The organism is Chryseobacterium sp. FR048 (assembly GCF_056844665.1).
This window is the reverse complement of the sequence record NZ_JBXDSE010000005.1, coordinates 115,344-230,686: the sequence shown is the minus strand read 5'-3', so window position 1 is coordinate 230,686 and position 115,343 is coordinate 115,344. Positions and strand designations below refer to the sequence as shown.

Annotated in this window: 94 protein-coding genes, 4 tRNA genes and 2 riboswitches (2 of these 100 cut by a window edge); of the genes, 47 read left to right on the top strand and 51 right to left on the bottom strand. The window is 36.7% G+C overall.

Annotated elements, in window-relative coordinates; all coding sequences use genetic code 11:
- The 3 genes in view from AC106K_RS15810 to AC106K_RS15800 are tightly spaced (at most 27 nt apart) and all read left to right on the top strand, a layout consistent with a single transcriptional unit that may run on beyond the window.
- Positions 1–23: the 3' end of a 3-oxoacyl-ACP synthase III family protein gene (locus AC106K_RS15810; protein WP_482446443.1), read on the top strand. Its footprint begins 952 nt before the window's first position; only the last 23 of its 975 coding nucleotides appear in the window; the start codon falls outside the window, past its left edge; its stop codon occupies positions 21–23.
- Between the two features lie 27 nt (positions 24–50).
- Entirely contained in the window at positions 51–284 is a 234-nt protein-coding gene (locus AC106K_RS15805) for a phosphopantetheine-binding protein (protein WP_482446442.1), read from the top strand.
- Complete coding sequence (locus AC106K_RS15800; protein WP_482446441.1) at positions 284–1,042, top strand: SDR family NAD(P)-dependent oxidoreductase; 759 nt, start codon at positions 284–286, stop codon at positions 1,040–1,042. The genes AC106K_RS15805 and AC106K_RS15800 overlap by 1 nt, the downstream gene beginning before the upstream one ends.
- 1 nt (position 1,043) lies before the next feature.
- Here the strand turns inward: AC106K_RS15800 and AC106K_RS15795 are convergent, their stop codons facing one another.
- From AC106K_RS15795 to AC106K_RS15785, 3 genes are read right to left on the bottom strand one after another with little or no spacing between them, the layout of a single operon-like run.
- Positions 1,044–2,198: a glycosyltransferase gene (locus tag AC106K_RS15795; RefSeq protein WP_482446440.1), complete on the bottom strand. Its 1,155-nt coding sequence runs from the start codon at positions 2,196–2,198 to the stop codon at positions 1,044–1,046.
- Positions 2,198–3,037 (bottom strand): glycosyltransferase family 2 protein, encoded by an 840-nt coding sequence (locus AC106K_RS15790; RefSeq protein ID WP_482446439.1) that lies wholly within the window; start codon positions 3,035–3,037, stop codon positions 2,198–2,200. The genes AC106K_RS15795 and AC106K_RS15790 overlap by 1 nt, the downstream gene beginning before the upstream one ends.
- Positions 3,034–3,612, bottom strand: coding sequence for an acyltransferase (locus tag AC106K_RS15785; protein WP_482446438.1), 579 nt, complete (start codon positions 3,610–3,612; stop codon positions 3,034–3,036). Before AC106K_RS15785 ends, AC106K_RS15790 begins: the two co-directional genes overlap by 4 nt.
- Positions 3,613–3,746: 134 nt before the next feature.
- Here AC106K_RS15785 and AC106K_RS15780 point away from each other — a divergent pair, with 134 nt between their 5' ends.
- Positions 3,747–4,781, top strand: coding sequence for an acyltransferase family protein (locus AC106K_RS15780; protein WP_482446437.1), 1,035 nt, complete (start codon positions 3,747–3,749; stop codon positions 4,779–4,781).
- Positions 4,782–4,829: 48 nt separating this feature from the next.
- Here AC106K_RS15780 and AC106K_RS15775 read toward each other — a convergent pair whose 3' ends face one another.
- From AC106K_RS15775 to AC106K_RS15670, 22 genes are all read right to left on the bottom strand, one after another.
- Positions 4,830–5,768: a glycosyltransferase family 2 protein gene (locus AC106K_RS15775; protein ID WP_482446436.1), complete on the bottom strand. Its 939-nt coding sequence runs from the start codon at positions 5,766–5,768 to the stop codon at positions 4,830–4,832.
- Positions 5,769–5,997: 229 nt separating this feature from the next.
- Positions 5,998–6,822: a glycosyltransferase family 2 protein gene (locus AC106K_RS15770; protein ID WP_482446435.1), complete on the bottom strand. Its 825-nt coding sequence runs from the start codon at positions 6,820–6,822 to the stop codon at positions 5,998–6,000.
- A gap of 69 nt (positions 6,823–6,891) precedes the next feature.
- On the bottom strand, positions 6,892–7,965 hold the full coding sequence (gene gmd, locus AC106K_RS15765; protein WP_482446595.1) for a GDP-mannose 4,6-dehydratase: 1,074 nt from the start codon (positions 7,963–7,965) through the stop codon (positions 6,892–6,894).
- Positions 7,965–8,891 (bottom strand): GDP-L-fucose synthase family protein, encoded by a 927-nt coding sequence (locus tag AC106K_RS15760; protein WP_482446434.1) that lies wholly within the window; start codon positions 8,889–8,891, stop codon positions 7,965–7,967. The genes gmd and AC106K_RS15760 overlap by 1 nt, the downstream gene beginning before the upstream one ends.
- Entirely contained in the window at positions 8,875–9,906 is a 1,032-nt protein-coding gene (locus AC106K_RS15755; RefSeq protein WP_482446433.1) for a hypothetical protein, read from the bottom strand. The genes AC106K_RS15760 and AC106K_RS15755 overlap by 17 nt, the downstream gene beginning before the upstream one ends.
- Before the next feature lie 126 nt (positions 9,907–10,032).
- Positions 10,033–10,947 carry a glycosyltransferase family 2 protein gene (locus AC106K_RS15750; protein ID WP_482446432.1) on the bottom strand — a complete coding sequence of 305 codons (915 nt, stop codon included), beginning with the start codon at positions 10,945–10,947 and terminating at the stop codon, positions 10,033–10,035.
- A 136-nt stretch (positions 10,948–11,083) separates the two neighbouring features.
- Complete coding sequence (locus tag AC106K_RS15745; protein WP_482446431.1) at positions 11,084–11,752, bottom strand: NAD-dependent epimerase/dehydratase family protein; 669 nt, start codon at positions 11,750–11,752, stop codon at positions 11,084–11,086.
- Between the two features lie 60 nt (positions 11,753–11,812).
- Positions 11,813–12,658 (bottom strand): glycosyltransferase family 2 protein, encoded by an 846-nt coding sequence (locus AC106K_RS15740; protein WP_482446430.1) that lies wholly within the window; start codon positions 12,656–12,658, stop codon positions 11,813–11,815.
- Entirely contained in the window at positions 12,651–13,775 is a 1,125-nt protein-coding gene (locus AC106K_RS15735) for a glycosyltransferase WbsX family protein (RefSeq protein ID WP_482446429.1), read from the bottom strand. Before AC106K_RS15735 ends, AC106K_RS15740 begins: the two co-directional genes overlap by 8 nt.
- Positions 13,772–14,884, bottom strand: coding sequence for a glycosyltransferase WbsX family protein (locus AC106K_RS15730; RefSeq protein ID WP_482446428.1), 1,113 nt, complete (start codon positions 14,882–14,884; stop codon positions 13,772–13,774). The genes AC106K_RS15735 and AC106K_RS15730 overlap by 4 nt, the downstream gene beginning before the upstream one ends.
- Positions 14,885–14,899: 15 nt before the next feature.
- Positions 14,900–16,399, bottom strand: coding sequence for a hypothetical protein (locus AC106K_RS15725; protein ID WP_482446427.1), 1,500 nt, complete (start codon positions 16,397–16,399; stop codon positions 14,900–14,902).
- A gap of 3 nt (positions 16,400–16,402) precedes the next feature.
- Positions 16,403–17,503, bottom strand: a complete 1,101-nt coding sequence (locus AC106K_RS15720) for a DegT/DnrJ/EryC1/StrS family aminotransferase (RefSeq protein ID WP_482446426.1) — start codon at positions 17,501–17,503, stop codon at positions 16,403–16,405.
- 3 nt (positions 17,504–17,506) lie between these two features.
- Positions 17,507–18,439 (bottom strand): GNAT family N-acetyltransferase, encoded by a 933-nt coding sequence (locus AC106K_RS15715; protein ID WP_482446425.1) that lies wholly within the window; start codon positions 18,437–18,439, stop codon positions 17,507–17,509.
- Positions 18,429–18,917: an acyltransferase gene (locus AC106K_RS15710; protein WP_482446424.1), complete on the bottom strand. Its 489-nt coding sequence runs from the start codon at positions 18,915–18,917 to the stop codon at positions 18,429–18,431. The genes AC106K_RS15715 and AC106K_RS15710 overlap by 11 nt, the downstream gene beginning before the upstream one ends.
- Positions 18,904–19,836, bottom strand: a complete 933-nt coding sequence (locus tag AC106K_RS15705) for a DegT/DnrJ/EryC1/StrS family aminotransferase (RefSeq protein ID WP_482446423.1) — start codon at positions 19,834–19,836, stop codon at positions 18,904–18,906. Before AC106K_RS15705 ends, AC106K_RS15710 begins: the two co-directional genes overlap by 14 nt.
- The gene (locus AC106K_RS15700; RefSeq protein ID WP_212650278.1) at positions 19,823–20,248 is read right to left on the bottom strand and encodes a sugar 3,4-ketoisomerase; all 426 of its coding nucleotides are present in this window, start codon (positions 20,246–20,248) and stop codon (positions 19,823–19,825) included. The genes AC106K_RS15705 and AC106K_RS15700 overlap by 14 nt, the downstream gene beginning before the upstream one ends.
- A complete protein-coding gene (locus tag AC106K_RS15695; RefSeq protein ID WP_482446422.1) occupies positions 20,238–20,639 on the bottom strand; it encodes a sugar 3,4-ketoisomerase in 402 nt (133 codons plus the stop codon). The genes AC106K_RS15700 and AC106K_RS15695 overlap by 11 nt, the downstream gene beginning before the upstream one ends.
- Positions 20,636–21,895 carry an ABC transporter ATP-binding protein gene (locus AC106K_RS15690; RefSeq protein ID WP_482446421.1) on the bottom strand — a complete coding sequence of 420 codons (1,260 nt, stop codon included), beginning with the start codon at positions 21,893–21,895 and terminating at the stop codon, positions 20,636–20,638. The genes AC106K_RS15695 and AC106K_RS15690 overlap by 4 nt, the downstream gene beginning before the upstream one ends.
- Before the next feature lie 44 nt (positions 21,896–21,939).
- Positions 21,940–22,788 carry an ABC transporter permease gene (locus AC106K_RS15685; RefSeq protein WP_482446420.1) on the bottom strand — a complete coding sequence of 283 codons (849 nt, stop codon included), beginning with the start codon at positions 22,786–22,788 and terminating at the stop codon, positions 21,940–21,942.
- Positions 22,789–22,961: 173 nt separating this feature from the next.
- A complete protein-coding gene (rfbA, locus tag AC106K_RS15680; protein ID WP_482446419.1) occupies positions 22,962–23,825 on the bottom strand; it encodes a glucose-1-phosphate thymidylyltransferase RfbA in 864 nt (287 codons plus the stop codon).
- A gap of 119 nt (positions 23,826–23,944) precedes the next feature.
- Positions 23,945–25,024: a dTDP-glucose 4,6-dehydratase gene (rfbB, locus tag AC106K_RS15675; RefSeq protein WP_482446418.1), complete on the bottom strand. Its 1,080-nt coding sequence runs from the start codon at positions 25,022–25,024 to the stop codon at positions 23,945–23,947.
- 4 nt (positions 25,025–25,028) lie between these two features.
- Positions 25,029–26,342 carry a UDP-glucose dehydrogenase family protein gene (locus AC106K_RS15670; RefSeq protein WP_482446417.1) on the bottom strand — a complete coding sequence of 438 codons (1,314 nt, stop codon included), beginning with the start codon at positions 26,340–26,342 and terminating at the stop codon, positions 25,029–25,031.
- A gap of 214 nt (positions 26,343–26,556) precedes the next feature.
- Between AC106K_RS15670 and rimP the strand changes: the two genes are divergently transcribed.
- The 3 genes from rimP to infB all read left to right on the top strand — a co-directional run bounded on the left by rimP (position 26,557) and on the right by infB (position 31,320).
- Complete coding sequence (rimP, locus tag AC106K_RS15665; RefSeq protein WP_482446416.1) at positions 26,557–27,024, top strand: ribosome assembly cofactor RimP; 468 nt, start codon at positions 26,557–26,559, stop codon at positions 27,022–27,024.
- Between the two features lie 17 nt (positions 27,025–27,041).
- The gene (gene nusA, locus AC106K_RS15660) at positions 27,042–28,277 is read left to right on the top strand and encodes a transcription termination factor NusA (RefSeq protein WP_047097519.1); all 1,236 of its coding nucleotides are present in this window, start codon (positions 27,042–27,044) and stop codon (positions 28,275–28,277) included.
- 76 nt (positions 28,278–28,353) lie between these two features.
- Positions 28,354–31,320 (top strand): translation initiation factor IF-2, encoded by a 2,967-nt coding sequence (gene infB, locus AC106K_RS15655; protein WP_482446415.1) that lies wholly within the window; start codon positions 28,354–28,356, stop codon positions 31,318–31,320.
- An 83-nt stretch (positions 31,321–31,403) separates the two neighbouring features.
- On the opposite strand, the gene AC106K_RS15650 is transcribed toward infB, so the two are convergent.
- The gene (locus AC106K_RS15650; RefSeq protein ID WP_482446414.1) at positions 31,404–32,084 is read right to left on the bottom strand and encodes a hypothetical protein; all 681 of its coding nucleotides are present in this window, start codon (positions 32,082–32,084) and stop codon (positions 31,404–31,406) included.
- Positions 32,085–32,511: 427 nt separating this feature from the next.
- On the opposite strand from AC106K_RS15650, the gene AC106K_RS15645 reads away from it, so the two are divergent.
- From AC106K_RS15645 to pckA, 8 genes are all read left to right on the top strand, one after another.
- On the top strand, positions 32,512–35,370 hold the full coding sequence (locus AC106K_RS15645) for a SusC/RagA family TonB-linked outer membrane protein (protein ID WP_482446413.1): 2,859 nt from the start codon (positions 32,512–32,514) through the stop codon (positions 35,368–35,370).
- 12 nt (positions 35,371–35,382) lie between these two features.
- Complete coding sequence (locus AC106K_RS15640) at positions 35,383–37,008, top strand: RagB/SusD family nutrient uptake outer membrane protein (RefSeq protein WP_482446412.1); 1,626 nt, start codon at positions 35,383–35,385, stop codon at positions 37,006–37,008.
- A 90-nt stretch (positions 37,009–37,098) separates the two neighbouring features.
- Positions 37,099–39,039 (top strand): putative porin, encoded by a 1,941-nt coding sequence (locus tag AC106K_RS15635; protein WP_482446411.1) that lies wholly within the window; start codon positions 37,099–37,101, stop codon positions 39,037–39,039.
- A gap of 13 nt (positions 39,040–39,052) precedes the next feature.
- Positions 39,053–40,639 carry a bacillithiol biosynthesis cysteine-adding enzyme BshC gene (bshC, locus tag AC106K_RS15630; RefSeq protein WP_482446410.1) on the top strand — a complete coding sequence of 529 codons (1,587 nt, stop codon included), beginning with the start codon at positions 39,053–39,055 and terminating at the stop codon, positions 40,637–40,639.
- A gap of 38 nt (positions 40,640–40,677) precedes the next feature.
- Entirely contained in the window at positions 40,678–42,624 is a 1,947-nt protein-coding gene (locus AC106K_RS15625) for a LysM peptidoglycan-binding domain-containing protein (RefSeq protein WP_482446409.1), read from the top strand.
- A 70-nt stretch (positions 42,625–42,694) separates the two neighbouring features.
- Complete coding sequence (gene fabD, locus AC106K_RS15620) at positions 42,695–43,570, top strand: ACP S-malonyltransferase (RefSeq protein WP_482446408.1); 876 nt, start codon at positions 42,695–42,697, stop codon at positions 43,568–43,570.
- Between the two features lie 12 nt (positions 43,571–43,582).
- Positions 43,583–44,488: a GYDIA family GHMP kinase gene (locus AC106K_RS15615; protein WP_482446407.1), complete on the top strand. Its 906-nt coding sequence runs from the start codon at positions 43,583–43,585 to the stop codon at positions 44,486–44,488.
- Between the two features lie 127 nt (positions 44,489–44,615).
- Positions 44,616–46,232, top strand: a complete 1,617-nt coding sequence (pckA, locus tag AC106K_RS15610) for a phosphoenolpyruvate carboxykinase (ATP) (RefSeq protein WP_482446406.1) — start codon at positions 44,616–44,618, stop codon at positions 46,230–46,232.
- A gap of 54 nt (positions 46,233–46,286) precedes the next feature.
- Here the strand turns inward: pckA and AC106K_RS15605 are convergent, their stop codons facing one another.
- Both AC106K_RS15605 and AC106K_RS15600 read right to left on the bottom strand, forming a co-directional pair.
- Positions 46,287–46,730, bottom strand: coding sequence for a hypothetical protein (locus tag AC106K_RS15605; protein ID WP_482446405.1), 444 nt, complete (start codon positions 46,728–46,730; stop codon positions 46,287–46,289).
- A gap of 12 nt (positions 46,731–46,742) precedes the next feature.
- Positions 46,743–47,150 (bottom strand): type II 3-dehydroquinate dehydratase, encoded by a 408-nt coding sequence (locus AC106K_RS15600; RefSeq protein WP_482446404.1) that lies wholly within the window; start codon positions 47,148–47,150, stop codon positions 46,743–46,745.
- Between the two features lie 244 nt (positions 47,151–47,394).
- Positions 47,395–47,491: riboswitch (SAM riboswitch) on the top strand.
- Between the two features lie 83 nt (positions 47,492–47,574).
- Between AC106K_RS15600 and AC106K_RS15595 the strand changes: the two genes are divergently transcribed.
- Positions 47,575–50,508, top strand: coding sequence for a SusC/RagA family TonB-linked outer membrane protein (locus AC106K_RS15595; RefSeq protein ID WP_482446403.1), 2,934 nt, complete (start codon positions 47,575–47,577; stop codon positions 50,506–50,508).
- Positions 50,509–50,526: 18 nt separating this feature from the next.
- Positions 50,527–52,020 (top strand): RagB/SusD family nutrient uptake outer membrane protein, encoded by a 1,494-nt coding sequence (locus tag AC106K_RS15590; protein ID WP_482446402.1) that lies wholly within the window; start codon positions 50,527–50,529, stop codon positions 52,018–52,020.
- Positions 52,021–52,262: 242 nt separating this feature from the next.
- Here the strand turns inward: AC106K_RS15590 and AC106K_RS15585 are convergent, their stop codons facing one another.
- The 6 genes from AC106K_RS15585 to AC106K_RS15560 form a co-directional block, all read right to left on the bottom strand.
- On the bottom strand, positions 52,263–52,568 hold the full coding sequence (locus AC106K_RS15585; protein WP_482446401.1) for a hypothetical protein: 306 nt from the start codon (positions 52,566–52,568) through the stop codon (positions 52,263–52,265).
- 774 nt (positions 52,569–53,342) lie between these two features.
- A complete protein-coding gene (locus tag AC106K_RS15580) occupies positions 53,343–53,933 on the bottom strand; it encodes a polymorphic toxin type 44 domain-containing protein (protein WP_482446400.1) in 591 nt (196 codons plus the stop codon).
- Positions 53,934–54,051: 118 nt separating this feature from the next.
- Positions 54,052–54,312 carry a CPCC family cysteine-rich protein gene (locus tag AC106K_RS15575; protein WP_482446399.1) on the bottom strand — a complete coding sequence of 87 codons (261 nt, stop codon included), beginning with the start codon at positions 54,310–54,312 and terminating at the stop codon, positions 54,052–54,054.
- Positions 54,302–60,991 carry an RHS repeat-associated core domain-containing protein gene (locus AC106K_RS15570; protein WP_482446398.1) on the bottom strand — a complete coding sequence of 2,230 codons (6,690 nt, stop codon included), beginning with the start codon at positions 60,989–60,991 and terminating at the stop codon, positions 54,302–54,304. Before AC106K_RS15570 ends, AC106K_RS15575 begins: the two co-directional genes overlap by 11 nt.
- 50 nt (positions 60,992–61,041) lie before the next feature.
- Positions 61,042–61,506, bottom strand: coding sequence for a hypothetical protein (locus AC106K_RS15565; RefSeq protein ID WP_482446397.1), 465 nt, complete (start codon positions 61,504–61,506; stop codon positions 61,042–61,044).
- 6 nt (positions 61,507–61,512) lie between these two features.
- Positions 61,513–62,367, bottom strand: coding sequence for a cell wall anchor protein (locus tag AC106K_RS15560; protein WP_482446396.1), 855 nt, complete (start codon positions 62,365–62,367; stop codon positions 61,513–61,515).
- A gap of 277 nt (positions 62,368–62,644) precedes the next feature.
- Between AC106K_RS15560 and AC106K_RS15555 the strand changes: the two genes are divergently transcribed.
- From AC106K_RS15555 to AC106K_RS15465, 19 genes are all read left to right on the top strand, one after another.
- Entirely contained in the window at positions 62,645–62,968 is a 324-nt protein-coding gene (locus AC106K_RS15555) for a DUF6660 family protein (RefSeq protein ID WP_482446395.1), read from the top strand.
- A gap of 140 nt (positions 62,969–63,108) precedes the next feature.
- Positions 63,109–67,470 carry a CusA/CzcA family heavy metal efflux RND transporter gene (locus AC106K_RS15550; RefSeq protein WP_482446394.1) on the top strand — a complete coding sequence of 1,454 codons (4,362 nt, stop codon included), beginning with the start codon at positions 63,109–63,111 and terminating at the stop codon, positions 67,468–67,470.
- A 91-nt stretch (positions 67,471–67,561) separates the two neighbouring features.
- Entirely contained in the window at positions 67,562–68,791 is a 1,230-nt protein-coding gene (locus AC106K_RS15545) for an efflux RND transporter periplasmic adaptor subunit (protein WP_482446393.1), read from the top strand.
- Between the two features lie 160 nt (positions 68,792–68,951).
- The gene (locus AC106K_RS15540) at positions 68,952–69,833 is read left to right on the top strand and encodes a bestrophin family protein (protein ID WP_482446392.1); all 882 of its coding nucleotides are present in this window, start codon (positions 68,952–68,954) and stop codon (positions 69,831–69,833) included.
- Positions 69,834–69,851: 18 nt separating this feature from the next.
- Entirely contained in the window at positions 69,852–70,754 is a 903-nt protein-coding gene (locus AC106K_RS15535) for a cation diffusion facilitator family transporter (protein ID WP_482446391.1), read from the top strand.
- A gap of 18 nt (positions 70,755–70,772) precedes the next feature.
- The gene (locus AC106K_RS15530) at positions 70,773–71,192 is read left to right on the top strand and encodes a Fur family transcriptional regulator (protein WP_050020659.1); all 420 of its coding nucleotides are present in this window, start codon (positions 70,773–70,775) and stop codon (positions 71,190–71,192) included.
- 44 nt (positions 71,193–71,236) lie between these two features.
- Positions 71,237–73,219 carry a heavy metal translocating P-type ATPase gene (locus AC106K_RS15525; protein WP_482446390.1) on the top strand — a complete coding sequence of 661 codons (1,983 nt, stop codon included), beginning with the start codon at positions 71,237–71,239 and terminating at the stop codon, positions 73,217–73,219.
- Positions 73,220–74,366: 1,147 nt separating this feature from the next.
- Positions 74,367–74,729, top strand: a complete 363-nt coding sequence (locus tag AC106K_RS15520; RefSeq protein WP_482446389.1) for a hypothetical protein — start codon at positions 74,367–74,369, stop codon at positions 74,727–74,729.
- A 199-nt stretch (positions 74,730–74,928) separates the two neighbouring features.
- The gene (locus tag AC106K_RS15515) at positions 74,929–75,204 is read left to right on the top strand and encodes a YHS domain-containing protein (RefSeq protein WP_482446388.1); all 276 of its coding nucleotides are present in this window, start codon (positions 74,929–74,931) and stop codon (positions 75,202–75,204) included.
- Positions 75,191–75,868: an SCO family protein gene (locus AC106K_RS15510; protein WP_482446387.1), complete on the top strand. Its 678-nt coding sequence runs from the start codon at positions 75,191–75,193 to the stop codon at positions 75,866–75,868. Before AC106K_RS15515 ends, AC106K_RS15510 begins: the two co-directional genes overlap by 14 nt.
- Before the next feature lie 185 nt (positions 75,869–76,053).
- Positions 76,054–76,728, top strand: a complete 675-nt coding sequence (locus tag AC106K_RS15505; RefSeq protein WP_482446386.1) for a superoxide dismutase — start codon at positions 76,054–76,056, stop codon at positions 76,726–76,728.
- Positions 76,729–76,732: 4 nt separating this feature from the next.
- Positions 76,733–77,101 carry a hypothetical protein gene (locus AC106K_RS15500; protein WP_482446385.1) on the top strand — a complete coding sequence of 123 codons (369 nt, stop codon included), beginning with the start codon at positions 76,733–76,735 and terminating at the stop codon, positions 77,099–77,101.
- A gap of 197 nt (positions 77,102–77,298) precedes the next feature.
- On the top strand, positions 77,299–78,129 hold the full coding sequence (locus tag AC106K_RS15495) for an MbnP family protein (protein ID WP_482446384.1): 831 nt from the start codon (positions 77,299–77,301) through the stop codon (positions 78,127–78,129).
- On the top strand, positions 78,122–79,171 hold the full coding sequence (locus tag AC106K_RS15490; protein ID WP_482446383.1) for a cytochrome-c peroxidase: 1,050 nt from the start codon (positions 78,122–78,124) through the stop codon (positions 79,169–79,171). Before AC106K_RS15495 ends, AC106K_RS15490 begins: the two co-directional genes overlap by 8 nt.
- Positions 79,172–79,182: 11 nt before the next feature.
- A complete protein-coding gene (locus AC106K_RS15485) occupies positions 79,183–80,130 on the top strand; it encodes a transporter (RefSeq protein WP_482446382.1) in 948 nt (315 codons plus the stop codon).
- Positions 80,131–80,436: 306 nt separating this feature from the next.
- A riboswitch (cobalamin riboswitch) is annotated at positions 80,437–80,622 on the top strand.
- 159 nt (positions 80,623–80,781) lie between these two features.
- On the top strand, positions 80,782–82,767 hold the full coding sequence (locus AC106K_RS15480) for a TonB-dependent receptor plug domain-containing protein (RefSeq protein ID WP_482446381.1): 1,986 nt from the start codon (positions 80,782–80,784) through the stop codon (positions 82,765–82,767).
- A complete protein-coding gene (locus AC106K_RS15475; protein ID WP_482446380.1) occupies positions 82,764–83,897 on the top strand; it encodes a YncE family protein in 1,134 nt (377 codons plus the stop codon). The genes AC106K_RS15480 and AC106K_RS15475 overlap by 4 nt, the downstream gene beginning before the upstream one ends.
- 16 nt (positions 83,898–83,913) lie before the next feature.
- Positions 83,914–85,107 (top strand): cell surface protein, encoded by a 1,194-nt coding sequence (locus AC106K_RS15470; protein ID WP_482446379.1) that lies wholly within the window; start codon positions 83,914–83,916, stop codon positions 85,105–85,107.
- Between the two features lie 28 nt (positions 85,108–85,135).
- A complete protein-coding gene (locus tag AC106K_RS15465; RefSeq protein WP_482446378.1) occupies positions 85,136–87,394 on the top strand; it encodes a DUF5074 domain-containing protein in 2,259 nt (752 codons plus the stop codon).
- Between the two features lie 285 nt (positions 87,395–87,679).
- Here AC106K_RS15465 and AC106K_RS15460 read toward each other — a convergent pair whose 3' ends face one another.
- The 10 genes from AC106K_RS15460 to AC106K_RS15415 all read right to left on the bottom strand — a co-directional run bounded on the left by AC106K_RS15460 (position 87,680) and on the right by AC106K_RS15415 (position 94,428).
- Entirely contained in the window at positions 87,680–88,468 is a 789-nt protein-coding gene (locus tag AC106K_RS15460) for a T9SS type A sorting domain-containing protein (protein WP_482446377.1), read from the bottom strand.
- Positions 88,469–88,680: 212 nt separating this feature from the next.
- Positions 88,681–89,571 carry a T9SS type A sorting domain-containing protein gene (locus tag AC106K_RS15455; RefSeq protein WP_482446376.1) on the bottom strand — a complete coding sequence of 297 codons (891 nt, stop codon included), beginning with the start codon at positions 89,569–89,571 and terminating at the stop codon, positions 88,681–88,683.
- Positions 89,572–89,720: 149 nt separating this feature from the next.
- Entirely contained in the window at positions 89,721–90,494 is a 774-nt protein-coding gene (locus AC106K_RS15450) for a T9SS type A sorting domain-containing protein (RefSeq protein WP_047097552.1), read from the bottom strand.
- 929 nt (positions 90,495–91,423) lie between these two features.
- Positions 91,424–91,498: transfer RNA gene (locus AC106K_RS15445), tRNA-Glu, on the bottom strand.
- Positions 91,499–91,560: 62 nt separating this feature from the next.
- Positions 91,561–91,632, bottom strand: a tRNA-Glu gene (locus tag AC106K_RS15440).
- 85 nt (positions 91,633–91,717) lie between these two features.
- Positions 91,718–91,789 (bottom strand) — tRNA-Glu (locus AC106K_RS15435).
- A 10-nt stretch (positions 91,790–91,799) separates the two neighbouring features.
- Positions 91,800–92,054: a 30S ribosomal protein S20 gene (rpsT, locus tag AC106K_RS15430; protein ID WP_002983073.1), complete on the bottom strand. Its 255-nt coding sequence runs from the start codon at positions 92,052–92,054 to the stop codon at positions 91,800–91,802.
- 66 nt (positions 92,055–92,120) lie between these two features.
- A complete protein-coding gene (locus AC106K_RS15425; protein ID WP_482446375.1) occupies positions 92,121–92,441 on the bottom strand; it encodes a hypothetical protein in 321 nt (106 codons plus the stop codon).
- Between the two features lie 569 nt (positions 92,442–93,010).
- A tRNA-Glu gene (locus tag AC106K_RS15420) sits at positions 93,011–93,082 on the bottom strand.
- A 59-nt stretch (positions 93,083–93,141) separates the two neighbouring features.
- The gene (locus AC106K_RS15415) at positions 93,142–94,428 is read right to left on the bottom strand and encodes an N-acetylmuramoyl-L-alanine amidase family protein (protein WP_482446374.1); all 1,287 of its coding nucleotides are present in this window, start codon (positions 94,426–94,428) and stop codon (positions 93,142–93,144) included.
- Positions 94,429–94,481: 53 nt separating this feature from the next.
- Here AC106K_RS15415 and AC106K_RS15410 point away from each other — a divergent pair, with 53 nt between their 5' ends.
- From AC106K_RS15410 to AC106K_RS15400, 3 genes are all read left to right on the top strand, one after another.
- Entirely contained in the window at positions 94,482–97,067 is a 2,586-nt protein-coding gene (locus tag AC106K_RS15410; protein WP_185288793.1) for a putative LPS assembly protein LptD, read from the top strand.
- A gap of 118 nt (positions 97,068–97,185) precedes the next feature.
- Positions 97,186–97,566 (top strand): RidA family protein, encoded by a 381-nt coding sequence (locus AC106K_RS15405; protein ID WP_047096864.1) that lies wholly within the window; start codon positions 97,186–97,188, stop codon positions 97,564–97,566.
- Positions 97,566–98,021 (top strand): hypothetical protein, encoded by a 456-nt coding sequence (locus AC106K_RS15400; RefSeq protein ID WP_047096863.1) that lies wholly within the window; start codon positions 97,566–97,568, stop codon positions 98,019–98,021. The genes AC106K_RS15405 and AC106K_RS15400 overlap by 1 nt, the downstream gene beginning before the upstream one ends.
- A 74-nt stretch (positions 98,022–98,095) precedes the next feature.
- On the opposite strand, the gene AC106K_RS15395 is transcribed toward AC106K_RS15400, so the two are convergent.
- A complete protein-coding gene (locus tag AC106K_RS15395) occupies positions 98,096–99,631 on the bottom strand; it encodes a trypsin-like peptidase domain-containing protein (protein ID WP_482446373.1) in 1,536 nt (511 codons plus the stop codon).
- A 317-nt stretch (positions 99,632–99,948) separates the two neighbouring features.
- Here AC106K_RS15395 and trhO point away from each other — a divergent pair, with 317 nt between their 5' ends.
- Positions 99,949–101,325, top strand: coding sequence for an oxygen-dependent tRNA uridine(34) hydroxylase TrhO (gene trhO, locus AC106K_RS15390; RefSeq protein WP_482446372.1), 1,377 nt, complete (start codon positions 99,949–99,951; stop codon positions 101,323–101,325).
- Positions 101,326–101,360: 35 nt separating this feature from the next.
- Positions 101,361–101,906: a 5-formyltetrahydrofolate cyclo-ligase gene (locus tag AC106K_RS15385; RefSeq protein WP_482446371.1), complete on the top strand. Its 546-nt coding sequence runs from the start codon at positions 101,361–101,363 to the stop codon at positions 101,904–101,906.
- Here the strand turns inward: AC106K_RS15385 and AC106K_RS15380 are convergent.
- Together AC106K_RS15380 and AC106K_RS15375 are read right to left on the bottom strand one after the other, a co-directional pair.
- Positions 101,855–102,433, bottom strand: a complete 579-nt coding sequence (locus AC106K_RS15380) for a hypothetical protein (RefSeq protein ID WP_482446370.1) — start codon at positions 102,431–102,433, stop codon at positions 101,855–101,857. The genes AC106K_RS15385 and AC106K_RS15380 overlap by 52 nt on opposite strands.
- Positions 102,417–103,595 (bottom strand): hypothetical protein, encoded by a 1,179-nt coding sequence (locus tag AC106K_RS15375; RefSeq protein WP_482446369.1) that lies wholly within the window; start codon positions 103,593–103,595, stop codon positions 102,417–102,419. The genes AC106K_RS15380 and AC106K_RS15375 overlap by 17 nt, the downstream gene beginning before the upstream one ends.
- Before the next feature lie 183 nt (positions 103,596–103,778).
- On the opposite strand from AC106K_RS15375, the gene AC106K_RS15370 reads away from it, so the two are divergent.
- The gene (locus AC106K_RS15370) at positions 103,779–104,120 is read left to right on the top strand and encodes a hypothetical protein (protein ID WP_047096857.1); all 342 of its coding nucleotides are present in this window, start codon (positions 103,779–103,781) and stop codon (positions 104,118–104,120) included.
- Positions 104,121–104,248: 128 nt separating this feature from the next.
- Here AC106K_RS15370 and AC106K_RS15365 read toward each other — a convergent pair whose 3' ends face one another.
- The 3 genes from AC106K_RS15365 to AC106K_RS15355 all read right to left on the bottom strand — a co-directional run bounded on the left by AC106K_RS15365 (position 104,249) and on the right by AC106K_RS15355 (position 107,071).
- Complete coding sequence (locus AC106K_RS15365; RefSeq protein ID WP_482446368.1) at positions 104,249–105,016, bottom strand: TrmH family RNA methyltransferase; 768 nt, start codon at positions 105,014–105,016, stop codon at positions 104,249–104,251.
- Between the two features lie 131 nt (positions 105,017–105,147).
- Positions 105,148–105,564, bottom strand: a complete 417-nt coding sequence (locus AC106K_RS15360) for a hypothetical protein (RefSeq protein ID WP_482446367.1) — start codon at positions 105,562–105,564, stop codon at positions 105,148–105,150.
- A gap of 13 nt (positions 105,565–105,577) precedes the next feature.
- Positions 105,578–107,071 carry a DNA recombination protein RmuC gene (locus AC106K_RS15355; RefSeq protein WP_482446366.1) on the bottom strand — a complete coding sequence of 498 codons (1,494 nt, stop codon included), beginning with the start codon at positions 107,069–107,071 and terminating at the stop codon, positions 105,578–105,580.
- A gap of 225 nt (positions 107,072–107,296) precedes the next feature.
- Between AC106K_RS15355 and AC106K_RS15350 the strand changes: the two genes are divergently transcribed.
- From AC106K_RS15350 to AC106K_RS15330, 5 genes are all read left to right on the top strand, one after another.
- Positions 107,297–107,971: a response regulator transcription factor gene (locus AC106K_RS15350; protein ID WP_482446365.1), complete on the top strand. Its 675-nt coding sequence runs from the start codon at positions 107,297–107,299 to the stop codon at positions 107,969–107,971.
- Positions 107,972–107,973: 2 nt separating this feature from the next.
- The gene (locus tag AC106K_RS15345; RefSeq protein ID WP_482446364.1) at positions 107,974–109,335 is read left to right on the top strand and encodes a sensor histidine kinase; all 1,362 of its coding nucleotides are present in this window, start codon (positions 107,974–107,976) and stop codon (positions 109,333–109,335) included.
- A gap of 326 nt (positions 109,336–109,661) precedes the next feature.
- A complete protein-coding gene (locus AC106K_RS15340; RefSeq protein ID WP_482446363.1) occupies positions 109,662–110,936 on the top strand; it encodes a TolC family protein in 1,275 nt (424 codons plus the stop codon).
- Between the two features lie 3 nt (positions 110,937–110,939).
- The gene (locus AC106K_RS15335) at positions 110,940–112,055 is read left to right on the top strand and encodes an efflux RND transporter periplasmic adaptor subunit (RefSeq protein ID WP_482446362.1); all 1,116 of its coding nucleotides are present in this window, start codon (positions 110,940–110,942) and stop codon (positions 112,053–112,055) included.
- On the top strand, positions 112,055–115,153 hold the full coding sequence (locus AC106K_RS15330; RefSeq protein WP_482446361.1) for an efflux RND transporter permease subunit: 3,099 nt from the start codon (positions 112,055–112,057) through the stop codon (positions 115,151–115,153). The genes AC106K_RS15335 and AC106K_RS15330 overlap by 1 nt, the downstream gene beginning before the upstream one ends.
- A 59-nt stretch (positions 115,154–115,212) precedes the next feature.
- Here the strand turns inward: AC106K_RS15330 and AC106K_RS15325 are convergent, their stop codons facing one another.
- Positions 115,213–115,343 carry the final stretch of a DUF5995 family protein gene (locus AC106K_RS15325; RefSeq protein ID WP_482446360.1) on the bottom strand. Its footprint extends 625 nt past the window's final position, so 131 of the gene's 756 nt are visible here — the last part of the coding sequence; its start codon lies off the right edge, out of view — the gene reads right to left on this strand; it ends in the stop codon at positions 115,213–115,215.

Below are 115,343 nucleotides of genomic sequence, written 5' to 3'. Positions count from 1 at the left end.
GCGCTACCATCATGGAAATTTAACATAAACAACATTTAAAATTATAAAATATGAAAACATCCGTTTTTTTAGAAAAATTACAGGAAGAACTGGAAGAAGATGAAACGCTTACTGTTGAAACCAATCTGAAATCTTTAGAAAGCTATGATTCTATCAGTTTACTTTCCGTAATTGCATTTGTAGACGAAAACTTTAATAAAAAGATCGATACCAAAAACTTCAAGGATATAGAAACTGTTTCAGATCTGATGAATGTGATAGGGAAAGAAAACTTCGAAGATTAATGGATGCTTTCTCATTAAAAAATAAAACAATTCTTATTACAGGGGCTTCTTCCGGGATCGGGAGAAGCTGTTCTGTAGAATGCAGCAAAAGTGGAGCAAATCTGATCCTTGTCGGGAGAAACCAGGAAGAACTGATGAAAACGGTCTCCCTGCTGAACCCTGAAACAAAAGTTGAGGTGATTGCTGAAGATATTACCCATACTGAACATCTGGAAGCACTGATTGCTGAGAAGGTGAGTATTTTAGGTAAAATTTCAGGATTCATACATTGTGCCGGCATTGAAAAAACATTACCGCTGAAAAAGCATAGCCCTCAGCTGTACCATGATATATTTGAGATCAATGTCATTGCAGGATTTGAAATTGCAAAGATTTTATCTTTAAAGAAATATAAAGAAGAAGCCTCAAGTTTTGTATTCATTTCATCCGTTGCAGGAATGGTAGGAGAAGCCGGAAAGGCTGCTTATTCTGCCAGTAAGGGAGCTGTGATTGCAGGGGCCCGCTCATTGGCTATGGAACTTTCCAGAAGTAATATCCGTGTCAACAGCATTAGTCCGGCTATGGTGAATACCCCGATTCTGGAAAGAATGTTTGAAGATATTGGGGAAGAAGCTTCATCAGAGATCATCAAAAAGCATCCGCTTGGAATAGGAGAACCTAAAGACGTAGCGAATGCCTGTATTTTTCTTTTATCCGATGCCGCAAGATGGATCACTGGTACCAATCTTGTCATCGACGGCGGATATTCTGCGCAGTAATTTATTTCTTAAGGAGATCTGCTATGATCTTTTCTACACTGTCAAATATCTTTTGATTGTCAAACTGGCTTTCAATATTTTTAAGATTCTCCCTGATGTGGAGAACCAGTTCAGGATTGGTAAGAAAAGCTTTCATCCCTTCATACATCTCATCAACCTCGTAGTTGATGAGGTATCCTGTTTCTCTGTCTTTGATCATCAGGCCAACGTCCCCCACATTAGTCGCCACAATCGGTTTCTGAAGAATTAATGCTTCGGCAATAACCAAAGGCCATGCTTCGGATTCAGAAGGAAGAACGAAATAGTCTGCTTTTCTGATGTACGGATAAGGATTCATCTGATTGCCAGCCAAAATAAATGTTTTTTCTACGCCGCTATTGGCTGCCTGTGCTTTCAGATTGGCCATTTCACCACCATCACCGATGACCACAATACTATGGTGGAATCCATCGTTTATAAGTCTTTTATGAGCTTCTATAAGTTTATGATACCCTTTTCTTGAGTGAAGTCTTCCGATCGAAACAAAAACAGGTCCTTCCGGAAAATGCTCAAGCTTTTCTTCTGCTTTCTTTTTAATCTCCTCAATAGGAATAGGGTTGATGATCACTGTTTCGGCCGGATAGCTTAATTTCGGATAATACTGGTGCATCATATCCTTTATTTTGTGGGAACAGTATACCATATGATCAAACTGTGGGAAGCTTTTTAATATTTCCGGAACCAAAGGCTGAAACTGAGGAACATTGATCTCAGAATGGAACCAGCCTATTTTTTTTGAGTTTTTATGAGTAGAGTTGAGAATGGCATCGTAATCTCTGTAATCCATCCCGATCTCTATATCGAATGTATCGTTGATGATTCTGTCTGCAATAGCCGGATTGTTTTTCAGCTTTCTGAGTTTGATTCTTCTCGCAACAAGCTGAAGTTTCTGCAATAAAGAATTGCTGGAAAAATCTTCTTTGCCATCGGTAAGGTAAACCTTTCTGACATGTTGAGGGAGCTCATCACGTAATTTTCCCTGATTGAGCGTGAGGCATACCGTTATTTCAAATTTGTCCCTGTCAAGATTGTTGAGAAGCCCCAGCAGAACTTTTTCTACTCCGCCCATTTCCATGGAACGGTGTCTGAACAAAATTTTTATTTTTTTATTTAACATTATCCGAAGATTGATTGTAACGTAATTTTTATTTTTTTCTTAATACGGAATGGCAGTGAATGCTGATATTGAAGCAGATCGAATATTGCTTCTGCCCCGGGATATTGATCCGGAATGGGTTTCCCGTTAATACCCGTAAGTTTTCTTCGTTTCATGGTATTGAAGATTACCTGAGCAAAATATTCATGGGATTTCTTTTTGTTGTCATTCTGCGAAATACCTCCCTGATGCGTTCTGTAAAGATAGTTCGTGTCATCAATGAACTGTACTTTTCCTTTTTCATACATTTTAAGATACAGATCCTGGTCTTCTCCAATCTTTAAATCCGGATTCATTTTTTCCGTTTGCTCATACACTGCTTTTCTGAAAGTCACAAAATGAGCGATCTGAATAGGAAAATTAAAAAAGTAAGGATCACCGTTCGGCACCTGCATCGCAGATCTGAAGGGAGCAATAGGTTTCAGGTCTTTATCACAGGTCATAAACCTGGAATAGGTGAGGACCGTGTCTTTTTTTGCCTGAAAGATATTCATGCATTTTTCAATAGCAGTAGGATGAATGGCATCATCGGGATCCAGAAAACCACAGATGTCTCCTTCTGCCAGTTCGATCAGTTTACTTTTGGTCACTCCTACACCGGAGTTTTTTTCATTCTCAAAAAATTTAAATCTTTTATCTTTTGAAATGATTTCCTGTACCTGTTTCTTTTCTTCTTCAGATGAGGCATCATCCAAAATGACGGCTTCCCAATCTGTATAGGTTTGCTGCAAAATGCTTTCAAAACAATCTTTGAAGAAGTGGGCGTTATTATAATGGGCAATTAGAATAGAGAACTTCATGGTTGTTCTTTGAATATTAATTCCTGACGGTTGACTACTGTTGTATTGGAGGGTATGTCTTTATAAATGGTACATCCGGCTCCTATAATGCAATTGTCTCCTATGGTTACTCCTTTCAGCACGGTGACATTGCTTCCCAGCCAGCAGGTTTTCCCAATTTTGATAGGCGCTGTGGTGAATTGGGAATGATGGAGCTTAAATTCAGGATGGGTTTCATAAGCATGGTTATGATCGTATAGCTTTACATTTTCCCCGAATAGCGTATTGTCTCCTATAGAAATACTGTCCAGGCAATTGATAGAGCAGAAATTATTCATGAAAAAGTTATTTCCAAGTTCCAGACTGGCATTTTGCTGCACAAGAACGTGAACATAGTTTCTGAAGCTGACTCCTTCTCCGATACTCACCTTTTTTAAACCTTCATGAAGTATAAAATGGTTGCTGGTTCCAAGCTTTATACCCTTAACGGAAACATTAGGGTGCTTTCTAAGAAGTGAAATCTGACTTTTTCGTTGAAGTTTGGCTAGAATTTCATGAAGCATATTGGGATTTATTTTCACATTTGTACTGTACAAATATAATTTGTTTTACAGAAATATAATAATTAATCTTATTTTTGTGCCTTAAAATTAACACTTTAAATGAAATAAAAACGGTCTGCAGATTGAGGGCAGATTTATTTTGATAAAGTAAAGCATTTTATGTTTCTGTGAAGATAGGTCAGATTACATTTACCAGATTTGTTGCCGCGATGGCAATTGTCATCTCCCATTTCAATAAAGATCTGTTTTTATACAAGATAGATTATATTTCCAATCTTTTTCTGAGAGCCAATGTGGGAGTCAGCTATTTTTTTATTCTTTCAGGATTTATCATGATTATTGCTTATCATAAAAAGGATAAGATAGACTACCTGGAATTTTATAAGAACAGATTTGCAAGGATCTATCCGTTGTACGTTCTTGGGCTTCTGCTGTATTTTCTGACAAGATCCCAGATGTTCGATGTCTATAAAGTGGTATTGTATGGGCTGGGTATTCAGAGCTGGATACCGGGAGAGGCGATGATTCTGAATTTTCCGGGATGGTCTATTTCCGTAGAATTTTTCTTTTATCTGCTTTTTCCGCTTTTATATAATCATTTTTATTCCAGAAATAATAAAATGATCTGGGTTGTTTCCATTGCTTTATGGGTGATTACTCAGGTCTTTTCGAACCTATATCCGGTATATGGAGCTTATGAAGGACCACATACTCCAAGCCACGAATTTCTGTATTATTTTCCTTTCTGGCATCTGAATGAGTTTCTGATCGGAAATCTTGCAGGGATGTTTTTTGTGAAAAACTTCAGACAAAAAAACTATGATCGTCAGATTATCGCCATTTTTGTGTTGATTCTTGTGTCTTTAATGTTTGTTCCGCTTTTCTATCATAATGGTCTGATGGCATTACTTTTTGTACCTGCTATCCTTATGATTTCTGCGAATAACGGATGGATTACCCGGTTCTTTTCATTGAAGCCGATGGAGTATCTGGGCGAAATAAGTTATGGGATCTACATCACCCACATTCCTGTTCTTTATCTGGTAAGAGAATTTTTAGAATGGCAGCAATATACGTTCAGTATTGATATTGTATTTGTGATTTACATTATAGTAATGCTGCTGAGTTCCGCTATTTTTTATCAGCTTATTGAAAAACCGATGCGGAATCTTTTAAGGAAGATTCACTTTTCAAAACAGTAAGAATTAAGATGAAAATTATTTAAACTGAAAATTTAGTTTAAGTGTGTTTCAGAATAAATCCTTCCTGAAATTGATGTTATAAAGACCGGATCTTATGCTTTGGTAATCAGTCAACAGGTATTTGGTGATCATTCCCCATTTTGTAAGGAAAGGAGCATTGGCGATTTGAAAACTTCTGTATACTCTTTTGATGTGCAGTTTAATATCTGCAGGAATTGTATTTTCGTTTTCCGCCCATTTGTTGACTTCTGCCCAAAGTAAAACTCTGGTTGATGCAGGTTTTATCTCTCTGTTATCTACTTTGGTAATTCTGTTATTTTCATGAACACCTCTTACCGCTACGGCCTTGTCAAGGATGCCCGGATATAAATTCAGGTAATAGGAGAGCCTGAACAGAAATTCCGTGTCCTGATGGAGTTTTAAGTGGGTTTTGAAAAAATATTCCATGTTTTTCAAAGAACTTTTCCTGATGGTCAGCGCATCTATGCTGAAAAGTCCGAAGGTTCCTATCATATTGAGCTGTCCGGGAAATACATCTTTCGGTGGGTGCTTTTTGTATACTGTGGTGAGACGATCACCAAATACTTTATAATATTGATCTTTAGCCTTCTCAGAGTAGTAATGAACCCCGATGGCTCCATAGACACCGTCTACATCATTATTTTTAAAAAGCTCTTTTTCGGCATCAAAACGATTGGGAAGATAGTAATCATCCGCATCCAGAAAAGAGATAAAGTCCCCTTCCGATTTTTCTATGCCCAGGTTTCTGCTGGCCCCCGCACCGTGATTGCCCTGGTCCGGATGCTGATAAAGTTTTACCCTGCTGTTGTTCTCAGCAAGCTCCCTGCATACCTGCAGCGCATTGTCCGGGGATTTATCTTCTATCAGAACCACTTCATATACTTCTTCGAACTGAAGTGCAGATTCAACAGCCTGGGAAACATATTTTTCGGCATTGTACACGGGAATGATTACGGAAATTTTCATCTTATCGGCTTATGTTTTGTGGGCACAAAATTAATCTTTATCTGATAGACTAATTGGAAATGTCTGTTTAATTTTTAATTGAGCTTTTGTAAGGTTCAATCAGCTTTAAAATTTTTGTAAAATAGATTAATCCGGAAATGAAAACAACATACCAATAATGCTGAAATTCCTCTTAAAATCTGGATATTATTAAGCTTCATAACAGATAGAATCCTGTCTTTAAAAAGAATTAAAGGTATTTATAGTTTTTAAATAGGCCTATTCGATATAAAAACTTTAATAGTCTTGATTTTTTCAATTTATCTATTTTGTCTATAGAATTCTTAGCATTAAAATATAAATTAATTTTGTCAATCAGTTCTTCCGTCTGGAATTCAGAAAAATGAAAATTTTCCACCAGTGTTTTTCTTCTTTCTTCTTTTCTTAAATACTGTGATTTGGGATCGGAACTGATACCATCTTTATAAAAGCGGGATATGGTTTGTTCAATAGGCCTATAAGTACAATTATATTTGAAAATAGCAATCAAAAACCATTTCCAATCCGAACAAATTTTCAAATTTTCATCATAAAGTCCTGCTTTTTCAAAAGCACTTCTTTTAATAAATGTACTGGGATGCCAAATCGTTTCTCCAATAAGATCTAAAAATGAAATCTTGTCTTTAGTAGGTTTAAGAATATCTTTGTTGTCATCATCTATGATTAAATTACCCGAGATAATATCATCTGTGTATAGTAATGGAGTTACTTTTTCTACAACTAATTCATTGATCAGTTCGTCTCCACTGTTTAGAAAAAGAATATATTCTCCGGTAGCTTTTTCAATTCCCTTATTCATCGCATGATAAATTCCCTTATCAGGTTCACTTACCCAATAGTTTATTTTGGATTGATTATTTTCTATAAGTTCTTTGCTGCCGTCAGAGCTTCCACCGTCAATTACTATATATTGAAAATCTTTATCGGTTTGCCGAAATACACTATCCAATGTTTTTTGTAAACCATTTCGGTTATTGAAATTTATCGTGATGATGGTAATGGATTTATTGAGCATATTTTGAATGTTTTTTAGTAAATATCTGTTTGCTTTTTGTGAAATAAAATGATTATAGAATTAAAAAAATTATACTATTTTTAAATCACATTCAATCATTTCTTTACAAAGAGATTTTACCGTGTGTTGCGGTTGCCAACCAAGAATGGTTTTTGCTTTTGTGGGGTCACCAATGAGGAGATCAACTTCTGTTGGACGATAATAATTAGGATCTACTTTTACCACTGTTTTACCTACTGGTAGTTGGTAGTTTGGATTATTGCAGCGTAGTACCTTCGCGATTTCATTTTCCTGGCTCCCTTCAAAAGCCAGCTCTATTCCTACTTCTTCAAAAGCCATAATAAGAAAATCTCTTACCATCGTAGTTTCTCCTGTCGCTAAAACGAAATCGTCTGGCTTATCTTGCTGCAACATTCTCCACATTCCTTCTACATAATCTTTAGCATGTCCCCAATCTCTTTTAGCATTTAAATTCCCCAGATATAAACAATCTTGTTTGTTTTTTGCAATATTGGCTACCGCCATAGTTATTTTTCTGGTCACAAAAGTTTCCCCTCTTCTAGGAGATTCGTGATTGAATAAAATACCATTACAAGCAAACATTCCATAAGCTTCTCTGTAATTTTTTGTTATCCAGAAACCATAAATTTTTGCAGCACCATAAGGAGAACGAGGATAAAAGGGCGAGTTTTCATCATAAAAACCTTTTTCATTTTTATTGGATGGTAGTCCGCCATATAATTCTGAGGTAGAGGCCTGGTAAATTTTCGTCTTATGAGTGAGTCCTAAAATCCTAATCGCTTCTAACAAACGCAGTGTACCTAAACCATCTACATTGGCAACATATTCGGGCATATCAAAACTTACTTTCACATGGCTCATGGCACCAAGATTATAGATTTCATCCGGTTGAACCTCTTGTATAATTCTGATGATATTGGTAGAGTCTGTAAGATCTCCGTAATGTAATTTGAAATGTACATTATGTTCATGCTGATCCAGGTACAGGTGATCAATTCTTTGAGTATTGAAAGAAGAGGCTCTTCTTTTTACACCATGAACCTCATAACCTTTTTCTAAAAGAAGTTCGGCAAGATAGGACCCATCTTGTCCTGTAATTCCTGTAATAAGTGCTTTTTTCATCATTTGTTTAAAAATTTTTCTTGGTAAACTTGTTTTATTCCATCTTCTAAAGATATATCAGGAGACCAACCCATCGCATTAATCTTAGAGGAGTCCATTAGTTTTCTTGGAGTGCCGTTTGGCTTTTCTGTATCCCAAACTATATTTCCTTCATACTGGGTAATCTCTTTGATCTGTGTGGCCAGTTCTAATATAGAGATTTCCTTGGATGAACCTATATTTATATGACCATTCTCATTGTAATTGTTCATTAAAAATACACATGCTTTTGCAAGATCATCTACATGTAAAAATTCTCTAAAAGGGCTCCCGTCACCCCATAAGACTACCTCTTTTGCATTGTTTTTTTTGGCTTCAAAAAACTTTCTTAGCATAGCAGGTAAAACATGAGAGTTATTTAGATCGTAGTTATCATTAGGGCCATAAAGATTAGTGGGCATTGCGGAGATAAAATTACAATCATACTGATCCCTGTATGCATCACACATTTTTATTCCTGCAATTTTTGCTATGGCATAAGGCTCATTGGTAGGTTCTAAAAATCCACTCAATAAGTATTCTTCTTGTAAAGGTTGCGGGGCAAGCTTAGGATATATACAACTGGAGCCTAAAAAAAGTAATTTCTTCACTCCCTGCAAATAACTTTGATGAATTACATTAGCCTCAATCATAAGATTTTCGTAAAGAAAATCTGCACGATAGGTATTATTAGCATGGATTCCTCCTACTTTGGCTGCAGCAAGAAATACATATTCTGGCTTTTCGGTTTCAAAAAATGCTTGTACATTTTTTTGATCTGTAAGGTCTAATTCAGCTGAAGTTTTAGTAATAATATTATTAAAACCATTTGACGTTAAGTTTCTTAAAATGGCACTTCCTACCATACCTCGATGTCCGGCAATGTATATTTTAGAGTTTTGGTTCATAATTGTAGTTGTAACGGATTTTATAATAAATTACTTTTAATAAATTTTTGAAACTTGATTTCAAAATTTCAGGAAATGACTTATTTTTTTGCGGTAAATTATTTTTCAAAATTACATATTTGCAATCTATTTTCGAGATTCGTTCAATTTCATTTTCAATGGTCTTTTGATAATAATTTTGGTATAATTGTTTCAGGAAATTTGAGTTTTCCAAAGAATACCGATCATAGTATTTGGCCAAAGTTTCAGGATTCTTATATTTAAAATTTGAAAAATGATAAAATACCAGAGGAGAATTATCCGGCATAATGTACTTATTGTTTTCTGTAGCTACTAATCCTATTCTTTCATGCAAATTCCATGGAGCGGCGTTGTAGCCCATTTTGTTGAGAATTTTTACATTTTTGAAAAAAATAGGGGAAAAGTTCATCCAAATTTGATCTACAAACAGCCCTTTTTCCGGCTGATTATAGCACAGTGATAACAATCTTTCTTCCCACCAGTTGAGAAGGTTTTTGGCATTTTCAGAATTGCCCCTTAATCCTATAAACCCAAGATTATAAATCCCGAAATTAAGAAAAGTGTTTTCTACAGGTTTGTAGCCATCCAGAGGAATCGGACTCATAATGTGAGGGGTGAGTAAAATATCTGTCTTATCTTCAAATTCTGCATTTAGGATCGATAATTGATCAAATATTTCAATATCCGGATCGAAGTAATATATAAATTCTGTATTGGGATTTTTTGCTAATAAATACTTGAAAAATGATGCTTTCACAGAAGTGTTAAATTCTATTATGTCATATTTCATCCATAATTCATCAAAATTCTTTATTCCAATATCTTTCATTTCTACAATTTCACATTGGAAAGAATCATAATCTATTTCATTAGATTTTTCATCGCACAATCCTATTACAAATTTGAAGTTTTCACCATATTTATTAATAGAGTTTTTTAAAACTTTAGCTTGTGCTAAATAGTTGTTGGAGCAGATTGTGAAAGCTATATTCATAGGATTTTGGAAGTAAGAGTTGTTGAAATGTCTTAATATATTGTAAAAAATAATTTACTTTCTGGAGATTGATGTTTTTTCTGTTTTTTCGTCTAGTATTACTTTGTAAGACTTCCGATATGAAATTTATTTCCTAAACTTCAATATTGCACGAAATAATTTTTTAGACACATTTAATAACCCCATATTTTTAATCATTTTTTTTAGAAACAACAAGAGTTTAAAAGTACTTGACTCTTTTAGATTTCTTATTTCAATTGTTAAGTCATTAACTTTATTATAGTTAATATCTAAGTGTTTTAAAAGTAATTTATTAAAGTCTGAATTTGAAATCACTTTTTCAACTTCATTATAGAAAAGCATTTGATATAAAATCATATGTTTTCTATCCCGGGACATACTCGTTGCATGTTTTCTATATAAAGCCAGAGGAGCGTTCAGAAAAATAAAATCAATGTTTTTCTGTGCAATTTGAATCCAAAGAAGCCAGTCTTCTTTTGCTTTTAAATTTTCATTAAAACGAATCGTTTCAAAAAGAGATTTTGGAAAGAATCCGCAGTGAATAGGAATGGTAAAGGTAAGATCCCATTGATATAGGATCGATTCAAAATTCAGCAAATCCTGAGATAGCTTGCAAAAAGGAGGCAATAATTCTTGTTTATTGGAGTTGTCAAACAAACAAAAATTTGACACTACTATTGCTTCTTTATCTTGTATTAAATTTAATGAATCTGAAAACTTAGTTTGAACTAAGATGTCATCTGCATCTAAAAACTGGATATAATCTCCGGTTACAATTTCCAGAGCGGCATTTCTTGCAGAAGATAAGCCTCCGTTCTCTTTGTAAAGATATTTAAAACGACTGTCTTTTTTTATCCATTTATCTGCTGCCTCAGCAGTGTTATCTGGAGATCCGTCATTAACGATGATGCATTCCCAGTTTTCGTAGGTCTGATCCTGAATAGACTGCAGAGATTCATCCAAAAAATGAGCTTGATTATAACAGGGAACAATGACAGATACTTTAGAGTTCATTTCCATTTTTTATTCACTTATTTTTACAATGTGTTTTTTATTGATGTAATGGTTATTATTACTTTTTTTATAACGATTCCTGTAGCCTGGTCTGATATTAAAGCACAAGGTACAAAATTATTTTTTTCAGAAAATAACCATATTATAAGTAGGTTGAGTACAGTTTTTTTAAGTATTCCGATGGAGATATTCCTGCAAAAAAACTTTCGGTTAATTCATTGAATTCAATCGTATAAAACGAACCTTCATCAGTACTGTCATACACCGCCTCTTTACCGAGATGACCCTCCAACTGGGAAAGTATTTCTGATAATGAATACTGATAGGGATAGGCAAGATTGATGATTGTATTGTTAAGATCCATCATATAACGTCCTACAAAAGAGCCAATATCCTCTATTCCGATCAGGATTCTTCCCGCATTGTGATGAAGGGTAAATCTTTTTCCCGTGGTAACAGCATTACTCAGGAAATTGATCAGTGTATTTGGGTTTCCTCCATGGCCTACGGCATTGCCTACTCTGAAAATAATATAGCTGTCGCATTGTTCTGCAATGATCTTTTCTGCATTAAGCTTATGAATTACATAGGGACTATCTATTTTGGTAGGATCGTAAACACTGCACGTAGAAAAATAAATAAGTTTTTTTCCAGGATTTTCCTCAATACAGGAATGGAGAAGGCGTATTTCTCTTTCGAATGCTGAGGAATCCTTTTCAAGAGAATTGGAAACTCCCGATGCGAAAAAGATAATCTCTTCTTTATCATAAAATTTTACGGCATTTGCCAGCATTCCGTTACCAATAATCATATGTGTTTCTTATCTTGTTAAGATGTTAGTTTTAATGTTTTTTAAAATACTTCAATTGAATTAAAGCTTTTTAAATATTTTAAAAAGTCCAAGTGTATTTCCCAGTTTTGCCCATCTTGAATTTTTTACATGATTCAATTGGTTGAGCGCCTGATCATATTTCTTTTTCGGAACATAGCTTTGGAGAAAAAGTTCTTCCATATTAATGTTTCTTCTTTCTGCCATTTTTATCAGGGCTACCCAGTGCCAAAACAATGCCTTTTCCGCATTTTTTGTAGTAGAGATACCACTGTCATGGATTCTGTATAAATATAAATCTTCATCAATATACTTCACAGGAGCTATCTCGCACATTTTCATGTACCAGTCTTTATCTTCAGCAATTTTTAGAAAAGGATCAATGCCAGATGTTTTTTCGTATATCTTCTTTTTAAAGGTTACAAAATGTGAAATTTCTGCATTGAAATTATAGTAAGACTGATCCAGTTCTGTAATTTGCTTGGCTTTGTGAACAGACTGAGGGTTGAGGTACTGATCACAAAGGACAAAGTTTGAATACACCAAACCTACTTCGGGATATTCAGAATGAGTTTTTAAAACAAATTCCAAAGCATGAGGTGTTAACCCATCATCAGGGTCTAAAAAACCACATATTTCTGCTTCAGCAAGCTCTATTAGTCTTCTTTTCGTATATCCGATTCCTCTGTTTCGGTCGTTCTGATTGATTTTAAACCGCAGGTCATCACCGATGATCTTTTTTATGACTTCAAGAGAATGATCAGTGGAACCATCATCTAAAATTACCGCTTCCCAGTCTGTTTCAGTCTGCTCAATCAAACTTTGGTAACATTTTTCAAAAAAATGCCCATTATTATAATTAGCAATAAGTACACTGAATTTACTCATTTCGACTGTGTTTGTTCAATATTTTTTTTAATGCATTCAGATATCCAAAACCATGTTTTCTATCTGGCTCCAGAATGTTTCCTTCTGCCCATTCGTTCCAGGATTTTATAATTAAAAACTGTTCCGGATAATCCTTCTTATCTTCAAGATATTCTACAGCCTTCTCTACCTGTTTTTCGAACAGCTCAGGAGAGTTGTTGGCCAGAATAATTCCTCTGTAGCCGCTTCTTGGAGTATTATCCCAGTTGGGCAGGATACATGGATAGGTAGGAACGTTGCTTTCCTCAAACTTTAAGTCGTTTACTACTGCCTGGGCATCCTGAATCCCGACCTTAGGTTGTTCTTTTTTCTTAATTCCTATTAATCCTTTTATCCTGTTTTTATAATATTGAGTGTGAGAAATATATTCTTTCTTCGCAATATGAGGTATCCAGGCTTTCTGAAATGCATTGGAGATCTTACTGTCATATCCCATAGATTTAAAATCCAGGTCATCACGGAGTTTATTGGAGGCCATTACGTATAGATCATCAAACCCGTTTTTTCTGGCGAGTTCTCTGAATTTTGTAATATAGTGAGGATCTCCTTCATTTAAATGATTGGAATCATAGATAATGAAAAGAGGTTTGTTGTCCACTTTGATGTATCTTTCATCTTTAAAGAAAGGTAGCAGATATTCAAAATGGGCTATTAAGTCCTGCTCATCCGGATAAGTCTGTTCTGCCAGTATTTTTTCTGATAGTCCGTGCCATATTCCTGACCATGTTTCATTGGCCCAGCAGAAGCAAAAAGGGAAATCCGGTTTTCCTGACTTTAGGACATCATTGGCTACACGTTCCAGCAACTGTTTTCCGCTGCCGAACCAGTAATGATAATAGATAAAACCATGTACACCATAATCTTTTGCCATCTGAGCCTGCTGTTCTCTTACCTCCGGAACGCGGAGATCATAATAGCCAAGATCTGCAGGATATATGGGCTGTTCATGTCCTTCAAAAAGAGGTTGGGCTTTGCTTACATTCGTCCATTCGGTAAATCCTTTTCCCCACCATTCGTTATTTTCCGGAACGGGGTGATATTGTGGGAGATAAAAGGCAATTGGTTTTATTTTTTTCATAATTGATTGGAAAATATTTTCTTAACGGATTCCAGATATTGTGTTCCGAATTTTAAGTCGGGTTCCAAGTGATTCCCTTCTGCCCATTCATTCCATGCATTGATAAAAATGAAGTTTTCATCTTCGGAATATGGTGCAAAATCTGACTTAATATTAGAAAGCCAGTTCTCAAAATATTCCGGTGTTGAATCTTCGAGTATCAGAGTCGGGTTTTCTCCTCTTCTTGAAGTGTTGTCCCATCCGGGTACAAGGGAAGGGTAGAGCTTGCAATGAAAATCTTTTTGATGGATTAAATTTTGTCCCATCCACTTATATGGAACGGAATTGAATTTCTTTTTTACTTCTTTTTTTACAATACGTCCCTTAATCTTGTCTATAATAGTTCTTTTTGGCTGAATATGTCTTTCCTTAATTTCTTTGAAAACACTTTTTCTACGGATTCCGAAAGGTTCAAAATCAATTGCTGCATCAAAACCGTCAACTAGCTGATCCCAGCCTTCCTGATAAGAAAAAACCATATGACATATATACAATTCCAATCCTGCTTCTTTTGCTTTCTCACGCCAACATTTGATCGTTTTTTGTACATCAGGTAAGATATTGGGTTTGTAAATTACAATAACAGGCTTATTGTTGACCCTAATATATCTTGGATCCTTTAAAATAGGAATTAAAAAATTGATATGATCTTCATTGTCCTGATCAGAATATTTTTGTTCAATTAATACTTCATGATCATTACCATCCCAACGTCTGGTCCAGTTTTCATTGGCCCAGCACAACATAAAAGGCAGGTCTTCTTTTTGATTTTTTAATTTCTTGTCAATTGGCTCATGCATTAAGCGTTTACCATTAAACCAATAGTGATAATAACAAAAGCCATAAATTCCGTATTCTTTGGCAAGCACTTCCTGTGCTATTCGGGCTTCTTCCAGCCTCAGATCATAAAAACCAAGGTCTGCAGGAAGATGTGGCTGGTAATGGTTTTCAAATAAGGGTTTTGCTTTAGCTACATTTGTCCATTCTGTAAACCCTTTTCCCCACCATTCATCATTTTCCGGGAACGGATGATATTGTGGTAAATGTATGGCAATTGGTCTTATTTTCATATTTATGTGCTTAAATTATCTATTAAATAAATATTTGATCGTTTGTTTCAAGGGTAAGACTTTTACCCACGAAGGATTGTTTAAGGAAAGTTCTATAACTTTTAATTTTGAAAGAAATCCTAAACGGTTAGTATACGAATAGTGATCGGTTGACTTTGACTCAATAACTGATACCAATTCTTCATCTCTTCCCTCTATATATTTTTCTTCGTTAGCAATAGATCTTATATTATGGTTTTTATTTTGAGAAAACCTTTTGACATTTTGCAGTTTTATATTCCATCCTTGTGATGAATAATTTTCCTTTAAATATTTAATTTGCAGTGTGTTGGCGGAATTTCTGTAGTTTTCGTCTGTGATCATTTTCTCCACTTCAAGTTCCCAGCTTTTCAAATCTTCCGGATAGAATATTCCTTTTTCTTTGTTACCATCAAATATTTTATAGACACTTGCAGGGTGGTAGTGTAATACAAAGGGTACACCAGCCATTGCAGGTTCCAGAAGTGAGGTGAAAGATGGGATAGGGAACCCTTCTAAATATAAATCAGCATTTTCAATGTATTGGTTAATATCTCTTGTCGGATGGACGAAAACTAACCTTTCATGCTGGTAAATTTTTCTCTTTGGACTATTGGAATCAATACCAATAATGGTAAAGACAACATGTTCAAATTTTTTTACAATTTTTAATGCTTCCTCATAGAAATTATATTCCTCATTGGGCTCATATTTGGATTCTCTGCCAATTGAAATAATACTAAATGTACTTTTTTTTGTCTTTTTTAAAGAATATGACTGGTCTACAGGTATTGGTAAAAAAAACTGATCTTGTACTGGAATATTTCTGTTTTCAGAATCTTTTAAAATGTTTGATTCTCTTATTTGAAGTAGAAAATCTGTAACAGGTGCGCCCAGCCAATAGGTGTGTTCAGCATGATTTAGAAAAAAGACTGGACTTTTTAATTTTTGCGAAGAAAAAACCAAAGAAGGGATGACATCATGTGGATGAATGTGCAGAACAATTCTACTGAAATCATTCTCCTTCAATGTATCTACTATCTTTTGGGCTTTTTCAATGATACTTAATTTTTGATCATAAACAAATAAATTTTGATCAATATTATATTGATAAGATTTGGCTATTTCAGAGATTTCCTGGAAATTCTGCCATGTACTCATCAGATAATGTTTACTGTTTTTGTCATTTTCTATCCAGCTGAAAATAAGTTTTGAATGTCCCCCAATACTGCTGATTTCGGAAAAAAGATGTAGTGTTCTGTCTTCTGTAGGTTCGTGATTGGGCGATTTATCAAAATTTATATTTTTAAGAGCAATTTTTCTGATCATTGATTCAAAACAATTAGAGGTATAATATCCGGGGAAATTATACCATGCCGAATAGGATACTTTCTCTATGTACATCAAGCAATCATTATACTTCTTTTCGGTAAAAAGAAGTGTAGCGATCTTTAACGTTTTAAGGAAGTATTTTTTATTCTCTAAGAGTCTTGACATGGATTAAAACTTATTTATAATCTCAATAATTTTATTTATTTCTTCTTCATCCATAACAGGAGAAATTGGAAGACTCAATACTTCTGCATGAATCTTTTCACTGATTGGAAATGACAGGTCATTCCAATCTTTGTAAGCTTCTTGTTTATGAGGTGGAATGGGATAGTGAATTAAAGTCTGTACGCCATTTTCTGTAAGATAAGACTGCAGCTCGTCTCTTCTTTCTGATCGGATCACGAATACGTGCCAAACGTGTTCATTTTCATCAGCCGGATATTCCGGAAGAATGACTGCCGGATTTTTTATTTCGTTAATAAAACGCTTTGAAATTTCCCTTCTTATTTCGTTTTCTTTATCAATATACTTTAACTTAATATCCAGAACCGCAGCCTGAATCTCATCAAGCCTTGAATTTAATCCCTTATAGATGTTTACATACTTTTGATTGGAACCATAATTGGCCAAAGCCCTGATTGTTTTCATTAAATCATCATCATTTGTCGTTACGGCACCTGCATCCCCCAGAGCTCCCAGATTTTTGCCAGGATAAAAGCTGAACCCGGCAGCATCACCAAGATTTCCTGATTTTGTTCCATTCCATTCTGCTCCGATTGCCTGGGCATTATCTTCTATAATTTTGAGGTTATGCTTTTGGGCAATTTCTTTAAGTGAATCAGAAAATACAACTCTGCCCTGAAGATGGACGATGAGAATACCTTTGGTTTTTGAAGTTATTTTTTCTTCAATTTTAGAAATGTCAATATTATAGGTGTTAATTTCCGGCTCTACTAAAACTGGGACTAAGCCATTATCTGAAATAGCTAAAATAGAGGCAATATAAGTATTGGAAGGAACGATAATTTCATCTCCAATATTCATTACTCCTAATTCTATATAGGCTCTCAAAATGAGTCTTAAAGCATCCAGACCATTGGCAACACCAATAGTATGTTTGACTCCGATATAATCTGAAAGATTTTTTTCAAAATTTGAAAGCTGACTTCCCATTAGATACCATCCGGAGCGGAAGACTTCTAAAAGTTTTGTCTCTATTTCATTTTGATATTGTAAGTTTACCTTTTGTAAATCAAGAAATTTAATCATAGTTTAAAGTTTAATTGAATAAAAATCTAAGGCAATTCCTCTTGCTCCCATATTCTCTTTCTGCTGAATTAATCCCTCATTTAAATATATACCTTGGTTTTCTGTAGAAATTCCGAAGCTGTAATATTTTCTGTCTTTGAATTGTTCTAAAAGAGCATGATTGATAAAATCAAGTGCCCCTGTCTTCCTGCCTTCTGATGAGGCTGCCATGTATTGGGTATGAATGGTATTTCCAAAATCAAAAATAACAATACCAGCTAAAAGCTTGCCATCTTTACGGGCTTCAAAAAGTCTTATGTTATCTGGAAATTTTTCTTTTAATAAGGCTATTTCCTCTATCGTATGTACCGGTTTTGCATCAAATTTCTGAAGAACAGAAGAAAGTAAACTCCAGTATTCTTCAAAATTTGTTTTTTCGCTAACGGTTACTTTATTTTCTTCACATTTTCTTACCAACTGTCTTTTAGTTTCCGAAAACCGGATAGGATGAGAGAGATCAATAACAGATGATATATCTCTTCTAAAAAGATTAGCTTCATTACGGAAAAGAGCATATAAATCTTCTTCAGAGGGATATTTATGAAAAATATGAGGAACAGCTTTGTATATTATTTCATTGAAGGAAAGAGCAGAATAATATTTCTTTACTTCAGCAAAAATATCTAAAACGTCTATTGCTTTTATAGCATGTGATATGATCAACGACCCAAAAGTTAAGCCACCATGAGAAATAATCTGTCTTCCGGATTCATTTGCAGGTAATAACGCTGCAATTTTATTATTTTTAAAAATGAGTAGTGAATGATCTTTGAAACGGTCAGAATGGTATTCCATAAAATCTCTGTCAAAAAAGAAAAGTCCGTTTTTTGATGTTGAGATAAAAGAATTCCAAATTTCTTTATACGAATTATTGTATTTGATTATTTCAAATTTCATCAGGTGATAATAATGTTTTTATAAGTTTTGCGGGGTTTCCTCCAATCATGGAATAATCTGGAAAACTTTTATTAACAAAACTGTTTGCTGCTACTACACAGAACTTTCCTAATTGTACGCCCGGCATAATGACCACATTGGCCCCAATCCAACTGTGATCACCAATTTGTACTTCTCCTGAAATAAGAGGAAATATTTTTTGCATTTCTTCACTTGCATTAGGACCGGAATCCGTCATAATGTTTACATTTTGTGCTATAGAAACATGTTTTCCTATTGTAAGCTTTCTACTAAATCCGTTAAGAATACTGAACATCCCTACATAAGATGATTCCCCAATTTCCAGCTGATTATTTTCGGATCCATAAATACTGCATAGCTTTGCAATTTTAACATGATCTGCAATTTTCACATTGTTTATTGAGGTACTAGGATCAATAACAACATTTTCACCTATTGAAATATTACTTATTTTCATAGACAAAATATTCTATAAGGTTAACAATATAATCCATTTCAAAAATCCCCAGGTTTTGATGAACTGGTATGAAGAATACATCCTTACCGTAAAATATACTACATTCTATTCCATTCTGCTGAAGAAATATTTTTAATTCAGATAGATCACAGCCGTTATTTTCAAACATACAAACAGAAGGAGTTTCATATTCATTATAATCAAAGAATGATTTGAAACCGATTTTTTCTAATTTTGAAATTAAATATTGATTATTTTTTCTTCTTTGTATAATAATATCTTCAACGTCTTTTAGATAATGCAGGCATATTTTCTGTAAATAATTCTGATATGTCTTTTCCGTTTTTAATTTATAGTCATTATGATTGATTCTTAATATTCCACCAAATTGTACTGGGAAAAATTTAGGAACACTATAAATGGTAAAGTCTCCATATTGACCTATTTGATGTTGCGAGTTGTTAGACAGCATACTCATGGCACAGTCTTCAATGATAGGAATATTATAGCTTTTTATTTTTTCCATGTCAGGGTAAACTTTTCCAAACTCGTGGATAACAAAAATTAATTTCGTCTTATTTGTTTTTTCTCTTGACCAATGGCAAAATTTTTCAATTTCCTTAGTTACACAACTACTTATGTAAAAATTGGAAGTTGTGGTTATGATAAGGACTTCATCATCACTTTCAAGATTATAGAAACGTAACGCTTGGTTTATTGCCTCCTTACCGCTCAAAAAGATTTCATGCTTTTCCCCAAAAAATGAATGAAATTTTTTTAATAATTCTTCATCAGAAGGGTAGTCGTCTTTTACAATTGAATCATTTTTCCCTAAATCAGATGTTCTGAATGGACTAATGAAGAAAGACGGTTGTCTGAAGTTTTCAGGATTTATGATTTGCCCTTTATAAAAGATCATTTCTTAATTTTTTGAAATCCTCATAATTTCTTATGTAGTCTGCTTCATTGTAAGAATGAGATGCAAGTACCAGACAAATTGCTCCTGAAGAAAAATTAATTTCAGAAGCCCATATCCCCGGAGGAATATGTAACCCCAAATCAGGACGGTTAAGAAAAACCTGTCTCTTAAATTTTCCATCATCTAAGGATACTTCAAAGCTGCCACTTGCCGCAATCAGGAACTGATGGCATTCTTTGTGCGAATGTGCACCTCTGCTTTCTCCTCCTGCAATATCATATAAGTAGAAAACTCTTTTTACATTAAATGGAAATGCGGAATTATTTTCAACTACTGTAAGATTGCCTTCATCAAAACTGATTTTACCTAAATCAATAACATTACAGTCAAATACAGAAATATTATTCTTCATTAGTCAGTATTTTAAATTCTTCAAAATTTCTTATGTAGTCATTTTCATTGTACTCCTTGTCCGAGACAATAAGTGCTAATGAATTGGTTGAAAAGTTTTCCAATCTTCGCCAAAACATTTTAGGAATATATAAGCCATAGTAAGATCTGTTCAGTGAAAATCTCTGTTCTGATTTTCCATTATGGATTACCACATCAAAACTCCCTGAAAGGGCAATAATGAATTCCTGCTGTTCCTTGAATGCATGGCTTCCTCTTACTTCTCCTCCGGGTACATCATATACCCAATATGTCCTTTGTATCTCAAATGGCAGTTGATTGGGATGTTCAAAAAATGATAAATTCCCTCTTTTATCATATATTTTGGGCAATTCTATTATCTTAGGACTCATGGTGTTTGTACTTTATATTCAAAAAACGGTCTGGTGATCCCCGGATAGATATGCATCATTGTTCCAACTTTCACATTTTCTACCTCAAACCCGATAAATTCATCAATTCCATAGAGAAGAATTTTTTGATCTTTTCCAAAATAGAGTCTGAAATAGTAATTTCCGGCATTCAAAAGTCCGGCAGGTATGTCAAATTCTACAGTATATTCTCCAACTTTTGAATCGTTGTTTTCAGAAACAAATTTCCCCACATGGAAAATAACCAGTTCTTCATAATTTTTTAACTCAAATGTTGTGTCAAGTGTAATATCTGGGCAGTAATTATGAAAAACAAGCTTTACATGTACTCCGGAATCAATATCCAGTAGATCTCCTTTAATTGGAGATACAGAAAATTCTTTTATTCTGATATTTTCATTTCCCAGAGCTTCATCAAGATTCCCATTATAAATATAAGAACTTTCTTTTGCACTGCTTTTTTGATATTCTATAATGGTATTAAGAATATCTCCTTGGTAATCAATTTTTCCTTGATTTAAAAGAATTCCTTTTGAACACAATTCTTTTATGGCCGTCATATTATGACTTACAAATAATATCGTTCTTCCTTCTCCTCTGGTAACATCATTCATCTTACCCAGGCATTTTTTCTGAAACTCAGCATCACCTACAGCTAAAACTTCATCCACAATAAGGATTTCGGATTCTAAATGAGCTGCTACAGCAAATGCAAGGCGGACATACATTCCCGAAGAATATCTCTTCACTGGAGTATCAATATACCTTTCTACTCCTGAGAAATCAACAATTTCATCGAATTTCCTTGTAATTTCTTTTCGTGTCATTCCAAGAATAGCTCCATTAAGAAAGACATTTTCCCGTCCCGTCATTTCAGGATGGAAACCTGTTCCTACTTCCAACAATGACGCAATTCTTCCATGACTGTATATTTTACCGGTTGTAGGTTTTGTAACTTTACTCAGCAACTTCAGCAATGTTGATTTCCCGGCGCCATTCCTTCCGATGATTCCCACGGCTTCACCCTGCTTAATTTCAAAATTGATATCACGAAGAGACCATACATATTCAGAATCTCCCTTAGTGGTTCTGTCATTAGCTTCACCAATCTTCAGATAAGGATCTTCTTTTCCTCTTACTTTATGCCAGAACCTGTTGAGATCATGGGAAAGAGTACCTGTCCCGACTTGTCCCAGACGGTATTGTTTTGATATATTTTCTGCTTTTAAAGCCAGCATATTTTAATGATTTAAAGATTAATAAGAAAGTTTCTCAATAAATGCTATACAGTATCCATAAAGCTTTTCTCAACCTTATTGAATACAACAATTCCTATCATCAAAAGAATGAGAATGATAACCGTACTGATTCCAAGCATGGCAGGAGAGAAGTCTCCAGCCCCAATCCATGCATATTTAAAGCATTCAAAAATACCCGTTAAAGGATTATAATAGGCTAGTTTTTTAAAGAACCCCGGTAATGAAGATACCGGATAAATAACAGGGGTGGCATACATGTATAAGCTAACCCCAAAACCTAACAACATTGCCAGATCCTTATATTTTGTGGTAAGTGAAGAAAATATCATTCCCACTCCCAGGGCGAAAAGTGCCATTAAGAATATAAGGAAAGGAGTTGCAAGAATCCAGATATTAGGATGAACTTCTCCTTTATTGAGATAGTATGCCCATACAAGAATAAATAACAGAAACTGTACCCCAAATCTCATAAGGTTGGAGAGGACAATGGAGAGTGGAGTGACCAGTCTGGGAAAATAAACTTTTCCAAAGATTCCCGCATTTCCTGTAAATGTAGAGGAGGTAGCGAGTAATGAGGATGAAAAATAATTCCAAAGGGTAACACCAGCCAGATAAAAAAGTAGTGGGGGGGCTCCATCGGTAGGTAATTTTGCAATTCTTCCAAAAATGATAAGATATACGATGGTTGTTAAAATAGGATTGATAAAAAACCATATAGGTCCTAATATGGTCTGCTTAAAGCTGGATACAAAATCTCTCTTGACAAACATATAGACAAGGTCCTTATATTTCCAGACTTCTTTTAGCTTTAAATCAAGCAACGAATGATCAGAATCAATCGTCTCTGTCCACTTCTGTTGTGGTTCATTCATCTGTGTAAGTTTTTTGCAAATTTATATATAATTAATTCTTACAATTTTTTTTAGTTTGTGGATTGTTATTCTCATAAAACTAAAAAATTACAACTAATATATTGATATTTGTTGGTATGAGCAAAAACTATTGGCATAAGGCCAATAGTTTACAAAATAGATAAAGTTAGTTGTTATTTACTGATCAATTGTTTCAAATATTCACCATAACCACTTTTACCATATTTAGCGGCAGTCTCAAGTAGTTTTTCTTCATTGATGAATTTATTTCTGAAAGCAATTTCTTCAATACATCCGATTTTGAAGCCTTGTCTTTTTTCAATCACGCTTACAAATTCAGAAGCATCATGAAGAGAGTCAAAAGTTCCGGTGTCCAGCCATGCAGTACCTCTGTCCAGAACGGCAACTTCAAGTTTTTCGTTCTTTAGATAAACATTATTAATGTCTGTGATTTCAAGCTCACCTCTTGCAGAAGGTTTGATGTTTTTTGCAATTTCTACTACATTATTGTCGTAAAAATATAGACCCGGCACCGCATAATTTGATTTCGGATGTAAAGGCTTCTCCTCAATGGAAACAGCTTTAAGATCTTTATCAAACTCTACGACTCCATATCTTTCAGGGTCTGCCACATGGTAAGCAAAAACAACCCCTCCGTCCGGATTGGTCTTATTTTTCAATAATGTTCCCATTTCTGAACCATAGAAGATGTTATCACCCAAAACAAGAGCGGCAGAATCGCTACCAATAAATTGGTCACCAAGAATGAAAGCTTGGGCCAGGCCGTCCGGGCTAGGCTGTACGACGTATTCTATGTTACAGCCGATTTGTGAGCCGTCTCCTAAAAGTTTGATGAATCCCGCCTGATCATGGGGCGTTGTGATAATTAAAATATCCTTGATGCCCGCTAAAAGAAGCGTGGAAAGTGGATAATAGATCATGGGCTTGTCGTAAACAGGCATTAATTGCTTGCTGACTGCAATGGTTAGAGGGTAAAGTCTTGTTCCGGAACCTCCGGCTAATATTATTCCTTTCATGTGTTGTGCGAATTACGCCAATTTCGTTTGTGTGTTATATGGATCGTTATTTTGTGATTGGAGGGAGTGAGAATAAATAAAATCAGGTTAGATTTTCGCTTTTTCTCAATAATGGAGATTTAGCTATATTGTTTGTTGTAATACTCCTGGTAGTTTCCTGAAGTTACATTCTCCAGCCATTCCTTATTTTCAAGATACCAGTCAATTGTTTTTCCTAATCCTTCTTCAAAAGTTACAGATGGTTTCCATCCTAAATCTTTATTAAGTTTATTGGCATCAATTGCATAACGTTTGTCGTGACCTGGTCTGTCTTTTACAAAGGTGATCAGCTTTTCAGAGTATCCTTCCGGTTTTCCTAATTTAGCATCCATTTGTTTGATCAGTTCTTTTACCAGATCAATATTCTGCCATTCGTTGAATCCTCCGATGTTGTAGGTTTCTCCGGTTTTTGCTTCATTAAAGATCTGATGGATTGCTCTCGCATGGTCGATTACAAATAACCAGTCTCTGGTATATTTCCCGTCACCGTAAATTGGTAAAGGTCTTTCGTTGATGATATTTGAGATACAAAGTGGGATCAGCTTCTCAGGAAAATGATTAGGCCCGTAGTTGTTTGAACAGTTTGATACGATGAAAGGCATTCCGTAAGTATTTCCGTAAGCTCTTACCAAATGGTCAGAGGCTGCTTTTGATGCAGAATACGGAGACTGTGGATCATAAGGTGTTGTTTCTAAAAAGAATCCTGTTTCACCTAAGCTGCCATATACTTCATCTGTAGAAACATGATAGAATAAGTTGGTTCTTTTTTCTGCCGGGAATCTGCCATGAGTGTGGTCTGGGTTGAGTGTCCAGAACTCTTTGCACAGATTAAGAAGATTAGCCGTTCCGTTTACGTTGGTGTTGATGAATGCCATCGGATCGGTGATACTTCTGTCAACATGGCTTTCTGCAGCAAGGTGTACAACAGCGTCCGGATTGTATTTTTCAAAAACCTTTCTCAGTTCTTCTGGTTTTGTAATGTCTGCTTTTTCGAAAACATAATTAGGCTCATTTTCAATGTCCTTCAGGTTTTCAAGATTTCCAGCATAGGTAAGTGCATCGAGGTTGATAATGGTGCTGTCCGGATTATTTTTTACAAATTCTCTTACAACGTGAGAGCCAATGAATCCTGCTCCGCCTGTAATAATAATATTTTTCATTTATTTATTTTGAAATGGTCTTTCTTCCTATGCTCTTGTAATGAAACCCGTTTTGCTCGGGGATTTCTAACGGATACATATTTCTGCCGTCAAAAATAACCTTGTTTTTCATCTTTTTAGCCATAAGTTCAAAATTAGGATTTTTAAACTCCGGCCATTCAGTTGAAATAAATAAGGCATCGGCTTCTTCCAGTGCATCATACATTGTTTTCGCATATTGTATTTTGTCACCAATAAGCTTTTGAACATTGCTTTCTGCTACAGCATCATATGCGGTGATTTTTGCTCCTTTTTCTAATAACAGAGCAATATTGTCTAATGATGACGCTTCTCTGATGTCATCTGTGTTCGCTTTAAACGCAAGTCCCCACATCGCAATCTTCTTGCCTTCGATATTTCCGCCGAAATACTTTTCAATTTCAGAAACCAGAATCACTTTCTGTGTTGTGTTGACTCTTTCGGTAGCTTCAAGAATCTGGAAGTTGAAATCTTCCTGTTTGCCGGATTTTATAAGAGCTTTTACATCTTTAGGGAAACAGCTTCCACCATATCCGATTCCCGGAAATAAGAATCTGTGTCCGATTCTATCATCACTTCCCATCCCAAGTCTTACTTTATCTACGTCTGCACCTACTTTTTCACAGTAGTTGGCAATTTCATTCATAAAGGTAATCTTTACAGCCAGGAATGAGTTGGCGGCATATTTAGTAAGTTCAGATGATTTCTCATCCATAAAGATAATGGGAATTCCGGTATTGGTAAAAGGCTGATAGATTTTAGACATGATATCTTTTGCTCTTTCGGAACTTGCTCCTACCACCACTCTTGATGGATTCATAGAATCTTCAACAGCAAAACCTTCTCTCAGGAATTCAGGGTTTGAAACAACGTCAAAAGGGAAGTCTGTTTTTGCGGATATGGTTTCTCTTACTCTGTCTGCAGTTCCTACCGGTACGGTACTTTTGTTGACAATGACCTTGTATTCAGTCATCATCTCTCCAATATTGTTAGCTACCTGAAGGACATAAGAAAGATCTGCAGATCCGTCTTCTCCCGGAGGTGTAGGTAAAGCCAGATAAATGACCTCACTTTTGTCTAGTGCTTCCTTCAGATCGGTGGTGAAAAATAATCTTTCGGATTGGATGTTTCTCAGGAACATTTCTTCAAGGTTCGGCTCATAGATGGGAACTACGCCGTTTTTCATACCTTCTACTTTTTTTTCATCAATATCAACACAGTATACTGAATTGCCAAGTTCTGCCAGAGTAGTTCCTGTAACTAATCCTACATAACCTGTTCCTACAATCGTTATATTCAAAATGTTTGTTTTAAAATTCTAAAGACAAAAGTAATAAAAATCCTGTCATATACTCTTTTAATTTATTGTAAAAGGAATAGGTGCTATTTGCTTGATACTTAAGATAATTTTGCATTTTTAGAAAAAAAGCGTATATTTGCATTGGATTTACGGAAAAAATGGGAAGGCTTCGGAAGAAAGCCTTTTTTCGTACTGTAAATCAAGATAAAAATATATGGAGTTTAGAAAAAGAATTGAAGAATTATTAAATGAATTCCTTGAGACCAGAAAAGATCTGTTTCTTATTGATCTTAAAATTTCTGCAGGGGATGATATTACAGTGATTTTAGATGGTGATAACGGAGTTTCTTTGCAGGATTGTCTTGATGCAAGCCGTGCTATAGAATTCAATATGGATCGTGAAGAGCATGACTTCAGCCTTCAGGTGATGTCTGCCGGATTGAGCGAACCATTATCCACACCAAGACAGTTCAGTAAAAACATCGGAAGAGAGATTGAGGTGATGCTTGAAGATGCTTCCAAAATTGAAGGAGAATTGTCAAAAGTAGACGATCAGAAGATAACACTGATTCTGCGTTACCGAAAACCGAAAGATATCGGAAAAGGGAAAGTAGATGTGGAAGAGGAGAAGGAGATTTCATATCCTGAAATCAAAAAGGCATTAGTAGTAATTAAATTTTAAAAAAGAAAAAAGAATAGATGGATAATATAGCGTTGATTGAATCCTTTGGTGATTTTAAAGACGAAAAAGGGATCAGTAAGATTGATCTTATGGCAATTATTGAGGATTCACTGAAGACACTTTTGAGAAAAAGATTTGATTCAGATGACCATTTTGATGTGATTGTAAACCCGGATAAAGGAGATTTTCAGATATTTTTGAATAAAACAATTGTAGAGGACGAAATGTCTGAAGATGATGATTTGGAAATTGAAATTTCTGAAGCAAAGAAGATTGACCCTACCTTCGAAGTAGGTGAGGACTTTACAATGGAAATTCCTGTTGCACAGTTGGGAAGAAGAAATATTCTTACCCTTAAGCAGATTCTGGCTACAAAACTTCAGGAGCACAATAATGCAATGCTGTACGAGCAGTTTAGAGATAAAATCGGGGAAATTGTAGTAGGAGAAATCCACCATATCCGTCACAAACACGTGATTTTGCTGGATGATGAAGGGAATGAATTTATTTTACCGAAAGAAAACCAGATCCCATCCGATTTCTTTAAAAAGGGTGAGAATATCAGAGCTATTGTTGAGACAGTAGATTTTAAAGGTTCTAAACCACAGATTATTATTTCCAGAACTGCACCTAAGTTCCTAGAGAAGTTATTAGAGCTGGAAATTCCTGAGATCCAGGACGGAACAATTATGCTGAAAAAAGTAGTAAGAATTCCTGGTGAAAAGGCGAAGATTGCAGTAGATGCTTATGATGACAGAATCGATCCGGTAGGAGCTTGTGTTGGGGTAAAAGGGTCCAGAATTCATGGCGTTGTAAGAGAGTTGAGAAATGAAAACATCGATGTTATTCAGTGGTCTAAAAACCCTGAGATTTTGGTGAAGAGAGCATTAGGAAACGTGACTGTCAATAAAATTGACATCAACGAGGATCAAAACTATGCATTAGTATATACTCCTGTTGAAGAGATTTCTAAAGTAATTGGAAAACAAGGACAGAATATTAGACTGGCTTCTTGGTTGTCAGGATATGAAATTGATGTATACAGAGAGTCCAGCGAGGATGACGATGTTGAATTGAGAGAATTTAACGATGATATCGAGCAGTGGATTTTGGATGAGTTTAAAAAAGTAGGACTTACAACTGCAAAATCAGTATTGGATAAAGAAACTGAAAGTCTTTTAAATATGGTAGACCTTGAAGAAGAAACCATCGAAGAGGTTAAACGTATTCTGAGAGAAGAATTTGAAGATTAAGATTGTAAATAAATCTTAATAAACAGTAAAAAAGAAATACTTTAATTTTAAAAATTAAAAACAGTAAATAATATAGATGCCAAAAATTAGATTAAATAAAGCGGTTAAGGAATTCAACATTTCGATGTCCAGATTAGTAGAGTTTTTACAATCAAGGGGTTTCGAAGTTGAAGGCAATCCTAACGCTCAATTGGAAGAATCGGCATATTCTGCATTGGAGGCTGAGTTTGCTAAAGATGGCGAACAACGAAAGGCTTCCCATGAGGTGGTGATCACTAAAGTTCCGGAAGAAAAACTGGAAATTGAAGAGAAGAAAACCCCTGAAGTGATAAGAGCTAAAGCAAATAAACCAGAAACTAGAATTTTAGGTAAAATTGATCTAGAACCTAAGAAGCCTGAAGTTGAGGAAGCTCCCGCAGCTCCTGTGGCTCCTGTTGCAACACCGGTTGAAGAAAAGAAAGAAGAAATCGTGAAAGAAGAACAGCCGGAAGTAAAAGCAGCTCCTGAAAAGCAGGAATTCAAAGTTTTGGATAAAATTGATTTGTCTCAAATAGAATCTAGAAACAGACCTGTGAAAAAAGACAAACCAAAAATGGAGGAGAAAAAAGAAGAAGTAAAACCTGTGGAACCAGTAAAAGAAACTCCAAAACCAGTAGTAGAAGAGAAAAAAGCAGAAACTCCAAAAGTGGAGGCAGAGCCGGAATCTCAAGAACCACAGAAAATTGAGACAGTGTATCAGAAACTTGACGGTCCTAAGATCGTTGGGGAAAAGATCGACTTAACTCAATTTGCTCCAAAACCAGGTGCTGGTGCAAAAAAGAAAAGAAAGAGAATTGAAAAACCAGGTGGCCAGAATAACCAACAAGGTCAGGGGAATAATCAAAACTCAGGAAACAATAATAACCAGGGTGGTCAAGGCCAAGGAAACCGTCAGCACAACAACGGTGGACAAGGTGGAAACCGTCAGGGACAAGGCGGACAAGGAAACCGTCCTCAAGGTCAGGGTGGCCAGGGAGGAAACCGCTTCGGAAACAACCAGGGAGGTGGAAACCGTCCGGGTGGCCAAGGTGGTGGATTCAAGAAAGGTGGTCAGAACAACAGACCTGGTCAAAGAGTTATGCCAGTTGAATTAACTGACGAACAAGTTAAAAACCAGATCAAGGAAACCTTAGAGAAACTTACCAACAAAGGAGGTAAATCTAAATCTGCAAAACACAGAAAAGATAAGAGAACTTTCCGTAGAGAACAGGACGAACGTCAGCAGGAACTTGAGGCACAAGACAGAACGCTGAAAGTAACAGAATTCATCACAGTAGGTGAATTGGCAAGTTTGATGAACGTTTCTCCAACTGAAGTAATCTCTGCTTGTTTCTCACTTGGGGTAATGGTAACCATGAACCAAAGATTAGAGGCTGATACCTTATTATTAGTAGCAGATGAATTCGGTTATAAAATTGAATTCTCTGATGCAGATCTTGAAGATACAGATGCAGAAGACGAAATCGATACTGAAGAAAGCTTAGTGTCAAGAGCACCTGTTGTTACGGTAATGGGACACGTTGACCATGGTAAAACTTCATTACTGGATTACGTTAGAAAAACAAACGTAATTGCAGGTGAATCAGGAGGTATTACTCAGCACATCGGTGCTTATAATGTGAAACTGGAAAATGGTCAGAGAATTACATTCTTAGATACACCAGGTCACGAAGCCTTTACGGCGATGAGAGCAAGAGGTGCACAGATCACGGATATTGCGATTATCGTAATTGCAGCCGATGATGATGTAATGCCACAGACAAAAGAAGCTATTGCTCACGCACAGGCTGCAGGAGTACCAATGATTATCGCTATCAACAAAGTAGATAAGCCGAATGCTAACCCAGACAACATCCGTCAGCAGCTTTCAGGTTTAAACCCACCGGTTTTAGTGGAAGAATGGGGAGGAAATGTTCAGGCTCAGGAAATTTCAGCTAAATTCGGTAATAATGTAGATGTATTATTGGAGAAAGTTTTATTACAGGCAGAAATGCTTGAATTAAAAGCTAACCCTGACCGTTCAGCAAATGGAGTTGTTATTGAAGCTTCTCTAGATAAAGGGAGAGGATATGTAGCAACGATGTTGGTACAGACCGGAACTTTAAGAGTAGGTGACTATGTTGTAGCAGGTAAAAACCATGGTAAAGTAAAAGCATTGCTTGATGAAAGAGGGAAGAACCTTGCGGAAGCTGGACCTTCGATTCCTGCAACAATCTTAGGTTTAGACGGAGCACCTACAGCAGGTGATAAATTCCGTGTTTATACTGACGAAAGTGAAGGTAAAGCTATCGCTAATAAGAGAGAACAGTTACAGAGAGAACTTTCTATCAGAACGAAAAAACATACAACGCTTGAAGAATTAGGTAGACGTATTGCTTTAGGAGAATTCAAAGAATTGAATATTATCCTTAAGGGTGACGTGGATGGTTCTGTAGAAGCACTTTCTGATCAGTTACAAAGATTATCAACAGAAGAGATCAGCGTGAAAATCCTTCACTCAGGTGTAGGACAGATCACAGAATCTGATATTAACTTAGCGGCAGCATCAGATGCTATTATCATCGGATTCAACGTAAGAGCCGGTGCAAATGCAAAAGAACTTGCAGACCGTGAGGAAATTGAGATCAGAACATACTCTGTAATCTACAAAGCTATCGATGAAGTAAAAGAAGCGATGGAGGGAATGCTTTCTCCGGAAATTCAGGAGCAGGTAATTGGTAACGTTGAGATCCGTGAAGTATTCAAGATTTCTAAAGTAGGTTCAATTGCCGGATGTATGGTTCTTACCGGAAAAGTAACAAGACAGTCTAAAGTACGTTTGCTAAGAGATGGTATTGTGAAATTTGACGGAGAACTTGAAAGTTTGAAACGTTTCAAAGATGATGTGAAGGAAGTAACAAAAGGTTACGAATGTGGATTGAACCTGAAAGGGTATAACGATATTGAAATCGGAGATATTCTTGAAGTTTACGAAGAAGTAGCTGTTAAGAAAAAGCTGAAATAATATAATTCAGATATAATATAAATCAGGCACCTCATTGAGGTGCCTGATTTGTTTTTTACAATACCTTTAATGTTTTCTTTTCCCTAGTTCTGATTCATAAAGTTGACAAGCTTTATCAGATCTTCATCTTTATCAAATTTTATCTTATTTGATTTACAAAAATCATTTAAGCTGTCTTTTTTATCCGGAAATAACTCAATTATATCTTTCTGGTTTCTCGGTTTCTTGATAAGACCTTTCTCTGTTTTGATATAATATACAGAAGGCAAAGTTCTAAAGTTGGCAGGTCTTTCACTTGCATAAGAGTTAGCTGCTGGAACAACATCAGTGAATTTGGTTTTGATCTTCTTATATAAGCTGTTTTTACCATTTACCAATTCAAAAAAGTATCCGCTCAGTTCATCTGAAGTCTGAAGGTATACTATTGTTTGTTTAGGAGAAGCAATTTCAATTCTTGAAAAGTCAGCGGTTTTTGGAAGAACCTGAACTTCTCCGTTTTTCTTAAACTCTACTTCGTCACTGTAGCTGTTATAACGTACAGGAACCTGTTCGTAGTTGGCTGCAATTTTGGCGTTGGAAAATTCTTTGCCAATATAGGGTGAGTCTCCGACGATTTCTTCATATTTAAATGTTTTACCTGTGGTAGACTTGATGCCATCAAATACTGCCTGTGCCCCTGTAGTTCCACTTACTGAAAGTGTATTTTGTGCAAAGCTGAAACTAAAACTAGCCAGAGCGAATGCGGTTAAAATTGTTTTCTTCATTCTTTTTATGAATTTATGGTTTTGTTTTCAAAAGTATAAAAATATTATTTTAAAAAAAGAAATTAAATGGATTTCTGCTTATGGAATAAGGTTTTTTTTAAATTAATGAATAAAACAACAATGGGTGATATAAAATTTTCGGTTTTCACCTTAAAATAGCTAGGAGTCTGAAAATTAGAGCTCTGTAATTTAGATTTATTATAAATAGTTTTTTTTTAATTGACGGAAAACTGTTAAAGGAGTGGTTTTTTAGAATTTGTTTTGAATTTTTTAGAATAATACAGAGCTAAAATTGTGAATTGTTTTATGTATGTGGTGATAAAATTATTATATTGTGAATATTGAAGGGGGTTGCGAATGTGAAAAATTTGCCAGTATTAATATTTATTAACATATTTGCTGCTAAAATATATTAAAATTTGTTAATATGAATGTTAAACTACGTGTATTAACAGCTGGTGTACTGTTTTTTACAGGACAGGCTGTATTTGCTCAGGAAAATGACTCTAAGGACAAGAAGGACAAAGAGACGAAAATTGAGGAGGTCGTTGTTTTGGGGTATAGTAAAACTTCTACCAAAGCTAAATCTACAACTTCCACGGTTACTGTTGGAGCAGAAACATTAGAAAATAGACCTAATATTTCTGTTTTGAATTCAATTCAGGGAACTGCACCTGGTATTGTTATTAACTCAGGATCAGGATCTCCAGGATCTGGGAAATTCAATATCTTGATTAGAGGTATGAGTTCACTGAACGGTTCTACAGACCCTTTATATGTTGTAGATGGTGTTATTACATCAGGATCTCAGTTTAGAAACTTGAACTCTTATGATATTGAAACGTTCAGTATTCTGAAAGATGCTCAAGCTACTGCGATCTATGGTAACAGAGCAGCGAATGGAGTTGTAGTAATTACAACAAAAGGGGGTAAATTTAATTCAGGGTTAAGGGTGTCTTATGATGCATTAACATCATTTAGTACTATGCCTGAACCTGATTACAACATGTCAAACGGTCGTCAACTATTGCAGGTTCAAAAAAATGCTAATAGTGGATTTGGTAGGACCTTGACTCAAGACCAAATTAATAATTGGGCAATTGATACAGATTGGAAAAAACAATTTACACGTGTAGGAATTTCTCAACAACACAATTTAGCCATTACTGCTGGAGGTGAAAATATTAATAACTTTCTCTCTCTGGGCTATTTAGATAGCGAAGGAAACGTAAAGTCTACAGATTTTAAAAGATTCACTTTAAGAAATAACCTTAATGGTAAATCTAAAGATGGCAAATTGACATTTAGTGCTATTATGGGACTTGGTTATTCTAAGAGAAATCAGTTGGATGATGAGACGAATGATGGTATTTCTAATAACGTATTACAAAACCCATTATTTGGAAGTATTCTTTCTCCTACTTACGTAGCACCTTCACCATATGCAAATGGACAGGATCTATATAATGCTATTAAAGGAAATACTGCCGGAAACAGAGCTTGGATTCTTCAGGATAATATTAACGGGGGGATCAGAAATAGATTCACGGAGTTAAGTATTTCTACAAATGCCAATGTAAACTACAAAATAACTGATTACTTAAGCGTTGGAAATAGAACAGGTATTGAATATAAAGAATATGAAAGGATATTCGCAAGATCAGCTAATGGATATTTGGCTGTAAACGGAGCTGCCGGCCAGGGTGCTAAGTATGGTGGTTTTGAAACTTTCGATACAACAAAAGATTTAACTTTCAACAGTATTACCAACATTTCATTTAACAAATCTTTTGGTGATCATACTATTTCAGCTGCAGCGTATATGGACTATATCAAAGTTCATGTAAATAACAATACTCAAACGCAAAATGGACTAAACCCATTACAATGGCAGTTTGGAGCAGGTACTGGATATATTCCATTTAACCCGGATACACCAAATATCTACAGACCTACAGTAAGCGGCTCAAAAGTAACAGCTGGTACATTAGCTTACTTCGGAACATTAGATTACGATTATAAAGATAAATATGGAATCAGTGGAGTTGTAAGAAGAGATGGATCTTATCGTTTCTTACCAACTAACAGATGGGAGACTTTCTGGTCAGTAGCTGCTAGATGGAATATTGACAAAGAAGACTTCATGGCTAATTCTGGATTTAGATTATTGAAGCTAAGAGGGTCTATTGGTACAACAGGAAATCAAAACTTAGGGCTTACAGCAAATAATGCTAACCCATTAGCATTAAGACCTAATAATTATATTGACAGATATAATGGTATTTCAGGATATCAAAATATTTTAGGTTATCAGTTTGTCAATTTGGCGAACCCATATCTAAGATGGGAACAAGTAAAACAAACAAACGTAGGGGTTGATTTCAACTACAAAGGTATTGTAGAAGGTAGTTTTGATTACTACCAAAAAAGAACAACAAGAATGTTTAATGACATCCCTAGATCAGCTGTAACTGGGCAGTATACGATTAGAGGAAACGATGGTGTTCTTGATAATAAAGGGGTTGAAGGTTTGATCAGATATAATGCTATCAAAACTGAGAACACAAAACTATCTATTTTTGTAAATGGGGCTTACAACTCAAACAAGATTGTTTCAATGAGTAACGAAAACTTGGCTGGTGATGTTGTAAATGCTATTGGAGGTCCTGCAGGACAATATCAATTGTATCCTTATATTGGTGTGAATCAAGCTAATGGTAATATGCAATTCCTTGATATAAATGGTAATATTACAGAAAATCCACAACCGTCAGACAGAAGATTGACTGGAAAGTCTAGATATGCTAAATTCACAGGTGGTTTTGGATTCAATTTCCAACATAAAGGCTGGTTCTTGGATACATTGTTCTCTTATCAACAAGGAGGATATATCTATGATAACTTATATTCTTGGGTGATGAATCCTAACTATGCTGCTAATAACATTAACGTTTCTGCTGATTTATTAAATGCTTGGACCCCACAAAATACCAATACTGATATACCATCATTAAAAGCAGTAAATGCAGGAACAGATGGATCTTCAGATAGATTCTTATATAAAACAGACTTCATAAGACTTAAAAATGTTTCTTTAGGATATTCCTTTACTAAAGATCAATTAGGTAAATTACCAGTGAGAGGAATTAAAGTATTTGTTCAGGCTGAGAATATCTATACTTGGACAAGCTGGAAAGGATTTGATCCAGAGCCAGTTACTGACTATTCGTTAAATGTATATCCTAACCCTAGAACGGTTTCGGTGGGATTAAATGTTGATTTTTAATAAAGAAGAATTATGAAAAGAATTATAAATACAGTATTAATTTTAGCAACTTTATCCTCAGCTACATTTACTTTAAACAGCTGTCAGGATGCGTTGGATATCAAACAGGCAGGACAACTTGAGGATACCGATGTTTATACAAGTGTTGCCAATTTAGGTGAAGTTTTAAATGGTTCAGTATATGCTCAATTTGAACCTATTGATGAAATATATTTTACAGCCGTATTTACGGATGAAGTAAAACCAGGTTTTGGTAGTGGTAGTCAGGAATTTGAACTACATAGATACTTTTTGGATCCATCCACTCAAGTAGTTGGAGGCGGAACTGTAAGTACCGGTACTAGTAATGGAATATGGCTTAATAACTACATCGTTATTAACCGTGTGAATAGACTATTGGAAGGAGCTAAGAAAATTACACCTAACGGTGCTACTGAAATAGCTCAGTATAATAGTATTCTAGCACAAGCTAGAGCTATTAGAGCTTATTGCTATGTTCAGTTAGAGGCTTATTTCTCTCCTGATATGAAAGATCCTAATGCTTTAGGTGCTATTCTTGTGAAAGATGTGCCTGCTACTGATGCTAAGTTACCAAGAGCAAAAAATCAGGATGTTTATGACTTTATCAATGCTGATTTAGATTATGCAAGAGGTATTTTAACATATTCTACTACTGATGCTTCTAGGTATACTGTTGGTAAAGCTTTTGTAAATGCTGTTACAGCTCGTTTTAACTTATATAGAGGAAATACGGTATTAGCTAAGCAATATGCTCAAGAGGTAATTAATAATGCACCTGTTGTAGATGCAACGACCGGATCGAAATTGTCACCGGCGACTCCATATCAGCCTTCAGGAGCGAATCCTCCTGCAGTTGGTACCGCTGCTTGGAATACAGCGTTTTATGGTGTAGCTTCTTCTTTCAATCCATATAGAAATTTATGGAATGATTCTGCAAAAGGAGAAATCGTTTTCTCTTTAAACAGATTAGCTCTTGGAGCAGGACTACCTATAGGAACAAGATGGAATACCAACCAATCTAACATTAATGGAGTTCCAATGTGGGTTTGGGGAAGAAATATCTATAATATCTTTAAGAATACACCAGGAGATATTAGAAAGTATGCTTATGTAGATCCTACAACAGCAGAAAATCCTAATTATCAGGATCCAACTGAAGATCCTTTGGATGACGCTTTGATCATTGATAAATATCCAGGAAAAACAAGTACTGCTACTAGAAATGACGTTAAGGTATTTAGACTTTCTGAAATGTATTTTATTGTAGCTGAAGCTGAAACTGCAGCAGGAAACTATACGGCTGCTCATGATTTGATTCAGAAAGTAAGAGAGGCAAGAAACTATTTAGGTGCTGCAACTACTCCTACATATGGTAATGCTCAGACTGCATATGCAGATATTTTGAAAGAACGTAGAATCGAACTTGCACTGGAAGGTCACCGTTATCTTGATCTGAAGAGACTTGCTACAGTGGCTGGTGTGACAATGGATAGAAATGCAACAGATGATATAGTTCCTGTTACTAATCTTCCAAATAATAGCTATAAATATACATTACCTATTCCAATCAATGAGATTGCAGGTAACCCAAGTATTCAGCAAAACCCTGGTTATTAATCAACAATAATCATATTATATAGAACCCCTGCTCTGAGCAGGGGTTTTTATTTGCTATTATTTCTTATTTTTGCTGAACAATAATGAATAATGAAGTACATCCTTTTCATACTTTCCTTCTTTAGTTTCGCAGCGCAGGCTCAGATCGTTGATAAAGCAGATGCCAAGAAGCCGCCGATCAAAAAAGAAGATACATTGGTAATCGATTCCGGAAAAAAAGATTCCCTGAAAATTTTTAAACCTACTATTGAAGATTACCAGTATCAAACTCAGTTTTCAGAAAAGAAAGTCTTTGATACGGTCATGACTTTTGATAAAACCTATATTTTTTCTCAGCAAAACAATCGTGATAATTTTGGAAGAGTACAGCCTGCCAATATCGGTTCAGGATTCAATCCTTTAGTATTTGAAGTAAACCCGGAGCAGAATTTATCTCTATTGCCATCCAATAAATCTTATATGATTCTTGGAGCCAATGATGTAAAATATTATGATGTAAAAACACCTACGGCAACGTTTATCTATCATAATGCTATGCGAAACGGAGCAGCTTTAAATTCTACCTATACCCAGAATATCGGGAAGCGATTCAACTTTGCGTTAGAATATATGGGGCTTCGCTCTCAGGGTCTTTACAGAAACTCATTATCAGCCAATAACAATACTATATTTTCAGGACATTATGTTTCTAAAAGTGGAAACTATGAGCTTTTTGCCCACTATCTTCATCAAAACGTAAATAACCAAGAAAGTGGGGGAATTACAGAAGATAATCTGTTTCAGAATGGGGATAGTAACTATAAAAACAGACAGAATGCTCAGGTCAATCTTGCCTCAACAAGTTCTCAGTATTCTTACAGAAGATATTATCTGAGTCATCAGTTCACACCGTTCAACGCTGAGAAATTTCCTTTCAGTATCAGACATACTATTTCTCATCAGGGAAATAAATATTACTATAATCAGGGGGCATTAGAAGGGTATTGGTATGATGCACCTACTGATTTAGTGAATGGATTTTCATTGACAACCAAAAAATATTCTGAAAACTTCAGCAATACCGTAAGTCTGATTTTCAATAATGAGAAATTCAAACTGGATGCCGGGGTACGTTACCAGATGATCAAATTGGGAATAAGAGATGTAGTGACTCTTAATGGTGTCCCTTTTCCAAGCGAGCTTAAAGAAAACAGAATTGGAGCTGTAGGTAATCTGCAGGTAAAACTTTGGGATAAAATACAGTTGAATTCATTTTTAGAATTTTCAAACGGAAGTCAGTTCAAAAGCTATCTGAGAACCGCCAATAGTTTGAAATTCGAGCCGATAAAAGATTATTTTGTTAATGCTAAAGTAAACTTTCAAAGTGCTTATCCTTCATTCAACTACCTGTTGAATACTTCTGTTTACAACAATTTCAATTATTATCTGGACAATGCTAAGAATCAGTCGGTGATGGAAGTAGGCGGAAGTATCAATCTGAAGTGGTTCAAAACTGAAATTTTTGCCAATTATTTCAGAATCGATAACTATACCTATTTCGATAGCAATGGAAACCCGAAACAAAGCGATAATTCTGTGAATATCTCTCAGATCGGAGGAGACGCTACGTTCAGTTTCAACAAATTCCATTTGAATACAAGACTGCATTTCCAAAATACATTAACTAACAAAGAATTACTTCCTTTGCCAAGTTTCATCGGTAGAGCCAATTTCTTCTATCAGACCCAGGCATTCAAAAAGGCAGCGGAAATTCAGGCAGGGATCAAAGTATATTACTTCTCTAAGTTTGCATCAAGAGATTATTTCCCGGTGCTTAACGAATATATTCTTCCTAATGCAAATTCATTCTCCATCGGAGGACAGCCAATTGCTGACCTTTATATCAATATGAAAGTGAAAAAGATGTTCTTTTTCATAGAAGGGCAGCAGATAGGGACTTTTATTTCCCACAACAAAGCATACGCATTTCCACATTATCCGGTATATGATTTCAGACTGAACATCGGGATTGTGTGGTATTTGTTCAACTAAAAACGATACAGGGTTGAAAACAATTAATAAAATATCATTCAACGATATAGAAAGCATACCTCAATTGGTAAAAGATTTTTTGAATCAGAAAATTGAAGGTTTTGAAAATAAAATATTTTCTGTTGAGCATTTCAGCCAGCAGATTCATTTGAAAAAAGAGTCTTTTACTTCAGAGCAGAGAGAGGTTTTGCATCATGTATTGAGCGAACAGCTTTCAAACCTTAAGCTTTCTTCAAAGCAGAAAGAGAATCTTGAGGATCTTAAGCTTCCCAATACATTTACCATTACAACCGGACATCAGCTGAATCTTTTTTCCGGGCCTGTTTTCTTTGTGTATAAAATTCTACAGACAATCAAGACCTGTACCTATCTGAAGGAATATTTCCCGGATTTTAATTTTGTTCCCGTTTATTGGATGGCCTCAGAAGATCATGATTTTGCTGAGATCAATCATTTTAAAACCGAGAACAATTACTACGAGACCAACGAAAAATCAGGTGGCCCTGTGGGAAGAATTGAGATCAGTGATACCTATTTTATTTCGGAATTTGAAAAAGAGTTCAAAGATTCTATTTTCGGAACCGAACTGATCTTAATGATGAAGGAAGCATATAAGACAGGGAATACATTGACTGAAGCAATCAAAATACTTGTCAACCGCCTTTTCTCTGAGTTTGGCCTTCTGATACTGGATGGAGATTCCAGAGCACTGAAAACTCAGATGAAAGAGATCTTTAAGGATGAGCTGCTTGATTTCAGTCTATACAAAAACTCTAAAAATAAAGTAGACCTTCTCACTGAAAAGTATGGTAAGGTTCAGGTAAATCCACGTGAGATTAATTTGTTCTACCTCTCTGATACGAGAGACAGAATAGAATTCGATGGTCAGAAATATAACGTAGTAGATAAAAATATTCAGTTTACGGAAGAAGAGATTTTATCCGAACTGGAAAACCATCCTGAAAAATTCAGTCCAAATGCATTAATGCGCCCGGTCTATCAGGAAAATGTGCTTCCCAATCTGGCTTATATTGGTGGGAATGCTGAGATCATGTACTGGCTTGAACTGAAAGATTACTTTTCCGAAATTAATATCCCTTTTCCTATTCTTATCCCAAGAAATTCTATGTTGTTTCTGAAAGAAAAGACATTAGGGAAAATTGAAAAACTGGATCTTACAATAGAAGATTTTTTCCAGAATTTCACAGTGATCACCAATCAGAAAATTTTAGAAGATAATGCTATTTTAAAATTATTGGATGAAAAGGAAAACTTACTGATCAATAATTTTTCTGAACTTCGTGCTTCTGCAGAAACTACCGAAAAGTCTTTCGGAAATATGGTGAAAGCTGAAGAAGTGAGACAGCTGAAGTCATTTAAAAGAATGAAGAAACGTCTGCTTCATGCTGAAAAAATAAAACAGAACGAATTGCTGGAAAGGCTTGAAAATCTGTTTTTAGACGTTCACCCTGCTAAAACATGGCAGGAAAGAGTCTATAACTTTAGTGTATTCTTTTCAGACTATGGCTATTCGTGGCTTGAAAATTGTTTGGAAGAGATGGTGGTTCAAGATTCCAAATTAATAATTGTTGCCATTTAATTTTAAAGAAGTATTTTTGTAAATTATAATTATCGAATATGATAAAGAGGTTTTTTATTCTATCCAGTTTATGTATGGTTTTGGGAGTTTCAGCCCAGAAATCACATACAGTTGTGCAAGGCGATAACCCTTACAATATTGCCAAAAAGTATGGAATAACTGTAGATGAATTGCTGAAGCTAAACCCAAAGCATAAAGATGGCAAACTGGCTATTGGAGATGTTTTAACCATCAAATCTGATAAGGCTGCAACTGCGGTTGTGACTAAGCCTGTGGTAGCTGATAAAGTGCATACTACTGCCGGAGCTGCAGTAGGTAAAATTGTTTTACAGCCTAAACAGACGATCTATGGAATTACAAAACAATACCGTATCTCTGAAACCGATCTTAGAAAACTGAATCCTGAATTGGATTCTCATATGAAAATCGGAGACGAGATCACATTACCTCTTGCAAGCATTAAAAAATATGGTGACCAGCAAACCGTAATCGCAACTGCTAAACCTGTGGAAACTCCTGCTGAAAAGCCCGCAACGGCTACACCAGTGGCAGAAGGAGAAAACTACGTCATTCAGGCTAAAGATAATTATTACAGAATTACAAAACAGTTCGGAATCAGCCAGCAGGACCTTTTCGCTTTAAATCCCGGATTAGAAGAAAAAGGATTGAAACCTGGTGAGTCTATTAAAATAAAAAGAACAAATACCAATACAGATACAGTTACCGTTACTGAACCTGCAAATCCAAAAGCAAAAATGGATTCAGGGAATGAAAAATCTCCATCAGCATCCAATGTTGTGGTAGGAGATGATTACGTAACATATACCGTTCAACAGGGAGATACTGTATTCTCCATTGTGAATAAATTCGGAGTTTCTATTGACGAACTTATCGCTCTTAATCCGGACCTTTCAAAAGGACTGAAAACCGGAATGGTTTTAAGGATAAAAAAACAGGATGCAGCTTACGTAAAGAAAAACGGTGATGCATTGAGCGTTATCTTAATGCTTCCGTTCGGGTACAGCACAAACGAAACCCAGTACAGAGGGATGGCTCTTGACTTCCTGACAGGTGCAAAATTGGCTATTGAAAGAAATGCAAGGGGAGGGCAGAAATTGGATATTAAGATCGTAGATTCAGGAAATGAAGCTTCTTTCAAAAATTCTCTTACTCAGATTAACCCTGAGAACACTGACCTTATTATCGGTCCGTTCTTCAAGTCGAATGTGATTGATGTTCTGGACTTTACTAAAAATCAAAAAATACCGGTAGTAGCGCCATTTGCCAACACACCGGAATTATATAATTACAGCAATCTTATTATTGTAGAAACCAACAACCAAACCTACGCTGATAAAATCGTCGAAGAGGTAAAAGGGGTTTATTCTAATCAGAAAATCTATGTAGTGGCAGATGCTAAGAAAGAAAATGCCAACTATATCAAATCAGGTCTTGAAAAAGCAGTAAAAAATCCTGAAGTGATCATCGTCAATTCAGCAGCAGATATTCAGCTGGATCAGAATATGATGACAGGGCAGTCTGCTCCTGTTATTGCCATTCTTGCCAATGATGATAATGCTGCGGGTGATGCTTTTGCGAATAAAGTGGTCGCTTTATCCAAAGAAGTACAGGGTGTAAAGGCATTCAGTATGTTCTATTCCCCAATTTTCGAAAAGAAAGTGGATGAGCTGAGCCAGGCAAGTCTGGTGTATCTGATGGATAGAAAGATCAATACTGACGGTAGTTTTGAAAAAGAAATACTGGCTGCTTATAAGAGCAAATATTGCAAGACACCACCAAAATATGCTATTGTAGGTTTTGATGTCGTAAATGACATGTTGACCAGAGAAAATAAAAAAGGAGAAATCTTTAAACAGATGAATAAAGTTCAGACTCAGCTTGCTACAAAATTTGAGTTTGTAAAATCAAAGGCTAACGGAGCTTACGTCAATACAGGGTATAGAGTAATCAGGTTAGTACCTTAAATGATTTATAGCTGTTTAAGAGAATATTCTTAACATTATAGTTATATTTGCATAATATTTAATTCAATACATGAAAGCACTTGTATTTCCAGGGCAGGGTTCTCAGTTCGTAGGAATGGGAAAAGAGTTGTATGATTCTAGAAAAGATATTAAAGATCTGATGGAATCTGCCAATGAAATTTTAGGTTTCGATATTCTTTCCATTATGTTCAACGGAGAGGATGCGGATCTTAAAAAAACAGAGGTTACCCAGCCTTCAATATTTATACATTCAGTAGCAGCATTAAAAGCTGTAAACGGTCTTGGCGCTGAAATGGTTGCAGGACACTCTTTAGGAGAATTTTCTGCACTGGTAGCGAATGGCGTTTTATCTTTTGATGATGGTTTGAAACTGGTATCAGAAAGAGCTAAGGCAATGCAGGAAGCTTGTGATGCAAATCCAAGTTCTATGGCCGCAATCTTAGGATTGGAAGATGCCAAAGTAGAAGAAATTTGTGCTCAGATCAGTGGAATAGTGGTTCCGGCTAACTATAACTGCCCAGGGCAATTGGTTATTTCAGGAGAAACAGCTTCAGTAGAAGAAGCATGTGCAAAACTGAAAGAAGCAGGAGCAAAAAGAGCATTATTATTACCTGTAAACGGAGCTTTCCATTCACCTTTGATGCAGCCTGCACAGGAAAGACTCGCTGCTGCAATCGAGAAAACAAAATTCAGAAAAGCAACGATTCCTGTATATCAGAATATCACAACAACAGCGGTAACCAACCCTGATGAGATCAAGCAAAACCTTATCGCTCAGCTTACCGGTCCTGTAAAATGGACACAGTCTGTTCAGAATATGATTAAAGATGGTGCATCAAACTTCGTAGAAGTAGGCCCAGGAAAAACCCTTCAGGGATTGATCAAAAAAATTGACGGATCTGTAGACGCTACATCAGCGATCTAATTAAAAAAATATATGAAAGCGATTTTTTCACCGGGCAAGCTTATGCTTACTTCAGAATATTTCGCGATCGATGGAGCTCTTGTCTTAGCGGTACCTACCAGGCTGGGACAAGAGTTTTTCTTTGAAGAAAAGGATGATCATCAGTCTTTGATTCTTTGGGAAGCGCTCCATCAGAATAAACCCTGGTTAAAGGCTGTCATCGATTACAAAAACTGGCAGATCCTTGAAACCAATATTCCATCAAGCGCTGAATTTATACTAAAGACCTTAAAGAATGTTCAGCAGCTTTCCACCACTCAATTCAGAAATGATTTTACCTATCATTTAAAAACAAACCTTCAGTTTCCCGCAGACTTTGGTCTTGGAAGCAGCTCTACGCTGATGAATAACCTTGCGGAATGGGCGGAAATTGACCCTTTTCACTTAAATACCATTAGTTTGGGAGGCAGTGGCTATGACATCGCCGTTGCCAAAGAGAAATCTGCAGTTCTTTTCCAGAGTAAACCTGAGATCAGATATGAAAAGGTAGACTTTAATCCTCCCTTTAAAAATGAACTGATTTTTATTCATTTAAATCAGAAGCAGGATAGCAGAGAAGGAATCAATTTTTATAAGTCGAAAAATAAGTCACCGGAATTGGTCAATGAGTTTTCGAATATCACAAAGAAAATTTTGTTATGCAATGAATTGGAAAATTTTTCCGAATTAATGATGATTCATGAACGAAAAATTGCTGATTTTCTTGGTATTCCTACAGTTAAAGAAAAAATATTCCCTGATTGCCCTGTATTTGTCAAAAGTTTGGGTGCATGGGGCGGAGATTTCGTGATGAGTGCCAAATTTGGGGACTATAAAGACTATTTTTGGGAGAAAGGTTTTACGACTGTTTTTGAATGGTCAGATATAATTAATTTATAATCAATAATTTACAATCCTGTTTTTTTATTTGTCATTCTGACTTATATCAGTATATTTAAACCACCTTTAACAAATAATTAATATTATTTTTGTTGAAGTCAATAAAGAAATAGAAAATATAAGTAAAATGAAAAACACTAAAATCATCCAGGATTTAGAGAAATTAGGGATTAAAGGAAACTATGAAGTAGTGTGTAATCCTTCTTATGAAGAATTATACCAGGCTGAAGTTTCTCCTGAAAATCAGGGGTTTGAGAAAGCGGAACTTACGGAATCGGGCGCGGTATCAGTAAAAACAGGAATTTTCACAGGTCGTTCACCTAAAGACAGATATATTGTTCAGGATGATGTTACAAGAGATACAATTTTCTGGGATGGTAAAGTAAACTTACCCACTACGCCGGAAATTTTCGGGTCTTGTAAAGAACTAGTGATGAACCAGCTTTCCGAAGCTAAGAAAATTTATGTTGTAGATGCTTTCTGTGGAACAAATGCAGATACAAGACTTAAAGTAAGATTTATCATGGAAGTAGCATGGCAGGCGCATTTTGTTACCAACATGTTTATCCGTCCTTCTCACTATGAGCTGGAAAACTTTGGAGAACCAGATTTCACAGTAATCAACGGTTCTAAAACAACCAATCCTAACTGGGAAGCTCAGGGATTAAACTCCGAGAACTTCGTAATGTTTAACCTTACTGAAAAACTGCAGATCATCGGAGGTACTTGGTACGGAGGTGAAATGAAGAAAGGGATGTTTGCAATGATGAACTACTACCTTCCATTAAAAGGGATGGCTTCTATGCACTGTTCTGCAAACGTAGGTGAAAAAGGAGATGTAGCTTTATTCTTTGGTCTTTCAGGAACAGGAAAAACTACTTTGTCAGCAGATCCGAAAAGATACCTTATCGGAGATGATGAGCACGGTTGGGACAACAACGGAGTATTCAACTATGAAGGAGGATGCTACGCTAAAGTAATTGACCTTTCAGAAGAAAAAGAACCAGACATTTTCAGAGCAATCAAGAGAGATGCACTTCTTGAGAATGTTGTGATTCACGATGGAGTAGCAGATTATACTGATGGATCTATCACTGAAAATACAAGAGTTTCTTATCCAATCTATCATATCAACAAAATTGTATTACCATCTAAGGCTGGTCATGCGAAGAAGATCGTTTATCTTTCAGCAGATGCATTCGGAGTACTTCCTCCGGTTTCTATCCTGAACGAAGATCAGGCTCAGTACCACTTCCTTTGCGGTTATACTTCTAAATTAGCAGGAACTGAAAGAGGAATTACTGAACCTCAGCCATCTTTCTCTCCGGCATTTGGTGAAGCATTCCTTACATTACACCCAACAATGTACTCTAAAACATTGATCGGAAAAATGAAAGAACACGGAGCTAAAGCATATTTAGTAAACACAGGTTGGAATGGTACCGGTAAGAGAATTTCTCTAAAAGATACAAGAGCAATTATCGATGCCATCATTGACGGTTCTATTGATAACGCTCCTAAAGTTCAGGTTCCAATCATGAACCTTGAAATTCCTACTGAACTTCCAAACGTTTCTACAGGTATTTTAGATCCTAGAGATACTTACGAAAATGCTTCAGAATGGGAAGAAAAAGCAAAAGATCTTGCTTCAAGATATATCAAAAACTTCGAACAATATTGCGATACTGAAGAAGGTAAGAGATTAATCCCTTCAGGACCTCAATTACAGGAACAAACAATCTAATAAGATTATTTTTCAATATAGAAAAGCCTCATCACTGATGAGGCTTTTCTATTTTTAATATTTTTTGCAATTGCTGATCAACTCATTTTGATCATCCAGTTGGTAAATGATAGTTTTTATAACCTCTTCACTTAGATTTTTGACAATCAGAAAATGACTTGATGAAAAATAAGGCTCCGTTTCAAGACGATCTTCCAGATATTTCGGCGTAGTAAAAGTGAGCCAATATCTATCACTATTAGAGAATGTAATGGTCACCTCTATATCATCAGATTCCGGATTCATTATTTCATCATCAATATGAATTAAAGTGATTTCAGGTTCTGGCTCGGGGCTGAAGTAGAATTTTGAATACCATTTCAATTTATTTTCATCATTACAGATTCTCAGGTTTCCGGAATCTGAATGTATTTCCTCAATAGTATATGACTTTCTTTTCGTTAGTTGGTTGCGATAATTCCCTATGGAATTACAATAAACTTTATCGTTGATTTTCATGGTAGGCCTTGACTACTTAAGACTTAATATAGCAAGCCTGTAGCCATCCATCCCAAACCCGGATAAAACAGCATCTGTGCAGGCTGCTGTTACAGATTTCTGTCGGAATTCTTCCCTTTTGTAAATATTGCTGATGTGAACCTCTACTTTAGATTTTCGAATATTCTTTAAACAGTCAGCGATCGCATAGGAGTAATGGGTGAAAGCCCCAGGATTGATCACTACCGCATCAAAGTCATCTTCCTGAAGCCTGTTGATAAGCTCTCCCTCAATATTAGACTGGTAATAGTTTAATTCATGAGCCGGAAACTCAGAACTTAATATTTCCAAATAGCTTTCCATGGATACATTTCCATAGATCTCCGGTTCCCTGGTGCCTAAAAGATTCAGATTAGGCCCGTTTATAATCAAAACTTTCATACTATAAAATTAAAAAGTTTTTTCAATTAATGATTAAAAATTCCTGCTTCGTTTTCTTTTTACTCATTGTGGTATTTTTAATGATATTTGTCATGTTTGCGAAAGTGTTAATTTTTACAATGCTTTGTTGTAACGGGTTTTAATAAAATTTACGTTAATTTTTGAAAAATTATTAGGTAAAAATAAATAAGTCTACTTGTTTTGTAGACTAAATATTTATAGCTTTGCAAACATAATTTCGATCGGCTTATAAAGAAAGACGGAGGGAACTGACCCTGTGAAGTCTTAACAACCTGCGTTGCGTAAGGTGTTACATTCAGCCTATAAAGGAAAAATAAGCATTTGGTTTATCGTATTTATCGATGCCCTTTGCTGACTTTTCTGCAAAGGGCAAAATTTTAATATTTGATAAACAAAATTGATTATGATTAATAAATATTTATTTAATTCTAAAGTTTGGATTCCGCCAGTTGCTGCATTCTTCCTGGGAATTGCAGGAGTAAATGGACAGACTTCCAAACCGAAAAAAGATACACTCCGTGAAAAGGAGATCGATGAAGTGGTCGTTGTGGCCTATGGAAAGGCAAAAAGAAACAGTTATACAGGTTCTGTAGCAACCATTTCCAGTGATAAAATCAACGACAGGCCTGTTACCAATATTACCAAAGCACTGGAAGGGCAGGTAGCGGGAATTCAGACCACAAGTTCTTCCGGACAACCCGGAGCTGTTGCTACGATCAGAATCAGAGGAATTGGCTCTGTGAGTGCGTCCAGCGATCCTTTGTACGTTGTGGACGGAATTCCTTTTGATGGAAACCTTAACGCGATAAGCCCTGCTGATATTGAATCGATCAGTGTTTTGAAAGATGCTACGGCAAGTGCTTTATATGGTTCAAGAGGTGCGAACGGGATTATTATCATTACAACAAAGTCAGGGAAGAAAGGAGAATCAAAAGTAAACCTTAACATCAGCCAGGGATTTTCCGGAAGAGCGGTAAAAGACTATGAGCAGGTAAATACAGATCAGTATTTTCAATTGTACTGGGAAGCGTTGAGAAACGGTTATAAGTCTGATAAAATCTCTTCTCAGCAAGCCGCACAGATGGCATCTGATAATCTGGTGTCAATGCTTGGAATCAATCCTTACGGATCAGGTTATTCAAAACCGGTAGGAACGGACGGGAAATTATTACCAGGAGCAACTCCATTATGGAATGATGACTGGAGGGATGTTTTGCAAAGAATGGCTTCAAGAAATCAGGTGGATTTTAACATCAGCGGTGGAAGCGAGAAAAGCAACTATTTCTTCTCCCTTGGGTATCTGGATGATAAAGGACTGGCCATTGAATCAGGATTTAAAAGATATAATACCCGATTGAAGATCAATTCTGAAGTGAAGAAATGGTTAAATGTCGGAGTGAATTTAAACTATACGAACAGTATTCAGCAGGCGCCTACTTCTTCGGATTCCAAAGCAAGCAACGTTATTCAGGCAGCAAGAGTAGTTCCTTCATTTTATCCGTATTATGAAAGAAATGCAGATGGTTCCTATGTTTTGGATGCTGCTGGAAACAGAATTTTCGACTTTGGAAAATACAGACCTACAAGTGCGCTTCAGAATCAGAACCTGGCAGCAACATTGCCACTGGATAAAAATGAAAACAAAGAAGATAACTTCTCAGGAAAAGGATTTATGGAATTTACTTTCTTGCCGGAGTTGAAATTCAAAACAAGCTTTTCTGTTGACCTTGTGAACTATAACGGACATTTCTATTCCAATCCGCTTTTGGGACAAGGATCTGAAATTGGCGGTTCTGTGACGAAATCCAATACAAGAACGCTTTCTTACACAACAAGTAATATTCTTACCTATGATAAAAAGTTTGGGAAGCATCACATTAATGTTTTAGCAGGACAGGAATTCTATAAATACGATTATCAGACTATTTCAGGATCAAGAAGCGGTTTCTCCCTGCCTTATTATTATGAGCCTGATGCAGCTTCTTTATTGGTCAACTTTGGAGGCTACAGTAACAAACTGAGTTTGCTGAGTTACCTGGGGAAAGTGGAGTATGACTTCAACAATACCTATTTCCTTTCAGCTTCAGGAAGAGCAGATGCGTCTTCAAGATTTGATCCAGACAACAGATGGGGGAAATTCTGGTCTGTAGGAGGATCATGGAAGATTTCAAATGAAGAATTTATTCAAAACCTCAATGTTTTCAATCAGTTGACACTACGTGCAAGTTACGGAGGACAGGGGAATGATAAATTACTGCGTCCAAACGGACAACCCCTTTACTATGGTTATCAGGAATTGTACAGAATACTGACTCTTGGTGGGGAAGCAGGGACAACGCTGGAAAAAGCGGCAACAAATAATCTTAAGTGGGAAACGAATCTTAACCTGAATGTAGGGTTGGAGTTTGCTATTCTGAACAATAGAATTAAAGGTAATATTGAATATTTTAAAAGAAAGAGCCAGGATCTTCTTTTCAATGTTCCCGTTGCTCCCTCTTTGGGGATCAGTGATTATCCGGCGAATGTAGGAACAATACAGAATACCGGTTTTGAATTTTCACTTTTCACAACTCCCATCAAAAATGAAGATTTCCAATGGAATGTAGATGTTAACCTGAGTACTTTAAATAATAAGATTACCAAACTGCCCGGAGGACCGCTTGTTGTAGGAACCAAGCAGCTGAGAGAAGGAGGTTCTGTATATGATTTCTTTATTCAGGAATGGGCAGGAGTAGATCCAAGCAACGGAAAGCCATTGTGGAAAACTATTTCTAAAGATGCTAACGGAAATGAGGTGGTAGGAACAACTTCAGAATATTCTAAAGCAACAAAAATAATACAGGGATCAGCATTACCGAAGCTTACAGGAGCGATCAGTACCAGCCTTAATTATAAAAACTTTGATTTCTCAGCATTGCTGACCTTTAAGATCGGAGGAAAAATCCTGGATGGAGATTATACTTCGCTTCTGCATAACGGAAGCTCTGGCGGACGTTCATGGGGAACGGAAATTCTGAACAGATGGACACCTGATAATCCTAATACAGATGTTCCGGGATTGAGTACGACAACCAACAACTGGACTTCAACGTCTTCAAGATTTTTATATTCAGGAACCTATGCAAGGCTTAAGAATGTAAGCTTAGGGTATACATTGCCTTCGGATTACTTTGAAAAGATAGGGCTGAAGAAATTCAGAATTTATGTCCAGGCAGAAAACCTATTGACCTTCTACAAACATAAAGGGATGGATCCTGAACAGGCATTGGATGGAACCACTTATTTCAGGTATCCGGCAATGAGAACCATCACTTTTGGTCTTCAGGCGACTCTTTAACCTTTTAAAATTGAAACAATGAAAAATTTAAAATATTTATCTTTTGCTCTCCTCGGATTATGGTCGCTGACAAGCTGTGAAAATGATTTGACAACAGCTCCAACGGATCAGGCAAATAGTGAAGAAGTCTTCAAAACAGCTGAAAGTGCAGAAACCGTAATCAACGGAACCTGGGCAAAATTCAATAATGACGGAACAACTTATGCTAATATCGGCTACTCAACGGTGCTGAGAGCCAGTGATGCTATGGGAAGTGATGTCGCAGTTATCAGAAACAAGTATGGATTTTCATCGACCTATGACTTTACAGAAATGGTCAATACTACGGCTGGAAGACCGTTGTTTATCTGGACAATGCTGTATTCTACAATCAATAACATGAACAATGTTATTGCAAAAATCGACGGTACAGAAGGAAGTCAGGCGAAAAAAGATCAGGTGAAAGGACAGGCTAAAGCCTTACGTGCTTTCTGTTATCTGAATATTGCCAGCTTTTATCAGTTCAGCTATTTAAAAGATAAATCAGCGTTGACGGCTCCTATCTATACGGAACCCTCTACAATAAATACACCGGGAAAAAAGAAAGCGAGTCTGGAAGAAATCTATACTTTAATTAAAAGTGATCTTACGGATGCAGACAACCTGTTGAAAGGCTATTCAAGAAACAATAAAGATAAGATCAATAGAAATGTTGTCAACGGAATTCTGGCCAGAACTTACCTGAATACCGGTGAGTGGAGTAAGGCAGCAGCTTCTGCCAGAATTGCAAGAGAAGGATTTGCTTTCATGGCTCCTGAAAAATATAAAGAAGGGTTTAATGATATAGAGAATGCAGAATGGATCTGGGGCCACAAGCAGACTCAGGAACAGTCTGATGCGAGCTATGCCTTCCACTATCTGGATGTGTCTTCTTCAGGAAGTTATTATTATAGCTTTATGGCAGACCCTTATTTTAAAGATTTGTTTGATACCAATGATGTCAGATACCAGTTATTTTCATGGGATGGGCAGAAAGGAAGAGAAGGGTTGCTGAGATATGCAAAATTTAAATTTAAGCCTACTCTTATTGCCGATATTGTTTATATGAGAGCTGCAGAAATGTATCTGATCGAAGCTGAGGCTGAGGCAAGAAATGGAAATACATCTCAGGCGGTTACTGTTTTAAACCAGTTAAAAGCAGCAAGGAAAGCCAATGTGTATACAGGTTCACTGGCACAGAGTGAGGTAGTGAAAGAAGTCCTGATTGAAAGAAGAAAAGAACTGTTCGGAGAAGGATTCTCTCTTTCAGATATTATCAGAACTCAGGGAAGTGTAGTGAGAAACCCTTACGTAGATGCTGCGGGAAAACCAATTCAGGTTCAGGTTACCACTCCGGAAGGAACAGTGAAAACGGTTGACGGGAAAGGTCATTCTGTCTTTTCGTTACCTAATCAGACTGCTTTCGTACCGAACAGCAATTACTATTTATTCAGTATTCCACAGAGAGAATCTGAGAATAACCCGAATTTATAATATACAGTCCAATAATTAGATTTGATTTTTTTAGCCACTGCTTTTGCGGTGGCTTTTTTTGAATTGTTTGAAGAAACACCTGTTATTTTTTTGATGAATATAATGCTTTCTTCTTTTTATTGCTATCCACGAAGCCAATCTTTACTGTGCTTAATTTGTCTTTATCGTTAAAATTATCATATGTGATCATAATATTATTATCTATGATTTCACCGCAGGTTTTACAGTTAAATTTGATAATTTTAATTTGTCTGAAAAACAGGGAAGTTTACCCTTGGATCATATAAAGTACCACCTGTTCCTTGAGTGTAATGTCTAAAACCATATCCTTCAAACGAAAACGAAAGCTCTCCACCTTGAGAGTTAGTTATTTTTACTGAAGTAGAAGAAATTACATTTCCATTATCATCATATTTATAATCCGTGGTATCTCCTCCGTTATTATTGATCTTCTTACCGTTTTTATCATATCCATTGTAAGGGCTATTGCTATCTTCAATAACAGTAGTTTCTTTATGTGCAAGGAAGTTAAAAGCAGTTACTATCAACCCTTGTCCTGCTCCTATCCAGAAATTACCTCCTCCTAGTACAGAACCACCACCACTTACAGCTCCATTAAAGAAAGCAAAGCCGTCGCTTCTTAATTTACTGTTTTTTTATATAAATACAATCCGTTCTTCTTATCCAATAGTATATACTGATTAGTAAACCTAGGAGTATTTTGAATGAATTTCTCTAAATATAAATATCGGGATTTACTTTGACTTTCATATAAATCGTCTTTTGAGTATTCAAAATAAAACTCATTTTTATCGGGTCCATAATCTTCCACACAACTCCATATATTATTTTCCATTAAAACCATTATACTTTTAATAAATTTTTCCTTCTCTTGTAATGTGAAATATTTAAATTCTTTACACTTGATAACATTTTTTTTAAACTCATTAAAATCTTTCCCTATAACTCTTTCATTTAATATAATAAAACCAATTATGTCCGTAGATAAATTTTTTATGAAATGGAAAATAGTTATCGATCGTAAAATTTTTATTAATTTCCATTAAAAGTGAATCTTTTTTCAAATTTTTATTATATAATAATTCTGTTTCTACTTTATTTTGTATCATAGATTGCTTAATTGATAGTGTATCAAACTTTGACTTATATAGAATTTCTTGTACAAATTTCATAGAACTTTTGACCTCTTCAATTTTATTAGCAGGTATTAATATTTTATCAAAAGTAGTACTACAAGAAAAAAAGGAAACTATCATACAACTTATTAAAATTAACATTGACCAATTTATTTTCATAAAAAATTATTTAAAATGTCTATATCCCTTTGCTATCATCGTATAATCTCTAGGATCATCAAAATAAGATGAAATCCATCCTATATTGGAGGTTCCACTATAAATTTGATATAAACCAGCTCCTTTCTGTGAGAAATCTAAAGAATAGCCATAAGCTTTTGCGGCAACACCAAAATTATAATTTCCAAAATCGTCTACTCGAAAAACTTCGCCATTATAGATGGCTACATCTTTTCCTAGTTGAGCATTACTAAATAATGATTTAGGGTCATTTTTTATATCATATGGGCTACCTGTTTTTACTAATCTGTAAAACTCCATAATTTGATCTTGGGCTATTGCCATATAAACTTCAGGTCTTGCTCCTTTGTCTGCCAAAGCTTTCATTTTATTATCATAGTACCGTTTTCTTGATGTAAAAAAATCTTTGGTACGTTTTAATTGTTCATTAAATTCTTTTGTTAAATCTCTTTTATAATTATCTATTCTATGCCCCAGATAATTAAAAGCAGTTACTATCAATCCTTGTCCTGCTCCCATCCAGAAGTTACCTCCTCCTAATATAGAACCAACACCACTTACAGCACCATTAAACAAGCTAAAACTATCACTTTGTAGTAGCCAAAATAATATTGATTCAAAATATTTTATTCAAAAAGAATAATTCTTTTGAATAAAGTCTGCCTCAAACTTGAGGCAGATATACAGTTGTTTATCAACTTTTTTCATCTTGTAGAGGAGGTCGAACAAATTCTATAAATTGCTTTTCTATTACTCCGAATTTTTCAAAATTAATTTTTGCTTCTCTTAAACTTACAGTATTTGCTCCGCCATTATAGTCGATATCATGAAGCTGAATACCATCATCTTCCCAATAACAAACTGGACATATTTGAAATGTATTATCAGCTTTGTACTTAAGAGTATAATATCCGCAACAAGGGCACGGAAATTTCCCATATTTGTTAGTATCCATATAATTGTACTTGTTTTAAATAATAATCCATACCTCCTTTAGGACGAAAAAAAGTTTCAATATAGCCTTTAGGATGTATTGTTAGAAACTCTCCTGTAGCTTTATTATATTTAAATGTCCATCCTTGCTTTGATACAAAGCCTACAACTTTCCCTCCAATATTACTGTCAGCTAATTTTACAGCTCTGTTATAATAAGCAGCTTTGGAAATAGCCCCCCAACTTGACCAATCCTTTGCGTGTTTTGAAAAATGTTTAGTAAATTTTGCAAACCTATTAAATGCATCTGGTAAACTTTTCAACCCACTGGCACCACCTGCTGGACCTCCTAATGGAAAGGTACCTGTGATAAATTTCATTTCAGTCCATTCTCCTCCGAAGTAAGTATAAATTTTTCTATCGGCACTAAGATTATCCCAAGTCCAAAATTCTTTTTCCCAGATTGCAGGACCACGCTCTGTATACATATCTCCATTTTTAGCATTTTTAGGACAAGTAGGACATTCTCCGTCAGTATTATTTTCTTCTACAACAGTAGTTTCTTTATGTGCAAGGAAGTTAAAAGCAGTTACTATCAATCCCTGTCCTGCACCCATCCAGAAGTTACCACCACCAAGAACAGAACCAACACCACCACTTACAGCTCCATTAAACAAAGCAAAGCCGTCGCTTCTTAAGATACTGTTTTCACCAACATTTTCTACTGCCAATCCCAATAAATCATTTGATACACTGGCAAAAGTTCCGCTTAATGCGCCACTCCAGAAGTTGCCTCCCTGAATATAGGAGAGAGTTCCCTGAGTAATGGCGTGTGCTCCTGCTTGTGCTACAATGGTCCAGGTACTTCCCAGTGAATTAGCAATAGCTCCACCAACCTGAAATACGGCTCCAATTCCTGAAGCTACCGAAGAGCTAACATATGAGGTAATGAGTCCCATGTAAAACCGACCGAAACTAAACGGTGTTTGGGTAACATACATATTAATTCCTTCTGAAACTACAGCTACAGCTAAGGGCAACCACCAGATAAACTCCCCACTCGGGTCGTTATACATCATCGGGTTGTTCAGAACGTATCCATACTTATTGTAGTTCTGAGTATTGGTAGGATCCTGGATATTTTCGTCTGCATTTAAGAATCTTCTTAATAAAGGATCATACAATCTACCATTCATGTGGATAATTCCCACTTCTGCAAAATGTTCATGACTTGTATAGCCCCTTTCTACTAATAACGAAGCATTATCAATAATATTTTTATCTGTTATGATAGCTCCATTTCCTATTTGAATATGGGTAAAATTGCCCCAAGCATCAAAATGTCTTTGTTCTAATTTGTTTCCGGCTTCATCACTGATGGCTAAGATGCTTCCAATATAATCTTTATGTAAAAACTTGTAAGAACCACTGCTCTCTGTAAAGTTTTTTAAATATACAATATTACTTTCATAAGGTGTTCCTCCAATATAAATGATATGCTTTTCTTTTCCACTTATATTGTCTTTTACTATGTCATAGCTTCCATCTTCACTGTAGTATTTGGTGAATTTTCCTTCTCCATCTGTACTGAAGTTACCTCCGTAGGTAACCTTTTGTCTCATGGCTGCCAAGCCATACTGAAAAGCAACATCTCCCTTTTCTCCACCAATAAATACCGGATCATTATTTTCGTTATACGTAATGCTTTGGATCAGATCATTGTTGTAATTCTGGATTCCGGCTGCGTTTAATGTCATGCCAGTTGGCTGGTAGATTTTTGAGGAATTTTCAAACTTAATCTTTCCTACCTGATCATTTTCCAGAATTCTTCCTTTTGCATCATAAATGTTACGGGTTGCATACTGTATTTTAACTCCTGTTACTGGATTAGTCCAATTGACAAGCCTATTGTTATCATCATAATCAAATGATTCTACAATATTGAAATCACCTCCGGTTGTTCTGCTCTTTAACTCATTTTTAATCCCGTCAAAAGAATAAGAGAGTTGCAGGATACTTGGTTTTACTTGTGAAGAATGGCTTACATTAGTTAAGAAACCACTCGTGTCATAAGTGTTATTAATATCTGCTGCTCCTAATTTGGCTTTCAATACCTGACCTCTGGCATTGGTCTCTTTAAGCTCCCACAGAATTTTTCCTGAATTTTTATCCTTCACCTGGCTAAGTTCACCATTCCAGGCATTATACACATTTTCTATTTGTACTTTGGTTAAAGTACCGGAAGAATACAGTTGTTTTTCATAGAATATTACCCTTGCTTTATCATCATAAGTAATCCCTTTCTGAATAAAATATTTTCCATTGCTATTTTCAGATGATGATAATAATCTGCCCTGTGGATCATAGGAAATAGTATTACTATAGGGCTGCCCTTTGGAAGTTCCTGATTTGGTAATAACTCTTCCTTTATTGTCATAAGTAAAAGAAATCGTTTTGTTGGTTGTCTGTCCACCGTCAGTAGTAGAAAGTTCTTTTTGAGAGATCAGCTGTCCCAGATTATTATACGTGTATTCCTTTGTTCCTTTCGGACTGATAACCTTCTTAGGCTGGCCAAAACCATCATATTCATATTTATACAATCCATTGGAAGGATCGTTAAACTCTGATTTTCTTCCCCATGAATCATATTTGGTTGTGACAATATTTTCGGCATATTGGGCTTTAATTTGTTCTCCGGCTGCATTGTAGAAGAACTGAATTGTTCCCCCCTTATCCGTAGTTGATGCTATATTTCCTAGTGCATCTACTGTTTTAGAATTTGTCCTCTGATAACCGTTAACTTCCTTAACAGTTGTTGTTAAACCCGCAATATTAGTATCTGTTTTTTTACCAAGAAAGGAATGTATTGTTCCTCCCAAGTTAAATGAATTAACAAGTGATATAGATGTTATTTTAGCAGGAAACACCGTGTCATCATATTTCAGTGCATTCCACAAGCTTGGATTTTGACCCTCAAAGTAAGGCTCACTTTCGAATGTTTTTCTACCCAATACATCATACCATGTATCCTGAGAAACAAATTGCGCTTGCCCAAATGCTTTGGTAGATGTTTTATATTCCTGCCCAAATCTATTAGTGAACCTTCTGGACACATCACCATCGGAATCATATTGGGTTACAATTATGTTAGAGTTATTATCCCTTTCATACTGATAGGTGGTTGTGCCTGATAGATTGGTCTTAGAAGTAAGGAGCTTACCCCAACTATCATAAGTATTGCTAAGAGTATTTCCCAGAGGATCTGTCTGCTTTTCGATTTGCCCCTGATCATTATAGATAATATAAGTTTCCAAGCCTAAATTATCCGTTTTCTTGATTGCAAACCTTCCTTTTGAATCATATTCAGTCTTTAAGGTTTGTGTTTGGGAATCTACACTATTGCCTGTTACTTTTTGGATAATATTTCCAAAACCATCATATTCATAGATCTCCTGCAAATAACCTGTATTATCCCTGTTCCATGTTTTAAAGCTCTTAAGCAGATTATCTTGATATATATATTCTTCTTTAACCGATTTGGTATCACCATAAGCTTGTACAATATCAGTTTTGATTTTTGGCTTCCCAATGCTATAGTTGTTTCCCGGAGTAATATTGGGTGGATAATATTCTAATTCTGACCTTTTAATGGAAAAACCATCGTTGACGTTTGTTACAGATTTTTTAGGAAGATATAAATTATCATATTCTTCAACAGTATGGACAGTCTTTATATTTTTTAAAAAATCTTTAGATGTGGTAATATATGGGTTGATTGCAAGAACAAGCTTAGGTTTATCTGTATCTGAAACCGTTGTCACTACATTCCCATTGATAAGCTTATCTGTTTTGTAATCATATTGTTTAAATGACAATAACTGAGCATTATCTAATGAAATATCATTCGGAAATATTTTCGTTTCGTCCGTGGTTCTTACAGACCAATCTTTATAAGGTAATCCTTCATTAGCAGGATTTATTTCGGAACCACTCCATATTTTTGTGTTCTCAAAACCACTGGCAAAGAATGTTGATTTGGCTGTTTGTCTGAAGCCAATTGTCCCTTTACCATGTAAATGACCAATCAGATCTCTGTATCTGAATTCCTGCTTTCTTTCCTCTTGAATAATTCTGGAAACAACATTATAATTAATATTTTTTGTAATATTTACATAAGGATAAGGTACAGGATTGGTATTGAAGTAAGAAGTATAAATATCTCCATTACTTATTAAACTTGAGTATTCAATATCTGTTTTAAGACCTCCCTGAGTAATTGTTTTTATTTTGGAAACTACATTCAACTTGCTTCCCAAATCCCACGTAATTAATTTAGTTTTGTGAACAATGGCAAATTCTGTATTGAGCTGGGCTATCCGGAATGAACCAAATAAGGGAATATAGTGTTCTCCATACATTGAATAATTTAAATCTTCTCCATCCCAATCAAGCTCTTTTGGGGCAATATTATATACGTTTGTAAAAATTGGTTTTCCATTGGCATCTGCTCCATCATTTCTTAGATAATTGAACCCATAGCTGGAATCCGGGTTATTAACAGCCCAGTCTCTAAACCATTTTTGAGACTCGAAAATAATAAAATCACTTTTACCGTCTTTATTTAAGTCGGGAGTAGCATATGTTCTTACTGTATTTCTGTATTTTGTTCCTGATCCTGTATAATCTGGCTTGTATAAATATAGGTTGGAATAATATTCTTTTTTAAAAGCAGTCCCCGTAGAAATATACATTCTCCAATCTGATGAGTCTTCTGCTATGGGGGCTATTATATCTGTTTTGCCATCTCCGTTAAAATCTCCTAAATAAAGTATATTGTTAAAAGATTCTTTTGATGTAGAAAAAAATTTTGTAAACTCATTTTGAGTGTTTAATGAATAAACATTCAGTTCATTATTCTCTATTCTCAATAAATCCGATTTTCCATCTCCATTAAAATCCGAAACTGAGATTAAATCAAGTGTTTTATTTTCATCCAACTTCTTTATAACCCCGTTTTTATAATCTATATATAAATTTGTCAGCCAGGTGACATCCATCCCACGAGGACATCTGATTCTTCTTTTTACATTGATTAACAAATCGGATATACCATCTCCGTTGAAATCACCTTCTTTTGAAGAAAGAGTTATTATTGGTGGATAGTTAAACTGACCCCAAGGATTACTGCAACTTGAACTTGAGAGACCAGGTATAATTGTTGAAAGGTCATAAGAAAGAGTTTGCTTATTTACAAAACTTCCTGTAGCATCAAAACCACTAAATTGTAATTTTAAAGTCTTATTTAAATATTCTACTTTACTTGTTACAAGATGTTGTTGAGTATTGAGTATTCCATTTTCAATATAAGAGACTGCATTAAGCAAATCACCCTCATAATTAATGGTGTAAAAACTCCCTGTACCGTCTAATCTCCCAAGCATTAAAGTATTTCCTTTAATAAAATCAAGTTTCCCGTCTCCATTAAAATCCCCGGAAACTTTAGCCTCATAAATATCATCAAATCTATTATCTTGCCTGAAAGTATTTGTAACCTGAGGATCCGATTCATTTTCAAAAATTATCGGATTAGCACTTTCATCTTTTGAATTATATTCTATTATTTTATTAATAAACAGGTATTTTGTGCTATTGTTGCGATATTCTATAGCATATCTTTTAAATTGGGCTCCGCTTGAACTTACTTTAATTTCCGATAAAATCTTATCTTGGGTAAATCTTAGATTCTGTGCATAAGACTGTTCTGTTAAGTCTCTGTCTTTATAAGAAAAATCAATTTTATTATAGTGAGATTTATTAAGTTTCTCATTCCCTCCCCAATAAATAGAAGAAATTCTTGATACACCACCATCTACACCTCTAAAACCTGAAAGCATAGTATAATCATAAGCATATGATATATAATTCCCTTGAATATCTTTCCATTTCGTAATATTGTATTCTAGTGTCGGAATTCCAAATCCGTTAGAAGTATTAGTAAATGTTTTTTCATATATAGCCTGAGAACCATCTTCAAAAGTAATTTCCCAATAATCAGGTCCAGAAATATTTTGATTATTACCTACAGATTTTATCTTTACATTAGAATATTTTTCAGTAGCATATTCTGCACCATCCTTCCCATATTCACCAGATTTCAGTATCAGCCTTTGCCCATTAAAGGTATAATAATCAGAAAAGTCTAATTGAACTCCTGTTACGTCTCCATCTTTTTCAATGTTCTTTCCTACTCTTGAAATTGAACTAATTCCTGATAAATTCCATCCATATCCCGCAATCCCGTTTCCGGAACCGCTTGTATAAACAAGGTTAATTTGTGGGGCTAATGATTTTACGCCTGGAGGTAATGCGATCGGCAATGTAAATTGTAGCTGGCCAGCTCCGGTAACATCTATATTGCCCTTTGTATCATGAAAACTTTGCCCTTGAGGAGTTGTAGTTCCCGATGGGTTATTCGTTCCTGCATTTGAATCTATAGGACCTCCTCCTGGGTTTTCCGTCGTAGGTCCTATTTTTGCTATGAAGGGATTGGAAATTTCTGCTCTAGCATAAAACCCCTGCGCAAGAATCACAGAGTGCGGATCTTGAACTGTTCGTGATATACTTTCTGTCTGGTAAAGTATAGTTTGTGAAAAGCTTAAAACTGAACACAATGAGAGTATAATTGATATCAGAGTTTTCATATTTGTGTATAATAAGTTATGATTGGTGAATAATGTGAAAGGGCTAAAAGTTATCTTTTTGTAACGTTTCTGCTAAAGACTCTTCCATCTTTCAACGTAAAGCGGAGAATATAAATTCCCCAGTCATATCCCGTCATATTGATTTTAATCTGACGGTTTAAATCAGGAATATTCTGCTGCTGGAATTTCCAGTGAACGGTGCTGTGCTGATACAATGAAACGGATTCTATCAGTCCATCTATTTCTTCTGTCCAGTCTATGGTAAGATAGTCATTGACAGGAACCGGATATAATCTGATTTGCTTCCAGAATGCTTTCTCATCAATAGCAGGAGCTTTTTTGGGAGCAGCTGCTACTTTTGCCACTTCCTTAATTTCTTCGGTCTTCTTACCAGCAGTGTCAATTCCTCTGTATCTCTGATTTCCTGCTTCATCATATTTGAAATAAACTTCGGTTTGGGAAAAGCCTAAGAATCCTATCATCAGAGATGAAAGTGAAAATAATTTTTTTTTCATTTGTGATTATTTTTTTGTTGATAAGAACTGTTGAACCTGCTGTTCCAGTTTTTCAATTTTTGCAGATTGTATTTTTAAAATCTCATTTTCACTCTGAAGCTGTTTAAGTTGTTCAGACTGTTGCTTTATTTGCTTATTTTGTTTAATAGAATAAAGGGTTAATTCTTCAATTTTCTCAAGAAGTTTGGAGTCCATTTCGGCAACGTTAATGCCATTTTCCAGTACTTCTTGAACAGTGGGAATATTAGGGAGATGCCCTTTTTCAGCAATATGTTTTTCAACTTCTTCTAAAGAGTTTAGCCTGTACTCTTTTTTAAATACATAATCAGCCCATACATTAGCTTTTACTTCAACTTCTTTAGCCTTAATTTTACCATCAAATCTGGCAATAGCGTTGTTGAAAAATTTCACCCATGTCCCATTATAGGCATCCTGAATACCGAAATAGGTGGAACCATCATTGCCGTCATTAGGCTGGGCGATAATGATATTGTGGCTTTTTCCTAAGTTTCTGAGAACGGTATCACCAATTTGCCCGCCCCAACAGCCCGAGCAGCCTGATTTTCCTATCTGGAATGACCCAAGAGAATTAGCGATTTCAAAAGCAGGACTGTCTTCCTTATAGATCCTGAAATAAGCTTCACCGCTTCCTCCTGGATCATTAATCCCTACTTTTACAACTCCATTTGGAAAGATGCTCATTACTTTGGTATTATTCGTTTTAAAAATCAGAGGTTGATTATCCGTAGTCCCAATAAAATTATTGGATGAATTAGTCCCTGAATTTCCTGTGATATTCCAACTTTGGGCGGATGTAAATGATGATATTAATAATGCCATCAAGAATAATTGTGTTTTCATTATATTAGATTATTGTTACAATTAAAAATATAATTTTTTTCTTTTCAAAAAATATAATGAAGGGAGTTCAATGTGTTAATTTTCAGTTGCTTTAACCGTTTTTGTGAAACTGTAAAATGTAATAAATTAAAAATTAAAAAGAGGATTGATTTTTGATGGAAAACAGTCGTTTGGTGGTAAAATTATTTTATTAAATAATCTGGAAAGAAACTATGCACAGTATATTAACTTTTAAACTTACCACTGCATTTTATAAAAAATCTTTACCTTTGTCACAATGAACCTGTTAAGATGGATACTGGCAATTTATTTCATGGCGTTATCACTGATGCCATGTGAAGACGTGTCGCATCCGTTAAATTCAGGAAATAAAAGAATTTCTTTAAGTATTTCTGAAACACATTCTACTGATAAAGGAGATGTTTGTTCGCCATTGTGTGCCTGCAGCTGTTGTCAGATTACAGTTTCAGCATTTAAGATGGATGCTTTACTGGAAATTCCGGAGCAGATTCCTGCTTATTTTTCAAAGAAAATCTTATTTCACAAAAACGATTTTGCCTACCAGATTTACGATCCTATCTGGCAGCCTCCTAAAATTTAATTTTTATTGATCTTTAGAAAGTAATGCTTTCTGAACGTGTTGAGAACTTTGCAATACCATTGCAGAGGTTTTCAGGATATTTTTGCTGCAGCATTGTAGGCTGTATGCATCTGTTTTTCAATAAAAATTAAATACAAATTGTGTTAGATAAAATCATAAAATTCAGTATTAAAAATAAGGTGATCATTGGTCTTATGACCTTAGTATGGATCATCTGGGGAGTTTGGAGTGCTACCAGGCTTCCTATTGATGCTGTGCCGGATATTACGAATAATCAGGTACAGATCATCACCGTATGCCCTACGTTGGCAGGACAGGAAGTGGAGCAGTTGGTCACTTTCCCGATTGAGCAGAGTATTGCCAATGTCCCGGATATTCAGGAGACAAGAAGTATCTCAAGATTCGGACTCTCTGTGATTACGGTAGTTTTCAAAGAAGATGTCAATGTTTACTTTGCAAGACAGCTGATCAGCGAGCAATTGAAAAATGCTGTAGAAGAAATCCCTAAAGGAGTAGGGACACCTGAGCTGGCTCCTGTAAGTACAGGTCTTGGCGAAGTGTATCAGTATATTCTTCACCCTAAAAAAGGAAGTGAAAAGAAGTATAATGCTAAAGAACTCCGTACGATGCAGGACTGGATCGTGCGCCGACAGCTTAACGGAACACCGGGAGTGGCTGAAATTAACAGTTTCGGAGGAGAATTGAAACAATACGAAGTGGCTATTGATCCCAATCGGTTGAAAGCAATGGGAACCAGTATTACCGAAATATTTACAGCCCTTGAAAAGAACAACCAGAATACTGGTGGTGCTTATATAGACAAAAAGCCCAACGCTTATTTCATCCGTGGAATCGGATTGGTAACCTCTCTCGAAGATATTAAAAACATTGCCGTTAAAAATGAAACCGGTAGTGTTCCGATCTTTATAAAAGATGTTGCAGAGGTCCGCCTGGGAAGCGCTGTTCGTTACGGAGCACTGACTTATGACGGAAAAGTAGATGCTGTAGGAGGTGTTGTGATGATGCTGAAAGGGGCAAACAGTAATGAAGTCGTTAATAACATCAAGGCGAAAATTCCAACCATTCAGAAATCGCTTCCGGATGATGTGGTGATAGAGCCGTTCCTGGACAGAACCGATTTGGTAGACAGAGCGATCAGTACCGTTGAGAAAAACCTCATCGAAGGAGCTTTGATCGTTATTTTCGTGCTGGTAATCTTCCTTGGAAACTTAAGAGCAGGATTGATCGTTGCTTCAGCAATTCCGCTTTCCTTATTATTTGCCCTGGGAATGATGAATGTCTTTGGGGTAAGTGCCAATCTGATGAGTCTCGGAGCTATAGATTTCGGGTTGATCGTAGATGGAGCTGTGATCATTGTAGAAGCTACCCTGCACCATTTGGGAGTAAGGAAGTCGACGCGGGCAATGACACAATCAGAAATGGATGAAGAAGTATTTCTTTCAGCATCCAAGATAAGAAGCAGTGCGGCTTTTGGAGAAATTATCATCCTTATCGTATACATTCCGATCCTTACATTGGCAGGAGTAGAAGGGAAAATGTTCACGCCAATGGCAAAAACGGTAGGATTTGCCATCTTAGGAGCATTGATCCTGTCATTGACTTATATTCCAATGATGAGTGCTTTGTTTTTATCTAAAAAAATATCGCACAAAGAAACATTCTCAGACAAAATGATGAACCGCCTTCAAAAGGTTTATCAGCCATTATTAAAGAAAGCCATTAAAATAAAATATGTCATTGTATCTGCTACGGCGGTCTTATTTCTTATCTCAGCTTTTATCTTTAAAAATATGGGTGGGGAATTTATTCCGCAGCTGCAGGAAGGAGATTTTGCATTCCATTGCATTTTGCCGCAGGGAAGTTCATTGAGCCAGAGTATAGAAACCTCGATGCAAGCTTCAAGGATCATTAAACAATTTGATGAAGTAAAAATGGTAGTGGGGAAAACCGGCTCTGCTGAGGTTCCTACAGACCCGATGCCTCCGGAAGCTACCGATATGATCGTAGTATTGAAACCGCAAAGCGAATGGAAAACCAAAAAATCGTACAATCAGCTAGCCGATGAAATCAGTGAAAAACTGGAAACCATTCCTGGCGTATTCTTTGAGAAAAACCAGCCTATTCAGATGCGCTTCAATGAGCTGATGACCGGGATCAGACAGGATGTTGCCGTGAAGATCTTCGGAGAAAACCTGGATTCATTGTCGGTGTATGCGGATAAGGTAGGAAAGATCATTCAGACGGTAGACGGAGCAACAGCACCACAGATTGAAAGAGTAAGCGGTCTTCCACAGATCAATGTGCAGTATGACAGAACAAGAATTGCCAATTATGGACTAAATATAGAAGATGTCAACAATGCGGTGAGTACTGCCTTTGCAGGAAAAGCAGCAGGACAGGTCTTTGAGAATGAAAGACGCTTTGATCTGGTAGTCCGTCTTGATAGCCTTCACAGAACTGATATTTCAGATGTGAATAACCTAATGATCACTTCTGCTACGGGGGCACAGATCCCTTTATCACAGGTGGCGAATGTAAGCTATAAATTAGGACCCGCTCAGATCAGCCGTGAACAGGGGAAACGTAGAATTGTAATAGGTTTCAATGTAAAAGATCGCGATGTGGAAAGTGTGGTAAAAGATATTCAGGCAAAACTGGATAAGGTGAAATTGCCGTCCGGATATTACTTTACTTACGGCGGACAGTTCGAAAATCTGCAGGAAGCAAGTAAACGTCTGATGATCGCAGTTCCGGTGTCGCTGATTCTTATTTTTATGCTGTTGTATTTCACGTTCCGTTCATTCAAACAGGCTGGCTTGATCTTTACAGCCATTCCTATGAGTGCGATCGGAGGCGTATTTGCCCTTCTGATCAGAGATATGCCTTTCAGTATCAGTGCCGGAATCGGATTTATTGCCTTATTCGGTGTTGCTGTACTGAACGGAATTGTTCTGATAGGGACTTTCAACCAGTTGGAAAAAGAAGGCGAAACGGATATTCTGAAAAGAGTATTTGAAGGAACAAAAACCAGATTAAGACCGGTTCTGATGACGGCAACTGTGGCATCATTAGGATTTTTACCGATGGCTATTTCAACAGGGGCAGGGGCGGAAGTTCAGAAACCTCTGGCAACCGTAGTAATCGGAGGATTGGTAACAGCTACATTCCTTACCTTATTCGTTTTGCCGATGCTGTATATTATTTTTAACACAAAGATTTTGAAAAGAAAGAATAACAGACCAGGGACGTTTACTATTGTTCTTATCTTCGGATTGATGATGATGGGGCAGACTTTTAAAGCTCAGTCCACACCAATATCCGTTGAGCAGGCCGTTGAAATGGCGATGAACAATAATTTGACCTTACAATCGAAGGATTTAAGCATAAAATCTGCGGAAGCATTACGGCCCACTTCCAAAGAACTTCCCAAGCTAAGTGTCGAAGCTCAGTTGGGACAGTATAACAGTCCAAAATTTGACCAGTCGTTTGCCATATCGCAAAGCATTCCTTTTCCCACATTGTTTAAAGCAAGAAAGGAGCTGATCAATGAAAATATCAAAAGCAAACAGATTGATAAAGAGATCACGGCCAATGAACTGGTCAGACAGGTTCGTACCTATTATTATCAGATTGAATACCTGCAGTACAACAAAGCCCAGCTGACAAGTCTGGATGGGTTTTATGAAGAATTTATCAGAATTGCCACTGTAAGATTTAAAGCAGGAGATATTAAAAAGATCGAGATCAGTACAGCAGAAACTCAGAAAGGAGAAATCGATCTGCTGCTGAGACAGAATGAAGTCTTTCTGAATAATGCCTATAAAAATTTAAAAACATTACTGAACACTTCGGAAAATCTTGAAGTTCCTTTCAATAAAGACTATGTGCCTTTAAAAGCAGAAAATGTGCTGGATAGTGCTGTGGTGGCCAATAATCCTTCAGTAAGAGCCTTTTATCAGGAAATGGAAATTGCAGAGAAGAATAAAAAGGTTGAGAAATCATTGGGTTTACCGGATTTCAGTTTAGGCTATACCAATCAGTCTCTGATCGGTTTTCATACCATCAACGGGCAGGAGAATTATTATAATTCCGGAAAACGGTTTCAGTCAGCGACAGTAGGAGTGGCTATTCCGCTCACGTTTGGTGCGACAAAGGCAAGAATCCAGGCCCTGGAATATGAAAAGCAGGTTGCGGAAACCAACGCAAAAATGCAGCAGAAACAGCTTACTGCACAGTTGGAGAATGCGTTCAGCCAATACCAGCAGGATATACAGCAATATGAGTATTATACCACTCAGGCATTGCCGAATGCTGAAAAAATTGTAAAAGCTGCTCAGCTGGGATATAAAACAGGAGAGATTTCCTATGTAGAATACCTTTTTGCCTTGCAGACGGCCACCAACATTCAATTAAAATATCTGGAATCCATCCAGCAGGTCAACCAATCTGTAGTAACGATTAATTCAATCATTAATAAATAATATGAGATCAATGTCAACGAAACGCACCGGAAAACAAAGACAAACAGAGTCAGTAGCTGCATGCGATCTTATAAAAAATAAATACTCGAATATGAAACTCAAATATAATATCATACCCCTTGTCCTGATCTCCCTGCTGATAATTGGCTGCGGAAAAAAAGAGGCTTCAGCAGAAAAAGCTCCGGAAAAGACAGAACAAAAGGAACAGGCTCATGAAGAAGCTCCGCAAACCATTGCTTCACTAACGGAAGAACAGATGAAATCGGTAGGAGTCGCTTTGGGTACGGTAGAGATGAAAGAATTAACGTCCACCATCAAAGCCAACGGATTGTTGAGCGTTCCCAACAGTAATAAAGCAACAATTACTTCTTTGTACGGCGGAATTATAAAAACAATAAATATCCAGGTAGGAAGCATTGTAAAAAAAGGTCAGGTCATTGCGACGATTGCCAATCCGGAATACATCCAGCTTCAGGAAGATTATCTGACCACCAACAGCAGAATTACCTATGCCGAACAGGAATATAGAAGACAAAGAGAGCTTTTTGACAACGATGCAGGGGCAAAGAAAAATCTTCAGAGTGCCGATGCAGAGCTGAAAACATTAAGAACAAAAAGAGCTTCCCTGTTGAAACAGCTTCAGATGATGGGAATAAGTCCTGGAAAAGTCAACAACGGAAACATGAAATCAGGCCTGGTAATCACAGCTCCGATCAGTGGAACGATTAGCGGAATTACGGCACAGATAGGAAGTTATGTGGATATTTCTTCACCAGTGGCCACAGTCATTGATAACGGTTCCATTCACCTGGATCTTCAGGTTTTTGAAAAAGATCTTCCCAAAATGAGAGTCGGGCAAATTGTTCATTTTAAGCTTACAAATAACCCGGAAACAGAGTACGACGCAAAAATTTACAGCATAGGATCTTCCTTTGAAAATGAAAGTAAAACCATTTCTATGCACTGCGAAGTGATCGGAAATAAAACAGGGCTGATTGACGGAATGAACATCACCGGAATCGTTAGTCTTGATAAAAGTACCACACCGGCAGTACCTACAGAAGCCATTGTAGAAGCAGATGGTAAATATTATGTCTTTATACAGACCGATAAAAAAATAGAGGAAGAACATGAGGAAAAAGGAAAACCTCACCCCAAAACGCTGAACTTTGAAAAGGTTGAAGTAGTAAAAGGAACTTCAGACATGGGGTATACTGCTGTTACGCCCGTAGGAAACATTCCGGATAATGCGAAAATTGTAGTAAAAGGAGCCTTCTTTGTCAATGCAAAACTGGTGAATTCCGGAGAACACGAGCATTAATGAAGAAGTTCAGAATCAGTTCAATGTCGATTTTTATCCGTAAATTAGAACTGTTTACGGACTTATTATAAAAACCGGCTGAGAGAAACTAAAGATGACCTTACAAAACCATTGAAGGTTTTACAATAACATTTTTATACTATTTAATACATGACCTATTATGCTATTAAACAAAAAAATATCAGTCTGGTATTTCATCCGTGAAATAAGATCTCAAATCCTGTTCATCGGAATATTTGCAGTGGCCATTGGTCTTTTAGACATGTTACCATGGTTTCGTAAGATCTCGCTGCCTTTGAATATTCCTGCCTTGCTGGGAACCGCAGTGTCATTGCTTCTGGCTTTCCGGACCTCTCAATCCTATGAAAGATGGTGGGAAGCAAGAACCGTATGGGGAGCCATTGTCAATGATTCCCGAACCTTTGTAAGGCTCATTATTCAGTTTATGCCTGCAGGAGATGATAAAACGATAAAAGATTTTGCAGAAAGACAGATCATCTGGACCTATGCACTGGGCGAATCTCTGAGAAAGTTACCTTTTTCTGAAAAGGTTCAGCAATATCTGGATCAACATCAGATCAAGGCAGTGAATATACCCAATGCGCTTCTGGATGCCCATTCAAGACAATTGAAAGAGATTGCGGCTTCCAAAGGTCTGACTGATTTTCAGCAAATGCAGCTGAATGACATCATAACAAGGCTCTGCGACAGTATGGGGAAATGCGAAAGACTGAAGAACACGGTTTTCCCAAGATCTTACAGCGTATTAGTACATATTTTGATCTATGTGTTTGCCGCGATACTTCCGTTTGGTCTTGATGATTCACAGTTGACGGTAGAGGTGATGATTACTTTCCTGATTCCGATTGTATTCATTACCATAGAGAAAACATCCATTATCATGCAGGATCCGTTCGAAAACAGTCCGGTAGATACCCCGGTGACGTCTTTGGCGCAAACCATTGAGATCAATATCAGGCAGATGATCGGCGAACAGAATGTTCCTTTAAAAAAAGAAAATACATCCTATTATGAAATGTAACTAAACCATAGATACCATATGGAAAACACACCAACACAAATACAGACCCCTTCCGCCGCCAGCAGACATAAAAAGAATCTTCTGATCGTACTTTGTCTGAGTGGTACATACCTTATCGCTGAGGTCATAGGAGGAATTGTGACCAATAGTCTTGCGTTACTGGCAGATGCAGCGCATATGCTCACGGATGTTGTAGGATTATTGCTGGCATTCATTGCCATTAAAATTGGAGAGCGGAAAGCAGATCCTTCCAGAACGTACGGCTATTACCGGACTGAAATTTTAGCGGCGGTCATCAATGCAGTGGTATTATTAGGGATCTCGATATATGTTTTATTTGAAGCCTATCAGCGATTTCAGAATCCACCGGAAGTGCAGAGCAAATCGATGCTGATTGTAGCAGGGATAGGATTACTTGTCAATATTATAGGCATGATGATCCTGAGAAAAGATTCAGAAGGCAGCCTGAATATGAAAGGAGCTTATTTCGAAGTACTTTCAGACATGCTGACATCAGTTGGCGTTATGATTGCCGGAGTGATCATGCTGACAACAGGTTGGTATTATGCTGATCCGTTGATTTCAGCGGCAATCGGACTGCTGATCTTTCCAAGAACCTGGAGGCTGCTGAAAGAAGCCATCAATGTATTGCTGGAAGGAACTCCCAAAGATGTTGATATTCATGGGTTGCGTCAGTCATTGGAGCAGATTCCTGGGGTAAAGAATGTGCATGATCTTCATGTATGGTCTCTTACCTCAAGTGTAAATGCCATGAGTGCTCATGTAGTGAAAGATACCGGAGTTCCACAGAATCAGCTATTGAAGACTCTCACGGAAACGACCGTAAATAATTTTAAAATCAGTCACACAACTTTTCAGATAGAAGAGGAGGGCTATGAAGAAACCGGAGCTCACCTGTAACATTCAAATTGTGGAAACATGAAAAAAGACATAGAAAACAAACTCATAGATAAAAATACCAAACCTACCAGTATGAGAATTCTGGTATACGATTTTTTAAGTTCCCAGGAGGCTGCACTGTCTCTTTCGGAAATAGAAAATCACTTTGACAATGCAGACCGGATAACCATTTACAGAACATTAAAAACCTTTGAAGAAAAAGGAATCGTTCACAGTATACAGGAAAATACAACGACAAAATATAAGCTATGCGAGGATGATTGTGATGAAAAAACACATAAAGACTGGCATTTGCATTTCTACTGTAAAATATGTAAGCAGACCACCTGCAAAGAAGATATTTCTTTCCCTGAAAACATACAGACCAACTTCAGGATTGATGAAATAAGGCTCTTTGCCAAAGGAATCTGTGAAAACTGTCTTGAAAGTTTGCAATAGCATTGCATCAGTCTCAACCCTAAATTTGTATAAAAATATCAGTTATGGAAAAATGCTGTAGTACAACCCCAGAAAAACCCGTTACAAAAGGGCACCAACATAACCATTCAGAAGGAGACGGACATGACCATGACGGGCATGATCACTCTCATGATACAGGTGATCAGACCATCTTCCAGATGTTTCTGCCTGCCATTGTATCCTTTGTCATTCTGTTATTAGGAATTGCTTTTGATAATTATATAAAACAAACATGGTTTACAGGCTGGGTACGATTGGTATGGTTCCTGGCAGCCTATATTCCTGTAGGATTACCCGTATTGAAGGATGCTTTTAAAAGTATCATCAAAGGAGACGTCTTTTCAGAATTCTTCCTGATGGGTATCGCAACCATTGGAGCTTTCGCCATAGGAGAATATCCTGAAGGAGTAGCAGTGATGCTGTTCTATGCGGTAGGTGAAGTATTTCAGTCTATGGCAGTGACCAGAGCAAAAGGAAATATAAAAGCATTGCTTGACCAGCGCCCTGATGAGGTAACAATCATGGAAAATAATCAGCCTAAAACCATCAAAGCTAAAGAAGCAAAAGTAGGAGATGTTATTCAGCTGAAACCCGGTGAAAAACTAGCCTTGGATGGTGAGTTGCTTTCAGATTCAGCATCGTTCAACACGGCTGCATTAACAGGGGAAAGTAAGCCGGATACCAAAAATAAAGGTGAGGTTGTACTGGCAGGAATGATCAATATGAACAGTATTGCTCTCGTAAAGATAACCACGGCTTATGAAGACAGTAAACTGAGCAAAATATTAGAACTGGTTCAGAATGCGACGGCTCAGAAAGCTCCTACAGAACTGTTCATCAGAAAATTTGCCAAAGTATATACCCCGATCGTTGTATTTCTGGCTATAGCCATCTGTGTACTGCCTTATTTCTTTGTGAGCGATTATCAGTTCAGAGATTGGCTGTACAGAGCATTGATCTTCCTTGTGATCTCATGTCCTTGTGCCCTGGTCATCTCTATCCCATTAGGATACTTTGGGGGAATAGGAGCCGCAAGCCGAAACGGCATATTATTTAAAGGAAGTAACTTCCTGGACAGTATTGCAGAGATCCAGAATGTAGTAATGGATAAAACCGGAACGATGACGGAAGGCGTGTTCAAAGTTCAGGAAGTAAATATCAGTCCGGAATTTAATAAAGATGAAATCCTTCAGATGGTCAATGCGCTGGAAAGTAAAAGTACGCACCCGGTAGCCACAGCAATTCACAATTACGTAGGAGAGATCAATTATGCTATCCCTTTGGAAAACGTAGAAGAAATTGCCGGTCACGGATTGAAAGCCACCGTGAATGGAAAGTATCTTCTGGTAGGAAACTTCAAGCTGATGGATAAGTTCGGGATCAGCTATGACACCAACCACGCTAATATTGTATATACGGTGATTGCTGTTGCTTATGATCAAAAATTTGCAGGCTATATTACCATTGCAGACAGCATAAAAGAAGATGCCAAAGAAACAGTAGACAATCTGCACAAAATGAATGTAAAAGCTACCATGCTGAGCGGAGACAAAGGAACCGTTGTGAAATATGTAGCAGATCAGCTTGGTATAGACAATGCATTTGGAGACCTGCTGCCTGAAGATAAAGTCAACAAAGTAAAAGAGATCAAATCCACAAACCAAACCGTAGCTTTCGTAGGAGATGGCGTAAACGACGCTCCTGTAGTTGCACTAAGTGACGTAGGAATTGCTATGGGAGGTTTGGGAAGTGATGCTACCATAGAAACAGCAGACGTTGTGATCCAGGATGATAAGCCGAGTAAAATCCCAATGGCGATCAATATCGGAAAGCAGACGAAAAAAATCGTTTGGCAAAATATTATCTTAGCCTTTGCTGTAAAAGCAGTCGTATTGGTACTTGGCGCAGGAGGTCTGGCAACGATGTGGGAAGCGGTATTTGCAGATGTAGGAGTGGCATTGCTGGCTATTTTAAATGCAGTGAGGATACAGAGGATGAAGTTTTGAGTGAAGGGGAAAGCTGATGAAGCAAAGGAAGCGAAGAAAGCTGAGATGGCTTAGGAGGCGAAGATAGAAAATACGGTAAATAATAAACACAACTAAATTATATTCAATGAAAGTTCTGCTGGTTTCAGTGGGGCTTTTGTTTTTTTTGGCAAAAGGGCGAAATGGTAAAAAAGAGGAAAGGTAAAAAGGTAAAGTGTGTCAAATTTATGAGATAACAACCGTAGAGGAAATATAAAACAGTGTACAATTTTATCGGAGATAAAATCCTTGTGCCTTAAAAACGTATAGTTTGTAAAATTCCTTAGCGCCTTAGCGTATTCTAAAAAAGCGATCAGTGTAATCGTGAATATTTGTTTTTTGGGGTAAAAGGGCGAAAAGGAGAAAAGGCAAAATGGTAAAAAGGAAAACTTGTGAATTTCAACAAAAAGCTCTGCAGACCATACAATCAACAGAGCTTTTATTAACAAGATTAAACTTTTTATAAAGAACTAAATTTTTTATTGAAATTGTCAGTCGAGATGAGTGACATTAAGTGCATGATCAAATTTCGGAATAATACCTCTTAGATAACAGGTACAGTTTTGTTTATTTTATGGGTAACAGTTTTTATTAAAAGGCGAAAAAGCAAAATTGCAAAAAGGTGAAATGATCAAGCGTGTCAAATTTATGTGATAATAACTGTGCAGGAAATATAAAACAGTGTACAATTTTATCGGAGATAAAATCTTTGCGCCTTAAAAATGTATAGTTGTAAAATTCCTTTGCGCCTTTGAGTATTCCAAAAAAGAGATCTGTAGAATCATGAATATTTGTTTTTGGGGTAAAAGGGCCAAAAAGAGGAAAGGCAAAAAGGTAAAGCGTGTCAAATTTATAAGATAGCAACCGTAGAGGAAATATAAAACAGTGTACAATTTTATCGGAGATAAAATCTTTGCGCCTTAAAAACGTATAGTTTGTAAAAGTCCTAGCGCCTTCGCGTATTCCAAAAAAGTGATCAGTGTAATCGTGAATATTTGTTTTTTGGCAAAAAAGCGAAAAGGTAAAAGATCATGGCCGGAAAAATTAACAAAAACCAGCAATGACATTCATCATAAATGAAGCATAAAACGATTTTGAAGTAGTATATTTGTAGCAGAGAATTAAATCGTTGAGGTTAATCATTTCCATATTCATCATTTTTACTGTTGCAATACGCCCTGTTTTGCCATTGGTGAACTATGCAGTTAATTATGAGTATATCGTAAAAAATCTTTGTGAAAAGAGAGATATACCACAGTCAACATGCAAAGGGAAATGCTATGTGGAAAAAGAACTCGCCAAAACAGAGAAGCAATCTAATAGCTCTCAAACCGTAAAGATTGCGGGATTAGATGTTTTTCTTTCCCATGAGATCCTTTCCTTTTCACATCCTTTCGATTCTGATCCGCAGATTGATGTTCCGGATTCAGATTATACTAATTCTCATTCTTCAGAATATTTTTCACGGATATTTCATCCTCCTTTAGTTTAAACTATATTTTTAGTTTTAAACTGAAAATGCTGACTCTTTGATTTAAAAGCTTTAATAGAATCCAATGACTGAACGCAGAATGTATTCATGTTGAAGGACTGTGGTAAAGCGTTTTTTAATAACTCCTTATAAGTTTTTGATCCAAAATACTTTGAGTCATTCCTTTATTTTACATTATTAATTTCAATTTAACATCAAAATGAAATCGATCATTATTTTGACGGCGCTGCTGTCTATATCACTCGTATCATGTACCAAAGAAGTTCCTCAGGTAAAGCATAAAACCAATATGAGTTCTTCAGAAGGAAATATAAAAAATATACAGGTAGTGAATGAAGAAGACCCGGTATGTCATATGAAAACGGCCGAGTTTCTTAAAGATACTGCCGTTTACAAAAACAAAACGTACGGTTTTTGCAGTGCTTACTGCAAAGATGAATTCAAAAAAAATCCTGAACAGTATGCCCAAAAATAATAAGACCAATAACAAGAGTAAAGTAATCATTCCCATTGCGGTGATTGCCCTGCTTTTTCTGGGAATAGGAGTAGGAATGGGATACTTCAAAAAGAATCTTTATACCGTGATGAAGGTTCCGGATTTTGAGCTGACAGATCAGAATAACAAAAAAATCACCAATAAAGATATGTTGGGAAAAGTATATCTCGTGGAATTTTTCTTCAGTAAATGCCCTACTATTTGCCCTGTGATGAATACCAATATGAAGGCGATCCAAAACCAGATCAATGATCCCAACTTTGGAATTATTTCCATAAGCATCGATCCGGAGAATGATACCCCGAAAGCATTGAAAGAACACGCAGACAGAATAGGTGCTAAGTCTCCTAACTGGCATTTTTTGACGGGAGACAGAGGATATATTGGTAAGCTGGCCGACCAGTTTAATATCTACGTTGGTGATAAAGAAGATGAAGGCGAAAGTCTAAACCATAGCGGAATGATCGCCTTGGTAGACCAGGAAGGAAATATCCGATGCCGATACAATCAGGATAATATGCCGATCCTGTATTATTCAGGATTGAATTATGATGATCCGGAAGGGAAAACTCCAAGATTAAACGGGAAATATCATCCGGACAGAGAAATTCTGATCGAGGATATTAAGAAACTATTAAAGTAGGCGGGAAGAAGGAAGCTTGAAGCTGGGAGTGCTTTTAGACGATAAAGCACTAATGATTTTTTATTATCAATGTAAAAGTAAAATAGATGTTGAAGAAGTTGTACATAGACACGTATTACTTCCCGCTTCCATCCTCCATCTTCCAATCTTAAAGAAAATAATGTTCAACCATAAAACAAAACGTTATGAAAATTATGAAAATAGCTGCTGTAAGTGCAGTTTTTGCGGCTCAGTTTGCGCTTGCCCAGTTTAAGCAGACGCCTTTGCCGTATGCTTATAATGCGCTGGAAGGATCGATTGATGCTCAGACCATGGAAATCCATTATTCAAAACACGGAGCAGCCTATGCAGCCAATCTGAATAAAGCGATTGCCGGGACTCCACAGGAAAAACAGACCTTGATTCAGATCCTTGCTGAAACATCTAAGATGACCCCGGCGGTGAGAAATAATGCGGGAGGTCACTACAACCATGAGCTTTTCTGGACGATCCTTACTCCTGAAAAAAATACACAGCCTTCTGCAAAACTAGCAAAAGCGATCAATGAAACTTTCGGAACTATGGAAGCTTTCAAAGAAAAAATGAGCAAAGCTGGTGCGGACCGTTTCGGTTCAGGATGGGCATGGCTTTCTGTGGATAAAAACGGAAAATTATTTGTTTCTTCTACCCCTAATCAGGACAATCCTCTGATGGACATTGTAGAAGAAAAAGGAACTCCTATTTTGGGAATCGATGTTTGGGAACATGCTTATTATCTGAAGTATCAGAACAAAAGAGCAGATTACCTGTCTGCAATCTGGAATGTGCTGAACTGGAAAGAAGTCAGCAAAAGATATGATGATGCATTAAGCAAAAAATAATCTGATGAAGTTTTTTTACAGCATACTCTTTACCTTTTATATGGTGTTCAGGCCCCTGATCCCATTGGCGGAGTATGCTGTAAATTATGACTATATCGTCAATACACTCTGTATTAATAAAAGCAGACCGGAGATTCACTGTAACGGAAAATGTTACCTGAGTAAAGAATTGGCCAAGACCAATGATTCAGAATCTTCGCCTTTGCAAAAAGTAAAAAATTCAGGACAGAAGATTCTTGATATTTATATTCTTCCTGAAATTGCAGAAATCTCTGCCACTGAAAAAATTCCATTTTTCAATTTTAATTTTGTCTACGAAACAGCCTATTCTTTTCTGTTTCTGAATCCTATTTTCAAACCGCCGGTTTTTTAAGCAATACATATCACTATTTAACGATTCAGCCATAAAAGCAGGAAAGGATTAATCTTACCTGAATGCACTTAATATGTGCAGTATTGTCACTTAAAAATTTAAGTGTTAAACATCTTTTGTGCCTTTTGTGGTTGAATTTGGATGCTTCAGGCATTCAAAAACTATCTATTGTATTTATCCAACTTAAAAAATCAACAATGAAAATTTATAAATTTTTATCACTATTCTTTATTGCCTTTACTTTATTCACTTTTTCATCCTGTGATAGCAGCAGGGATGATGAAAATGCCCAGGATACCACTCCCGGAAACCTGCAGATCAAATTTGAAAATGGATTCAACAATTTAGGAAATATCGTTTTGAACCAGACTGTACAGACTTCTTCACAGGGACAGAAACATAATTTCTCTGCATTAAAATATGTAATCAGTAATATCGCTCTGATCGATGAAAACGGAAATGAATTTAAATACAATGAAAATAACCCTGATAAAGGAGCTTTTATCGTAGATCAGGCGGATGCAGTAGCCGGTGTGGTATATCTGAATCTCGATGGCATTCCGAAAAATAATTATAAAAAAATAAAATTCGGATTAGGAATCAGCCAGAAAGCTTATCTGCTGGGACAGGACGGTCAGGCGGAATTCTGGACTAAAGCCAAGCAGAAAGGAATGTCGTGGTCATGGGCGGCTGGCTATGTCTTTGTAAAGCTGGAAGGTAAATATGGTGCTGATAGCCCTTCTAAAGAATTTATGAATCATACCGGAAATATGGGCAATACAACAGCCAACAATACACCGGATCTATACCGTGAAATTACGTTGAATCTGCCAACCACAGCTAGAGTTACCGGGCAGATCCGTCCTTCTATTCATATTCTGGCAGATCTGAACCAGTTTCTGAGCGGAGAGAAAGCTCTTACGCTTACTGCCACTAATGATATGATGATGGGGTCCAGTGAACATCTGGTGAATGTGACCAATAATCTTACAAAAATGTTTAAAGTAGATCACGTTCACAATGATTAATTTTTCACTGAAAACGATATTCGTTCTACTGGCATTTTTATTAAGCTGTGTTTCCTGTTCCGATGAGGTGATACAGCCTTTAGAGAAAGATGAAGCTTACCAATTACAGTTTCCCTCTTACTTTCCTGATATGTCTTTTGATCAGACCTTAAATCCCGTGACCAAAAACGGGGTAGAGCTGGGAAGGAAATTATTCTATGAAGGCAGGCTTTCGAGAAATAATACGATTTCATGCGGTTTTTGCCACATTCAGGAAAATGCCTTTACCCATCATGGTCACACCGTAAGCCATGGGGTAGATGACAGGATCGGAATTAGGAATGCCCCGCCTATCCAGAATATGGCCTTTTTGAAAAAATATATGTGGGATGGAGTGATCCATAATCTGAATGAACAGCCGATAAGCCCCATTACAGATGTGAATGAAATGGACAGCTCTATTCCCGAGGCGATTTCAAAGATTAAGAATGATCAGAAGTATAAAAAGCTTTTTATGGCTGCGTATGGGGATGAAAACATGACAGGAGAGAGAATTTTAAAAGCATTATCTCAGTTTATGGCTTCACTGATCTCGGCAGATTCGAAATATGACAGATTCAGACAGGGGAAGGAGCAGCTTACTTCGGCAGAATCTCAGGGAATGGTATTGTTTAACCAGAAATGTGCATCCTGTCATAGTGGCGAACTCTTTACTGATGAGAGTTTCAGAAATACGGGAATGTATTATAATACCGAATTTAAAGATGCAGGAAGGTATCGCGTAACCCTGAACCAGGTAGATTGGATGAAATTCCGGGTGCCAAGTTTAAGAAATATCGAATATACCGCACCTTATATGCATGACGGAAGGTTTTATACCCTGGAAGCGGTACTCAATTTCTATTCGGACCAGGTGGAAGATAATCCCAATCTGGACCCACAGCTGAAACAAAACGGACATACGGGAATTGCCATGAACAGCCAGGATAAACAGTTGATTATTGCTTTCCTGAAAACATTGTCTGATAAAAGTTTTATATCCAATCCAAAATTTGCAGAATAATTTTAAAAAACATGAAGAAGATTATATGGTTAATAAGTCTGGTTTTATTTAGTTTAAGCCAGGCAAAGACAGTTAGAGACAGTGCTTATGTTGCTCAGAACAACTTCAGCAGGATCGATTTTTATGATGATTGTGATGCCTGTGGCTGCGCTGCGGGAAACGGTTCCTCCGGTTTTGAGTCTTTACTGAATCCACAGTTTATAGGGATCAAATACTTTGCACAGCATTATAAAGCAAAGGAGAATTTATTTGTGAAAGATCTTACCCAGGATCAGTATTTCAATACCTTACAGCTTTGGGGAAAAATTCCGGTGACGGAAAAATTGAGTGTGTATGCAAGCCTTCCTTTCCATTTTCATGAAAAAAAGACTATGCAGGGTGACATCGGCATTAATGGAATCGGAGATCTGAACCTGATGGGAATTTACAGATTGATGAACTCCAAAGATAATTCCCACCAGCTTAGCGGAGGCTTGGGAGTGAAAGTTCCTCTTGGTAAATTTGATGAAAAAGGAATATCCGGTGTCAACCCAAGTTTTCAGCTGGGAACCGGAAGTTGGGATTATCAGGCGGCTTTGAACTATAAGTTTCAGAAAAATAAAGTGGCAGTATTGATCAATACCGATTACACCATTAAATCCGAAAACAAAAAACATTATCGTTTCGGAAACCAATGGAACTATGCGGCCACAGGTTTTTATCAGATCGCAGGAAATGAAAAAACTATTTTTTCTGCTAAAACCGGGCTTCAGGGAGAAGTCTATGCTCAAAACAAACAATTTGGTGAAGGGCTGCCGAATACTGCCGGAAGTGCGTTGTACGGAAAGGTGGGATTTGAAGCTTCGTATAAAAAGTTCAGTTTGGGAAGTGAGCTCATGCTTCCTGTTTATACCCATCTGGCAGGAGGAGACATTGAGGCCAGATCAAGGTTCAGCATTTTTGTAAATATTGGAATATAGCCAATGAAGATGTTTTTTGCCACTAATTCACGAATAAAATGATACATTTTTATGATGACAAAAGAATCCTTTAAGGTGTAGTTTGTGTTTTGTTTTAGATCAAACGAATAAAATAATTCGTGCATTAGTGGCCAATAAAAGAGGTTGTTTCATTATTGAGATAACCTCTTTTTTAGTCTAAATATCAGGACCGGGATCTTGATGTCCCATTTTAATCATTTCTTTACTGAAAAGCGGTTTTTACAATCATTATATTTATAATATTGTGAATCATTTCGTTATTGATGAATATATATTAATAATTGTCTATCTTTGCCGAAATTTGGTGAGCCGTAAAAAGCTCTTAAAAGGGAATCCGGTGAAAATCCGGAACAGACCCGCTGCTGTAAGCTCCGCACCAAAGTTTTTGAAGAAAATATCCACTGTTTTTTTAATGGGAAGGATTTCAAAAATGGAGTAAGTCAGAAGACCTGCCAGAAAATTAAACGTTTGACGCTTTCGTGGAATAAAGCTTAGGACAACAATGATTCTGTGCAGTGACAGCTGTGCTTTGTCGTTGCTTTCTTATATCCATTAGCGTCATCATTATCCATGAATGAGCTAATGGTGGCAAAACTGATTACATCTCGACTTTATAAAATTGTTTTCACTGTGTTGGTGTTAACATCTCAACTCCTGTTTTCTCAAACCAGGAAAAAAGACAGCCTGAAGGAAGAAACCATTAAGGTGATCAGCCTTTACAAAAAGAATTTTAAAGAAATTATTCCGGCGCAAGTTATCCAGGGCGATCAGCTTGAAAGACTGAACAGTTATTCCGTTGCAGATGCCATACGATACTTTTCCGGAGTTCAGATCAAAGATTATGGCGGGATAGGAGGTTTAAAAACCATTAATATCCGAAGTCTGGGAAGCCAGCATGTAGGGGTTTTCTATGATGGTATTCAATTAGGAAATGCTCAGAACGGCCTGGTAGATCTTGGAAGATATTCTCTGGATGATCTGGAAGAAATATCTTTATATAACGGGCAGAAAAGCGAGATTTTTCAGCCTGCAAAGGATTTCGGTTCCTCGGGATCTATTTATCTGCAGCCCAGAATTCCCGTATTTAAAGGAACAAAGAAGACCAATCTTGTGATAAGAGCAAAAAGTGCTTCTATTGACCTTTTCAATCCGTCATTCCGGCTGGAGCAGAAAATCTCAGACAGGATCTCGGCAAGTGCCAGTGCAGAATTTCTGCAAAGTGACGGGATTTATAGATTTCGCTATGCCAAAAAATATCCGGATGGCCAGCAGGCTTATGATACCATAGCAAAAAGACAGGACTCAGACATCAGGGCAAAACGTTTCGAAACATCTGTAAACGGGACTTTAAATGACGGAAGCTGGACGATAAGAGGGTATGGCTATATTTCAGACCGGGGAATGCCTGCTCCTATTGTTAATGGTCGTTTTGGAGGCCGGGGAGCAAGACTTTCAGACGAAAATTATTTCGTACAGGCCAATTTGAAAAAGAAGCTGTTCCCCAGATTTGAGACACAGTTGAAAGCAAAATTTGCCTACGATTATACCCGCTTTATGGATACGGTTCGTTCGCAGTCAGTGATGCACACGGATAATACCTACATTCAAAGAGAAGTATATCTTTCTTCCTCCAACATCTATTCTATCACGCCCAATTGGGATGTCAGCTTAAGTGGAGACTTTCAGTATAATAATCTTAATGCTAATCTGGATAATTTCTCTTATCCTACCCGTTATACAACACTAGTGGCATTGGCAACAACCTATCAGTGGAACAGGTTCAAAATTCTGGGAAGTCTTTTGGGAACATTCACTTTTGAAGAAGTAAGAAAAAACAAAAGACCTGGAGACAGCAGAGAATGGACCCCGGCAGTTTTTATGAGCTATCAGCCTGAAACTATTCCGGAACTTACCCTCAGAGCCTTTTATAAAAGAATTTTCCGTCTGCCTACCTTTAATGATCTGTATTACACCAATATCGGAAATACCTATCTGAAGCCGGAATTTACCAATCAGTATGATGTAGGATTTACCTATCAGAAAAATTATGACAACCGTTTCTTTAAAAACTTTTATATAAAAGTAGATGGTTATTACAACAAAGTACAGGATAAAATCATAGCAGCACCTAACGGAAGCATGTTCCGATGGCTGATGATGAATCTTGGATTGGTTGAGATCATAGGCGCGGATGTGAATATCCGGACTGATGTACAGCTGGGACAGGTAAGACTAAGGCCATTGATTTCTTATACCTACCAAAGCGCAAGAGATGTGAGTGATCCGGAAGATACCTTCTATAAGAATCAGATTCCTTACACACCATGGCATAGCGGATCATTTAGCCTGATGGCAGATTATAAGGACTGGAGTTTCAATTACAGCGCGATGTACGTAGGAAAGCGGTATGATGTGAACCAGGACAATATTCAGTACAATTATGTACAACCCTGGTATACCCATGATCTGGCTGTTCAGAAAAAATTTAACTGGGCTAGTCATCAATTTAAAGTAAGCCTTGAAATGAATAATATTTTCAACCAGTATTATGATGTGGTGATCAACTATCCGATGCCGGGAAGAAACTTTAAACTTATTCTAAACTTCACCTTATGAGAAAACTAAACTTTTATCTTTTATTTTTTGTATTAGCTTTTCTTGCTTCGTGCCGTACGGATGATATTATTGTCCGTCAGGAAGTGGTAGAAGGGCTTCCCTCAGAAAATACAGCAATAAAAGGCTTTTATATGCTGAATGAAGGGAATATGGGAAGTAATAAATGTACCCTGGATTTTTTTGATTATACCAAAGGAACCTATTACCGGAATATCTATGCCGAGATCAACCCGAATGTAGTGAAAGAGCTGGGTGATGTAGGAAATGATATTAAAATCTATGGCAGCAAACTGTATATTGTTGTAAATGTTTCCAATAAAATTGAGGTTCTTGATGCAAAGACCGCGAAACGTATTACTTCTATTCCGTTGCAGAACTGCAGATATTTAACCTTCAAAGAGGGAAAAGGGTATGCAAGCAGTTATGCCGGACCGGTAGATATTAACCCGAAAGCACCTAAAGGAAAAGTAGTGGAAATTGATACGGTTTCTCTTTCCATTCAACGTGAGGTTACCGTAGGTTATCAGCCCGAGGAAATGGAAATTGTAGGAAACAGATTATTCGTTGCCAATTCCGGAGGGTATCGTGCCCCCAATTACGACAATACCGTTTCTGTAATAGATCTGAACAGTTTTACAGAGATCAGAAAGCTGGATGTGGCCATCAATCTTCACCATATTAAGAAAGATAATTATGGAGATCTGTATGTAAGTTCAAGAGGAGATTATTATGACACTCCTTCCAGCCTGTACCTTCTGGATCCTGTAACCGGAGCCGTGAAAAAAGATTTCCATATCGGAGTGAGTGAAATGACCATTGTGAATGATAAACTCTATTTCTATGGAAACGAATTCAATTACAATACCCACAGCTATAAAAAGACATTCGGGATCATAGATGTAAAAACAGAAGAAATCATTGCCAACCGAATTTTTGATCCCCAATACGAAGCGGCCATTAAAACCCCATACGGAATCGCTGTGAACCCTATTACAGAAGACATCTACATTACAGATGCCAGGAATTATGTAGCGATGGGATTTGTGTATTGTTTTGACAAAAACGGACATTTTAAATGGAAGACAGAAGGCGGAAATATCCCTGCTCACTTTGCCTTTCTATACAAATAACCAAACACTTTAAGAAATGAACAGAAATACCTTTACTTATTTAAAAATCGGATTTTTATCATGTCTTCTTACCGGTGTGATAGCCTGTAAACATAATGATGAAGATGAATTTACATTTAATGGTCTGGATGATTCTTATTCCGTTGAACGTTTCAGAGTCCTGACGATTCCTACCAATGCTCAGGGGGCAGTAACATGGAGCATTAACGACTCCATTATCTCTCAAAATTCAGAACTTGAATTTATCAGTCCTAAAGCAGATGCCTATCCGTTGACTTTAAAAATCAGCAATAAAGGAAACGAACAGGTTTATCACTCTAAAATTATCGTTACCAAAGAAAAAACACCTTACACTAAATATATTGCCAAAGTGTTGGAGTTCCGTCCTGCCGTAGGACAGTTCATGAATGAAATTCCGGAATATTTACCTGGAAATACAGCCGCAAATATGCTTCAGAAAGCCAACGAATCGCTGGTGGGAGGCAATTCTACGATGATCAGCCTGGGCGGATATGGCGGATATGTTGTTTTTGGCTTTGATCACACCATTCCGAATCTGAAAGGAAGAGACTTTAAAGTTCTGGGAAATGCATTCTTTGGAAACAGCGCCAGTGATCAGCGTTCAGGTTCCTGTGAGCCGGGAATTATTATGGTGGCCTATGACAGAAACAAAAACGGAAAACCTGATAATGACGAGTGGTACGAAATTGCCGGCAGTGAATATTTCAAAAATACAACAGTAAAAGATTACAGCATCACGTACTTTAAGCCAGATGAAAATAAAACTCCTGTGGCTGGAAGCGAGTTCTGGCAGACAGATGTAGAATATATCAAATGGAAAGACAATCTCGGAAACCAGGGCTTTAAAACCAGAAATACCTTTCATGCACAAAGCTATTATCCTTTGTGGTTTACAGATGCTTCTTACGGTTTTTCCGGAACCAGACTGGCCAATAACTTTTATGATCAGAGTGGAGACGGATCCTATTGGGTAGGAAAATCATATGACTTCGGGTATGCGGATAATGCCCCCAATAATGATGAGGCTTCCAATATTGATATTTCCTGGGCGGTAGACAGAAACGGAAAATATGTAAAACTGCCGGGGGTAGATTTTATGAAAATATATACGGGAGTCAATCAGGAAGCTGGCTGGCTGGGCGAAGTTTCTACAGAAGTTGCAGGCGCTTACGACTTACATTTCAAATAACAATTCAATCTATTTAAAATAATAAAAAATGAAAAAGTTTTATCTTTTTATGATGCTTTTTCTGTTTGCATGCGTATCGAATGCACAGATAAAAGTTCAGGGCGTACCCCGAAATGATATTTCAGGGGTCGGAAAGCTTAATCCCACTATGATCAGCTTTGCTGATATTCAGTATTGGGTAGGTTCCGGAGCGAATCAGGCTGCCTTTGTAGTACAATGGAATGACAGTAAGAATCCTGATGCTTTGGTTTGGGGATTCAAATGGGACGGGAATGCTACAGGAGAAGACATGCTGAAAGCTATTGCCAAGGCAGACCACAGACTATATACACTGCTTTATCAGGGCACTCAATTCGGGTCAGCAGTGGGAGGAATTGGTTTTGATCTGAATGGGCAGAATACCAATGCATTGATCAAAAGCGGAAATACCACTTATCCGTTATATCCCGTTAATGGATTCGTTAATACAACGGCTTATGACTTTGACAACTATACTATTGTAGATGCAGCCAATGATCACTGGCAATCCGGATGGACGGTGAATGGATATTGGTCTTACTGGGTAAAAAATCCTACAGATACAGATTTTGGATATTCTAATGTGGGAGCTTCTTCCCGTGCACTGGAAAATGGCTCGTGGGATGTCTGGAACTTTAATGTAGGTTTCAATGAGGCGCCTATTTCTTCTACTCTTACGCCGGTTTCACCTTATGTATCTTCTACAGATTTCACCAACGGATATTTTATAGTGAATGAAGAATGGTATGGCCATACCAATGGTTCTGTAAACTTTGTTGACAATAATGGTCAGATTAATTACCGTGTGTACAGTAATGCAAACAATAACCAGGCTTTCGGAGCGACTACACAGTATGGAACTATTTATGGGGATAAATTCTATTTCGTTTCAAAACAGGCTGCTGATGGAGGAGATACCCAATACACACCTGGTGGAAGACTGGTGATTGCCAATGCGCAGACCATGCAGAAAATTGCAGGCTTTAATAACATTGGTGGGGGAGACGGAAGGTCGTTTGTAGGAGTGAATGAGCATAAAGGCTACATCGGTACTTCTACCGGAATTGTTCTTTTCAATATTGATAATTTACAGGTTGGAACTTTGATTGCCGGAACCGGAGGTAACGGACAAATCGGAAATATGATCCGTACTTCACAGTATGTATTTGCCGTGAAGCAAGGAGCAGGAATTTTGGTCATCGATCCTAATACAGATACTTTAGTAAGTACGATTTTCGGAGGTTTCTATTCTGTTGTTCAGGCCAAAGACGGAAGTGTTTGGGGGATTCAGGATCAAAAACTGATTAACATCAACCCTACAACCTTTGCAACACAGGTTTATAATATTCCTACCACCAAATATATTGGCGACTGGGGAGCCTGGAATGCAGGAAAATTTACGGCAAGTAACAAAGAAAATGCTTTATACTGGATCAACTCCATCAGCAGCTGGAGCTCAGGAACACAGATTGTGAGATTTGATGTGACAGCTAAAACATTTAACGAAAACTTTGCTGCCATTCCGGGACAGACAGGACAGTTTAAACAGATTCCTTACGGTGCGGCTCTTCGTGTAAATCCTATTACTGGTGAACTTGTTCTGAACACAACGGAAAGCGGATACGGAGCACATTATCAGAAAAACTGGATTCATACCTACGATATGACGGGAACACTTATCAATACCAAAATATTGAATGACTACTATTGGTTCCCTTCACTGACGGTATTTACCAATAATTCTGTTCCTACTGTAAGCAATACTTTGCCTTCACAGGTTACTGCATCAGGCACTACGACCATTGATTTAAATTCAATCGTTTCTGATGCCGACAATATGGCGGTATCTATTGTAAAATCTATAAAATCAAACAGCAACCCTGCTATTGTTTCTGCAACAATTAATAGTAATGATGAGCTGGTTATTACTCCAATTGCTTCCGGAACAGCTGATATTGTAATTGGCTTCAATTCAAACGGAAAGCTGGTAGAAAAAACGGTTACAGTAAACAGTTCTGCATCTACTTTAGCAACTGCTGAAGTGAAGAAACTTGAATTCGGTATCTATCCGAATCCTGTTACTGATATGCTGACCCTTAAAACACAGGAGAAGATCCAGAATGTTTCTATTTATGATGCTTCAGGAAAAGCAATTAATGTAACGTTGAATAACGGACAGATCAATGTAAGCATGCTTCCGAATGGGATTTATATTCTGAAAGCGGTTACCGATAAAGCTGTATATCAGCAAAAACTGATTAAAAAATAATTTTCAGCACCACTTATTTTGTTTCATTCTGCCCGGGCCAATACATTGGCCCGGGCTTTTTCTTGCCAGGCTGAATGTATTGTATCGGTCACAGACAGGGAAAATTGAAACCTATGGTTTTTATTCCTCAAAAGTCTTTAGAGGTAAGCATTGTATGACTAACTTCTTTTCCTAAAATACCAAGAATAGATAGATCAGAGGTCCGGTGAACATTCCGGCTAATCTCTGAATATTGGCAAAAAAAACCGGCAGACCTTGAAGGTCTGCCGGTTTCGGTCTCTCAATTTATTTAATAATAATTTTTCGGGAGTAGGTTTTACCTTCTTTCGTCTGAAGGTTCATAATGTAAACACCGTTTGGCTGCTTCGTTTCAAATGTATTTGAATTTAATTTGGAACGGAATACCTCTTTTCCTGAAGTATTGGTTAAAGTAACCTCAGCACCTTCAACAGGGAGGTTTTTGTCAAGAGTGATCTGGCCACCATCATTGTGTGCCATAAAGCTGATGAACGGATCTCTGTATTGATAACCATAATAAACACGAAGTTCACCACCCAGGCTAAGTAATCCTGCGTTGGCATTGATCTTAATACGGTCAAATGGAATATTCATAGTCAATTCAATCTCACCTTTGCTTGGATCTCCGGCACCAAGCTTCAGAATCTCACTGCTAAGTTTAGTATAATCATTGTTGGATACATCTCCATTGAATGTTTCAATAGATACACCTCCCAAAACCTGAGCCGTTAGTGGAGTACCGTTTGAACCGATTCCAATTACTAGCTTATTGGTGTTATTGTTGATATTAGAGGTAGGGAAAATCAACGTTTGTTCTGTTCTGGCAAGCAATCCTATTGATACCTGTAGTGTAGAATAGTCACTTTCGTTACTTCCTATGGCATTTAGAGGATTCAATACACCACAACCGATGCATACCCCGTATACCTGGCTGATCTGATTGTTTGCGTAAATTTTGGTAATCTGTGCAGAAGACATTGCACTCATCAGGAACAAAAATGATGCTGACAAAGCTGCTTTTATTGCACGCTGTCTCAAGAATAAATTGGTTTTCATATGTTTAAATTTTAAGATTTAGCTTTTTGTAAATTTACACATAAATTGATTATGTTATTTATTTTATTTCAATTTTTGGTGAAATTTAAATATTTGTATTATATAAAATTAAATTATTAATATTTAATTAATTTTTTTTATGCAGCTGTAGGTTTTCGTCGTAAGCGAAAAAAAACGGCAGACTTTTAAATCTGCCGATTGAGGGGTTTTATTTATTTAACAATAACTTTACTTGTGTAAATTTTGTTTTCTTTTGTCTGAAGCTTTAAGATGTACATTCCTTCAGGCAGTTTTGCTTCAAAAGTATTAGCATTGATCCTGGAACGGAAAACTTCTTTTCCGGAAGTATTGGTTAAAGTAGCTTCCATATTTTCTGTAAGAATGTTTTTATCAAAAGTAAACACTCCGTCTTTGTTGTACGCTAATATATTGTTTGTCGCACTTTGAGAATTCTTATATTGATAAGCATAATAAACTCTAAGTTCATTAACAGGATGATAGCCAGGAAGAAGTAAGTCTAGTACTGGTGTGTTTGATCTGCCTTTATTTATCTTGATGTGGTCACAAGGGTTTATACTTGTGCACTGTATCTCAATCTCACCTCTGGTTGGGTCAGGACCTCCAAGTTTTAATGTACTGTTAGGGGGAAAGACGTATGCTATTTCATTACCAAAAATTCCATAATAAGACGAAGGCGCTCCTGTTAGTAGGTGTAGGTCTTTAATGGTATTCGCAGACAAAGGTGTTCCGTTGTTTGTACCAATACCGATGACAATCCTATTGGTATTGTTGTCAACATTTACGTGACGGAAAATTAAAACTTGATTAACTTTTGCCTGTTTAAAATCATTGTCATAATCAATTTTTAGAATAGAGTAATCATTCAGATTATTTCCTACAGCATTAAATGGGTTGATCACTTCTGCGTTGTCGGGTATTACCTCTCCTCCGGGGAGGGGAAGTGAAAGATCAGATGTTATATAGTTATTTTGATCAATTGCATAATGTTTGGTAATGGTTTGTGCAGAAAGTGTTGTGCTCATCATAGGTAGAAGTAAAGCAAATAAGGTTGCTTTTATTCTTAGTAATAAATAGGTTTTCATAGGTTTGGATTTTGTGGTTTGTGTATAGATTTATTATATTGTTTATTACATAGATTTTTTATGATTATATTGTTTGTGCTTAATTTCTTATTACAAATAATTAGAAAAAAATCGGCAGCCTTATAAAGACTGCCGATTTCGTTAATTATTTATTTAATCATGATTTTTTTAGAATACGTTTTTCCTTCTTTCGTTTGAATCGTCATGAAGTAAACGCCCTCCGGCTGTTGGGAGTTAAATGTTTTTGATCCCAGTTTAGTACGGTATACCTCTTTTCCTGAAGTATTGGTAAGTGCTACTTCAGCTCCCTCCAGTGGAATATTGGCATCAAGGGTAATTTGTCCGGCCTGGCTGTTGGCCATGATATTAACTAATGGGTCCTGGTAGGCATAATAAATTCTGAATCCACCTCCAAGGCTCAGTACTCCGCCTGTCAATCCGATTCTGATTCCGTCATAAGGTTTTGAAGGTTTGAATTCAACAGTACCCCTGTTAGGAGTTGCTCCCAGCTTAAGAAGGCTTACATCAATCGTTCTGCGGTCATCGTTGGAAGTTCCTCCATTCATTGTTTCAAGAGTTACCCCGCTTAGCAATTGTACAGATAGAGGAATGTCATCAGTTCCGATCCCTACTACCAACCTTGTGTCCGGTCTTAGTTCAGGAAAGATTAATGTTTGCTGGATTCCGCCCAATAATGCTGTTCCCAGGATCATTGTAGAATAATCATTCTCGTTGTTTCCTACAGCATTTAAAGCATTTTCTATACGGCAGCCTAAACATGCTACTCCAAATACACCTGAGCTTTGTGCGTGAGCATACACTCTGTTCTGTCCAAATGATAATGTGCTGGCAGAGACCAAAAATAAAGCAATAAGCGCAGCTTTAAATGAGCGCTGATTTCCCAAAAGTAAATTAAATTTCATGTTATCTAGATTTGTATGAATTGATTTAGTCAAATTTAATGATTAAAAGGAAAAGTAGAAAATAATATTTCTATTTTTGGTGATTTTTTTGGTTTGTATATTATTTATGCATTATTTAGTGTATTATGGCGTTGTATTTTATATAATATTACTTAATTGATGTATATAATTATCAATAAGTCTTATCTATCAAGTAATACGATACATTGCTGGTCTTTCCTAAGCCTTGGTAAAAGAGGGCAGTCTTAAAAATTGTGGATAATAACCGGATATAGAATTGGCTATTGGAGATCCTATAGATTCAAAGGATTATTTATTTTGCAATATTATATTTTAGCAATGCAAGAATATAACAGCTTCTGTACGTGAGCTTCATAAGAATCAATGCATTGATTCCCCTCTTTGCTCCCTCAAAATAGAGCGGCACCAAAATAAAGACTTAGCGTTTAAAAAAAACATTGATTTATTTCAAACTACCACACAAAGCTTTTTGAGCAAGCTAAGAAATGTACCTATATCTGATGAAGAAGTACACGGTCTGACTTTTACAAGCAAAAATAAAGCATATTTATGTTGAAGTTCCATCTGGGAACTATGCTTCAGATCTGTAAAGAACAAAACACCGATTGCTTAAACTCTTTGGTTAGCCGAAAGGCTAGGGGAGTTGAAAGTAAGAATACATCTGGTTTTATCTTTTAATCATACGACACATAGACGTGATTCAAGATTAAGTGGCTTCTTAATTTGTGGAATAAACCTGATTGTTTTTTAACAGTTAAAGGTATAATAAAGAGGAATCAAATTGAATTTATATCGAAAATATAATGAATATTGCCTGTAGGTATTCCCCATTTTTTGGACCTGGCTTCCTTTTTTCTGTTATTTGGGTGTAGATATAAACGAAAAAAGGACTTTCGAAAAAGTCCTTTTGGTAGCCCGTAGGGGAATCGAACCCCTCTTACCAGAATGAAAATCTGAGGTCCTAACCGATAGACGAACGGGCCCTCTATCTTCCATTACCGAAGTAATGTGTTAGTTTTGTTTTTATAAGTATCAACTCTTATTGTAGCCCGTAGGGGAATCGAACCCCTCTTACCAGAATGAAAATCTGAGGTCCTAACCGATAGACGAACGGGCCGGTTAGATGTGTTTTAAAAGAATAGCTTTCCTACTTTCTCTTTAAAAAACCACTGATTTTGCACAGTGGCTTTTCAAGATTGAAGTAGCCCGTAGGGGAATCGAACCCCTCTTACCAGAATGAAAATCTGAGGTCCTAACCGATAGACGAACGGGCCAGCTATGCTTTTACGCTAATTTATTAACGTGTTTTGTCAATTTGCTTTTCAAGTTAGCCGCTTTGTTTTTGTGGATAATGTTTTTCTTAGCTAATTTATCCAATAAAGCGATAACTTTTGGCAGTTGTTCTGTAGCAGCAGCTTTGTTCTCTTCATTTCTTAGAGCTTTCAATGCTGTTCTAGCAGTCTTGTGATAATATCTGTTACGAAGTCTTCTAGTTTCGTTTTGTCTGATTCTCTTCAGTGCTGATTTATGATTTGCCATATCGTTCAAATGTGAGTGCAAAACTATAAACTTTTTTTTAAACTACCAAATTTATTTTCAAAAATTTTAATTTTCTTCTGAAAGGTACTTTCTAAGTTTATTTATTGCTTGTTCTATTTTTAAATTTTCTTGTTCCTTTTCTAATTTTTTGATCGTATTTCCTAGCATGATCAGTGCGTTGTTCCATTCTCCAGTGATGTTGGTGAAAGTGAGTCCGTCAATTGTTACTTCAAAAGCAACCCTTTCTCCAGTCCTGTAAAGTCTGAAACTGATTTTATCATCTTTGCCTGCAATCCCGTCTTCATTGATTTGTAAATCATAACTTTTTGGGTTAGAGTGGATTTTCTTAAAAAGCAATTTAGCTTCTTGTATTTTTAAATCCGGCATGATATAAAATTTGATAGCCTGTAATTTCTTACAGCCTGTGGGTTATCAATAATATTTTTCATCAGTGTACCATATTTGGATGACCAATTATGGTTAAAAATTTTTGCAAATATAATGCTTTTGTAATATATAACACCTATGAAATAGTTTTTTACAGCAAAAGATGGAGATATTTTTGGAGTGATTACGCTAATGTTTTTATTTCCAGTATTCTATAAAGACGTTTATTGTTTTTATAGTACCCATCCAAAAACCTTTTATTTGTTTTTTAGAAGGCAAAAGAAGGTAATTCGGATGGAGAGTTAAGAAATGCATATTTGTTGCTGAAGAAGCTTTTATACCTATGCATCTGTTTGAAAAGCAATGAAATTGATTTTACTCTTTGTTTCCTTATCATATTCATACTAAAAAGCTTTAGGTGAAAAAAATTAAGAAGGGCTTGTCCATATTGTATTTCAACAATGCTCTCTCCATTTTTATATCTGATATGCTCTTTTTTGAAATTTAAAGGACAGAAGGAAATGGCAATAAAAAAACCTTTAACCAGAAAGTTAAAGGTTTTTAATAAGTAGCCTATAGGGGAATCGAACCCCTGTTGCAAGAATGAAAATCTTGAGTCCTGACCACTAGACGAATAGGCCAAATTTTGAGGTTGCAAAAGTAAAAATTAACTTTTAAACTTCAAAATTATTTTTTTAAATTATTTATAAATTTTCTGTATTACCGTGTTTTTGATTCCTTTAGCTTCAAGGTCTTTCTGGAGTTTTACAGCATCTTCCAGGGTATATTCTTTTCCATAGGTGTAATAGAAAACACCATTGTCTTTTTGTCTTTCCACATCTTTCAGGTTCTGAACAATGTAAGAATTACCGTTCAGCTTGTCTCCTGCATACACTTCTATGGTATAATACCCCATACTGATTCTCTGATTCGGCATGAAACCTACCGCAAAAGCATTTCGGAATCCGGCATCCTTGGCTGTTTTAAGGTTGATGTCTTTTACAGAAGCCATATTCGTTACAGCATAATAATATTTATACTGACCGTTTTCTTTGATGGTAAGAATATAATTTAATCCTTTAAGAGCAGGGTCGTTTTCGTTGTACTTCGTAGGAGAACTCATCAGTAATATTCTGAAATCATTTTTCAGAGGAGTTTCTGCCGGTTTCTCAGGTTCCTGCTTTTTAATGGCCATAGGTCCGCCGGTTTTTCTGTCAATTGCTTTCTTGTAATCAATAATCGCATTATAGATACTTTCTGCAATTTCGCTCTGGCCTTTTTCCGAAGCGATATAATGACTTTCTTCCGGATGGTTGATGAATCCGGTTTCTATCAGTACAGAAGGCATCGCATTCATACGGAGAACGTGAAGGTTTTTCTGAAAAACACCTCTGGAAGACCTTTTGTCTTTATTGACGAAATTGTCCTCTACCAATCCTCCCAAAAGAAGACTGGATTCCAGGTACTTGCTCTGCTGAAGTTTCAGGGCAATAAGAGATTCCGGAGACTCCGGGTTGTATGACCCGAAGGTCTGTTTATCTTTTTCATCCAGAAAGATCACGTCATTTTCTCTTTTGGCTACTTCCAGGTTTTCATTATTCTGGTTGGGTCCCTGTACGTAAGTTTCCGTACCGTAAGCTGTAGGTCTTGCAGAAGAATTACAGTGAATGGATACGAAAAGATCCGCTTTACTTCTGTTGGCCAGGTTGGTTCTATCAGAAAGGGAAGGGTATTCATCGATTTTTCGGGTGTAAATTACCTTAAAATCTCTGTTTTTTTCAAGCATCGCTCCTACCTTTAAGGTAATGGCCAGCGTAATATCTTTTTCTGCAATTCTTCCAATGTCTGAATAAGTCCTGTTGGCTCCATGATCACTACCTCCGTGTCCTGCATCTAAAACAATGGTAAATTTCTTCTGAGAGAAAATAAAGTTGCTGATAAGGATAAGGAGAAATGATAAAATTATTTTAAAATTTTGTTTGTGCATCTTACAGTTATAAAAATTATATTAATTTTGGGCCTTAATTATATAGAATAAAATTGGCCAAAACCGTCCTCAAAAATATATTACAAATTTTAATTATCCTAATTTTTAACAATTTTTTAGCACAGAAAACTCCTGAAAAATTGCCTAAAAATGCGGTTAAAGATACTATTTCCAAAAAGGATACCATTGTTGCAAAAAAAGAAGCATTGGATGATGTTCTTCGCACAAAAGCTGATGATCAGCGAAGAGATGTGCCTAAAAGAATGACATTTCTGAACAAAAATGCGCAGGTAAAATATCAGGATATGCAGATTGATGCAGATTATATCTCCATTGATGATAACAAAAACCTGATCTATGCCAGAGGAAAACAGGATTCTTTAGGGAAAATCATTGAACCTGTAATTACCACCCAGGCAGGGAAAAAATACGAGACCAACGAATTCAGTTATAATACAAAGACCAAGCAGGCCATTGCCTTCAATGCCAGAACAGAAGAAAGTGAAGGGGTGATTATTGCCCAGAAAACTAAAAAATATAATGATTCTGTTTTTGCTATGGTAAAAGCAGATTATACAACGGATGATTATTTCATCAAGAAAAAAGATACGGCTGCGGATTACTTTATGAGGGCTTACAATATTAAGCTTATAAAGACCAAGAACAAATCCCAGATCGTTACCGGACCTATTCAGATGTTTATAGAACAGGTGCCAACACCTTTGTATATGCCGTTTGCCATCTTACCGTTTTCAGATAAAAGAGCTGCCGGTATTCTGATCCCTAGTTTTGGGGAAAGGGAAGATGTTGGTTTCTTCCTCAACGGAATAGGGTATTACCAGCCGATAGGGGAGCACTTCGACCTTAAAGTACTGGCCGATATTTATACCAAAGGGAGCTGGAATATCCGTCCACAGATGAACTATCAGAAAAAATACCGCTACTCGGGAACTTTCAATGCGGATATTGGAACAATGGTAAGAGGGATTAAAGGACTGGACGACTATAGCAGAAATAGTACTTATAGAATTAACTGGACGCATTCGCAGGATGCCAAAGCTAATCCATTCCTTACTTTCAGTGCTTCGGTAGATATTGTAAGTACCAAGTTTTATAACAATCCGCTGAACAACAACTATATTTTCAACCAGAATGTACTGAATACCCAGCAGAACTCAACGGTAACCCTTACCAAAAGATTCCTGACATTGCCCATAACCATTACAGGAACGGCTTCTTATTCTCAGAACTTCGCAACAGGTTTGGCAGACCTTCGTCTTCCACAGATGAACGTAGCCGTGAACCAGTTTTATCTGTTCAAATCAAAAACCGGTGTAAGATCCGGACTTCTTGAAAATATTACAGTCAACACAGGTTTCAACCTGACGAACTTTGTGAACACTCAGGAAAATGAGCTGTTTAAAAAAGAAATGTGGGATAAAATGCAGACCGGGCTTAAAAACAATATCGCCCTGGCAACAAATACCACGCTGGCAAAATATTTCACCTTCAGTTTAAGTGCGAATATCGACAATGCGTTGACCACAAAAACTCTTAACAGGTATTATGATCCTGTAAAAGCGGTTACGGTAGATGATGTCAATAAAAAATTTGCAGGCTATTCTACGTTCTCTGCGACAGCAAGTATTCAGACCATTCTTTACGGACAGATGCAGTTTAAGAAAGGATCGGTAATAGAAGCCGTAAGACACATGGTAACGCCAAGTATAGGATTTACGTATTCTCCGGATTTCTCAAGTCCAGGTTTCGGATATTATAAAAACTATTACAATGCCAATGGAGCCCTTACCCCTTATTCCATTTTTGAAAAAGGAATTATTGGAAGTCCGCAAAGCGGAATGGTAGGTGCTTTAGGTTTCAATATCGGAAACAATGTTGAAATGAAGGTGAAGTCTAAGAGCGACTCTACAGGAGTGAAGAAGATTAAAATCTTTGAATCTTTAGGTGTTTCCGGAAACTATAACTTTGCCGCTAAAGACCACCCTTGGTCTGTGATTACCATCAACGGGCAGTCTTCATTCTTTAATAGCAAACTTACTGTTAATACGAGTCTTGCTCTCGATCCTTATAAAATTGAATTCCTGCCAGGCCAGGATACCGGAATCAGAACAGAAAAATTCGGAGCTTTCAGTGTACAGGGATTCAATGTACAGATGTCTTATCCTCTGAGTAGCGAGATTTTTGGACCGAAAACGGAATATGCTAAGAAGTATTCTAAAAAAGGAGAGGTGCGAAATGAGAATTATTATTTTGATGATGATAATTATGCCCATTTCGATCAGTCATGGACTTTGAATGTAAATGCCAACTATGCTTATTCAAAAGGGCTAAGCAGAACGGCTAACAAGATTGCATCAATAGGTCTTGACGGGAGCATCAAGCTTACCCCATTCTGGAACATCAACGGAAGTACCCACTATGACCTGGTGACAAAACAGCTGGCGTATACAAGAATCGGTTTTGCAAGAGATCAACGAAGTTTTACCATCAACTTCAACTGGGTTCCTTTCGGACAATATAAAGTGTATGATTTCTTTATCGGGATCAAAGCCAATATCTTAAGTGATGCATTGAAGTATAAAGACAGAAGTTTTACTCAGCCTAATGCACCTTTCTAATATCAGATTGGCATTTGAGAATATAAATTTTATATTTGCAACCAAAATAAATTCTAACTAAATTACCGTTTAGAAAGTAGAGGGTAATTGTATAAGATCAAAAAAATAAATATCCGTTATGAAACAAATTATCAACACAGTTAATGCTCCTGCAGCAATCGGGCCTTATTCACAAGCTAATATGGCCAACGGAGTTTTGTATATCTCCGGACAGATTCCTGTAGATCCTGCAACTGGTAAACTGGTAGAAGGAATTGAAAAGGAAACGCATCAGGTAATGAAAAACCTTGAAGCGATTCTTACAGAAGCTGGAATGACTTTTAAAAATGTTGTAAAGGCTACGATTTTCCTTAAGAACATGGATGATTTTGCGGTGATGAACGATATTTATGCATCTTATCTGGATGCGGAAAGCTATCCTGCACGTGAGACGGTACAGGTTTCTTGTCTGCCCAAAAATGTGGATATCGAAATTTCTATGATTGCACATCAGGATTAATGAATTTTATAAGAAATACAATTGCGGTGCTTGTAGGCCTTGGTATAGCAGGGCTTATTATTACTCTTGGTATAAGGGCTTTTCCGCAATGGGTTACTTTTGAAGCTTTCGCTCCGTTTGAGCATTGGCAAAGGTTTCTTTTCAGTATGAAAGATGATAAGGCATTCTTTGGGTTCCTGTTGTTTATTTCCGGATTAGGAACAACAATCGGGGGTGTGGCTACAGCCATTATCGTAAAATATGCCAAAGTTGCCTATGCTATTCTTATAGGTTTTATTATGCTCTTTATTGCGATGTTGGATGTGATCATATTTCCTTACCATCCTACATTTTATAAGATCTCCATCTTCCTTACCTTCTTTCCGTTTTCATGGATCGGCGGTAAAATTGTAGAAGTGATCTATGAGCGGAACAAAAAGAAAAGCATTTCAGAAAAAATGAATAAGCCTAAATAAAAAAAAATAAAAAACGCTGCAGATGTCTGCAGCGTTTTTTTGTTGATATGATCAACTATTGTTTTGTCTTATGATTAAGGCATCTTGAATCCTTTGGTATACATTCTTCCGTAGTCATCCACAAATTTTACCTGTACATTCCCCTGATACTTATCCAGGATCTTTTCAATATCTTTCTGTGAGTTGACAGGCTTGCCGTTAACTTCAATGATGATATAGTTGTCTACAATTCCGATTTTGGCCATTTCGCTGCCTTCAGAAACGTTTTTAGCAACGACACCACTGTTCAGTCCATATTCTGTTTTGAACCTTTCTGTAAGCGGATCAAATTCAGCTCCGATTTTTTCAGTTACGCTAAGGTCAGCTTTCGTTTTGGTAGAAGTTCCTCCTTTCTGGTCTCTAAGCGTTACGGTAGTTGTATTTTCTTTACCGTCTCTCAGGTAAGTTACCTGAACTTTATCACCAGGACGCTTGCTTCCGATAGACATAGACAGATCAGCGAAGTCTGTTACTGCATAGTTGTCAACTTTAGTGATGATGTCACCTTTTTTCAGACCTGCATCTTCAGCACCGCTCTTTTCTCCGAATCCGGTAATATAGATTCCTGAACCTACTTTAAGATTCGTCTTGAATTGTCTGTTGTATCCTAAAACCTGCTGATCGTTTGAAAGGTCTAATGATGAAACACCTAAGAATCCTCTCTGTACAATTCCGAATTTCTTGATGTCTTCAACAATCTTTCTTGCCAGGTTGGCCGGTACAGCAAATCCATATCCTTGGTAGTATCCTGTAGTAGACTGGATTGCAGAGTTGATCCCGATCAGTTCTCCATTCGTGTTGACCAATGCACCTCCTGAGTTACCCGGGTTGATGGCAGCATCGGTCTGAATGAAGCTTTCAATTGGGTTAGCTGCTTTTCCCTGGCTTCCAAGGATTCCGATTCCTCTTCCTTTTGCAGAAACAATCCCTGCAGTTACTGTAGAATTAAGCCCAAGTGGGTTTCCTACTGCAAGTACCCATTGTCCTACTTCAATATTGTCTGAGTTGGCAAAATTTAAATAAGGAAGTCCTTTTTCTTCAATCTTCAATAAGGAAATATCCGTGTTAGGGTCAGTTCCTACCAAAGTAGCGATATATGACTTCTTATTGCTCAGTACTACTTCCAGTTTGTTGGCACCTGCCACCACGTGGTTGTTTGAGATAATATAGCCATCCGGCGAGATGATTACCCCTGAACCCATTCCCGAAGGCATATTGTCAGGAGTCTGCTGTTGCTGCTTCTGTCTCTGCTGGCCACCTCTTCCTCCGAAAGGATCTCCGAAGAAGAAATCAAACAGATCCTGTTCCGAAGCCCTGCTGGATGTTCTGCTTTGATAGTTTTTGATGGTAACTACAGCCGGAACGGTTGTTTTGGCTGCCTTTACAAAATCATCGCCCACTGCTCCCGTATTCATTCCTGCAAAGGATGTGTTGGGTGCTGATGTTGTGAAATAAGATTGATCTCCATTATTGGAGCCATGTCCGAAATATTGTATAGCTCCAACGGTAGTAGCTCCTGAGATAACTCCGACTACTGCAAATGGTAATAGTTTTTTTAAAGTACTCTTCATTTTATATCTTTCTTTGTTGTTTATTGTACTAATTTCTTTTCTATGTTTTTATGTAAACAAATTTAATGCTAAATAAGTAAGCAATTAGTATGCTATGTTTCAATTTTAACTAAAATTTAACGGCTATACTGTTAATTTATACATTATGTCATAATTGTTAACGGCATAGTTAACAAAACTTAAAAAAAACTTAAATGAAATTGTGACAGAATGTAGCTGTATAAATATACAAAGTATCTACCATTATCTCGGAGAGCTATTAATTTAAAAATTCTTACCTTTGCAAAAATATTTTTCTCACTTAAAACGTTTATAGCATGCAACTGTATAACACCTTAAGCGCAGAAGAAAGAGCTCGACTTATTGATGAAGCTGGTAAGGAACGCCTTACGTTATCTTTCTATGCGTACGCTAAAATTGAAGATCCCAAAAAATTTCGTGACGATTTATTCATAGCCTGGAACGCCCTTGATGCGCTTGGCCGTATTTACGTTGCCCACGAAGGTATTAATGCTCAGATGAGTGTTCCTGCCGATCAGTTTGAGGCTTTTCGAAACACACTGGAAGTGTACGATTTTATGAAAGGAATTCGTTTGAATGTAGCGGTTGAGCAAGACAATCACTCCTTTCTGAAGCTGACCATTAAAGTCAGACACAAAATTGTGGCTGACGGTCTGAACGATGAAACCTTTGATGTAACCAATAAAGGAGTTCACTTAAAAGCTCAGGAGTTTAATGATATGCTTGCTGATCCCAATACCATTGTAGTAGACTTTAGAAACCATTACGAAAGTGAAGTGGGACATTTTGAAGGCGCTATTACTCCTGATGTGGAAAACTTCAGAGAAAGTTTGCCGATTATCAATGATCAATTACAGGATTTCAAAGAAGATAAAAATCTTTTGATGTATTGTACCGGGGGAATCCGTTGTGAAAAAGCCAGTGCTTACTTTAAACATCAGGGATTTAAAAACGTTTTCCAGTTGGAAGGTGGAATCATTGAATATACCCGTCAGATAAAAGAGGAGGGGATAGAAAGTAAGTTCATCGGTAAAAACTTCGTGTTTGACCACAGATTGGGAGAAAGAATTACAGACGATATTATTGCGCAATGTCACCAATGTGGTAAGCCATGTGATAATCATACGAACTGTGCTAATGATGCCTGTCACCTATTGTTTATCCAATGTGACGAATGTAAAGCCGCAATGGAAAACACATGTTCTACAGAATGTCTGGAGACCATTCATTTGCCTTGGGAGGAACAGTTGAAACTGAGAAAGGGCTTACAGGTTGGAAACAAAGTTTTCAGAAAAGGAAAATCCGATGCTCTGAAATTTAAAAACTCAGGAGATTTAACAACAAAACCTTTGGCGCAGGCCACAAAACCTGAGACGAAGAATATCCGCCAGAAAATTTCCGTTAAAAAAGTATTGGTCGGAAAAGCAGAACACTATTATTCGAAATCAAAAATTGCCCAGTTTTTAATAGAAAGTAAAGAGCTTTCTATCGGGGATAAAGTATTGATTTCAGGTCCTACAACAGGAGATCAGGAAGTGATCATCACTGAAATGTATGCGAACGGTGGTCCTTGTGAAATTGCGAAAGCAGGAGATCAGATCACTTTTGAACTTCCGTTCAGAGTTCGTTTGTCTGATAAATTATATAAAATATTGCAAGCTGAAAACGCATAATTAATATGTTGAAAGCTGAGCTTAGAAAAAAATATATGCAAAAAAGAAAAGCCTTGTCTTCTGATGAGGCTTTCTTGTTATCCGGAAAGATTTTTGAAAATTTCATTACTTACTTTAAACCTCATACAGGGCAGAAGGTGCATATTTTTGTTCCTATTGAGAAGTTTAATGAGATCGATACTCAAATCTTCATTCAGTATTTTTTAGCGCAGAATATCCGGGTGTATGTGCCTAAGATTGTAGCAGATCAGCTTATAACGATTGAAATTTTCGAAGATACATTGTTTGAAACAAACAGCTGGGGAATCTCCGAGCCTGTTTCCAATGAAGAGTCCGGTGAGAATGATTTCCATTATATTATTACCCCACTTTTGTATTGTGATCATAAAGGAAATAGGGTAGGCTACGGAAAAGGGTTTTATGACGGTTTTTTCAAAAGCGTTTCACCAGAGGCAAAAAAAATCGGAGTCAATTACTTTGACTCCGATGAGTATATTGATGATGCCTGGGAAAATGATATTCCTCTAGACTATTTGGTAACCCCTACAGAGGTACTGTCTTTCTTCAGTGGCCTGGAGTAAAAATCCAGAAAGTAGAATTTAAATTCCTTTTTCATTTTGGAGGTTGACAGAAGAATGTATTGTGCATTTTTTTCAAAGCTTCCCAAAGATTTATTCTTATTGTCAAAATATTCCACATTGAACTTCGCGTAGTCCAGGGTGTCTTTTTTATAGAATTCTTTATAGACATTCAGGTTATTTACCTTTACAGACTTTACCTTCATGCTATCTAATTCCTTCAGCAACTTTTTAAAAGTTAAAGAATCAGGCTTATGGAAATAACTTTCCATCTGTGAATAGATCACAGTGTCTATTTCTGTGTTTCTGTTACCAGATAAATATAAAGTAGACAGATCAAGAAGTTCCTGAACTTTCTGTTTGGTGATGGAGTTGATGGCCTGCATGCTGTCCATTTGTACAGAAGGGTAGCTCTTGGTGTTATTGCTATTTCTGAGTTTTTCAAGGTCACTTACTTCTGTTTTTTTGTTACAGGCAACGAATAGAGTAAGGAGTATGGTGAGAAGTAAAAAATTATTTATTTTTTTCATCTGTAGTAGCAATTTTAAATTTAATGGAAACAATTTTACCGTTGTCTTTTTTCATTTCTATTACATTCAGGTTTTTCAATGATGTAGTAGGAGTAGTTACCAGGGTAATGTACTTCTGTTTGTCAAGTCGCTCTATACCATATGTATTATTGTCATAAACCTGATAGATCACTGCATTGTTGCTGATCAGGTTTTCCAGCTGATTTCTTTTTTGCTTCATAAGAGCCACTCTCTCTGCCGGATTACCTTGTTGTATATCCTTTATAGAGAAATAATAGACGGCCATTTTATAATCATCAGGTTTCAGTTCTATTTTTTCTTCTTCCGGAGCATTTTCCAGATTCCTGTTGACTTCCAATGGCTCGTAGAAAGGTGCACTAATGCGCATTTTCAGATTTTTATCCTTAGTAGAATAGTAAAAACACTCTCCCGGCTTTATTTTATACATCAGTGGCGATTCATTTTCCTTCACTACCATTATTTCCAATGTATTGATTACGGAAACTCCTCTGTCCTTATCTATAAAACAATATTTATAAGTTTTAGAAAAAAGAACATCCTTAAATCCTAAAAGTCCGGTAATGGCAATTAAAACTGAAGTGACAAGTGCCCAGGCGTTCTTTTTAAAGAAATTTTTCTTCGGCAAAGCCTGTGGAATTTCAATTTCTTTTTGTGAATTCTGATTTGAATTAACTGTTTGATTTTCAGTAGTTGATTTTTGTAAATCAGTGTTTTGACTAGGCTGAATTTCTACTTTTTGAGGCTGAATTTCGGTTTTTGGAAGTTCAGGAGCAGTAGCAACTGTTTTTTCCAGTTCATTGATTTCTTCTTCATCCAGATTTTCATTTTCCAGCAACAATTCTCCGGCAAAAAGATGCTGTTTCTTGAACTCATACCATGAGTCGTATCCTGCATAAATACTCAATAAATTGAGCATATCTATCCTTGGTAATTTAGTGACTGGTGAAGTTTTGAAATAGGTATAAAATGACTTTTCACTGATGTTTCCTTTTGCTTTTTTGCGAAGGTCTTCCTGGAAATATATAATGTCTATACCCTTCCACTTGGAAATATCATCCTGTGAAGGGGTATATTCTTTTAAGTATTGACCCTGAACGTCCTTTTTCAGCTGTTCAAAGTGTAATAGATCTAAATCTGTCAATTTTTCAGAAAATAATTAAATTATTGATTATCAGCTATGTTTTTTTGTAAAACTATTTTACAAAGGTATTACAATTATTTTTCATAGACAAATTTTCTAAGTGCTCTACCTTTGTCTTGTTCAAATAACAGAACAGAAGAAAATTTTATAAAACAATATTAACAAAATTAAATTTAATTTATTATGAAAAAGTCATTATTCGTAGCTGCTATCGCTGCAATCTCTCTAGTTGCTTGTAAAAAAACTGAAGCTACTTCTACTGAAGGTACAACTGATTCTGCTGCTGCTAACGTAGCTGATTCTGCTGCTGTAGTTTCTGATTCTGCTGCTAAAGTTGTTGACTCTGCTGCAACTGCTGCTGTAGGTGCTACTAAAGATGCTGCTGCTGCTACAACTGCTGCTGGTGCTGAAGTTGCTAAAGATGCTGCTAAAGGTGCTGCTGACGCTGCTAAAGGTGCTGCTGATGCTGCTAAAGGAGCTGCTGACGCTGCTAAAGATGCTGCAAAAGACGCTGCTAAGAAATAATTTTAGCTTAAGCTTAAAAATAAAAGAACCGTTTCACCCAGTGAAACGGTTTTTTTGTGCTTAGTGATTGCGTGTTGAAAGCGAAGCAATCTTATTTTATCAGCTTGATTATAAAGTTCAAAAATTGCTTATCCCTTTTTCTGTCTCAATGATTCATAGCAGGTAATAGCTACAGCATTGCTCAGATTCAGGGAATCAATACTTCCAGCCATGGGAATGAGTGTGTTTTTTCCCTTTCCGATCCAGAAATCACTTAATCCAGAATGTTCAGTACCGAATAAGACTGCAGAACGCTGAGTAAAATCTCTCTTATAAAGGTCCTCAGCCGTTTCATCCATAAGGGTTGTATAGATATTGAACTGATTTTTCTGAAGGAATTCCAATGTTTCACTGTTCTCAGCCTGATAAACTTCCATTCCGAACAGGCAGCCTACACTGGATCTGATGACATTAGGGTTATAAAAATCTGTTTTTCCGTCCGCTACAATAAGGGCATCTACCCCAAATGCTTCGCAGCTTCTCAGAATAGCACCCAGATTACCCGGTTTTTCAACGCCCTCTACAATGAGTACTGTAGAGTTATCTTTGGGAATAAAAGAAGAAAGAGGAGTTTCTTTTGCTGTATATATTCCGATGATTCCCTCAGAACTTCCTCTGTAAGCGATCTTTTCATATACTTTTTCGCTCACATAATGAATTTTTCCGCCAGGAAGTGTTCCTTTAAATATATTTTCACAGATAAAGAATTCCACAGGTTCAAAATCATAGTGCAATGCCCTTTCATTTTCCTGTTGGCCTTCTACTACGAAAACTTTTGATTTTTTACGGAAACGGTTGTCAGTAAGGAGTTTAGTGACATTTTTTATTTTATCGTTTTGGAAACTTTCTATCAACATTCTGCAAAATTATGCAAAATTTATGATTGTACTTCCTTCAATGGCGTAAAAAGGTTTCTGAATAACTGGCCGTGATTGAGTATTTCACTTTTAAAACAGTTGGAAGTTTTTCACTTTAAAAGTGAAGCATTTTATACCTGTGTTTTTGCCTTTTCCGGAGATACGAGTAAAAATATATTTCCGATCAATAGAAACAGGCAGCTTGAAATCCACAGGAAATAACCCGTGCCGTAACCTGTTATGGGAAATTTATGCCCTGCTTCGTTTACTGTAATTTCTCCTACAGAAAGATAACAGAAAGTAAGAGCAAGTGCTATGAAACTGATGAATGCTGAAATTTTAACCTGCTTTACCAGAAGTAAAAAAGCAGCAATAAAAAGCAGAGGGTTAGCCAGCCATGCTTTTCCGCCACCTTCCATTTCTGCCCATCCTAAAAGAAAACAGGCCAGACCACTCATTTCATGATCTTTTGCATAGACGGCGGTGAAAGGGAGTGAACTTAAGAAGAGAACAAGGCTTACCAATAGGATGATATTTGATCTTTTCATGGCATTTCAATTTTTATTCTATTAAATTACTATTGTCAATAAGACTTGGAGGCAGATCTTTTTTGTTCTTGATCCCCAATGATTTCAGTTTCTGAGTCTGAATCACAAGGTTGTCATTTCCGGTATGAAGCTGTTTGTAAGCATCATTGAAAACATTTTTAGCCTGGTCGAGATTTCGTCCTACCTTTTCCAGATTTTCCACAAAACTTACAAACTTATCATACAGTTTTGCCCCTCTATCCGCAATTTCCATAGAATTTCGGTTCTGATATTCTCGCTTCCATAGATCAGCAATCAGTTTCAGGGAAGTGATCAGATTACTTGGATTAAGCAACAGAATTCTTTTTTCATAAGCAAAGTTCCAAAGATTGGGGTCTGCCTGCATGGCCGCAATATAAGCCGGTTCACTTGGGATGAACATCATCACGAAGTCCATCGATTTATCATAATCATCATAAGCCTTCTGACTTAACTGCGAAATGTGGTTTTTGATAGATCCCAGGTGTTGGCTAAGTTTTATGGCGTATACATCAGGATCATTTTCGTCAACAAGGTCAGTGAAAGCAGTCAGAGATACTTTGGAATCAATGATCACATTTCTTTCGTCAGGATATTTTATAACAGCATCCGGACGCATTTTTTTACCGGAAAACTCTGAAAATAAAGCATTGTTATCTTCATCGCGAAGTTCGTGTTCCAGAAAATATTCCCTTCCTTTCACCAGTCCGGATTTTTCAAGAATACTTTCCAGAATCATTTCACCCCAGTTTCCCTGGGTTTTGCTTTCTCCTTTTAAAGCTCTGGTAAGTTTTTTGGCATCATCGGAGATCTGTTGGTTGAGCTCTGCAAGTTCTTTTACCTTTTCGGCCAGAGAAAAACGTTCTTTATTTTCCTTTTCGTAAGCCTCATTGACTTTGTTTTTCAGATCTGCAATTTTCTCCTGAAACGGATCGAGAATGTTTTTTAGATTATTCTGATTTAAAGCGGTAAACTTTTCCGTTTTTTCCTCAAGAATTTTATTGGCCAGATTTTCAAACTGAAGTTTTGATTCTTCCTGTATTTTGAGAATTTCTTCCTTTTGGGTATCCAAAGATTTCTGGAGACTTTCATTTTTTGCTGAAAGTTCAGAGTTTTTAGCAAAAAGAACCTGCTTTTCAATGATATGGGTGTCAATCTGGGAACTTTGTCTGGTGCTGATTTGTTTTAATTCCTGAAACTGAGTATTCAGTGAACTGTGTTCGGCTGATATTTTTGAAAACTCATTTTTAAGATCATCCAGTAAATCCTGCTGTAGGGTATTGGATTCTTTTTCTCTGTTGATGTTTTCCTGGAGGTCCCGGATCTTCAGATTTGAATTTTCAAAATCAGATTTGTTTCTTATAAAAAGAGCATTCAATTCATCATAAGAACTTCTTGAAACCATTGATGACTTAAGTGCAAAGTATAAAATAACGGCTCCCAATATTCCGCCGGCCATACATCCGATAAGTAAATATATCATCTCCATCTTTCAAAATTATGAAAAAAGGCTGGAAGAAGGAAGAGGGATGTTGGAAGTTATTTCCAGGCAGCTAAGAATGGACTATTTTCTTAAAATTAATTTCAATGCTTTTAATAAGGTAAATAAAATTGGGAAAAAATTACTTTATAAAATTCTATTACCCCTCTCTTCCAGCCTCCAGCTTCCTTTCTTAATTAGATTACTTATATTTATACGAAATTTCAGAAGAATATGAATATTTTGTTGGTAGAAGATGATCAGAGAATCAGCAATTTTCTGGTGAAGGGACTTTCCGAAGCCGGATACAATATGACGCTGGCCGATTCAGGTGAAAGGGCAAGAGAACTTCTCCATATCTATGATTTTGATATTATTTTAATGGATATTATGCTTCCGGGACTGGATGGAATGCAGCTTACACAAATCATACGCTTTAAAGGGAATTATACGCCGATATTGGTTTTGAGTGCCCTGAACAGTCCGGATGATAAAATTAAAATGCTGGATCTGGGTGCCGATGATTATCTGTCGAAACCATTTCACTTTGAGGAGCTGATCTCAAGGATCAAAGCGTTGACAAGACGAAATAAGCTGAGCTATCAAAAAGAAGATCAATATTTGTCATGCGGTAATATCGTCATTGATACGGATCTTCATAAAGTCACTCAAAATGATAAGGAAATTGAATTTTCTCCTACAGAATACAAGCTTTTTACTTTCCTTATGGAGAATAAAAATAAAGTACTGAGCAGAACACAGATTTTGCATAAGGTCTGGGGAATCGATTTCGACAATACCACCAATGTAGTGGATGTGTATATTTCCTATGTCCGTAACAAAATTGATGAAACCGAACAAAAATATATTCATACGGTAAAGGGGACAGGATATTTAATTAAAGACTGAAAATGACTCTCAGAAGCAGGTTTACTCTGATCTCTAGCCTTTCATTCGGCATCGTTTCTATCATCACATCTGCGGTGATATTCTTTGCCTATTATGACAGTACCAAGATTTTTTATTTTGAAAAGCTGAGAAATACGGCGCTTATTTCTGCCATTTATTATCTTGAAAAAGACGAGCTTCCGAAAGACAGACATGCACAAATCAAAAAAGAATACAATCATCTTATCCAGAACAACAGGGTAGCTGTTTACAATAAGAACAATGAGGTAACCTTCGGGCAGAACCTGAAAGATGAAAATATAAAACTTTCTCACTTACAAACGGCCAGAAATAATAAAGGAGTACAATTTATGTCTGATAATCAGTTCTACTATGGGATTTTTTATCCGGATAATCAGGGAGACTTTGTCGTTTTTGTAAAATCCCCAAATGATTCGTTTCAGTCACAGATCCTGAGACTTTCCATTATCATGCTTTCCGTTCTTGTGCTGGGGTTGCTGGCTATTTATTTCCTGAGCAGGTATCTTTCCAATATTGTGTATAAACCTATCTCCAATGTGGTTAAAAGAATCAACACTGTTGATTACAACAATATTTCTACGGCTATTACTTCAACCAATACCAATGATGAGATCGAAGAACTGATCAGGTCTTACAATAAACTGCTGGGAAGAATCTCTGAAAATGTTTTGCTGCAGCAGAACTTTATCAATTATGTTTCCCATGAATTTAAAACTCCTTTGGCGGCCATCTCCGGAAATCTTGAGGTTTTTGCCCAAAAGGACAGGACGCCTGAAGAATATCGCGAAGTAGCAAAAGATTCACTGGAGAATGTGTATGAAATTGAGAATATCCTCAACAATCTTCTGCTGATGTCCGGAATGACCAAGCTTGAATCTTCCCACCAACAGGTAAGAGTAGACGAACTGATCTGGAAGATTTATGAAAAACTGGAACCTAAAGCAAAAGAAAAACACTCAACAATCAAAATAGAGCTTCAGGTTACCCGGCCTGTTCTTTTAGAATTTCCGGGAAATGAAACGCTCTTGTATCTGGCATTATATAATATTGTAGAAAATGCGATTAAATATTCTTATGATAAACCTGTTGTAATCACCCTGTCAGAAAAAGAAAACCAATTATCTATAGAAGTAAAAGACGAAGGAAGAGGAATTCCTCCGGATGATCTTGTCAAGATTTCAGAAACATTCTACAGAGGGAAAAATGTAGATGCCATCAAAGGAAGCGGTATCGGGTTGTCACTGTCAAAAAGTATTTTTGATCATCATCAGATTGTCATGAAAATTGATTCTAAAATAAATGAGGGGACAGACGTTTTGCTTGTATTTCCGGCTCATGTTTAAGCCAAATGAATTGTCATCAACTTCCTGAAAATTCCACGGGTATTTCTAGATAATTTTTTCACATAGTATGTAGTATGAAATTGTGTTATTTGTGAATAACATTAGTACAATTCGTGTTAAAAATCAATAGAAGCAGGTTTCAACCCACTTAGAAAATACATTCAAAATCCTTCTACTTTAGCCAAAACATACCGATTACAATTTAGTTTTCCGTAATAAACCCCCATTCTAATCAAACTCTAATGTTGAACTAACCGAATTTTAATTTTGTTTAAAATTCCCTCTAATATTAGACAAATAGCTTTGTGGTCTTAAAATAAGAGACCTTGAAGAAGCTATTTTTTACCCTATTTTATATTCCTTGTTTCAGTTTCTTTTCTGCACAGATTTCAGATACCCTGAAAATTGACAGAAAGGAAGCTGAGACTATTTTTCTTGCTAAAAACCTTGACCTCATTGCTCAGAAACTTGAAATTTCGCAAGCTGAAGCAAGAGCTGTTCAGGCAAAATACTGGCCTAACCCGAAGTTGAGCATAAGTGAAGTCAACCTATGGAGAACTTATGATATTGAAGAGCAGCCTGCACTGATCGGAAACTGGGGCAAGAATACCCAGATTTCTGCAGAGATCGAGCAGGTAATCCAAACGGCAGGTAAGCGAAGAAAAAATATCGAACTGCAAAAGATAGAGGTAGAAGGAGAGAAATATGAATTGCAGGAAGTCCTGAGAGAGCTTAAAAAGACTTTGCGAAATACGATGACTGACATCCTGTACAATCAGGAGCAGCAAAAAATCTACCAGGGACAGATCGCTTCCATTGAGAAGTTAACAAAATCTTATCAGAACCAATTGAACCTTGGAAATATCAGCAAAGCAGAATATGTCCGCTTAAAGGCTCAGGAAATAGAGTTCAAAAAGAAACTGGTTTCATTAAAACAGGAAATTGAAGACCAGCAGGTAGAACTGAAAGCTTTGCTGATGCTTCCGTCAAGCACTTATCTGGTAATAGGAGATTCATTTACCATGCCGGAAAAACAACTTTCAGAATTAGAGATCATGCAATGGATGGAAAAGGCAAAGGAAAACCGTCCGGATATATTGATCTCAAAAAACAAAGAGAAACATGCGGCTAAGAATCTTGAAATTCAAAATGCAATGAAAACCCCGGATGTTGCAGTATCTATAGGGTATGACAGAGGGGGGAATATCATGAAAGATTTTATTGGATTGGGAGTTGCCGTTGATCTTCCCATTTTCGACCGGAATAAAGGAAATATTCAGGAGGCAAAACTTGAGATTGAAAAAAGCAAGATTGAAACACGAAAAAATATGCTGAAATCTGAGAATGAAATTGTCTCCGTTTTCAGAAACTATATCCGGACCCAAAAAGTGTCTGAGGAAATAGATGAACATTACGAATCTACACTGGATGGTCTGTTGGTAAGTCACGAAAAGAATTTCAGACTGAGAAACATAAGCATGCTGGAGTATATGGATTTTCTTGATGCCTATATTGGCAATAAAATGATCATACTGGATACGAAAAAAGAACTCAATCAATACTACGAAAACCTGCAGTATGTTGTAGGACAAGACTTATAAGATATGAACAAAAATACTACCCGATACATTGCAGTAATTTATCTGTCTGCCCTGGTAGCCTTTACTGGCTGTGCCGGAAAAAAAGAAAATAAAGAAGCGGAAAAAGGTTACTGTATCAGTAAAGAGCTTAAAAAAGATATTAAACTGGTAAAAGCAGAAATGCTTCCCATAGAAGAAAGTATCACACTGACCGGAGAAGTGGAAAGCAACTCAGACAAAACCGTACCCTTTGTAAGTCTTGTAGATGGAGTGGTGATCGATACGTATTTTTCTTTAGGAGATTATGTAAAAAAAGGACAGACACTGGCGAGTGTAAAAAGTACAGCTGTCAACGAAATGCAGGATGATACCCAGACTTTACAGGCTCAGCTGGCTGTGGCAAAAAGGAAGCTGGCTTCTGTAGAAGCGATGTATAAAGATGATATTGCTTCTCAGAAAGATCTTCAGGAAGCAAGATCAGAAGTGGCTATTCTGCAGTCTAATATTTCCAAAACGCAGAAGAATATGCAATTGTACTCAGCAGGGGGCAACACTATTCAGATCAAAGCTCCGGCAGACGGCTATGTGATTTCAAAGAATATTTCCAAAGGAATGCCGGTTACGGCGGGAGGTGATCAGCTCTTTACCATCTCCAATCTGGAGAAGGTGTGGGTAATGGCCAATGTCTATGCGACCAATATGCGACACGTTTATGTAGATCAGCCTGTAGTAGTAAAGACCTTAGCGTATCCTGATGACAGTTTTTCCGGAAAGATCAACATGATTTCTCAGGTCTTTAATGAAAATGAAAGAGTGCTGAAGGCTAAAATTATCATGGATAATAACGGAATGAAGCTAAGACCGGGAATGTCGGCAGATGTTGTCTTACCGATTAACTCACAGAATAAAACGGCGCTGGCTATTCCTGTTAAAGCATTGATCTTCGACAACAATCAGAGCTATGTGGTGGTGTATAAAAAAGACTGTGAACTTGAGATAAGACCGGTAACGGAAATTGCATCCAATAGCCGGTATATTTATGTAGAAGGAAACTTAAAACAAGGTGAACAGGTAATTGCATCAAATGGACTACTGATCTATGAAAACCTGAAAAATCAATTAAATAACTCCACCAAGTAATGCGAAAATTTGTACAGAATATAGTTTCCTTTTCGTTAAAAAACTCATTGATTGTTCTTTTAGGAACTTTTCTTTTGCTGGCAGGAGGAATCTATTCCTATATGCATACTCCTATTGAGGCTTTTCCGGATGTTACCAACACAAGGGTAAGAGTGATTACCCAATGGCCGGGAAGAAGTGCTGAGGAAATTGAAAAATTTGTCACCTTGCCGATTTCTAAAGAGATGAATGCCATCCCGAATAAAACGTCGGTAAGATCCATCTCTTTATTCGGGCTGTCAGTTGTTACCGTGATCTTTGATGATCATGTCAATGATTTTTATGCCCAGCAGTATGCATCCAATAAACTGGGAAATGTAAATCTCCCCAGTGGTGCAGAATACAGTATAGAACCTCCATCCGGAGCTACCGGTGAAATCTATCGGTATATTATTAAAAGCAAATTACCGATAAAAGAAGTTACGGCTATTCAGGATTGGGTAGTAGAGAGGGAGCTTTTGGCAGTTCCCGGAGTAGCGGATGTGGTAAGCTTTGGTGGTGAAGAGAAAATTTATGAAATAAAAATTAACCCTACAGAATTACAAAACTACGACCTTTCCCCCCTGGATGTGTATGAAGCAGTTTCGAAGAGTAATATTAATGTAGGCGGAGATGTGGTAGCAAAAGGTGATCAGGCTTATGTTGTGCGGGGGATTGGTCTTTTAGAGAAAAAAGATGATATTGAAAACATCAAAATTGAAGTCAAAGGTTCCACTCCTATTCTGGTAAAGCATGTTGCTGAAGTAAAAGTCTCGGCAAAGCCAAGATTAGGACAGGTAGGGTACAATAAAGAGAATGATGTAGTAGAAGGGATTGTGATCATGCTTCGTGGAGAGAATCCAAGTGAAGTGATCGCAAGGCTGAAAGACAGAATAGAACAGCTGAACGGAGGTGAATTGCCGGGTGATGTGCAGATTGTTCCGATTATTGACCGTACGGAATTGGTAAATACTACGGTGAATACAGTTTCTAAAAACCTGGTAGAAGGAGTTATTCTGGTTTCGATTATTGTATTTATCTTCCTGTACAACTGGAGAACAACCTTTATTGTTGCATCCGTTATACCATTGGCTTTCCTTTTTGCAATCATTATGCTGAAAATTCAGGGACTACCGGCCAACCTGATTTCTATGGGAGCTTTGGATTTTGGATTGTTGCTGGAAGGAACGCTGGTGATTGTTGAACATGTGTTTGTGGCGCTCGAACATAAGGCGAAGAAAATTGGTCTGCGGAGATTCAATAAAATATCAAAGCTTGGGATCATTAAGAGAAGTGCAGGAAGTGTTGCCAGTTATATTTTCTTCGCATTATTGATTCTGATTGTAGCATTGATGCCGATCTTCTCATTCCAGAAAGTTGAAGGTAAGATGTTCTCTCCATTGGCATTTACTTTAGGATATGCATTATTGGGATCATTGATTCTGAGTCTGACGTATGTTCCGGCGATGTGTAAACTTTTGCTGACGAAAAATATAGAAGAAAAAGAGAATTTTATCTCAAGATTCTTCAGGGTGAATATCTATAGAATCTATGAATTCAGTGACCGTCATAAAAAAGGATTTATCATTGGATTTATTGCATTGCTGGCCATTTGTGGATGGAGGTTTTCCAATTACGGATCAGAGTTTTTACCAAAATTAAACGAAGGCGCCATCTACGTAAGAGCAACTCTTCCAAACAGTGTCAATCTGGATGAATCCGTAAGGCTGACCAAGGAAATGAAAGAAATCTTAATGAAGTATGACGAAGTGAAATTTGTAATGACCCAGACCGGTCGTCCCAATGATGGAACCGATCCCACCGGATTTTTCAACATTGAATTTAATATCCAGCTGAAGCCGGAAAAAGACTGGAAGAAAAAAATCTCCAAAGAAGAACTTCTTGAAGAAATGAGAACCTCTCTCGAAAAATTTCCGGGTATCAACTTTGGATTCAGCCAACCAATACAGGATAATGTGGAAGAATATGTGGCCGGGGTGAAAGCACCTTTAGTGATCAAGATTTTCGGAAATAATCTGTTTGAGCTTGAAAATTATGCCAATCAGGTTGCTAATTCCATCAGAACGGTTCCGGGAATTTCAGATGTAAATGTATTTAAAAATATCGGTCTTCCGGAGCTCAGAATACAGCTTCATGATTCCAAAATGGCAAAATACGGTGTTTCAACAGCAGATGCTCAGGCCGTGATCGAAATGACCATCGGTGGCCAGGCTGCCACTAAATTCTATGAAGAAGAAAGGATGTTTGATGTGATGCTGAGATTTGAAAAACAATACCGTGATACCCCGGAAAAAATGGGGAATATTCTGATTCCTACTCAGGATAATAAAAAAGTTCCGTTGAAGGAAATTGCGACTATTGATTACCATACCGGGCCGTCATTTATTTACCGCGAAGGAAACAGCAGGTATATCGGAGTTGGATTTAATATTGAAGGTCGTGACCTGGGAAGTACGATCAAGGAAGCAAAAGAGAAAGTAGAAAAAGAAGTGAAACTTCCGAAAAGCCATAAAATGACCTGGGCAGGAGAATTTGAAAGCAAAGAGAGAGCGGCCAAACAGCTTGCCATGGTAGTACCCATTTCATTGGTTCTTATTCTGATGTTGTTGTATTTCAACTTTGGGAATGTAAAAGATACACTGATCTCTTCCATTACATTGGCATTTGCATTTATCGGAGGATTCTTATCCCTATGGTTTACAGGGACGATATTTGGAATTTCTGCCGGGATAGGATTCATTATTCTTTTTGGAGTGGCGACCATAGATGGTATCGTTCTTATTGGAGTGATGAAGGAAAACCTGCAAAACAGAATGTCTCTCAAAGAATCTATAGCAGAAGGTGTAAAGAGTAGGATCCGTCCGGTGGTGATGATTGCCCTGATGGGATCTATGGGACTTCTTCCGGCTGCGATGTCGAACGGAATGGGGTCAGAAATTCAGAAGCCTTTGGCTATTATGATTGTAGGTGGACTGATCATCTGTATGTTGCTGTCCTTTACAGTATTGCCAATTATTTTCCATTATGCCTATCGTAAAAAGCATAAGGAAACCCTATAGTTTCTTTTATTTTGTTCATTATGAGGCCGGGATCCGTGAGGAAGATCCCGGCCTTTTTGCTATGTTGTTTTGGGGGATTCTAAAATCTCAATATTCTTTACTATATCACTGCTTTCGCAATTTTTGAGTTTCTTTAAAAGGGTAGGGGTGAGGATTTTCGGATTCAATATTTGTGTGGCAACTTTTGCAG

Excerpts from the sequence above, each read along its gene's own strand:
- AC106K_RS15805 (WP_482446442.1), top strand. The coding sequence starts at position 51 with ATGAAAACATCCGTTTTTTTAGAAAAATTACAGGAAGAACTGGAAGAA.
- AC106K_RS15800 (WP_482446441.1), top strand. The coding sequence starts at position 284 with ATGGATGCTTTCTCATTAAAAAATAAAACAATTCTTATTACAGGGGCT.
- AC106K_RS15795 (WP_482446440.1), bottom strand. The coding sequence starts at position 2,198 with ATGTTAAATAAAAAAATAAAAATTTTGTTCAGACACCGTTCCATGGAA.
- AC106K_RS15790 (WP_482446439.1), bottom strand. The coding sequence starts at position 3,037 with ATGAAGTTCTCTATTCTAATTGCCCATTATAATAACGCCCACTTCTTC.
- AC106K_RS15775 (WP_482446436.1), bottom strand. The coding sequence starts at position 5,768 with ATGAAAATTTCCGTAATCATTCCCGTGTACAATGCCGAAAAATATGTT.
- AC106K_RS15770 (WP_482446435.1), bottom strand. The coding sequence starts at position 6,822 with ATGCTCAATAAATCCATTACCATCATCACGATAAATTTCAATAACCGA.
- gmd (WP_482446595.1), bottom strand. The coding sequence starts at position 7,965 with ATGAAAAAAGCACTTATTACAGGAATTACAGGACAAGATGGGTCCTAT.
- AC106K_RS15760 (WP_482446434.1), bottom strand. The coding sequence starts at position 8,891 with ATGAACCAAAACTCTAAAATATACATTGCCGGACATCGAGGTATGGTA.
- AC106K_RS15755 (WP_482446433.1), bottom strand. The coding sequence starts at position 9,906 with ATGAATATAGCTTTCACAATCTGCTCCAACAACTATTTAGCACAAGCT.
- AC106K_RS15750 (WP_482446432.1), bottom strand. The coding sequence starts at position 10,947 with ATGGAAATGAACTCTAAAGTATCTGTCATTGTTCCCTGTTATAATCAA.
- AC106K_RS15745 (WP_482446431.1), bottom strand. The coding sequence starts at position 11,752 with ATGATTATTGGTAACGGAATGCTGGCAAATGCCGTAAAATTTTATGAT.
- AC106K_RS15740 (WP_482446430.1), bottom strand. The coding sequence starts at position 12,658 with ATGAGTAAATTCAGTGTACTTATTGCTAATTATAATAATGGGCATTTT.
- AC106K_RS15735 (WP_482446429.1), bottom strand. The coding sequence starts at position 13,775 with ATGAAAAAAATAAAACCAATTGCCTTTTATCTCCCACAATATCACCCC.
- AC106K_RS15730 (WP_482446428.1), bottom strand. The coding sequence starts at position 14,884 with ATGAAAATAAGACCAATTGCCATACATTTACCACAATATCATCCGTTC.
- AC106K_RS15725 (WP_482446427.1), bottom strand. The coding sequence starts at position 16,399 with ATGTCAAGACTCTTAGAGAATAAAAAATACTTCCTTAAAACGTTAAAG.
- AC106K_RS15720 (WP_482446426.1), bottom strand. The coding sequence starts at position 17,503 with ATGATTAAATTTCTTGATTTACAAAAGGTAAACTTACAATATCAAAAT.
- AC106K_RS15715 (WP_482446425.1), bottom strand. The coding sequence starts at position 18,439 with ATGAAATTTGAAATAATCAAATACAATAATTCGTATAAAGAAATTTGG.
- AC106K_RS15710 (WP_482446424.1), bottom strand. The coding sequence starts at position 18,917 with ATGAAAATAAGTAATATTTCAATAGGTGAAAATGTTGTTATTGATCCT.
- AC106K_RS15705 (WP_482446423.1), bottom strand. The coding sequence starts at position 19,836 with ATGATCTTTTATAAAGGGCAAATCATAAATCCTGAAAACTTCAGACAA.
- AC106K_RS15700 (WP_212650278.1), bottom strand. The coding sequence starts at position 20,248 with ATGAAGAATAATATTTCTGTATTTGACTGTAATGTTATTGATTTAGGT.
- AC106K_RS15695 (WP_482446422.1), bottom strand. The coding sequence starts at position 20,639 with ATGAGTCCTAAGATAATAGAATTGCCCAAAATATATGATAAAAGAGGG.
- AC106K_RS15690 (WP_482446421.1), bottom strand. The coding sequence starts at position 21,895 with ATGCTGGCTTTAAAAGCAGAAAATATATCAAAACAATACCGTCTGGGA.
- AC106K_RS15685 (WP_482446420.1), bottom strand. The coding sequence starts at position 22,788 with ATGAATGAACCACAACAGAAGTGGACAGAGACGATTGATTCTGATCAT.
- rfbA (WP_482446419.1), bottom strand. The coding sequence starts at position 23,825 with ATGAAAGGAATAATATTAGCCGGAGGTTCCGGAACAAGACTTTACCCT.
- rfbB (WP_482446418.1), bottom strand. The coding sequence starts at position 25,024 with ATGAAAAATATTATTATTACAGGCGGAGCAGGATTCATTGGCTCTCAC.
- rimP (WP_482446416.1), top strand. The coding sequence starts at position 26,557 with ATGGAGTTTAGAAAAAGAATTGAAGAATTATTAAATGAATTCCTTGAG.
- nusA (WP_047097519.1), top strand. The coding sequence starts at position 27,042 with ATGGATAATATAGCGTTGATTGAATCCTTTGGTGATTTTAAAGACGAA.
- infB (WP_482446415.1), top strand. The coding sequence starts at position 28,354 with ATGCCAAAAATTAGATTAAATAAAGCGGTTAAGGAATTCAACATTTCG.
- AC106K_RS15650 (WP_482446414.1), bottom strand. The coding sequence starts at position 32,084 with ATGAAGAAAACAATTTTAACCGCATTCGCTCTGGCTAGTTTTAGTTTC.
- AC106K_RS15645 (WP_482446413.1), top strand. The coding sequence starts at position 32,512 with ATGAATGTTAAACTACGTGTATTAACAGCTGGTGTACTGTTTTTTACA.
- AC106K_RS15640 (WP_482446412.1), top strand. The coding sequence starts at position 35,383 with ATGAAAAGAATTATAAATACAGTATTAATTTTAGCAACTTTATCCTCA.
- AC106K_RS15635 (WP_482446411.1), top strand. The coding sequence starts at position 37,099 with ATGAAGTACATCCTTTTCATACTTTCCTTCTTTAGTTTCGCAGCGCAG.
- AC106K_RS15625 (WP_482446409.1), top strand. The coding sequence starts at position 40,678 with ATGATAAAGAGGTTTTTTATTCTATCCAGTTTATGTATGGTTTTGGGA.
- fabD (WP_482446408.1), top strand. The coding sequence starts at position 42,695 with ATGAAAGCACTTGTATTTCCAGGGCAGGGTTCTCAGTTCGTAGGAATG.
- AC106K_RS15615 (WP_482446407.1), top strand. The coding sequence starts at position 43,583 with ATGAAAGCGATTTTTTCACCGGGCAAGCTTATGCTTACTTCAGAATAT.
- pckA (WP_482446406.1), top strand. The coding sequence starts at position 44,616 with ATGAAAAACACTAAAATCATCCAGGATTTAGAGAAATTAGGGATTAAA.
- AC106K_RS15605 (WP_482446405.1), bottom strand. The coding sequence starts at position 46,730 with ATGAAAATCAACGATAAAGTTTATTGTAATTCCATAGGGAATTATCGC.
- AC106K_RS15600 (WP_482446404.1), bottom strand. The coding sequence starts at position 47,150 with ATGAAAGTTTTGATTATAAACGGGCCTAATCTGAATCTTTTAGGCACC.
- AC106K_RS15595 (WP_482446403.1), top strand. The coding sequence starts at position 47,575 with ATGATTAATAAATATTTATTTAATTCTAAAGTTTGGATTCCGCCAGTT.
- AC106K_RS15590 (WP_482446402.1), top strand. The coding sequence starts at position 50,527 with ATGAAAAATTTAAAATATTTATCTTTTGCTCTCCTCGGATTATGGTCG.
- AC106K_RS15575 (WP_482446399.1), bottom strand. The coding sequence starts at position 54,312 with ATGGATACTAACAAATATGGGAAATTTCCGTGCCCTTGTTGCGGATAT.
- AC106K_RS15570 (WP_482446398.1), bottom strand. The coding sequence starts at position 60,991 with ATGAAAACTCTGATATCAATTATACTCTCATTGTGTTCAGTTTTAAGC.
- AC106K_RS15565 (WP_482446397.1), bottom strand. The coding sequence starts at position 61,506 with ATGAAAAAAAAATTATTTTCACTTTCATCTCTGATGATAGGATTCTTA.
- AC106K_RS15560 (WP_482446396.1), bottom strand. The coding sequence starts at position 62,367 with ATGAAAACACAATTATTCTTGATGGCATTATTAATATCATCATTTACA.
- AC106K_RS15555 (WP_482446395.1), top strand. The coding sequence starts at position 62,645 with ATGAACCTGTTAAGATGGATACTGGCAATTTATTTCATGGCGTTATCA.
- AC106K_RS15545 (WP_482446393.1), top strand. The coding sequence starts at position 67,562 with ATGAAACTCAAATATAATATCATACCCCTTGTCCTGATCTCCCTGCTG.
- AC106K_RS15540 (WP_482446392.1), top strand. The coding sequence starts at position 68,952 with ATGCTATTAAACAAAAAAATATCAGTCTGGTATTTCATCCGTGAAATA.
- AC106K_RS15535 (WP_482446391.1), top strand. The coding sequence starts at position 69,852 with ATGGAAAACACACCAACACAAATACAGACCCCTTCCGCCGCCAGCAGA.
- AC106K_RS15530 (WP_050020659.1), top strand. The coding sequence starts at position 70,773 with ATGAAAAAAGACATAGAAAACAAACTCATAGATAAAAATACCAAACCT.
- AC106K_RS15525 (WP_482446390.1), top strand. The coding sequence starts at position 71,237 with ATGGAAAAATGCTGTAGTACAACCCCAGAAAAACCCGTTACAAAAGGG.
- AC106K_RS15515 (WP_482446388.1), top strand. The coding sequence starts at position 74,929 with ATGAAATCGATCATTATTTTGACGGCGCTGCTGTCTATATCACTCGTA.
- AC106K_RS15510 (WP_482446387.1), top strand. The coding sequence starts at position 75,191 with ATGCCCAAAAATAATAAGACCAATAACAAGAGTAAAGTAATCATTCCC.
- AC106K_RS15505 (WP_482446386.1), top strand. The coding sequence starts at position 76,054 with ATGAAAATTATGAAAATAGCTGCTGTAAGTGCAGTTTTTGCGGCTCAG.
- AC106K_RS15500 (WP_482446385.1), top strand. The coding sequence starts at position 76,733 with ATGAAGTTTTTTTACAGCATACTCTTTACCTTTTATATGGTGTTCAGG.
- AC106K_RS15495 (WP_482446384.1), top strand. The coding sequence starts at position 77,299 with ATGAAAATTTATAAATTTTTATCACTATTCTTTATTGCCTTTACTTTA.
- AC106K_RS15490 (WP_482446383.1), top strand. The coding sequence starts at position 78,122 with ATGATTAATTTTTCACTGAAAACGATATTCGTTCTACTGGCATTTTTA.
- AC106K_RS15485 (WP_482446382.1), top strand. The coding sequence starts at position 79,183 with ATGAAGAAGATTATATGGTTAATAAGTCTGGTTTTATTTAGTTTAAGC.
- AC106K_RS15475 (WP_482446380.1), top strand. The coding sequence starts at position 82,764 with ATGAGAAAACTAAACTTTTATCTTTTATTTTTTGTATTAGCTTTTCTT.
- AC106K_RS15470 (WP_482446379.1), top strand. The coding sequence starts at position 83,914 with ATGAACAGAAATACCTTTACTTATTTAAAAATCGGATTTTTATCATGT.
- AC106K_RS15465 (WP_482446378.1), top strand. The coding sequence starts at position 85,136 with ATGAAAAAGTTTTATCTTTTTATGATGCTTTTTCTGTTTGCATGCGTA.
- AC106K_RS15460 (WP_482446377.1), bottom strand. The coding sequence starts at position 88,468 with ATGAAAACCAATTTATTCTTGAGACAGCGTGCAATAAAAGCAGCTTTG.
- AC106K_RS15455 (WP_482446376.1), bottom strand. The coding sequence starts at position 89,571 with ATGAAAACCTATTTATTACTAAGAATAAAAGCAACCTTATTTGCTTTA.
- AC106K_RS15450 (WP_047097552.1), bottom strand. The coding sequence starts at position 90,494 with ATGAAATTTAATTTACTTTTGGGAAATCAGCGCTCATTTAAAGCTGCG.
- rpsT (WP_002983073.1), bottom strand. The coding sequence starts at position 92,054 with ATGGCAAATCATAAATCAGCACTGAAGAGAATCAGACAAAACGAAACT.
- AC106K_RS15425 (WP_482446375.1), bottom strand. The coding sequence starts at position 92,441 with ATGCCGGATTTAAAAATACAAGAAGCTAAATTGCTTTTTAAGAAAATC.
- AC106K_RS15415 (WP_482446374.1), bottom strand. The coding sequence starts at position 94,428 with ATGCACAAACAAAATTTTAAAATAATTTTATCATTTCTCCTTATCCTT.
- AC106K_RS15405 (WP_047096864.1), top strand. The coding sequence starts at position 97,186 with ATGAAACAAATTATCAACACAGTTAATGCTCCTGCAGCAATCGGGCCT.
- AC106K_RS15400 (WP_047096863.1), top strand. The coding sequence starts at position 97,566 with ATGAATTTTATAAGAAATACAATTGCGGTGCTTGTAGGCCTTGGTATA.
- AC106K_RS15395 (WP_482446373.1), bottom strand. The coding sequence starts at position 99,631 with ATGAAGAGTACTTTAAAAAAACTATTACCATTTGCAGTAGTCGGAGTT.
- trhO (WP_482446372.1), top strand. The coding sequence starts at position 99,949 with ATGCAACTGTATAACACCTTAAGCGCAGAAGAAAGAGCTCGACTTATT.
- AC106K_RS15385 (WP_482446371.1), top strand. The coding sequence starts at position 101,361 with ATGCAAAAAAGAAAAGCCTTGTCTTCTGATGAGGCTTTCTTGTTATCC.
- AC106K_RS15380 (WP_482446370.1), bottom strand. The coding sequence starts at position 102,433 with ATGAAAAAAATAAATAATTTTTTACTTCTCACCATACTCCTTACTCTA.
- AC106K_RS15370 (WP_047096857.1), top strand. The coding sequence starts at position 103,779 with ATGAAAAAGTCATTATTCGTAGCTGCTATCGCTGCAATCTCTCTAGTT.
- AC106K_RS15365 (WP_482446368.1), bottom strand. The coding sequence starts at position 105,016 with ATGTTGATAGAAAGTTTCCAAAACGATAAAATAAAAAATGTCACTAAA.
- AC106K_RS15360 (WP_482446367.1), bottom strand. The coding sequence starts at position 105,564 with ATGAAAAGATCAAATATCATCCTATTGGTAAGCCTTGTTCTCTTCTTA.
- AC106K_RS15355 (WP_482446366.1), bottom strand. The coding sequence starts at position 107,071 with ATGGAGATGATATATTTACTTATCGGATGTATGGCCGGCGGAATATTG.
- AC106K_RS15350 (WP_482446365.1), top strand. The coding sequence starts at position 107,297 with ATGAATATTTTGTTGGTAGAAGATGATCAGAGAATCAGCAATTTTCTG.
- AC106K_RS15345 (WP_482446364.1), top strand. The coding sequence starts at position 107,974 with ATGACTCTCAGAAGCAGGTTTACTCTGATCTCTAGCCTTTCATTCGGC.
- AC106K_RS15335 (WP_482446362.1), top strand. The coding sequence starts at position 110,940 with ATGAACAAAAATACTACCCGATACATTGCAGTAATTTATCTGTCTGCC.
- AC106K_RS15330 (WP_482446361.1), top strand. The coding sequence starts at position 112,055 with ATGCGAAAATTTGTACAGAATATAGTTTCCTTTTCGTTAAAAAACTCA.